At 67.8% G+C, this 115343-nt stretch carries 96 protein-coding genes, 4 tRNA genes and 2 pseudogenes (2 of these 102 cut by a window edge); 34 read left to right on the top strand and 68 right to left on the bottom strand.

Features of this window, described 5'->3' with window-relative positions; genetic code table 11:
* Together recB and recC are read right to left on the bottom strand one after the other, a co-directional pair.
* Positions 1-3437: the 5' portion of an exodeoxyribonuclease V subunit beta gene (gene recB, locus ACV22Z_RS05480; protein WP_448075309.1), read on the bottom strand. 277 nt of this gene lie to the left of the window's left edge; only the first 3437 of its 3714 coding nucleotides appear in the window; it begins with the start codon at positions 3435-3437; its stop codon lies beyond the left edge, outside the window.
* A complete protein-coding gene (gene recC, locus ACV22Z_RS05475; RefSeq protein WP_448075308.1) occupies positions 3434-6772 on the bottom strand; it encodes an exodeoxyribonuclease V subunit gamma in 3339 nt (1112 codons plus the stop codon). The genes recB and recC overlap by 4 nt, the downstream gene beginning before the upstream one ends.
* A gap of 180 nt (positions 6773-6952) precedes the next feature.
* Between recC and ACV22Z_RS05470 the strand changes: the two genes are divergently transcribed.
* Complete coding sequence (locus ACV22Z_RS05470; RefSeq protein WP_448075307.1) at positions 6953-9271, top strand: FUSC family protein; 2319 nt, start codon at positions 6953-6955, stop codon at positions 9269-9271.
* Between the two features lie 342 nt (positions 9272-9613).
* Positions 9614-10981: an amino acid permease gene (locus ACV22Z_RS05465; RefSeq protein ID WP_448075306.1), complete on the top strand. Its 1368-nt coding sequence runs from the start codon at positions 9614-9616 to the stop codon at positions 10979-10981.
* 160 nt (positions 10982-11141) lie between these two features.
* On the opposite strand, the gene ACV22Z_RS05460 is transcribed toward ACV22Z_RS05465, so the two are convergent.
* A complete protein-coding gene (locus tag ACV22Z_RS05460; RefSeq protein ID WP_448075305.1) occupies positions 11142-11306 on the bottom strand; it encodes a hypothetical protein in 165 nt (54 codons plus the stop codon).
* Positions 11307-11548: 242 nt separating this feature from the next.
* Here ACV22Z_RS05460 and ACV22Z_RS05455 point away from each other — a divergent pair, with 242 nt between their 5' ends.
* The 3 genes from ACV22Z_RS05455 to ACV22Z_RS05445 are packed head-to-tail and all read left to right on the top strand — an operon-like array spanning position 11549 to position 15063.
* Positions 11549-12592, top strand: coding sequence for a Fe(3+) ABC transporter substrate-binding protein (locus tag ACV22Z_RS05455; protein WP_448075304.1), 1044 nt, complete (start codon positions 11549-11551; stop codon positions 12590-12592).
* Entirely contained in the window at positions 12582-14285 is a 1704-nt protein-coding gene (locus tag ACV22Z_RS05450; RefSeq protein ID WP_448075303.1) for an ABC transporter permease, read from the top strand. The genes ACV22Z_RS05455 and ACV22Z_RS05450 overlap by 11 nt, the downstream gene beginning before the upstream one ends.
* Positions 14286-14289: 4 nt before the next feature.
* Complete coding sequence (locus ACV22Z_RS05445; RefSeq protein WP_448075302.1) at positions 14290-15063, top strand: ABC transporter ATP-binding protein; 774 nt, start codon at positions 14290-14292, stop codon at positions 15061-15063.
* Between the two features lie 104 nt (positions 15064-15167).
* On the opposite strand, the gene ACV22Z_RS05440 is transcribed toward ACV22Z_RS05445, so the two are convergent.
* A complete protein-coding gene (locus tag ACV22Z_RS05440; RefSeq protein ID WP_448075301.1) occupies positions 15168-15638 on the bottom strand; it encodes an Lrp/AsnC family transcriptional regulator in 471 nt (156 codons plus the stop codon).
* A gap of 147 nt (positions 15639-15785) precedes the next feature.
* Between ACV22Z_RS05440 and ACV22Z_RS05435 the strand changes: the two genes are divergently transcribed.
* Positions 15786-16460 (top strand): cysteine dioxygenase, encoded by a 675-nt coding sequence (locus ACV22Z_RS05435; RefSeq protein ID WP_448075300.1) that lies wholly within the window; start codon positions 15786-15788, stop codon positions 16458-16460.
* Between the two features lie 85 nt (positions 16461-16545).
* Here the strand turns inward: ACV22Z_RS05435 and ACV22Z_RS05430 are convergent, their stop codons facing one another.
* From ACV22Z_RS05430 to ACV22Z_RS05415, 4 genes are all read right to left on the bottom strand, one after another.
* Positions 16546-18756, bottom strand: a complete 2211-nt coding sequence (locus ACV22Z_RS05430; RefSeq protein ID WP_448075820.1) for a mechanosensitive ion channel family protein — start codon at positions 18754-18756, stop codon at positions 16546-16548.
* 490 nt (positions 18757-19246) lie between these two features.
* Positions 19247-19888 carry an NAD(P)-dependent oxidoreductase gene (locus ACV22Z_RS05425; protein ID WP_448075299.1) on the bottom strand — a complete coding sequence of 214 codons (642 nt, stop codon included), beginning with the start codon at positions 19886-19888 and terminating at the stop codon, positions 19247-19249.
* Positions 19889-20021: 133 nt separating this feature from the next.
* Positions 20022-20474: an Rrf2 family transcriptional regulator gene (locus ACV22Z_RS05420; protein WP_448075298.1), complete on the bottom strand. Its 453-nt coding sequence runs from the start codon at positions 20472-20474 to the stop codon at positions 20022-20024.
* A gap of 117 nt (positions 20475-20591) precedes the next feature.
* Entirely contained in the window at positions 20592-21014 is a 423-nt protein-coding gene (locus ACV22Z_RS05415) for a hypothetical protein (RefSeq protein ID WP_448075297.1), read from the bottom strand.
* A gap of 193 nt (positions 21015-21207) precedes the next feature.
* Between ACV22Z_RS05415 and ACV22Z_RS05410 the strand changes: the two genes are divergently transcribed.
* The 8 genes from ACV22Z_RS05410 to ACV22Z_RS05375 all read left to right on the top strand — a co-directional run bounded on the left by ACV22Z_RS05410 (position 21208) and on the right by ACV22Z_RS05375 (position 35054).
* Positions 21208-21543 carry a hypothetical protein gene (locus tag ACV22Z_RS05410; protein WP_448075296.1) on the top strand — a complete coding sequence of 112 codons (336 nt, stop codon included), beginning with the start codon at positions 21208-21210 and terminating at the stop codon, positions 21541-21543.
* Positions 21544-21794: 251 nt separating this feature from the next.
* Positions 21795-22988, top strand: coding sequence for an ammonium transporter (locus tag ACV22Z_RS05405; RefSeq protein ID WP_448075295.1), 1194 nt, complete (start codon positions 21795-21797; stop codon positions 22986-22988).
* Between the two features lie 170 nt (positions 22989-23158).
* Entirely contained in the window at positions 23159-25117 is a 1959-nt protein-coding gene (locus ACV22Z_RS05400) for a PhoX family protein (RefSeq protein ID WP_448075294.1), read from the top strand.
* Positions 25118-25642: 525 nt separating this feature from the next.
* The gene (locus ACV22Z_RS05395) at positions 25643-26467 is read left to right on the top strand and encodes an IclR family transcriptional regulator (RefSeq protein WP_448075293.1); all 825 of its coding nucleotides are present in this window, start codon (positions 25643-25645) and stop codon (positions 26465-26467) included.
* Positions 26468-26706: 239 nt separating this feature from the next.
* Positions 26707-28059: an MdtA/MuxA family multidrug efflux RND transporter periplasmic adaptor subunit gene (locus tag ACV22Z_RS05390; RefSeq protein WP_448075292.1), complete on the top strand. Its 1353-nt coding sequence runs from the start codon at positions 26707-26709 to the stop codon at positions 28057-28059.
* Positions 28060-28074: 15 nt separating this feature from the next.
* Entirely contained in the window at positions 28075-31188 is a 3114-nt protein-coding gene (locus ACV22Z_RS05385) for an MdtB/MuxB family multidrug efflux RND transporter permease subunit (RefSeq protein ID WP_448075291.1), read from the top strand.
* Positions 31189-31191: 3 nt separating this feature from the next.
* Positions 31192-34500, top strand: coding sequence for an efflux RND transporter permease subunit (locus ACV22Z_RS05380; RefSeq protein ID WP_448075290.1), 3309 nt, complete (start codon positions 31192-31194; stop codon positions 34498-34500).
* A 170-nt stretch (positions 34501-34670) separates the two neighbouring features.
* Positions 34671-35054, top strand: a complete 384-nt coding sequence (locus tag ACV22Z_RS05375) for a VOC family protein (RefSeq protein ID WP_448075289.1) — start codon at positions 34671-34673, stop codon at positions 35052-35054.
* 54 nt (positions 35055-35108) lie between these two features.
* Here the strand turns inward: ACV22Z_RS05375 and ACV22Z_RS05370 are convergent, their stop codons facing one another.
* Positions 35109-36620: an NYN domain-containing protein gene (locus tag ACV22Z_RS05370; protein ID WP_448075288.1), complete on the bottom strand. Its 1512-nt coding sequence runs from the start codon at positions 36618-36620 to the stop codon at positions 35109-35111.
* A 371-nt stretch (positions 36621-36991) separates the two neighbouring features.
* On the opposite strand from ACV22Z_RS05370, the gene ACV22Z_RS05365 reads away from it, so the two are divergent.
* Positions 36992-37621: an SDR family oxidoreductase gene (locus ACV22Z_RS05365; RefSeq protein WP_448075287.1), complete on the top strand. Its 630-nt coding sequence runs from the start codon at positions 36992-36994 to the stop codon at positions 37619-37621.
* Positions 37622-37709: 88 nt separating this feature from the next.
* Here ACV22Z_RS05365 and ACV22Z_RS05360 read toward each other — a convergent pair whose 3' ends face one another.
* Entirely contained in the window at positions 37710-38270 is a 561-nt protein-coding gene (locus tag ACV22Z_RS05360) for a peroxiredoxin (RefSeq protein ID WP_448075286.1), read from the bottom strand.
* Between the two features lie 292 nt (positions 38271-38562).
* Here ACV22Z_RS05360 and cdpA point away from each other — a divergent pair, with 292 nt between their 5' ends.
* Positions 38563-40305: a cyclic di-GMP phosphodiesterase CdpA gene (cdpA, locus tag ACV22Z_RS05355; protein ID WP_448075819.1), complete on the top strand. Its 1743-nt coding sequence runs from the start codon at positions 38563-38565 to the stop codon at positions 40303-40305.
* Between the two features lie 27 nt (positions 40306-40332).
* The gene (locus ACV22Z_RS05350; RefSeq protein WP_448075285.1) at positions 40333-41838 is read left to right on the top strand and encodes an HDOD domain-containing protein; all 1506 of its coding nucleotides are present in this window, start codon (positions 40333-40335) and stop codon (positions 41836-41838) included.
* Positions 41839-41978: 140 nt separating this feature from the next.
* Here the strand turns inward: ACV22Z_RS05350 and ACV22Z_RS05345 are convergent, their stop codons facing one another.
* The 7 genes from ACV22Z_RS05345 to ACV22Z_RS05315 form a co-directional block, all read right to left on the bottom strand.
* Positions 41979-42773: an ABC transporter substrate-binding protein gene (locus ACV22Z_RS05345; protein WP_448075284.1), complete on the bottom strand. Its 795-nt coding sequence runs from the start codon at positions 42771-42773 to the stop codon at positions 41979-41981.
* 433 nt (positions 42774-43206) lie between these two features.
* Positions 43207-44391: a succinylglutamate desuccinylase gene (astE, locus tag ACV22Z_RS05340; protein ID WP_448075283.1), complete on the bottom strand. Its 1185-nt coding sequence runs from the start codon at positions 44389-44391 to the stop codon at positions 43207-43209.
* On the bottom strand, positions 44375-45715 hold the full coding sequence (gene astB, locus ACV22Z_RS05335) for an N-succinylarginine dihydrolase (RefSeq protein ID WP_448075282.1): 1341 nt from the start codon (positions 45713-45715) through the stop codon (positions 44375-44377). Before astB ends, astE begins: the two co-directional genes overlap by 17 nt.
* 15 nt (positions 45716-45730) lie before the next feature.
* On the bottom strand, positions 45731-47194 hold the full coding sequence (astD, locus tag ACV22Z_RS05330; RefSeq protein ID WP_448075281.1) for a succinylglutamate-semialdehyde dehydrogenase: 1464 nt from the start codon (positions 47192-47194) through the stop codon (positions 45731-45733).
* A 7-nt stretch (positions 47195-47201) separates the two neighbouring features.
* Positions 47202-48233 (bottom strand): arginine N-succinyltransferase, encoded by a 1032-nt coding sequence (gene astA, locus ACV22Z_RS05325; protein ID WP_448075280.1) that lies wholly within the window; start codon positions 48231-48233, stop codon positions 47202-47204.
* On the bottom strand, positions 48230-49285 hold the full coding sequence (gene aruF / locus ACV22Z_RS05320) for an arginine/ornithine succinyltransferase subunit alpha (RefSeq protein WP_448075279.1): 1056 nt from the start codon (positions 49283-49285) through the stop codon (positions 48230-48232). The genes astA and aruF overlap by 4 nt, the downstream gene beginning before the upstream one ends.
* A 30-nt stretch (positions 49286-49315) precedes the next feature.
* A complete protein-coding gene (locus tag ACV22Z_RS05315) occupies positions 49316-50548 on the bottom strand; it encodes an aspartate aminotransferase family protein (RefSeq protein ID WP_448075278.1) in 1233 nt (410 codons plus the stop codon).
* Positions 50549-50779: 231 nt separating this feature from the next.
* On the opposite strand from ACV22Z_RS05315, the pseudogene ACV22Z_RS05310 reads away from it, so the two are divergent.
* A pseudogene (locus tag ACV22Z_RS05310) lies at positions 50780-50881 on the top strand (ion transporter); the annotation flags it as partial.
* 557 nt (positions 50882-51438) lie between these two features.
* Here the strand turns inward: ACV22Z_RS05310 and ACV22Z_RS05305 are convergent.
* From ACV22Z_RS05305 to hpnI, 10 genes and pseudogenes are all read right to left on the bottom strand, one after another.
* Positions 51439-51540 (bottom strand): annotated as a pseudogene (locus ACV22Z_RS05305) (ion transporter); the annotation flags it as partial.
* 71 nt (positions 51541-51611) lie between these two features.
* Complete coding sequence (locus ACV22Z_RS05300; protein ID WP_448075277.1) at positions 51612-52655, bottom strand: GlxA family transcriptional regulator; 1044 nt, start codon at positions 52653-52655, stop codon at positions 51612-51614.
* A 22-nt stretch (positions 52656-52677) separates the two neighbouring features.
* Complete coding sequence (locus tag ACV22Z_RS05295; RefSeq protein ID WP_448075276.1) at positions 52678-53472, bottom strand: ABC transporter ATP-binding protein; 795 nt, start codon at positions 53470-53472, stop codon at positions 52678-52680.
* Positions 53473-53493: 21 nt separating this feature from the next.
* Positions 53494-54207 carry an ABC transporter permease gene (locus ACV22Z_RS05290; protein ID WP_448075275.1) on the bottom strand — a complete coding sequence of 238 codons (714 nt, stop codon included), beginning with the start codon at positions 54205-54207 and terminating at the stop codon, positions 53494-53496.
* Positions 54204-54893, bottom strand: a complete 690-nt coding sequence (locus ACV22Z_RS05285; protein ID WP_448075274.1) for an ABC transporter permease — start codon at positions 54891-54893, stop codon at positions 54204-54206. Before ACV22Z_RS05285 ends, ACV22Z_RS05290 begins: the two co-directional genes overlap by 4 nt.
* A gap of 264 nt (positions 54894-55157) precedes the next feature.
* Positions 55158-55715 carry a hypothetical protein gene (locus tag ACV22Z_RS05280; RefSeq protein WP_448075273.1) on the bottom strand — a complete coding sequence of 186 codons (558 nt, stop codon included), beginning with the start codon at positions 55713-55715 and terminating at the stop codon, positions 55158-55160.
* 110 nt (positions 55716-55825) lie between these two features.
* Positions 55826-56857, bottom strand: a complete 1032-nt coding sequence (locus ACV22Z_RS05275; RefSeq protein ID WP_448075272.1) for an HpnL family protein — start codon at positions 56855-56857, stop codon at positions 55826-55828.
* Positions 56854-57738: a hopanoid biosynthesis-associated protein HpnK gene (gene hpnK / locus ACV22Z_RS05270; protein WP_448075271.1), complete on the bottom strand. Its 885-nt coding sequence runs from the start codon at positions 57736-57738 to the stop codon at positions 56854-56856. Before hpnK ends, ACV22Z_RS05275 begins: the two co-directional genes overlap by 4 nt.
* Before the next feature lie 3 nt (positions 57739-57741).
* The gene (gene hpnJ, locus ACV22Z_RS05265; protein ID WP_448075818.1) at positions 57742-59187 is read right to left on the bottom strand and encodes a hopanoid biosynthesis associated radical SAM protein HpnJ; all 1446 of its coding nucleotides are present in this window, start codon (positions 59185-59187) and stop codon (positions 57742-57744) included.
* Positions 59188-59277: 90 nt separating this feature from the next.
* Complete coding sequence (gene hpnI, locus ACV22Z_RS05260; protein WP_448075270.1) at positions 59278-60450, bottom strand: bacteriohopanetetrol glucosamine biosynthesis glycosyltransferase HpnI; 1173 nt, start codon at positions 60448-60450, stop codon at positions 59278-59280.
* Positions 60451-61076: 626 nt separating this feature from the next.
* On the opposite strand from hpnI, the gene ACV22Z_RS05255 reads away from it, so the two are divergent.
* Positions 61077-62075, top strand: coding sequence for an LLM class flavin-dependent oxidoreductase (locus ACV22Z_RS05255; protein WP_448075269.1), 999 nt, complete (start codon positions 61077-61079; stop codon positions 62073-62075).
* Positions 62076-62246: 171 nt separating this feature from the next.
* Here ACV22Z_RS05255 and ACV22Z_RS05250 read toward each other — a convergent pair whose 3' ends face one another.
* A complete protein-coding gene (locus ACV22Z_RS05250) occupies positions 62247-63338 on the bottom strand; it encodes an alpha/beta fold hydrolase (protein ID WP_448075268.1) in 1092 nt (363 codons plus the stop codon).
* Between the two features lie 166 nt (positions 63339-63504).
* Between ACV22Z_RS05250 and pdxY the strand changes: the two genes are divergently transcribed.
* The 3 genes from pdxY (at position 63505) to ACV22Z_RS05235 (ending at position 68313) form a co-directional block, all read left to right on the top strand.
* Entirely contained in the window at positions 63505-64365 is an 861-nt protein-coding gene (gene pdxY, locus ACV22Z_RS05245; RefSeq protein WP_448075267.1) for a pyridoxal kinase PdxY, read from the top strand.
* 366 nt (positions 64366-64731) lie between these two features.
* The gene (locus tag ACV22Z_RS05240; RefSeq protein WP_448075266.1) at positions 64732-66861 is read left to right on the top strand and encodes a phosphocholine-specific phospholipase C; all 2130 of its coding nucleotides are present in this window, start codon (positions 64732-64734) and stop codon (positions 66859-66861) included.
* Positions 66862-67164: 303 nt separating this feature from the next.
* Positions 67165-68313, top strand: coding sequence for a branched-chain amino acid ABC transporter substrate-binding protein (locus ACV22Z_RS05235; protein ID WP_448075265.1), 1149 nt, complete (start codon positions 67165-67167; stop codon positions 68311-68313).
* 380 nt (positions 68314-68693) lie between these two features.
* Here the strand turns inward: ACV22Z_RS05235 and ACV22Z_RS05230 are convergent, their stop codons facing one another.
* Positions 68694-69455, bottom strand: a complete 762-nt coding sequence (locus tag ACV22Z_RS05230) for a FadR/GntR family transcriptional regulator (protein ID WP_448075264.1) — start codon at positions 69453-69455, stop codon at positions 68694-68696.
* 393 nt (positions 69456-69848) lie between these two features.
* Between ACV22Z_RS05230 and gudD the strand changes: the two genes are divergently transcribed.
* Positions 69849-71201: a glucarate dehydratase gene (gudD, locus tag ACV22Z_RS05225; protein ID WP_448075263.1), complete on the top strand. Its 1353-nt coding sequence runs from the start codon at positions 69849-69851 to the stop codon at positions 71199-71201.
* A gap of 292 nt (positions 71202-71493) precedes the next feature.
* Here gudD and ACV22Z_RS05220 read toward each other — a convergent pair whose 3' ends face one another.
* The 3 genes from ACV22Z_RS05220 to ACV22Z_RS05210 form a co-directional block, all read right to left on the bottom strand.
* Positions 71494-71958 (bottom strand): DUF2214 family protein, encoded by a 465-nt coding sequence (locus tag ACV22Z_RS05220; protein WP_448075262.1) that lies wholly within the window; start codon positions 71956-71958, stop codon positions 71494-71496.
* Positions 71959-72010: 52 nt separating this feature from the next.
* Complete coding sequence (locus tag ACV22Z_RS05215; RefSeq protein WP_448075261.1) at positions 72011-72829, bottom strand: hypothetical protein; 819 nt, start codon at positions 72827-72829, stop codon at positions 72011-72013.
* A gap of 234 nt (positions 72830-73063) precedes the next feature.
* On the bottom strand, positions 73064-74128 hold the full coding sequence (locus ACV22Z_RS05210; RefSeq protein ID WP_448075260.1) for a glycosyltransferase family 4 protein: 1065 nt from the start codon (positions 74126-74128) through the stop codon (positions 73064-73066).
* A 581-nt stretch (positions 74129-74709) separates the two neighbouring features.
* Here ACV22Z_RS05210 and ACV22Z_RS05205 point away from each other — a divergent pair.
* Positions 74710-76548, top strand: a complete 1839-nt coding sequence (locus tag ACV22Z_RS05205; protein WP_448075259.1) for an ABC transporter ATP-binding protein — start codon at positions 74710-74712, stop codon at positions 76546-76548.
* 141 nt (positions 76549-76689) lie between these two features.
* Here ACV22Z_RS05205 and otsA read toward each other — a convergent pair whose 3' ends face one another.
* Positions 76690-78069: an alpha,alpha-trehalose-phosphate synthase (UDP-forming) gene (gene otsA, locus ACV22Z_RS05200; protein ID WP_448075258.1), complete on the bottom strand. Its 1380-nt coding sequence runs from the start codon at positions 78067-78069 to the stop codon at positions 76690-76692.
* Positions 78066-78818 carry a trehalose-phosphatase gene (gene otsB, locus ACV22Z_RS05195; protein WP_448075817.1) on the bottom strand — a complete coding sequence of 251 codons (753 nt, stop codon included), beginning with the start codon at positions 78816-78818 and terminating at the stop codon, positions 78066-78068. The genes otsA and otsB overlap by 4 nt, the downstream gene beginning before the upstream one ends.
* Positions 78819-79100: 282 nt before the next feature.
* Between otsB and ACV22Z_RS05190 the strand changes: the two genes are divergently transcribed.
* Genes ACV22Z_RS05190 through ACV22Z_RS05180 form a run of 3 tightly spaced genes read left to right on the top strand, consistent with a single transcriptional unit; the run spans position 79101 to position 81077 of the window.
* Positions 79101-79736, top strand: coding sequence for an SCO family protein (locus ACV22Z_RS05190; RefSeq protein ID WP_448075257.1), 636 nt, complete (start codon positions 79101-79103; stop codon positions 79734-79736).
* An 11-nt stretch (positions 79737-79747) separates the two neighbouring features.
* Positions 79748-80188: a copper chaperone PCu(A)C gene (locus ACV22Z_RS05185; protein ID WP_205792124.1), complete on the top strand. Its 441-nt coding sequence runs from the start codon at positions 79748-79750 to the stop codon at positions 80186-80188.
* A 10-nt stretch (positions 80189-80198) separates the two neighbouring features.
* Positions 80199-81077: a cytochrome c oxidase assembly protein gene (locus ACV22Z_RS05180; protein ID WP_448075256.1), complete on the top strand. Its 879-nt coding sequence runs from the start codon at positions 80199-80201 to the stop codon at positions 81075-81077.
* Between the two features lie 19 nt (positions 81078-81096).
* Here the strand turns inward: ACV22Z_RS05180 and ACV22Z_RS05175 are convergent, their stop codons facing one another.
* Complete coding sequence (locus ACV22Z_RS05175) at positions 81097-81591, bottom strand: GNAT family N-acetyltransferase (protein ID WP_448075255.1); 495 nt, start codon at positions 81589-81591, stop codon at positions 81097-81099.
* A gap of 134 nt (positions 81592-81725) precedes the next feature.
* On the bottom strand, positions 81726-82592 hold the full coding sequence (locus ACV22Z_RS05170) for a pirin family protein (protein WP_448075254.1): 867 nt from the start codon (positions 82590-82592) through the stop codon (positions 81726-81728).
* 109 nt (positions 82593-82701) lie between these two features.
* Here ACV22Z_RS05170 and ACV22Z_RS05165 point away from each other — a divergent pair, with 109 nt between their 5' ends.
* On the top strand, positions 82702-83619 hold the full coding sequence (locus ACV22Z_RS05165; RefSeq protein ID WP_448075253.1) for a LysR family transcriptional regulator: 918 nt from the start codon (positions 82702-82704) through the stop codon (positions 83617-83619).
* A 219-nt stretch (positions 83620-83838) separates the two neighbouring features.
* On the top strand, positions 83839-84342 hold the full coding sequence (locus ACV22Z_RS05160) for a GAF domain-containing protein (protein WP_448075252.1): 504 nt from the start codon (positions 83839-83841) through the stop codon (positions 84340-84342).
* Positions 84343-84457: 115 nt separating this feature from the next.
* Here ACV22Z_RS05160 and ACV22Z_RS05155 read toward each other — a convergent pair.
* The 6 genes from ACV22Z_RS05155 to uvrC all read right to left on the bottom strand — a co-directional run bounded on the left by ACV22Z_RS05155 (position 84458) and on the right by uvrC (position 87902).
* A tRNA-Cys gene (locus tag ACV22Z_RS05155) sits at positions 84458-84531 on the bottom strand.
* Positions 84532-84633: 102 nt separating this feature from the next.
* Positions 84634-84709, bottom strand: a tRNA-Gly gene (locus ACV22Z_RS05150).
* Between the two features lie 49 nt (positions 84710-84758).
* Positions 84759-84834: transfer RNA gene (locus ACV22Z_RS05145), tRNA-Gly, on the bottom strand.
* Positions 84835-84884: 50 nt separating this feature from the next.
* Positions 84885-84960: transfer RNA gene (locus ACV22Z_RS05140), tRNA-Gly, on the bottom strand.
* 140 nt (positions 84961-85100) lie between these two features.
* Complete coding sequence (gene pgsA / locus ACV22Z_RS05135; protein ID WP_448075251.1) at positions 85101-85688, bottom strand: CDP-diacylglycerol--glycerol-3-phosphate 3-phosphatidyltransferase; 588 nt, start codon at positions 85686-85688, stop codon at positions 85101-85103.
* Positions 85689-85829: 141 nt separating this feature from the next.
* On the bottom strand, positions 85830-87902 hold the full coding sequence (gene uvrC, locus ACV22Z_RS05130) for an excinuclease ABC subunit UvrC (protein WP_448075250.1): 2073 nt from the start codon (positions 87900-87902) through the stop codon (positions 85830-85832).
* Between the two features lie 77 nt (positions 87903-87979).
* Between uvrC and earP the strand changes: the two genes are divergently transcribed.
* The 3 genes from earP (at position 87980) to ACV22Z_RS05115 (ending at position 91512) form a co-directional block, all read left to right on the top strand.
* A complete protein-coding gene (earP, locus tag ACV22Z_RS05125; protein WP_448075249.1) occupies positions 87980-89173 on the top strand; it encodes an elongation factor P maturation arginine rhamnosyltransferase EarP in 1194 nt (397 codons plus the stop codon).
* 127 nt (positions 89174-89300) lie between these two features.
* A complete protein-coding gene (efp, locus tag ACV22Z_RS05120) occupies positions 89301-89858 on the top strand; it encodes an elongation factor P (protein ID WP_448075248.1) in 558 nt (185 codons plus the stop codon).
* A gap of 268 nt (positions 89859-90126) precedes the next feature.
* Positions 90127-91512, top strand: a complete 1386-nt coding sequence (locus ACV22Z_RS05115) for a sigma-54-dependent transcriptional regulator (protein WP_448075247.1) — start codon at positions 90127-90129, stop codon at positions 91510-91512.
* A gap of 182 nt (positions 91513-91694) precedes the next feature.
* Here the strand turns inward: ACV22Z_RS05115 and nagZ are convergent, their stop codons facing one another.
* From nagZ to ACV22Z_RS05005, 22 genes are all read right to left on the bottom strand, one after another.
* Positions 91695-92723: a beta-N-acetylhexosaminidase gene (nagZ, locus tag ACV22Z_RS05110; RefSeq protein ID WP_448075246.1), complete on the bottom strand. Its 1029-nt coding sequence runs from the start codon at positions 92721-92723 to the stop codon at positions 91695-91697.
* 15 nt (positions 92724-92738) lie between these two features.
* Positions 92739-93188, bottom strand: a complete 450-nt coding sequence (acpS, locus tag ACV22Z_RS05105; RefSeq protein ID WP_448075245.1) for a holo-ACP synthase — start codon at positions 93186-93188, stop codon at positions 92739-92741.
* A 112-nt stretch (positions 93189-93300) separates the two neighbouring features.
* Positions 93301-94074, bottom strand: coding sequence for a pyridoxine 5'-phosphate synthase (gene pdxJ, locus ACV22Z_RS05100; RefSeq protein ID WP_448075244.1), 774 nt, complete (start codon positions 94072-94074; stop codon positions 93301-93303).
* Positions 94071-94910, bottom strand: a complete 840-nt coding sequence (gene recO, locus ACV22Z_RS05095; protein ID WP_448075243.1) for a DNA repair protein RecO — start codon at positions 94908-94910, stop codon at positions 94071-94073. The genes pdxJ and recO overlap by 4 nt, the downstream gene beginning before the upstream one ends.
* Complete coding sequence (gene era, locus ACV22Z_RS05090) at positions 94897-95796, bottom strand: GTPase Era (RefSeq protein ID WP_448075242.1); 900 nt, start codon at positions 95794-95796, stop codon at positions 94897-94899. Before era ends, recO begins: the two co-directional genes overlap by 14 nt.
* A gap of 63 nt (positions 95797-95859) precedes the next feature.
* A complete protein-coding gene (gene rnc, locus ACV22Z_RS05085; protein ID WP_448075241.1) occupies positions 95860-97104 on the bottom strand; it encodes a ribonuclease III in 1245 nt (414 codons plus the stop codon).
* Between the two features lie 153 nt (positions 97105-97257).
* The gene (gene lepB / locus ACV22Z_RS05080; protein ID WP_448075240.1) at positions 97258-98151 is read right to left on the bottom strand and encodes a signal peptidase I; all 894 of its coding nucleotides are present in this window, start codon (positions 98149-98151) and stop codon (positions 97258-97260) included.
* 16 nt (positions 98152-98167) lie between these two features.
* On the bottom strand, positions 98168-99961 hold the full coding sequence (lepA, locus tag ACV22Z_RS05075; protein ID WP_448075239.1) for a translation elongation factor 4: 1794 nt from the start codon (positions 99959-99961) through the stop codon (positions 98168-98170).
* Positions 99962-100096: 135 nt separating this feature from the next.
* A complete protein-coding gene (locus ACV22Z_RS05070) occupies positions 100097-100333 on the bottom strand; it encodes a glutaredoxin family protein (RefSeq protein WP_448075238.1) in 237 nt (78 codons plus the stop codon).
* A gap of 11 nt (positions 100334-100344) precedes the next feature.
* Positions 100345-101820: a DegQ family serine endoprotease gene (locus tag ACV22Z_RS05065; RefSeq protein WP_448075237.1), complete on the bottom strand. Its 1476-nt coding sequence runs from the start codon at positions 101818-101820 to the stop codon at positions 100345-100347.
* Between the two features lie 16 nt (positions 101821-101836).
* A complete protein-coding gene (locus ACV22Z_RS05060; RefSeq protein WP_448075236.1) occupies positions 101837-102892 on the bottom strand; it encodes a MucB/RseB C-terminal domain-containing protein in 1056 nt (351 codons plus the stop codon).
* Positions 102893-102897: 5 nt separating this feature from the next.
* Entirely contained in the window at positions 102898-103512 is a 615-nt protein-coding gene (locus ACV22Z_RS05055) for a sigma-E factor negative regulatory protein (RefSeq protein WP_448075235.1), read from the bottom strand.
* 86 nt (positions 103513-103598) lie between these two features.
* A complete protein-coding gene (rpoE, locus tag ACV22Z_RS05050) occupies positions 103599-104198 on the bottom strand; it encodes an RNA polymerase sigma factor RpoE (RefSeq protein ID WP_006490873.1) in 600 nt (199 codons plus the stop codon).
* Positions 104199-104289: 91 nt separating this feature from the next.
* Positions 104290-104745 carry a hypothetical protein gene (locus tag ACV22Z_RS05045; RefSeq protein WP_448075234.1) on the bottom strand — a complete coding sequence of 152 codons (456 nt, stop codon included), beginning with the start codon at positions 104743-104745 and terminating at the stop codon, positions 104290-104292.
* Positions 104746-104756: 11 nt separating this feature from the next.
* On the bottom strand, positions 104757-105989 hold the full coding sequence (gene fabF, locus ACV22Z_RS05040; RefSeq protein ID WP_448075233.1) for a beta-ketoacyl-ACP synthase II: 1233 nt from the start codon (positions 105987-105989) through the stop codon (positions 104757-104759).
* Positions 105990-106139: 150 nt separating this feature from the next.
* The gene (gene acpP / locus ACV22Z_RS05035; RefSeq protein ID WP_004197638.1) at positions 106140-106379 is read right to left on the bottom strand and encodes an acyl carrier protein; all 240 of its coding nucleotides are present in this window, start codon (positions 106377-106379) and stop codon (positions 106140-106142) included.
* A 145-nt stretch (positions 106380-106524) separates the two neighbouring features.
* Entirely contained in the window at positions 106525-107274 is a 750-nt protein-coding gene (gene fabG, locus ACV22Z_RS05030) for a 3-oxoacyl-ACP reductase FabG (RefSeq protein WP_448075232.1), read from the bottom strand.
* 36 nt (positions 107275-107310) lie between these two features.
* Positions 107311-108243, bottom strand: coding sequence for an ACP S-malonyltransferase (gene fabD / locus ACV22Z_RS05025; protein WP_448075231.1), 933 nt, complete (start codon positions 108241-108243; stop codon positions 107311-107313).
* A gap of 82 nt (positions 108244-108325) precedes the next feature.
* Positions 108326-109315 (bottom strand): beta-ketoacyl-ACP synthase III, encoded by a 990-nt coding sequence (locus tag ACV22Z_RS05020; RefSeq protein ID WP_448075230.1) that lies wholly within the window; start codon positions 109313-109315, stop codon positions 108326-108328.
* On the bottom strand, positions 109316-110422 hold the full coding sequence (plsX, locus tag ACV22Z_RS05015; RefSeq protein WP_448075229.1) for a phosphate acyltransferase PlsX: 1107 nt from the start codon (positions 110420-110422) through the stop codon (positions 109316-109318). It abuts the gene before it with no gap.
* 129 nt (positions 110423-110551) lie between these two features.
* Entirely contained in the window at positions 110552-110731 is a 180-nt protein-coding gene (gene rpmF, locus ACV22Z_RS05010; RefSeq protein ID WP_010105341.1) for a 50S ribosomal protein L32, read from the bottom strand.
* Positions 110732-110828: 97 nt separating this feature from the next.
* Positions 110829-111464: a YceD family protein gene (locus ACV22Z_RS05005; protein ID WP_448075816.1), complete on the bottom strand. Its 636-nt coding sequence runs from the start codon at positions 111462-111464 to the stop codon at positions 110829-110831.
* A gap of 183 nt (positions 111465-111647) precedes the next feature.
* Between ACV22Z_RS05005 and ACV22Z_RS05000 the strand changes: the two genes are divergently transcribed.
* Entirely contained in the window at positions 111648-112277 is a 630-nt protein-coding gene (locus ACV22Z_RS05000; RefSeq protein ID WP_448075228.1) for a Maf-like protein, read from the top strand.
* Entirely contained in the window at positions 112274-112996 is a 723-nt protein-coding gene (locus ACV22Z_RS04995; RefSeq protein ID WP_448075227.1) for an SAM-dependent methyltransferase, read from the top strand. Before ACV22Z_RS05000 ends, ACV22Z_RS04995 begins: the two co-directional genes overlap by 4 nt.
* A gap of 167 nt (positions 112997-113163) precedes the next feature.
* Here the strand turns inward: ACV22Z_RS04995 and ACV22Z_RS04990 are convergent, their stop codons facing one another.
* The 4 genes in view from ACV22Z_RS04990 to ACV22Z_RS04975 are tightly spaced (at most 12 nt apart) and all read right to left on the bottom strand, a layout consistent with a single transcriptional unit that may run on beyond the window.
* On the bottom strand, positions 113164-114153 hold the full coding sequence (locus ACV22Z_RS04990; protein WP_448075226.1) for a S49 family peptidase: 990 nt from the start codon (positions 114151-114153) through the stop codon (positions 113164-113166).
* A 12-nt stretch (positions 114154-114165) separates the two neighbouring features.
* Positions 114166-114564: a Rieske (2Fe-2S) protein gene (locus ACV22Z_RS04985; RefSeq protein WP_448075225.1), complete on the bottom strand. Its 399-nt coding sequence runs from the start codon at positions 114562-114564 to the stop codon at positions 114166-114168.
* On the bottom strand, positions 114561-115220 hold the full coding sequence (locus tag ACV22Z_RS04980; RefSeq protein ID WP_448075224.1) for an HAD-IA family hydrolase: 660 nt from the start codon (positions 115218-115220) through the stop codon (positions 114561-114563). Before ACV22Z_RS04980 ends, ACV22Z_RS04985 begins: the two co-directional genes overlap by 4 nt.
* A gap of 5 nt (positions 115221-115225) precedes the next feature.
* Positions 115226-115343, bottom strand: partial view of an RluA family pseudouridine synthase gene (locus ACV22Z_RS04975; protein WP_448075223.1) — the 3' portion only. The gene runs 887 nt beyond the window's last position; only the last 118 of its 1005 coding nucleotides appear in the window; its start codon lies off the right edge, out of view; its stop codon occupies positions 115226-115228.

The raw sequence follows: 115343 nt of genomic DNA, 5'->3' as shown, positions 1-115343 counted from the left end.
GGCGTAGTGCCGAGATGGTTCGATTTCCAGTCGACGATCCAGAACCGGCCGTCATGCTCGACGATCATGTCGATGAAACCCTTGATGAAACCGGCGAGCACGCCCGCCTCCAGTGCGACGTCCGGATAGCCGTGCGCGACCAGCAGCCGGCGCAGCGCGGCGAGGTCCAGCGACGGTGCCGGAAACAGGAAGCCCATTTCGTCGAGCCGCTTCGCCGGATCGAGTTCGGCGAGCCGCAAGCCGGGCACGAGTTCCGTGCGCACGACGTCGTCGACGAGCCGCGCCATCATCGCCGGCAGCCGCTCGCCGAGTTCGGGTTCGGCCTCGACCGGCCGATCGTGCAGTGCGCCGAGCGCCGCCGCATGCCACGACGACGGTTCGGAGAAATCGCTCAGCTCGAACAGGCGGTGCAGGCACTCGCCAGCCGCCGCGCCGCGCGGAAACACGAGGATGTCGTCGTCGGGCGGCACGGCCGCCGGCCACTCGGCGCCCGGATCGCCGTCGGGCGCGAACGCGGCGAGCGCATCGTGATCGGGCCGCAGTTCGTCGTCCGGCACGGCCGCGACGCCGGCCTCCTCGCGCGCCATTGACGCGGTCAGCGAGCTGAAGCTCGCCATTCGCCACGCATCGCGCAGCACGCGCGACGCATGACGCGCCGCCAGTGCCTGCGTCGCGTCGTGCCCGGCGGCGAGCCGCTCGCGGTGCGTCGGCACCGGCAACGGCCCGACGCTCACCGGGCCGCCCGCGAGCGCGCGCCACGCGTGGTCGAGCGCGGCATCGTCGGGCGGCTCGTCGAGCCACGCGTCGAATGCATGGCCGGCGCCGGCCACGAGCCAGTTGAGCACGCTGCGCCGCGATTCGCGCGTCGAGCGGGACGACAGGTACGGTCCCGCGACGAGATAGCACCGGTAGACCGCGCGCGTGAGCGCGACGTAGACGAGCCGCGCGCGCTCCGCCGCCTGCTCGCGCATCACCTGCCGCGCCGCATGCTCGGCCGCCTCGTCGTCGCAACCGTAGTGCAGCACCGCGTCGCCCGCGTCGTCGTGATACTCGCGCGCATCCGGCAAGCCGGACGCGGGCGGCTCGCGCAGCCCGCCATCGTTCAGGAACGGGCAGAACACGATCGCGTATTCGAGGCCCTTCGACTTGTGCACGGTGACGATCTGGACGAGGTTGCGATCCGATTCGAGGCGCAGCTGCGCGTCCTCGCCGCCGCCATCGAGACGCTGCGCGGCGAGCCAGCGCAGCGTCGGCGCAATGCCCGGCTGTGCGGATGCGCGCGCCTGCGTCAGCTCGGCCAGATGATTGACGTCCGTCACGCGGCGCTCGCCGTCGGCGCCCGCCATCAACCGCTCGGCAATCCGCAGCTCGCGCGCGAACGTGCGCCACATCACCGCGAACCCGCGTTCGCGCCACAGCAGGCGATACCGCGAAAAACGTTCGACCCAGCTCATCGCATCGGCGCCGTCGGCAGCAGCATCGACAAGCGCGCCGCGCGCGTCGCCGTCGCCCTGCTCCATCCGCCACAGTGCGCCGGCGTCGAGGCCGAACCAGTCGGACGCGAGCGCCGCACGCAGGCGCCGCAGGTCGCCCGGCGCGTCGATCGCCGCGAGCACACGTTCGAGCTGTTCGGCGTCGCCGGTCGAAAACACCGATGCCTGCGCAAGCTCGACGCTGCCGATGCCCCACGTTGCCAGCACCCGCTTCACGAGGCTGCCCTGCCGGTGCGTCTGCACGAGCACCGCGATATCGCCGGGCGACAGCGGCGTGTCGCCGAGCCGGACACGCCCGTCGCGCGCGCCGCGCATCAATCGCGCGATCTCGGCCGCACACGCGTGCGCGGCCTGCGATTGCGCATCGCGCTTGCTCCACATGTCATCGCCGCCCGGCAGCGTCCAGATCCGGAAGTCGCCCGGCTGGCCGCTATCGGTCTCGTCGGCAAGCGGCGCACGCACGCGCGTGCCCGCGCGCACCGGGTAATAGTCGAGCCCGTCGAGCACGAACGCGCGCGGGTTCGACAGGAAGAACCGGTTGCAGGCGTCGACGATCGCCGGTGTCGAACGCTGGTTGACCGCAAGCGTATAGCACGCGCTCGCCCGCGCGCGCGCCGCCAGATACGTGTGCAGATCGGCCGCGCGAAAGCTGTAGATCGCCTGCTTCGGATCGCCGACGAGGAACAGCGGCCCGCCGGGTGCGAAGATCCGGTCGAAGATCGCGAACTGCAACGGATCGGTGTCCTGGAACTCGTCGATCAGCGCGGCCGGGTAGCGCGCGCGCAGCGTGTCGGCCAGCCACGGGTGCGCGTGCAATGCATCGTGCAGGTTCGCGAGCAGATCGTCGAACGACACGACGCGCCGCGTGCGCTTGCGTTCAGCCAGCTCGCGCGGCGCGTCCTCGAGCCACGCGGCGATGAGCGCAAGCCAGCGAGCGCGCTGCACGGCCTCGGCTGCGGCGACCGCCGCGTCGAGCGCGTCCGCGACGTCGAAGAACGGATGCTCGGGCGTCGCGCCGCCCTTCTTGGTCGCCTTGACGAGCGCCGTGCGCGTGAGTTTCAGCGCGGCTTTCGGCAGCGCGGCGGCCGCGTCGGACTGCGCGAAATGCGCGGTCCACGCGGCGAGCGCATCGGCCACCGCATCCGGCTTGTGCGAGCGCTGGTTGAGCGCGGGCTGCGCGGCACGCAGCAACGCGTCGATCGCGTCGCGCTCGGCGGCCCACAGGCGGGCCGCCTCCGCGAAGCATTCGGCCGCCGCCGCTTCCGCCGACTCGTCGGGCTCCGTGACGCCGTCCCAGCGCAGCGCCGCGAGCGGTTTCTTCAGCCGGCGCGCGAGCTGCGCGTCGAGCGCGGCCGGCCCCGCGCCCGACTCGACGAGCCACGCGGCGAAGCCCGGCCAGCGCGCCGCCATCGGCTCGACGCGCGTGCGCCAGAAATCCGCCGCGAGCTCGAAGCGCAACGACGCATCGTCCGCCTCCATCTCGAACGCGAACGGCATCGCGGCCGCGAACGGCGCCTCCTGCAGCGCGCGCTGGCAGAACGCGTGGATCGTGTGGATCGCGGCCTGGTCGAACGCGCGCAGCGCGCGCCGGATCCGCTTCGCGGCCGTCTCGGGGTCGAGCACGCCGTCGTCGCCGAGCGTGGTGTCGACGAGGCGCGTGATGAACGGATCGCCGCCGTCGTCGCCCGTGTCGAGCGCGTGCGCGAGCTGCGCGAGGCGGCCGCGGATCCGCTCGTGCAGCTCCGCGGTCGCCGCCTTCGTGAAGGTCACGACGAGAATCTGGTCCGCGCCGAGATCCTTTTCGAGCAGCAGGCGCACGTATAGCGCACAGATGTTCCAGGTCTTGCCGGTACCCGCCGACGCCTCGATCTGGTTGACGCCGTCGAGCGGACAAGCGAATACGTCGAGTTCGAGCGCGTCGAGCGCTTGCGATGCGCCGCTCATGACGCCTCCTTCAGGTGTTCGACGAGCGGCTCGAACACGAGCCGTGCGAGCGTGCCGAACGGTTCGTCGAGCGACGGGTTCGCGCCGCGCCACGCGATCGCGAGCGCGGGATCGTCGGATTCGCCGACGACCCGGTCGTTGATCCAGACGCTCGCCGCCTTCGCCTCGCTATCGGTCACCCACGCCCACGCGCTGCGCGGGAAGAAGCGCAGCGGCATGCGCCGGCCCGCGCGAAACAGCGCGGCAAGCGGCGCGAGGCACGCGAGCGGCGCCGCGACGGGCGTCAGCTCGAACGCGCCGCCGCTGCCGAACCACAGCGTGCGGCGCGGCCCGTCCGGCACGACCGCGCAATAGACGAGATGCGCGAGCCACGCGGACAGATAGTCCCGTGCGCTCGGCCGCGCATAGCGGTAAATCACCTGGCCCGCGGCCGTCAGCCGGTTCAGCGTGCCGTGCAGCGCAAGCGGCGCGCTCACCGCGTCGCGCGACAGCGCTGCGTCGCCGGCGCCGAACAGCGCCTGCTCCGTATCGGGCCAGACCGGCACGACTTCGATCGAAAACGGCCGGCGCTCGGCGCCGTCGGCAAGCACCTGCCGCACGTTCGCCGCCAGTTGCGTCAGCGAACCGAGCGCCTGGTCGCGCCACACCGCACCGGTCGCGCCGCCCGGCAGTTCCGGGCTCGCGTCCGCGATGCGCAGCGCATGATCGTGCGCGGCCGCTGCGCCCGACTCGATCAGCAGCGGCAGCACGCGCTCGGCGAGCGCGTCGCTGCCCGCGAAATCGAGCGCGAACGGCTCGGTGTCCAGCAGTTCCGCCTGCGCGTCCGCGAGCACGATGCCGAGGCGTTCGCGCAGCAGCGCCCGCGCCGGGTGGCGCCAGAAGCGCTCGAAGTCGGCGAACGCGACCGGCTCGACGGGTTCGGCCGGCAACGGCTGCGCGAAGAATGCGGCCTCGCGCGCGCCGCCTTGCGACGGATCGGCAGCCAGCAGCGACGCAAGCGACGCCCGTTCCGCGTCATACGAAAAGAGCGGCCCGCCCGGCCGGAAATACGCGGCCGCGAACGGCTGCAGCGGATGCTCGACGATGAACGAGCGGCGGGCGGCATCGACGTCGGCCGGCGCCGCGTCGGGCCCGGCCGCGACGAGCGCGAGATGGTCGAGCAGCTCGTCGACGAGCGCGGCCGGCGGCAGCGGCGCGTTGTCGCGAATGCTGCGCCCCGTATACGCGATCAGCAGCCGGTCGCGCGCGCCGAGCAGCAGGTCGAGGAACAGGTTGCGCTCGTCGTCGCGCCGTTGCCGGTCGCCGAGCTTCGGCAGCACGGCCATCAGGTCGAACTCGTCCGCGCGCGCGAGGCTCGGCAGCACGCCGTCGTCCATGCCGAGCAGGCACACGACCCGGTACGGCAGCCCGCGCAGGCTCGTCAGCGACGAAAACGTCACGCCGCCCCACGGCACCCCGCCGCGGGCCGGGTCGTCGAGCGCGGCGGCAAGCCCCGCGCGCACGACGGCGGCGGGCAGCGCCTGCTCGGGCGCCCCCTCCTTCATCGCGGCCAGCATTGCATCGAGCGCGTCGCGCACGCCCGCGAGCGCATCGGCATGCGCGGCGCCGGAATCGAAGAAGCGCGCGAGCGTGTCGGCAAACAGTTCGCTCCACGCGTGCGGCGCATGCGGCTCCGCGAGGCGCCGCGCGAAGCCGTCGAGATCGTCGGTGAAGCGCGCGAGACGGCCGAGCAGTTCGGCCTCGCTGCCGGTGGCCGCCTCGATCGGCAGCCATGCGCCGACCGGCGCCGCGCCGTCTGGCATCGCGTAGCCGAGAAAGAGACGCGCGAGCGCATCCGAGAACGTATGGCGCGGCGACGGCACTGCCGCGTCGTCGCTCGTTTCCGGCGCGAGCCCGCGGCGCGCGCCGGCGGCCGCCAGCCAGGTCTGCACCGTTTCGAGCGCGGCCGCGTCGATCCCGTAGCGCGCGGCCACCGCATCGACGCGCAGCCATTCGATCAGCGCCGGCGCGCCGACCTGGCGCTCGGGCAGCGCGAGCCAGTCGAGCAGCACGCGCGCGACAGGGTTCGCCTGCGATGGCGGCAGGCCCGTGATCCGGTAAGGCACGCGCGCGCCGCCGGCGCCGGCCGTGCCGAACACCGCGTCGATCAGCGGCCCCGCCGCCGCGAGGTCGGCCACCGCGACGAGCACGTCGGAAGGCCGCAGGCTGTCGTCGGCATCGAACCACGCGAGCAGGCGGTCGTGCAGCACCTCGAGCTGGCGCGCGAGGCTGTGACAGATATGCACCTCGATCCCATGCTCCGCGGGCGGCTCGCCGAGATCCGCTTCGGGCTGCAGGTCGAGGATCGCGTTCTGGATTCGCGCGAGCCAGGTCGGCGCGGGATTGGCGACGTAGTACGACGCATCGCCCGATGCCGCGCTTTCGGTCAGCTCGTGCAGCATGTGGAGCTGCGCCTGCGTCTGGCGGCCCCATTCGGCGAGCAGCGGATGGCCGACTTCCTGGTAGTCGAGCCGCCCCGCCGCGTCGAGCGCCTCGGCGTGCGCGGCGGTCACGATGTCGAACCAGAATTCGCGGCACGGGTTGAGCGCGTAGATGCGCACGTCGATCCAGCGCGACAGCTCGCGCAGCAGCGCGACGTGCAGCGGCGGCATCGTCGGCAGCGCGAACACGCTGACCGATTCCGGCCAGTTGGCCCGCGCGATCGTATCGAGATCGAGATGGCGCGCTTCGCCGAGGAAGCGGTGCGCGGGCGGCGTGCCGCTGTCGCTCAGCTCCGCGAGCAGCGCGCGCCACAGCGCGGCCTGCCAGCGTTCGTCGTCGCACGCCGCATCGCCGATCCCGCGCGGCGCGCCGTCGCCCGCGAGCACCGATTCGCCCGCCTGCCATGCGGCGAGCCATTCGGGGCGATAGGTCAGGTAATGGTCGAGGACCGTCGCGACACGCTGCGCAAGTTCGTAACGCATCGCGTCGTCGGACGCGGACAGGTACGCGGCGAGCCGCGGCGACGCGAGCCACGGCGCATTGCCGGTGGCCTCCGACAGCAGCCGGTAGCAACGCCACACGAGGCGGTCCGGTGCGAACGGCGAACGCGCGGGCACCGTCAGCACGCGGCCGATCTGCGCCCACAGCCATTGCGCGAGATACGTGAACTCGACGTTCGCGCACACGCCGTGGCGCTCGGCGATGTCGAGCTCGAGACGGCGGCGCAGCGCCGCGCTCGGCACGATGATCTGCTGCGGCGCCCACGGCGCATTGCGGGCGGGAAAGGCCGACAGATCGTCGAGCAGCGCATCGGCGAGCGTTTCGTGACGGTTCGAATAGAAGAGATGGAGCATGAAGCAGACGTCGGAGCGTCGCGCCGGCCGGGCCGGGCGATCGGAAGCACCAAGGATAGCAAAGGGGCGGCGCGGTGCGTATCTGCTGAATGGCCAGGGTCTTAGGCACCGCGAAATACGATAGACTCGTCGCCAAATCGAACGCCGCCCTGGCGTCTCCGTCAGCCTTTCACCCCATCGATGCGCTATTCCGTCGAAATCAGGAAGTTTTTCTACAGCCAGTATTTTTTCGGCGGCTTGCGCATCGCGGTCGGCGTGTCGCTACCCGCAGTGATTTGCCTGCTCGTGTTCCACAACCGCGAGCTCGGTTTCACGATCTCGACGGGCGCGCTCGGCGCGTGCGTCGTCGACATGCCGGGCCCGCTCAAGTACAAGCACAACGAAATGCTCGCGTGCAGCGTGATCGGCTTTCTCGCCGCGCTCGCCACGGGCCTCGCGACGCCGAACATCTTCGCGCTGTGGCTGACGATCGTGCCGCTCACGTTCGTGCTGTCGCTGATCGTCGTCTACGGCAACCGCTGGCCGCAGATCAGCTTCGCGACGCTGTTCATGATGGTGATGACGCTCGAGGAGAAGCTCACGCCGCTGCAGGCGTTCATCAATGCGGGCTGGATTCTCGCGGGCGGCCTCTGGTACACGTACTGGGCGACCGTCGTGTCGCAATGGCAGGCACGCCGGATCGAGCAGCAGGCGCTCGCCGAGAGCCTGTTCGCCTGCGCCGACTACCTGCTCGCGCGCGCGGCGTTCTACGACCTCGACGCCGATCTCGACGAGTGCTACCGCAATCTGGTCGCCAAGCAGATCACCGCGGTCGAGACGCAGGAGACCGCGCGCGACATCGTGCTGCGCAACCTGCCGAAGCTGCGCAGCGGCAAGCTCGACCCGGGCCGCGTGACGATGTACAACCTGTTCATCAACAGCGTCGACCTGCACGAACTGTTCGTCGGCGCCCACACCGACTACCCGCTCGTGCGCAACACGTTCGGCGGCTCGGATCTGATCATCTTCTACCGCGACCTGATCTGCAAAGCGGCATTCGACCTCGAGGAAATCGGCCTCGCGGTGCTCGAGAACCGCGCGCCGCATTCAAGGATCAGCGTAAAGGCCGAATTGCGCGCGATCGAGTACGAGATCGAGCTGATGCGCAAGAAGAACTTCCAGGCCACCAACGCGGAAGCGTACGCAGCGGTGCTCGCGACGTTCCGGCGGATCTGGAGCGCCACGCGCCTGATCGAGCGGATGCGGCGCAACCTGTCCGGCCGCGCCGATCCGCAGCAGACCGAGCTGAAGATCGACAAGGCGCTCTCGCGCTTCCTGCAGCGCCGACGGATGTCGCCGCTCCTGATCTTCTCGAACCTGAACATGCGCTCGCCGAGCTTCCGCCACGCGCTGCGCGTGACGATCGCGGTCGCGGTCGGCTTCTGGCTCGGGCGGCTGCTGCCGCTCACCAACGCTTACTGGATCGTGATGACGAGCATCATCATCCTGAAGCCCGGCTATTCGCTGACCAAGCAGCGCAACGCGCAGCGTATCGTCGGCACGCTGATCGGCTGCGCGGCGAGCCTCGCGCTGATCTACACGGTCAAGAGTCCGCACTTGCTGATCGTGATGATGTTCGGGTCGATGGTGATGAGCTACAGCCTGCTGCTGTTCAACTACGCAGCAAGCGTCGTGTTCACGTCGTCGTACGTGCTGCTGATGTTCCACCTGCTCGCGCCGGGCAACATGCGCATCATCGGCGAGCGCGCGATCGACACCGTCGTCGGCTGCATGATCGCGATCGCCGCGAGCCGGCTGTTCCCGTACTGGGAATACCGGCTGATGGGCAAGCTCGTCACCGACGTGCTGACGTCGACCCGCAAGTATTTCGAGGCCGCGTGGCGCGTCGGGCGCGGCGTGCGCGCGCCGGCCGTGCCCGAGGCTGCCATGCGGGGCCCCGACGGCGCGGCCGTTGTCCCGGTCGTCGCGGCGGCGGTCGAAACGCCGGTCGCCAGCCTCGACGGCGACTACCCGTACCGCCTCGCGCGCAAGAACGTGCACATCGCGTTCGCGAATCTCGGTCAGGCGTTCCAGCGGATGATGATCGAACCGAAGGCCCACCAGCGTTTCGTGCCCGAGCTGAACGACCTGCTCGTGCAGACGCACGTGCTCGGCGCGCAGATCACGGCTGCCGCACCGCTGATCCGCGCATGCTCGGCGGACGATGGCCCCGCCGATCCCCCCGCGCGCGACGACAATGCGCTGCAGCGCGGCCTCGCCGCCGTGCTCGAGAACCTCGAGAAGGCCGAGGCCGGCGAGCCGCCGCCCGCACATCAGCTCGAGGCGACCAAGCAGATCACGCGCGATCTCGACGCGATGGTCGTCGCCGCCGAGCAGTCCGGCGCGGTCAGCGCCGAGCGAACGCATGACCTGAAGGTGCTCGCGCACCAATGCAAGCAGATGCTCGCGTCTTCGCTGCTGATCCGCAAGGATGCGAGCATGATCCGCCTGCCGGCCTAGCGCCGGCTTGCAACATTCGCCGCATTCGCACGCAAGACGCGCCGGCGCGCGTCACCGGAAGGACGAGCGCGCCGCCGGCGCCCGCCCCTTTCGAAAAGCCTCTCGGATGCGATGAATCCGCCATGCGCCACTGGCATTGCTCGCCCCTGCCCAGTGCAGCGGCGGCCCCCCACGGCGGGCCCGCCGCCGCTTCTGCGCAACGCGCCAGTCAGGGATTCCCTGATTCCGAATGATGCACGCTGCTTGTATCATTCGTCCGACGTCAAGTTGTATAGACAACTTCGATCCAATCGGACCGGGCCCGCTCGCCCGGTTCGTCGCAATAAACATATCGGAGACTCGATGAAAAACTTGCAGCGCCATCTAAGCGCGCGGCACATCCGCTTTCTCGCGCTGGGCTCGGCGATCGGCACCGGCCTGTTCTACGGCTCGGCGTCCGCGATCCAGCTCGCGGGCCCGGCGGTGATCCTGGCTTACATCCTTGGCGGCGCCGCCGTCTACATGGTGATGCGCGCGCTCGGCGAAATGGCCGTGCGCGAGCCGGTGGCCGGTTCGTTCGGCCATTACGCGACCGAGAACCTCGGCCCGTTCGCGGGTTTCGTCACCGGCTGGACCTACACGCTCGAAATGGTGATCGTCGCGATCGCGGACATCACCGCGTTCGGCATCTACATGGGTTTCTGGTTTCCGGGCGTGCCGCAGTGGATCTGGGTGCTCGGGGTCGTGACCGTCATCTGCGGGCTGAACCTGTGTCACGTGAAGGTGTTCGGCGAGCTCGAGTTCTGGCTGTCGATCATCAAGGTCGGCGCGATCATCGCAATGATCGGCGGCGGCGTCGCGATCCTCGCGACGGGCATGCATCTCGGCCACACGGCCGACGCGCCGTCGCTCGCGAACCTGTGGAACCACGGCGGCTTCCTGCCGAACGGGTTCGGCGGGCTGATCGCGTCGCTGTCGGTCGTGATCTTCGCGTACGGCGGCATCGAGGTGATCGGGATGAGCGCCGGCGAGGCGAAGAACCCCGAGCGCGTGATCCCGCGCGCGATCAACGCAGTGCCGGCGCGGATCCTGCTGTTCTACGTGCTGACGATGGTCGTGCTGATGTCGATCAGCCCGTGGACGGGCGTCGGCAGCAACGGCAGCCCGTTCGTGCAGATCTTCTCGTCGCTCGGCGTGAAATCGGCCGCGACGGTCCTGAACGTCGTCGTGATCACGGCGGCCATCTCGGCGATCAACAGCGACATCTTCGGCGCCGGCCGCATGATGTTCGGGATGGCGCAGCAGGGCCAGGCGCCGCGCGTGCTGATGTCGACGTCGCGGCACGGCGTGCCCTGGGTGACGGTGCTCGTGATGGCCGCCGCGCTGTTCGTCGGCGTGCTGCTCAACTACCTGATGCCGAAGGACGTGTTCGAGATGGTCGCGGCAATCGCGACGTTCGCGACGGTGTGGGTGTGGCTGATGATCCTGCTGTCGCAGGTCGCGATGCGCCGCCGGCTGCCGGCCGCCGAAGTCGCGGCGCTGAAGTTCAAGGTGCCGCTTTGGCCGGTCGCGCCGGCGCTGACGATCGCGTTCATGGGTTTCGTGATCGTGATGCTCGGCTGGTTCGAGGACACCCGCATCGCGCTGTATGTCGGCGCCGCGTGGCTCGTGCTCCTCGCGGCGGTCTTCTTCATCCGGATCCGCCCGAAATTCGCGCCCGCGTCACGCTGACACACCCACGCGGGCGCCGGCTCCGGCGCCCGCCACGCTGTCCTCCCGGCCGGATGCGCGCCAGCTTCGGCGCCTCCTGCCGTCTCCCGCTCTACTGCTTCCCGCTCTGCCGGTCGCGCGCCGCCTTTCGCGGCGGCCGCGCCCGCCCGGCACATCAGCCTCAGTGCGCGGCCGACGCGCTCGACGCCTCGGCCGGATGCGCTTCGTCGTACGCACGCTTCTGCGAGATCGCGTTGTACAGGATCGTCGCGATCACGATCCCGACGACCACGACGATCAGGATGCCCACATTGCGTACAGGATTCTTCTTGCGCTGATCGTTCATGGTCGGGCCGGCTCCGTCAAATTCATCGAAGCGGGCATTCTACGCGCTTGCGCGCACCTTGCCGTACATCTTCCGGCGCCCCGCCGCCCACGGTTTTCGCCGCCCGACGCAAGCTTTCATTTGATAATCGTTCCCATTTCGATCTAGAATCCGGAATCTTTCGTTTTGTAATGTTCCGGGTCGCTCGAACGGCAGGCGCGTCCCGGAACGCCCGTTCGTCCGCCTGCCACACCGGAGCCTCCATGTCGCCTTCGCGCACCCGCCTGCTTCCGCTCGTCAGCGCCCTCGCCGTTTCCGCCGCCGCGTTCGCGCCGCTCGCTCACGCAGCCGACGAAGTCAGCCTGTACACCACCCGCGAACCGAAGCTGATCCAGCCGCTCATCGACGCGTTCACGAAACAGAGCGGCGTCAGGGTCAACACGGTGTTCGTGAAGGACGGCCTGCTCGAGCGCGTGAAGGCGGAAGGCGGCCAGTCGCCGGCCGACGTGCTGATGACGGTCGACATCGGCAACCTGCTCGACCTCGTCGACGGCGGGCTCACGCAGCCGGTCCGCTCGAAGGCGCTCGACGACGCGATTCCCGCGAACCTGCGCGGCGCGCAAGGCGACTGGTACGCGCTGTCGCTGCGCGACCGCGTGCTGTACGTCGAGAAGGACCTGAAGGTCGACGCGTTCCGCTACGAGGACCTCGCCGATCCTAAGTGGAAAGGCAAGGTGTGCATCCGCTCGGGCCAGCATCCGTACAACACCGCGCTCGTCGCCGCGATGATCGCGCACGACGGCGAGGCGGCAACCGAGAAATGGCTGCGCGGCGTGAAGGCAAACCTCGCGCGCAAGGCGACGGGCGGCGACCGCGACGTCGCGCGCGACATCCTCGGCGGCATCTGCGACGTCGGGCTCGCGAACGCGTACTACGTCGGCCACATGAAGCACGCGGAGCCGGGCACCGACGCGCGCAAGTGGGGCGACGCGATCAAGGTCGTGCGGCCGACCTTCGCAAACGAAAAGAGCGGCGGCACGCACGTGAACATCAGCGGCGCCGCGGTTGCAAGGCACGCGCCGCACAAGGCCAACGCGGTCAAGCTGCTCGAATACCTCGTATCGCCGGACGCGCAGACGCTGTACGCACAGGCGAACTACGAATATCCGGTGCGCGCGAACGTTAAGCTCGACCCGGTCGTCGCGAGCTTCGGCCCGCTGAAGGTCGATCCGCTGCCGCTCGCCGAGATCGCGAAGTACCGCAAGCAGGCGAGCCAGCTCGTCGACAAGGTCGGCTTTGACAACTGACGCTTCGTTCGCGTCCGCGCGTCGCTCGCGGCGGATGCCGCGCATCAAGGTCGGCATGCGGGGAGGCCTGTGGCTCGCCGCGGCGCTCGTGATCGCCGCGGCGGTCGCAGCGCCACTCGCGACGCTCGTCGGCGCCGCGCTCGACGCCGATCTCGCGCACTGGCGGCACCTCGCCGAATTCGTGCTGCCGCAGGCGCTCGCGAACACGCTGCTGCTGCTCGCGGGCGTCGGTGCGATCGTCACGGTCGTCGGCACCGGCTGCGCGTGGCTGGTCACGACCTACGATTTCCCGGGCCGCCGCGCGCTCACCTGGGCGCTGCTGCTGCCGCTCGCGGTGCCGACCTACATCGTCGCGTTCGCGTATCTCGACCTGCTGCACCCGATCGGCCCCGTGCAGGGCGCGATCCGCTGGCTGCTCGGCTTCGACAGCCCGCGCCAGTTCCGGCCGCCCGACCTGCGTTCGCTGCCGGGCGCGGTCTTCGTGCTCGGCTTCGTGCTGTATCCGTACGTCTACCTGAGCACGCGCGCGATGTTCGTCACGCAGTCCGCGAGCCTGCTCGAAGCCGCGCGCACGCTCGGCGCGGGGCGCATCGCGACGTTCTGGCGCGTGGTCGTGCCGCTCGCGCGGCCGGCGATCGCAGTCGGCGTCAGCCTCGCGCTGCTCGAGACGCTGAACGACATCGGCGCGTCCGAATTCCTCGGCGTGCAGACGCTGACCGTATCCGTCTACACCACGTGGATCACACGCTCCGACCTCGCCGGCGCCGCACAGATCGCGCTTGCGATGCTCGCGATCGTCGTCGGGATGATCGCGCTCGAACGCTACGGGCGCCGCCGCCAGCGCTACGCGCACGGCCGCCGCATGCGGCCGATCGCGCCGCGCCGCCTGACGGGCCCGGCCGCGTGGAGCGCCGCCGTGCTCGGCTGGCTGCCCGTGCTGCTCGGCTTCGGCGCGCCGGCCGCGTATCTCGCGGTCGAAACGGCCAAGCGGCTGCATCTCGTCGGCGGCGTATCCGCGCAACTGCTGACGGGGCTCGCCAACACGCTGACCGTCGCGTTCGCCGCCACCGCGGCGACGCTCGTGTGCGGACTGATCGTCGCGTGGGCGGCGCGCGCGCAGCGCGACAGCGCGGGCGCGGGCCCGGCACGGGTTTGCGCGCGGATCTGCGCGCGAATCGCAAGCCTCGGCTATGCGGTGCCGGGCACCGTGCTCGCGATCGGCCTGCTGCTGCCGTTCGCGGCCGCCGACCGCATGATCGGCACGCTGCTCGGCCGCGACGGGCTGATCCTGATGGGGTCGGTGGCCGCGCTCGTGATCGCGTACACCGTGCGCTTCCTCGCGATCTCGGCGGGCAGCATCGAAGCGGGCCTCGCGCGCATCCCGCCGTCGCTCGAACAGGCGGCCCGCTCGCTCGGCGAGACGGCCGGCGGCACGCTCTGGCGCGTGCACTTGCCACTGTTGCGGCCCGCGCTCACGACGAGCGCGCTGCTGGTCTTCGTCGACGCGATGAAGGAATTGCCGGCCACGCTGCTGCTGCGCCCGCTGAACTTCGACACGCTCGCGACCTGGCTGTACGCGGAGGCTGCGCGCGGCACCTACGAGGAAGGCGCGGTCGCCGCGCTTGCGATCGTGGTGGCCGGGCTCGTGCCCGTGATCCTGCTCGCCCGTACCCGTCACAAGATCGGACACTGACATCGTGAACCTGCTCGAACTCGACGCCCTCTCCGTCACCTATGACACGCCGCACGGCCGCCGCACGGTGGTCGACGGACTGAGCCTCGCGCTCGCCCGCGGCGACATCGGCTGCCTGCTCGGCGCGTCCGGCTGCGGCAAGACAACCGTGCTGCGCGCAATTGCCGGCTTCGAGCCCGTGCGCGCGGGCCGCATCGTGCTGGACGGTGCGCCCGTTGCGTCGCCGTCGCTCGACATGCCGCCCGAGCGGCGGCGCATCGGCATGATGTTCCAGGACTGCGCGCTGTTCCCGCACCTGAGCGCCGCGGACAACGTCGGGTTCGGTTTGCGGCGGCGGCCGTTGGCCGAGCGGCGCGCGCGCGTTGCCGAGATGCTCGAGCTCGTCGGCCTCGCGGATGCCGCCGATGCGTATCCGCACGAACTGTCCGGCGGCCAGCAGCAGCGCGTCGCGCTCGCCCGCGCGCTCGCGCCGTCGCCGGAACTGCTGCTGCTCGACGAACCGTTCTCGAATCTCGACGTCGATACGCGCGAGCGGCTCGCGTTCGAATTGCGCGACATCCTGAAGCGCACGGGCCATACGGCCATCCTCGTCACGCACAACCAGGCCGAGGCATTCGCGATCGCCGACCGGATCGGCGTGATGCAGCACGGGCGGCTCGCGCAATGGGACACGCCGTACACGTTGCATCACCATCCGGCGAGCCCGTTCGTCGCGGATTTCGTGCGCCGCGACGCGCTTGCCGACGAACGCGCCCGCGCGCTCGCGCGCGGCCGCTGAAGCTGCGGGCCCATCGCTGACTCAGTCCCGCACCACGCCAGCCAAGTCGCCGTGCGGATGCCGTTGCCTATCGAACACGCGGGAACTCGCGGAAACACGCGGCGCTACGCGGGTTCCGCGACGTCGCGCACCGGCAACGCCGTCGAATACTTGATCTGCTCCATCGCGAACGACGAGCTGACGTCGAACAGCGGCACCTCGCGGATCAGCCGCTTGTACACGCGATCGTAGTCGTCGATGCCGGCCACCACGACGCGCAGCAGGTAATCGGTCTCGCCGCTCATCCGGTAGACCTCGACGACTTCCGGCATGTCGCGCACCGCCCGCGTGAAGCGCTGTGCCCACTCCTCGGTGTGCTGGTTGGTGCGAACGGCGACGAACACGGTCGTGCCGACACCGAGCTTGCGCGGGTCGCATAGCGCCACCTGCGCGCGGATCGCGCCGGTTTCCTTCAGCCGCTGCACGCGCTTCCAGCATGGCGTCTGCGACAGGTTCACGCGTTGCGCGAGCTCCGCGATCGGCAGCGTGGCATCCGCCTGCAACAATTCGAGCAGTTTGCGATCGATGGCATCCATTTCCTCGGCCCCTTGTGGATAGAAATTTATTCTATGCATAGCACGTCCCGGGGAACAATATGGAAACCGTTTCTCCGCGTCGACCGGTATAAATACCAACATGCGTGGGCTTGCCACCACGCGCCCGACAACGACAACGAGAACGCCATGCAACCGTCAGCCGCCCTTTCCGCCACCGTGCAGCGCGCCGCGCGCATGACGCCCGGCGATGCCCCCGTCGCTGCACCCGCACAGCCCGCACAACGCCCGGCGCTCGCGCGCCTGTGCCGGCAGATCGACGCCGCTTTCGACGCGGTGTCCGTGCAATTCGCCGCGTCGGGCGACGACGCGACCGATCCGTCGCGACACCCCGATTTCGCGCGCCGCGTGCGCGCCGCGCTCGCCGAGGCCCACGCGGCCGAGCAGTGGCTCACCGACGCCGAGCGCGCGTGCGACCCGCAGAAATATTGCCGCCACCTGCTCGCCGCCGATCCGCTCGGGCGCTACGCGATCGTCGCGCTGGTCTGGCGTCCCGGCCAGTGCAGCCCCGTCCATGGCCACCAGACGTGGTGCGGCTACACGGTGCTGGATGGCACGCTCTCCGAAACGCTGTACGACTGGGATGCGGCCGCGGGACTGGCGACCGAGGCACGCCGCCACCCGCGCGAAGCGGGCGCGGTGTCGTTCGTGCGGGCCGGTGCGCAAGGGATCCACCAGCTCGGCCACGCGGGTGCGGTGGGTGAAAAGATAGCCGTCTCGCTGCACGTGTATGGCGTGACGGGCGAACAGGTCGCGACGCACATCAACGATATCGTGCGCGTCGCGACGCCCGGTCACGCGTAACGGCGCGTCGATGCGCCGTTTGACGCGCGTCGTGAAGCGAAGCCACAACGCTGATGCGCGGCCGCAGTCGCCCTGCCGCGACGCGTCACGCCAGACCGCCGTCCCGAGAGGACGCAGCTGAAACCGGAACCGGCGTCGCGTGCGTCGCTCCCGAAGCCCCCGAAGCCGACGGGTGCGCGGCGCCCGCCGACGCGGACGTCCCCGCAACCGGCACCGTCACCACCGCCTCGTTGGCTGCCGCCGTCTCGCCGGCGGCCGCGACGGGCTCCGCCCGCGGCCCCATCGGCGTCACCATCTGCATCTGCGGCACCGGAATCTCGATGCCGGCCGCCTCCATCCTCGCCTTCACGCGCGCGTTGAACGCGCGCATCACGGTCGACTGCTGCTGCGGCTGCGTGCGGATCTGGCCTTTGATGATCAGCCAGTTCGGCTCGAAGCGGTCCAGCCCCCACACCTCGACCCCGCCGAGCATCAGGCGGCGCACCGTGAAGTCGCTCCACAGGTCCGAACCCGCGTCGTGGATCAGGTGCGTGAGCGCATCGACGTCGGCGGACAGCGGCGCGCGCACCTCGAACACCGCGCAGCCGAAATCGCGCGACAGGTTCTTGACGATCTTGATCTGCGAGAACGGAATCGCGTGCAGCGCGCCCTGCCCGTCGCGCAGCCGCACGGTGCGGATCGACAGGTGCTCGACCGTGCCCGCATGCCCGCCGTCCACGTCGATCCAGTCGCCGACCGAGATCGTGTCCTCTACGATGATGAAAAGCCCCGTGATCAGGTCGGACACGAGCGACTGCGCGCCGAAGCCGACCGCGAGGCCGATCACGCCCGCGCCGGCGAGCAGCGGCGTTACGTTGATGCCGAGGTTCGCCGCGGTGACGACCGCGGCGATCGTGAGGATCGTCACGAATACGACGTTGCGCACGAGCGGCAGCATCGTGCGCGCACGCACGCTCGGATTGCGGCCGCGGCGTGCAGCGGCCGAATTGAGCGCCTCGAGAATCGCCGTGTCGACGATGATCCATGTGAGCCACGACACGAACCACGTGACGACGATCGCGGTCGCCGCCTGCGCGACGCCGCGCGCGGCGACGCTGTGCTCGACGATGCGCGCGATCGAGATGCCCCACAGGCGCGAAGTCAGCTCGATGTAGCCGAGCCAGATGAACAGCGTCGCGAGCGAGCCGGCGAAACGCACGAGCCGCGCGATGTACGCGGACTGGTTGCGCCGCACGCGGCGATGCGCGGGGTTCGGGCGCGTGACGCGCAGCACGACCGCCGACAGGAAGAACGCGAGCACGAGCAGCAGCGCGGTGACGATCGACGTCTGCAGCAGGTTCGACGACGTGTGGCTGCCCGCAAGCGTGCCGAACACCGCGGCGAACGCGAGCAGCAGCACCGGCACCGGCCAGATCCACGCGGCGAATTCCGCCATCTCGGTCGTCGCGCGGTGGTTCATGCGCTGCAAATGGCTGCGGTTGCGGATCAGGTGCGCAACGGGCCGCCGGTATGCGAGCGCGAAATACGCGCAGAGCGTCGCGGCCACCATGTTGGCGACGGTTGCGATCAGGCCCGCGAGGTTGGTGCCGAGCTGGTGCGCGATGTCGTAGTTGAGCGCGGCGTCGCCGAGCGCGCCGAACGCGCCGATCACGCGCAGCAGGCGCCACGACCGCTCGATCAGCACGCGTCCCGCCGCCCGGCGATGCCCGGCGCTGAAGAGCGCGAACATGATCAGGCACAGCGCCGCGAACACCGAGCCCGCGACGATCGCGTACGCGATCACGAGCGCAACGGTGCGGCCGAGCGATTCCGGCAGGTTGCGGGCGATCGCGAGCACCACCGCGAACGCGATGATCCACGGCCCGACGCGACGCAGCGCGAACATCAGCATCTCGCGCGCGCTCGGATTCGGATTCAGCTTGATGACGACGCCGACCCGTGCGGCGAGCCGCTGCTGCAGCCAGATCAGCGCGAGCGCACAGGCGCCCCAGCCGAGCAGCAGCAGCGCGCAGTCGAGCACGATGCGGCCGAACGACTCGGGCCCATGGCCGCTCACGATCGTGTACAGCTCGTTGCCGGCTGCATTGAAACGGCCCGCCCAGTAGCGCGCGGGCGAGTCGCCCTGCTTCATGCTCGTTTCGACGGACGCCATGCCGGATGCGATCGCGCCCCACAGGCCGGCGTTCGCCGCCGATGCCGCCGATGCGGCGGACGCCGCCTGCGCGGTCTGCGCGACGTCGCGCAATGCCTTGAGCTGCGACACGAGCGCGGTGCGCTGTCGATCGCTGTCGAGCATGCGGATCACCGCGTTGAATGATTGCGCGATCTCGGCCGCGCTCGCGGGCGACGGCGCCGATGCCGCTGCGGCGCCGGACGCGGCGACGGCCGATGCCGCCGACGCGGGCGCTTCGGCGGCCGGCGCAATCAGTTTCTGGAATGCGGCAAGACCGGGCGGCGCGGGAGCCGCACCGGCCGGCTGCGCGAACGCGACGCCAAGCGCCGCCACGCACAGCGCGATATGGAACCTGACCCGTTCGCACGCGACGGCGGCGACGGAGGTCAGCAAGACAAGACAACAGGCCGTCAAGGCCCAGTCCAGAAAATGCAAGGAATACGAAAGCAAATTGCGATCCTGTCTGGGGAAGCACGGACCGTCTAGTGTATCCGCTCGCCGTGCCCCGACCGCCGAACGGGGCGTAACGGGACGTAACCGACGCAAACCTGGGGCGAACTGGGGGCGAACCGAGGACAAACCGGCGGCTTCCTGCCGCCGGCTACCGCGCCGCTCAGTACGCGACGGTCGCGATCTCGCGCACGAAGCTGCCCTGCTCGAGCGCGTCGACGAACGCGATCGCGTAGTCCTCCGCCGAGATCTTGCTGTCGCCGTTCGCGTCGACGATCAGCTTGCCGACGCCGGTGCGGAACGTGCCCGTGCGCTCGCCCGGCGCGATCAGCGCGGCCGGTGCAAAGAACGTCCAGTCGAGGTCGCCGACGGTACGCAGGTAGTCGAACGCGTCACGGTGTGCCAGCGCGACCGCCTTGTATGCGCCCGGAAACCCTTCGGCATCGACGAGCTGCTTGCCCGGCGCAACTTCGAGCGAGCCCGCGCCGCCCACCACGACCAGCCGCTTCAGGCCTGCTTCGCGCGTGCCGGCGACCAGCGCCCGCGCGGCCGCGACGACCTTCGCCGTGTCGTCCTGCTTCGGGCCGTACGCGCTCGCGACGACGTCATGCCCCGGCAGCGCGGCCGCGATGCTGGCCGGATCGAACAGGTCGGCCGCCTTCGCGGCGACGCCGTCGGCGCTGGCGCCGGGCGTGCGCGACAGCGCCGTCACGCGATGGCCGCGTCGCGCGGCTTCCGCCGCGATGCGCGAGCCGATCATGCCGGTGGCGCCGAACAGCGCGATGTTCAAGGGACGTTGCGTCATGTCGAATCTCCAGAAAGAGAAATATGTAACTTATTTAATTACATATAAGAGCAAAAAAAATGGGGTGGTCAACCCCGTCGTGCCGGACGCCGCACACGCGCACCGTCCGGCTCACCGCATCACCTGCAGGCACTCATCCACCGGTGCCGGCCGCTTGCAGAAGCTGCTCGGAATTCAGCACGTCGGCCGTGACGTCGGCCAGCGTGCGCGTCGCGAGCGACGCTTCCATCGCACGCTGCGCGTCGCCGATGTAGCCGGTGAGCACGCCCTGGATGTGCCGCCCCACGAGACACGCGGGATTCGGCGCCTCGCGGTGCAGCGCGAACAGCTGTGCATCGTCGACCGCCCGGTACACGTCGAGCAGCGTGATGTCGCCCGGCTCGCGCGCCAGCAGCGCGCCGCCGCCCGCGCCGAGCTGCGACGTCGTCAGCCCCGCGGACGCCAGCATCGACAGCAGCCGGCGGATCAGCGCGGGATTCGTGTTCACGCTGCCCGCGATCATGTCGGACGACAGCGGCACGCCTTCCTGCATCGACAGCAAGGCGAGCACATGGACGGCAAACGCGAACCGGCTGCTGGTATTCATTCCTCACTCACTCGGCGACGCCGGCCCGTATCGTCAAGCCATGCGGCGACCCATGCGGCTTCCGGCGACAATGTGTAACTATCATAATTACATTTTACGGATCGCGCAACCGGCATGTCACTGCCCGCTGGCGGGCTTCGCTGCGGACGCGCCCGGCTGGCTCAACTGCTGGAGCTTGCGCCCCGCCTCTGCGAGCTTCGCACCGGCCTCCGACGCGGCCTGGCCCACCACTGCAGACGCCGCGGCATTCAGCTGCGCCTGCGCGGCAGCCGCGAGGCCGCTCGCGCTCAGCGGCGGCACGGCCGACGCTGCCGACGCAATCCCGGCCTTCGCCGCGCCGAGCTGCTGGCTCACCGCGCTCGCGACCTGGTCGATCGCCTGCGTCGCGTGCTTCGCGACGTCGGCGGCCGCGCTCGCGGCCGTATCGGGCGGCGGCGCCGACGGCGCGGGGGATTTCTCGCAGCCTGCGAGCAACACCGCCGCGCATGCGGCGGCGACCAGAACGGGCGTACTGCGCGCCCGCGACGACTTCATCTTCATCAGCATTCTCCGGCCGCGCCATCGCACGACCCTCAGGATTGAACCGACGTCGATGATACCGCCGATGCGCGCGGCATTTCGCCAGCCGCAGGTTAAAAATGGCTTTCAATTTCGGACTCGTCTGATTTAAACGCGCGGACGGCCGCACTAAAGTGACGCAGTCTCAACGCTCATCGCCCGCCCTTCGAAGTCCATGCACTTCCTTGTCGACTGGTTCATCTTTCTCGCCGCCATGCTGGCCGCCGCACTGTTCCTGTGCCTGCGCGCGCCGCTCACTGCCCGCGCGTCCGAAATCGGGCGCGAGCGCCGCTTCGACGCCGCGCGCCTGATGGCGCAGGCCGTCCTCGCGTTCTGGACGGCCGCGCTGATCGTCGTGCGCGGCATCCTGTGCGCCGAGGGCGCCGACGCGTCGCCAGCCGGCTTCGCGGCGCTCGCGTTCGCCGCGCTGGGCCTCATGTCGGTCGCCACGTATTGGGCTGTGCTCGCGCTGCGGCTGCGCCGCACCCGCGTGCTGTTCGCGCGCCACTGACGCGCCAGGCCGGTGCGCGACATGCACCGCGCCGCCTCCATGACGCACCAGATCGGGACGCATCGCACCACAGGCGTGCAGCATCGGCCACCCCCGGCAAACGCCATTCGAAGGCCGCGCCGCAATGCACCGGCACAGCTCCCCGGAAAGCCGCACGGGATCATGCCCCCGCACCACTTCCACGCATCCGTTCACCAAGTTGGCTCGATTTTTGCGTTCCTTGCCCGTTTTTTGAGCAAGGAAGCTTCGGAATGGATGGTCTGAAATCCGGCGTCGATACGCTGTTCCTGTTGATCGGCGCCGTCATGGTGCTCGCGATGCATGCCGGCTTCGCGTTTCTCGAACTCGGCACGGTGCGCAAGAAGAACCAGGTCAATGCGCTCGTGAAGATCCTGGTCGATTTCTCGGTGTCGACCATCGCGTACTTCTTCATCGGCTACACGATCGCGTACGGCGTCGAGTTCTTCGACGACATCGGCACGCTGTCGCAGCACAGCGGCTATGCGCTCGTGCGCTTCTTCTTCCTGCTGACCTTCGCCGCCGCCATTCCGGCGATCATCTCCGGCGGCATTGCCGAGCGCGCGAAATTCAATCCGCAGCTCGTCGCGACGCTGATCATCGTCGGCTTCATCTATCCGTTCTTCGAAGGGATCGCGTGGAACGAACGCTTCGGCGTGCAGGCCTGGCTCACGCACGCGTTCGGTGCGCCATTCCACGATTTCGCGGGCTCGGTCGTCGTGCATGCGTTCGGCGGCTGGGTCGCGCTGCCCGCCGTGCTGCTGCTCGGCGCGCGCCACGGCCGCTACGGCAACGACGGGCGGATCGCCGCGCATCCGCCGTCGAACATCCCGTTCCTCGCGCTCGGCGCGTGGGTGCTCGCGGTCGGCTGGTTCGGCTTCAACGTGATGAGTGCGCAGACGCTCGACAAGGTGAGCGGCCTCGTCGCGGTGAACTCGCTGATGGCGATGGTCGGCGGCACGCTCGCCGCCTGGCTCGCCGGCCGCAACGACCCGGGCTTCACGTACAACGGCCCGCTCGCGGGGCTCGTCGCGGTGTGCGCGGGGTCCGACGTGATGCACCCGATCGGTGCGCTCGCGACCGGCGCGGCAGCCGGCGCGCTGTTCGTCGCGATGTTCACCTGCGTGCAGAACAAATGGCGGATCGACGACGTGCTCGGCGTGTGGCCGCTGCACGGGATGTGCGGCGCGCTCGGCGGCATTGCAGCCGGCGTGTTCGGTCTGCCGGCGCTCGGTGGCCTCGGCGGCGTGTCGTTCGTGTCCCAGCTCGTGGGCACGCTCGGCGGCATTGCGATCGCGCTAGCGGGCGGCACGCTCGTCTACGGCGCGTTGAAGGCGACCGTCGGCCTGCGCCTCGACCGCGAGGCGGAATTCGACGGTGCCGACCTGTCGATCCACCGCATCTCGGCGACGCCCGAGCGCGACTGAGAGACTGAGCACTGCACGGACGCCCGACACATCATTACAACTTCAATTCAAAAAACTTTCATCGAGCGTCCTTACACTCCCGTCCAGTTTTCAATTCGCCTTCGCACAGCTTGCTTCTTGCAAACGACGCGAAGGCGAAGATTCTTCCAACACCTGAAACTGGACACCCCATGCCCGCGTTGCCCAATGCTTCCCGTCGCCAGGCCCTGAAGATCCTCGCCGGCGCACCGATGCTCCCCCTCTCCGGTCTCGCGCTGCCCGCCCTGCTGACGGGTTGCGGCGGCGACGACAGCCCGGCCTCGACGCCCGCGGCCGCCGCGTTCACCGCGGCAACGTTCTCGGCAATGAACGCGCCGACGCTCGCCGATGCGTCCGCGATGGCGACGACGACGGTTGGCTCGACGCTGTCGGTGTCCTTCTCCGACGGCACGACGCGCAACTTCAAGCTCGCGTACAGGCCGTTCTTCGTGACGGGCGACAAGGTGCCGGACGGCAAGGGCGGCACGATCCTCGCGGGCGGCTACTACGACATCAACAACCAGCCGATCATCGACCGTTCGGTGGCAGGCAAGGAACGCCAGTTCTATTCGGACTGCCCGGACGGCAGCTCGCTGCTCACGCTGAAGAACGCGAGCGTGCCCGGCGTGAAGGGCAACACGGTGTTCGCGGTCGTGCAGTTCGAATACACGACGCGCGATCAGGCGAGCGTGTCGCAATACGGCCAGCTGCCGTCGCCGATCGCGGTGCTGACGCTCGACCAGGATCCGGCGACCGGCGCGCTGAAGCTCGTCAAGTACCACAACGTCGATACGTCGAAGGCGCACGGCCTGTGGATCACCTGCGGCGCGAGCCTGTCGCCGTGGGGCACGCACCTGTCGAGCGAGGAATACGAGCCCGACGCGACGAAGGCCGCGACCGACGCGCAGTTCAAGGCATTCAGCCGGAACACGTTCGGCGACGAGACGAAGGCCAACCCGTACCACTACGGCCACCTGCCCGAGATCATCGTCAACGCCGACGGCACCGGCACCGCGAAGAAGCACTACTGCCTCGGCCGGATCTCGCACGAGCTGATCCAGGTGATGCCGGACCAGCGCACCGTGATGATGGGCGACGACGCAACCAACGGCGGCCTCTTCATGTTCGTCGCCGACAAGCCGGCCGACCTGTCGGCGGGCACGCTCTACGTCGCGAAGTGGACGCAGACGTCGTCGGCGGGCGCGGGCTCGGCGACGCTCGCGTGGATCAAGGTCGGCCACGCGACGAGCGCCGAGATCGAGGCGCTCGCGAACACGCTGAAGTGGTCGGACATCATGGACATCGCGACGAGCGATCCGAACGACGCAAGCTTCACGAAGATCCATTTCAGCGGCAAGTTCAACTGGATCCGCGTGAAGCCCGGCATGGAAAAGGCCGCCGCGTTCCTCGAGACGCACCGCTACGCGGCGCTGCTCGGCGGCAGCATGGCGTTCACCAAGCTCGAAGGGACGACGGTGAACGCGAAGGACAAGATCGTCTACACGGCGATGTCGCGAATCGAGACGTCGATGGTCAAGGGCAACGCCGCGTCGCGCGACGTCGCGCTCGACAGGAAGATCGCCGCAGGTGCGACCTATGCGCTGAACCTGAAGGGCGGCCAGCGCGACTCGACGGGCGCCGCGATCGACAGCGAGTGGGTGCCGGTCGACATGAGCGCGCCGGCCGCGCTCGTCGGCGAGGACCTCGCCGCCGCCGACGCGCTCGGCAACCTCGCGCACCCCGACAAGGTCGCGAACCCCGACAACCTCAAGTTCTCCGAAAAGCTGCGCACGCTGTTCATCGGCGAAGACTCGGGCATGCACGTGAACAACTTCCTGTGGGCGTACAACGTCGACACGAAAACGCTCACGCGCGTGCTGTCCTGCCCGGCCGGCGCCGAATCGACGGGCCTGCACGCGGTCGACGAGATCAACGGCTGGACCTACATCATGAGCAACTTCCAGCACGCGGGCGACTGGGAATCGCCGCTGCACGACAAGGTCAAGCCGACGCTCGACCCGCTCGTGCGCGCGAACTTCAAGGACCGGTTCGGCGCGAGCGTCGGTTACCTGACGGCCGAGCCGACGAGCATCAAGCTCGCGAAGGCCTGACGCTCACGGACGCCAGCTTCATCACGTTTCATTCGTCGGCTCCACGCCGTCTTTCGCGCGATGCCTTTGCGGGCATCGCGCTTTTTTTTGCGCGCGCGGACGTGCGCCGCGGGCGCCTGCGCGGGCGGGAGTCGGGGACGGGAGATAATACGGGGCTGACGCGTCGCCGCGGGCGGACAAAAAAAAGCGCCACGGAGACCGTGGCGCTAAAAAAGTTCTAGCCATTCCGAGGGCCGTGCTAGAACCTGAGAGACTGCGCGAAACACCGTTGCCGGTTAAACTCCGAAACGATGTTTCGAAAACGTGACACATTCTTTCCGTTTCCGACCTTCAAGTCAAGCGGTATTTGCACCAACCGTTGCAGCTTACGGCAACGAAAGCTTCAGCGTTTTCCTAATAAACCAAGGGTGAACCCGTAAAATCCCATCTCATGACCGATTCACCCATATAACATGCATCTTTTGACAATCATCCTACGATACCGACAAAATTGAAATACAGTTTCGGAAATTGAGAGAACCTCCCGTGTCGATACCTGCGCATCCTCCCGCTCCCCGCGAACGCGAATCGTCGCCCGACGAGATCACCGCGCTCGCGCGCGGCCTTGCTGTCCTGCGCCGCATCGCGGCCGCCGACGCGCCGGTCAGCAATCGCGAGCTGACCGAGCTGACCGGCATCCCGAAGCCGACCGTGTCGCGGATCACCGCGACGCTCGTCAGCGCCGGCTTCCTGTTCCAGCTGCCGGACAGCGAACGCTTCGTGCTCACCGCGTCGGTGCTCGAGCTGAGTCACGGCTTCCTGCGCAACTTCGACATCCGCGCGCGTTCGCGGCCGTTCATGATCGAGCTGGCCGAACGCACGTCGCTGTCCGTGCACCTCGCGGTGCGCGACCGGCTCGACATGGTCGCGATCGACGTGATCCGGCCGCGCTCGGCGGTGCTCGTCACCCGGCTCGAGATCGGCTCGCGGATGGACATCGCGCGCACCGCGGTGGGCCGCGCGTATCTCGCCGCGCTCGACGACAACGACCGCCGCGCGCTGATCGACGCGCTGCGGGCCGCCGCCGGCGACGACTGGCCGCATGTGTTCGCGCGGCTCAACCCGGCGCTCGACGAGGCGACGCGCCACGGCCACGCGATCGCGATCGGCGAATGGCGCGAAGGCCTGAACGCGGTCGCCGCCGGTTTCGTCGGGCCGTCGGGCCAGTGCTACTCGGTCAACTGCGGCGGCGCATCGCACCAATGCCCGCCCGACTGGCTCGAGGAACACGTCGTGCCGGCACTGCACGAGTGCATCGCGAAGATCACCCGCGAGATCGGCGGCGCACCGGCCCGCCGCAGCGGCAACTGACCCGTTTGCCATCATCCTGTCGCGTTCTGTAACGACCGTAACCCGTTGAAAGATAGGGGGCTGGACTGTAACGGGGACGGGACGTAGGATCATGCCCATCGTCGCGCCGCATCCGCGGTGCGCACCGCTCTTTTCCCGCGCGGGTCGGGGCCCGGCCGGCCCGCCAGATGCCGCATGCCCACGCGCGGCCCGCTTGCGCTCCGTACGCAGCGCGCCGCGTCGTCATCCAGACAGAACCGATGGACCATCAACAAAAGCCCACGCCCCCCGCGCACGAACCTGCGCCCGCCTCCCCCGCCGCGCGCCGCCCGCGCCGCAAGCTGATGGCCGGCGCGCTCGCGCTCGTCGTGGTCGGCGGCCTGCTGTGGTGGCACCCGTGGCGCAGCACGGCCAGCGGCCCGTCCGGATCGGCCGGCGCCAGCGCCACTGCCGGCAAGCGCGGCCGCGGCGGCCCCGCCGCGATGGCGAACGTCCCGCAGCCCGTGCAGGTCGCGACCGCGACGCACGGCGAGATGCCGATCGTGCTGTCCGCGCTCGGCACCGTGACGCCGCTCGCGAACGTGACCGTGAAGACGCAGCTTTCGGGCTACCTGCAGGCCGTCGCATTCCAGGAAGGCCAGATCGTGAAGAAGGGCGACCTGCTCGCGCAGATCGACCCGCGCCCGTACCAGAACGCGCTCGAGAACGCCGAGGGCACGCTCGCGCGCGACCAGGCGCTGCTCGCGACCGCCCGCCTCGACCTGAAGCGCTACCAGACGCTGCTGTCGCAGGACTCGATCGCGTCGCAGACGGTCGACACGCAGGCGTCGCTCGTCAAGCAGTACGAAGGCACCGTGAAGACCGACCAGGCTGCGATCGATTCGGCCAAGCTGAACCTCGTCTACGCGCACATCACCGCGCCCGTGTCGGGCCGCGTCGGCCTGCGCCTGGTCGACCCCGGCAACTACGTGACGCCCGGCGATACGAACGGCATCGTCGTGATCACGCAACTGCAGCCGATGAGCGTGATTTTCACGACGTCCGAGGACAACCTGCAGGCGATCCTCAAGCAAGTGAACGCGGGCAGCAAGCTGTCGGTGACGGCGTACGACCGCAGCAACACGAACCCGCTCGAAACCGGCTCGCTCGCGACGCTCGACAACCAGATCGACACCACCACCGGCACGGTCAAGCTGCGTGCGACCTTCGATAACAAGGAAGGCCGGCTGTTCCCGAATCAGTTCGTCAACACGCGGCTGCTCGTCGACGTGATCCGCGACGCGACGATCGTGCCGACGTCGGCCGTGCTCACCGGCTCGATCGGCCAGTTCGTGTATATCGTGAAGCCGGACAACACGGTGACGGTGCGCAAGGTCAAGATCGGCCCGGTCGACGGCGAACGCACGAGCATCGTGTCAGGCGTCGCGCTCGGCGAGCGGGTCGTCACCGACGGCTCCGACCGCCTGCGCGAAGGCTCGAAGATCACGATCCCGGCCGACAAGCCGAAAGGCGCGTCGGGCGCACACGGCGCGCGTGCCGCGTCGGGCGCAATGGGCGCCTCCGGCACGAAGGGCGGACATCACGGAGGCGCATCGCAGGCGCCCGCCCAATAACGCACGGGCTGCCCGATGAATCCGTCCCGCATCTTCATTCTCCGGCCGGTCGGCACCGCCCTGCTGATGGCGGCCATCTTGCTGGCCGGCCTCGTCGCGTTGCGCTTCCTGCCGCTCGCGGCGCTGCCCGAGGTCGACTACCCGACCATCCAGGTCCAGACCTTCTATCCGGGTGCGAGCCCCGAAGTGATGACGTCGTCGGTCACGGCGCCGCTCGAACGGCAGTTCGGGCAGATGCCGTCGCTGAACCAGATGTCGTCGCAGAGCTCGGCCGGCGCGTCGGTGATCACGCTGCAGTTTTCGCTCGACCTGCCGCTCGACATCGCCGAGCAGGAAGTGCAGGCCGCGATCAACGCGGCCGGCAACCTGCTGCCGTCCGACCTCCCCGCCCCGCCGATCTACGCGAAGGTCAACCCCGCCGACGCGCCGGTGCTGACGCTCGCCGTCACGTCCAAGACGCTGCCGCTCACGCAGGTGCAGGATCTCGCGGATACGCGGCTCGCGATGAAGATCTCGCAGGTCGCGGGCGTCGGCCTCGTCAGCCTGTCGGGCGGCAACCGCCCGGCCGTGCGGATCCAGGCGAACCCGACCGCGCTCGCGCAGTACGGGCTGAACCTCGACGATCTGCGCACGACGATCTCGAACCTGAACGTCAACACGCCGAAGGGCAACTTCGACGGCCCGACGCGCTCGTACACGATCAACGCGAACGACCAGCTGACGAGCGCCGACCAGTACCAGAGCGCCGTCGTCGCGTACAAGAACGGCCGGCCCGTGATGCTGACCGACGTCGCGAAGATCATCGACGGCTCGGAGAACACCAAGCTCGGCGCGTGGGTCGACTCGGAGCCCGCGATCATCCTGAACGTGCAGCGCCAGCCGGGTGCGAACGTGATCCAGACGGTCGACGCGATCAAGACCCTGTTGCCGAAGCTGCAGGAATCGCTGCCCACGGCGCTCGACGTGCACGTCGTCACCGACCGCACGACGATGATCCGTGCGGCCGTGCGCGACGTGCAGTTCGAGCTCGGCCTCGCGGTCGCGCTCGTCGTGCTGGTGATGTACCTGTTCCTCGCGAACATCTATGCAACGATCATCCCGAGCCTTTCGGTGCCGCTGTCGCTGATCGGCACGCTCGCGGTGATGTACCTGTCCGGCTTCTCGCTGAACAACCTGTCGCTGATGGCGCTGACGATCGCGACCGGCTTCGTCGTCGACGACGCGATCGTGATGATCGAGAACATCGCGCGCTACGTCGAGGAAGGCGACTCGGCGCTCGAGGCCGCGCTGAAGGGCTCGAAGCAGATCGGCTTCACGATCATCTCGCTGACGGTGTCGCTGATCGCGGTGCTGATCCCGCTGCTGTTCATGGGCGACGTCGTCGGGCGGCTGTTCCATGAGTTCGCGATCACGCTCGCGGTGACGATCGTGATCTCGGCGATCGTGTCGCTGACACTCGTGCCGATGATGTGCGCGAAGCTGTTGCGTCATTCGCCGCCGCCCGAGAGCCACCGCTTCGAGGCGCGCGTGCACCAGGCGATCGACTGGGTGATCGCGCGCTATGCGGTCGCGCTCGAATGGGTGCTGAACCGCCAGCGCTCGACGCTCGTCGTCGCGGTGCTGACGCTCGTGCTGACGGGCCTCCTCTACGTGCTCGTGCCGAAGGGCTTCTTCCCGCCGCAGGATACCGGCGTGATCCAGGCGATCACGCAGGCACCGCAGTCGATCTCGTACGGCGCGATGGCCGATCGCCAGCAGCAGCTCGCGGCCGAGATCCTGAAGGATCCGAACGTCGTCAGCCTGACGTCGTTCATCGGCGTCGACGGCACCAACATCACGCTCAACAGCGGCCGGATGCTGATCAACCTGAAGGACCGCGACCAGCGCACGGAAACCGCGGCCGAGATCATCCGCGACCTGCAGCAGCGCGTGTCGGCCATCCCGGGCATCTCGCTGTACATGCAGTCGGTGCAGGACCTGACGATCGACTCGACCGTCAGCCCGACGCAGTACCAGTTCATGCTGACGAGCCCGAACCCCGACGAATTCGCGACCTGGGTGCCGAAGCTCGTCGCGCGCCTGAAGCAGGAGCCGTCGCTGGCCGACGTCGCGACCGACCTGCAGAACAGCGGCCAGTCGGTGTACGTCGAGATCGACCGCGCGAGCGCCGCGCGCTTCGGCATCACGCCCGCGACCGTCGACAACGCGCTGTACGACGCGTTCGGCCAGCGCATCGTGTCGACGATCTTCACGCAATCGAACCAGTACCGCGTGATCCTCGAGTCCGAACCGAAGGACCAGCACTACGTGCAATCGCTGAACGACCTCTACCTGCCGTCCGCGAGCAGCGGCCAGGTGCCGCTCTCGTCGATCGCGACGTTCCACGAACGGCCGTCGCCGCTGCTCGTGTCGCACCTGTCGCAGTTCCCGTCGACGACGATCTCGTTCAACCTCGCGCCGGGCGCGTCGCTCGGCGAAGCGGTGAAGGCGATCGACGCGGCGGAGAAGGAAATCGCGCTGCCCCCGTCGTTCCAGACCCGCTACCAGGGTGCGGCGCTCGCGTTCCAGGCATCGCTGTCGAACCAGCTGTTCCTGATCCTCGCGGCAATCATCACGATGTACATCGTGCTCGGCGTGCTGTACGAGAGCTACATCCACCCGATCACGATCCTGTCGACGCTGCCGTCGGCGGGTGTCGGCGCGCTGCTCGCGCTGATGATCACCGGGCACGACCTCGACATCATCGGCATCATCGGCATCGTGCTGCTGATCGGCATCGTGAAGAAGAACGCGATCATGATGATCGACTTCGCGCTCGAGGCCGAGCGCGCCGAGGGCAAGCCGCCGCGCGAGGCGATCTACCAGGCGTGCCTGCTGCGCTTCCGGCCGATCCTGATGACGACGCTCGCCGCGCTGCTCGGCGCGGTGCCGCTGATTGTCGGCTCCGGCGCCGGTTCCGAGCTGCGCCAGCCGCTCGGTATCGCGATCGCGGGCGGCCTGATCGTGTCGCAGGTGCTGACGCTGTTCACGACGCCCGTGATCTATCTCGGCTTCGACGCGCTCGCGCGCCGCGTGCGCGGCTGGTTCGAGCGCCACGGCCCCGCCGCCGGCACGCGCACGGATGCGTAGGCCATGAACCTGTCGCGCCCCTTCATCACCCGCCCCGTCGCGACGACGCTGCTCGCGCTCGGCGTCGCGCTCGCGGGCCTGTTCGCGTTCGTGAAGCTGCCCGTGTCGCCGCTGCCGCAGGTCGATTTCCCGACGATCTCGGTGCAGGCGTCGCTGCCGGGCGCGAGCCCGGAGACGGTCGCGACCAGCGTGACCAGCCCGCTCGAGCGGCACCTCGGCTCGATCGCCGACGTCTCCGAAATGACATCGACGAGCACGGTCGGCAACGCGCGGATCACCCTGCAGTTCGGCCTGAACCGCGACATCGACGGCGCCGCGCGCGACGTGCAGGCGGCGATCAACGCCGCGCGCGCCGACCTGCCCGCGTCGCTGAAGAGCAACCCGACCTACCGCAAGGTCAACCCGGCCGATTCGCCGATCATGATCGTGTCGCTGACGTCGGAAACGTCGTCGCCGGCCAAGCTGTACGACGCCGCGTCGACCGTGCTGCAGCAATCGCTGTCGCAGATCGACGGGATCGGCCAGGTGACGGTGAGCGGCTCCGCGAACCCGGCGGTGCGCGTCGAGCTGCAGCCGCACGCGCTGTTCCACTACGGGATCGGGCTCGAGGACGTGCGCGCGGCGCTCGCGTCGGCGAACGCGAACAGCCCGAAGGGCGCGATCGAGTTCGGCCCGAAGCACTACCAGCTTTATACGAACGACCAGGCGTCGCAGGCGTCGCAATACCGCGACCTCGTCGTTGCATACCGCAACGGCGCGGCCGTGCGGCTGTCCGACCTGTCCGACGTCGTCGATTCCGTCGAGGACCTGCGCAACCTCGGTCTTGCGAACGGCAAGCGCGCGGTGCTCGTGATCCTGTACCGCTCCCCCGGCGCGAACATCATCGAGACGATCGACCGCGTGCGCGCGGCGCTGCCGCAGCTCACGGCCGCGCTGCCCGCCGACATCACGGTCACGCCGGTGCTCGACCGGTCGACGACGATCCGCGCGTCGCTGAAGGACACCGAGCACACGCTGCTGATCGCGGTCAGCCTCGTCGTGATGGTCGTGTTCCTGTTCCTGCGCAACTGGCGCGCGACGCTGATCCCGAGCGTCGCGGTGCCGATCTCGATCATCGGCACGTTCGGCGCGATGTACCTGCTCGGCTTCTCGATCGACAACCTGTCGCTGATGGCGCTGATCGTCGCGACCGGCTTCGTCGTCGATGACGCGATCGTCGTGCTCGAGAACATCTCCCGCCATATCGAGAACGGCACGCCGCGGCTGCAGGCCGCGTTCGACGGCGCGCGCGAAGTCGGTTTCACGGTGCTGTCGATGAGCCTGTCGCTCGTCGCGGTGTTCCTGCCGATCCTGCTGATGGGCGGCATCGTCGGGCGCCTGTTCCGCGAGTTCGCGCTGACGCTGTCGCTCGCGATCGCGGTGTCGCTCGCCGTGTCGCTGACCGTCACGCCGATGATGTGCGCGCGCCTGCTGGCCGAGGCGCACGACAAGCGCGACGAGGGCCGCTTCGCGCAGTTCCTCGACCGCTGCTTCACGCGCCTGCAGCGCGGCTACGAGCGCTCGCTGTCGTGGGCGCTGCGCCATCCGCGGCTGGTCATCCTGATCCTGTTCGCGACGATCGGCCTGAACGTATACCTGTACATCGTCGTGCCGAAGGGCTTCTTCCCGCAGCAGGACACGGGGCTGATGATCGGCGGGATCCAGGCCGACCAGAGCACGTCGTTCCAGTCGATGAAGCTCAAGTTCTCCGAGATGATGCGGATCGTGCAGGGCAATCCGAACGTGAAGAGCGTCGCCGGCTTCACCGGCGGCACGCAGACCAACTCGGGCTTCATGTTCGTCACGCTGAAGGATCGCACCGAGCGCAAGCTGTCGGCCGACCAGGTGATCCAGCAGCTGCGCAGGCCGCTCGCCGATGTCGCGGGCGCGCGCACGTTCCTGCAGGCCGCGCAGGACATCCGCGTCGGCGGCCGGCAGAGCAGTGCGCAGTACCAGTTCACGCTGCTCGGCGATTCGACGCCCGAGCTGTACAAGTGGGGGCCGATCCTGACCGAGGCGTTGCAGAAGCGCAAGGAGCTCGCCGACGTGAACTCCGACCAGCAGCAGGGCGGCCTCGAGGCGATGGTGACGATCGACCGCGCGACCGCCGCGCGGCTCGGCATCAAGCCCGCGCAGATCGACAACACGCTGTACGACGCGTTCGGGCAGCGCCAGGTCTCGACCATCTACAACCCGTTGAACCAGTACCACGTCGTGATGGAAGTCGCGCCGCAGTACTGGCAGAGCCCGCAGATGCTGAACGAGATCTGGATCAGCACGTCGGGCGGCAGTGCGAGCGGCGCGCAGACGACCAACGCGGCAGCCGGCACCTATGTCGCGACGTCGGCCGGCACGTCGAGCGCCGGCACGGCCGCGCAGAGCGCCGCCGCGATCGCGTCCGATTCCGCGCGCAACCAGGCGCTCAACTCGATCGCGGCGAGCGGCAAGTCGAGCGCGTCGTCGGGCGCGGCGGTGTCGACGTCGAAGTCGACGATGGTGCCGCTGTCCGCCATTGCGTCGTTCGGGCCCAGCACGACGCCGCTCGCGGTCAGCCACCAGGGCCTGTTCGTCGCGACGACGATCTCGTTCAACCTGCCGCCGGGCGTGTCGCTGTCGCAGGCGACACAGGTGATCTACCAGACGATGGCCGAGATCGGCATGCCGCCGACGATCCAGGGCAGCTTCCAGGGCACCGCGCAGGCATTCCAGCAGTCGCTGAACGACCAGCCGGTCCTGATCCTCGCCGCGCTGATGGCCGTGTATATCGTGCTCGGCGTGCTGTACGAAAGCTACATCCACCCGATCACGATCCTGTCGACGCTGCCGTCGGCCGGCGTCGGCGCGCTGCTCGGCCTGCTGCTGTTCCAGACCGAGTTCAGCATCATCGCGCTGATCGGCGTGATCCTGCTGATCGGTATCGTGAAGAAGAACGCGATCATGATGGTCGACTTCGCGATCGACGCGACACGCACCGGCGGGAAATCGTCGTTCGACGCGATCCACGAGGCGTGCCTGCTGCGTTTCAGGCCGATCATGATGACGACGATGGCCGCGCTCCTCGGCGCGGTGCCGCTCGCGTTCGGCAGCGGCGACGGCGCCGAGCTGCGCGCGCCGCTCGGGATCGCGATCGCCGGCGGCCTGATCGTGTCGCAGATGCTGACGCTCTATACGACGCCGGTCGTCTACCTGTACATGGATCGGCTGCGGGTGTGGGCCGAGAAGCGGCGCGGCAGCGGCAGTTCGGCCGGCGGGCCGGCGGTTGCCGGCGAGTGACGATGCGCCCGGTCGCACATGAGCCCACGCGGCTTGCGGCCGCATGGGTGCAGCGGCGGCGGCCGCCGCGCCCGGGTGTCGTCGATCCCGGCTTGAACGCGGGCGGACATCGCCTATCGTGTGTGCATGCGCATCGCCGCGCCTTTGGCCGGCGCACGAGGGGACACGCCATGAACGTCCAGCTGAACCACACGATCGTCTGGTGTCACGACAAGGCCGCGTCGACCCGGTTTCTGACGGATCTCCTCGCCTTGCCGCCGCCGGTCCCGTTCGGGCCGATGCTGGTCGTCGAGCTCGACAACGGCGTGTCGCTCGACTTCTACGAACGGGCGGGCGACATCACGAAGCAGCACTATGCGTTCCTGATCGACGAAGCCGCGTTCGACGCGGTCTTTGCGCGGATTCGCGAGCGCGGGATGCCGTACTGGGCCGATCCGTCGAAGCAACGCGCCGGCGAAATCTACCGGCACAACGGCGGCCGGGGCGTGTATTTCGACGACCCGGACGGCCATTTCCTCGAAGTGATGACGCGGCCCTACGTGCTGGGCGGCTAGCGGGGAGCGCGGACAGCCGCGTCGAGCGGCCGCTGCAGCACGTGTCAGCCAGCCTTACTCTGCAGCCGGCGTGGTCTTGCGCGGACGACGGGCGCGCGGCGCCGACTTGCGAGCGGGCTTTTTCGGCTTGGCGTCGTCGGCTGCGGTTTCCGCAGGCGATTCGACCGCAGCGGCCGCAGCGGCTGCTTCACGCGACGCCGCCGCACCGGCCCCGTTTGCGTCCGCGGGCGTCGCGCCGGCGGGTGCCGCATCGTGCGGGCTGGCGTCAGCCTGCGCCCGGTCCCCGTGCTTCTCGTCCGCGTGGTGTTCGTCGCCGTGCTTGTGGCCGGCTTCCTTGTGGCCGGCTTCCTTGTGGTCGCCGTGCTTGCGGGCGCCATGCTTCGCGTCCGCATGCCCCGCATCCTGCGCCACCGCCTTCCTTGCACCGCCCTTCTTGACCGCCGCCTTCTTCGCGGTGCTCTTGCGTGCGCGCTTGCGATCGTCCTTCCGATCGTCGTGCGCTTCCTCCGTGGCCGTGCCACCTGCATCGGCGCGATCCGACGGCACCGGAGCAATGGCGACTGTGTCGTCGATTTCGGCCGCCTCGGCCGTTTCGGCCTCGACCGGCACCGCAGGCTCGTGCGCAACCGGCGCCGCATGCCGCGCGTGGCGGCGCTCGTGCTCCGCGCGCGCGCGCTCGGCCACGCGGCCGTCGTCCCGCGCAGCCGGCACGTCGGCAAGCACGACAGGCTCCGCCACCGCGCTCTGGCGCGCCCGCGACACGAACGCGCCCGACTTGTCGTCGCGGCCGACCTCGAGCAGGCCGCGCGCCTGCGCCTCGTCGAGCAGGTTGCCGAACGCGCGGAAGCCGTAGTACGACTCGTTGAAGTCGGGCTTGCGGCGCTTGATGGCGCTCTTGAGCACCGACGCCCAGATCTTGCCGACGTCATCCCGCTCCGACGCGAGCGCATCGAAGGTCTCGACCGCGAGCGCGATCGCCTCGGCCCTGCGCACCTCCAGTTCGGGCTTGCGCGACGGCTCGTCCGGCCGCCTCGCGCCGCCGTTGCCCGCCCGCTGCTGCTGCTCGCGCTTCGCGAGCGCGCGCTGCTGCTCGCGCACGAGATCGTCGTAGAAGATGAATTCGTCGCAGTTCGCGACCAGCAGGTCCGACGTCGATTTCTTCACACCGACGCCGATCACCTTCTTCGCGTTCTCGCGCAGCTTCGACACGAGCGGCGAGAAATCCGAGTCGCCGCTGATGATCACGAACGTGTCGACGTGCGACTTGGTGTAGCAGAGGTCGAGCGCGTCGACGACGAGCCGGATGTCGGCCGAGTTCTTGCCCGACTGGCGCACGTGCGGAATCTCGATCAGCTCGAAGCTCGCCTCGTGCATCGCCGCCTTGAAACCCTTGTAGCGATCCCAGTCGCAATACGCCTTCTTGACGACGATGCTGCCCTTCAGCAGCAGCCGTTCGAGCACCGGCTTGATGTCGAACTTCTCGTACTTCGCGTCGCGCACGCCGAGCGCGACGTTCTCGAAGTCGCAGAACACCGCCATGCTGACGTTATCGAGGGGTAATGCCATGTGTACTCCAACCGGTTGGCCGACGCGTTGTATTGCGTAGCGGCAGGAAATGCGTGGCGCACATGATAGCCGGTCGGCGGGGTCTCACCCGTGATACTTGCGCGCCGGCGGCTTCGCCGTCGCCGATCAGCCCGGCCGGTACGCCCGCGACGCTATGCCCACGACAGTACGCCCTTGCCGCTACGCCCGCGCCGGTACGGCCTCGCCGGTACGCCCTCGCCGGTACGCCCTTGCCGGTACGCCCTTGCCGGTACGCCCTCGCCGGTACGCCCCCATTTTGGCGCCCGCCGCTGGGTCAAATCGACATACACTTGAGTATCGGTCGTCCGTCCCCATCTGGACAGGCGACGCACGGATCAAGGAGCGGTTTCATGACGACGAAGGTACTGCTGATTGGCGCCGCCGGCCGCACCGGCCAGGCCTGCGCCGATCTGCTGCTCAAGCAGCCGGAATTCGAGGTCACGGCGCTCGTGCGCCGGCACGGCTATACGCTGCCGGGCGCGAAGGTGATCGAGGCCGACCTGACGGACGACTTCTCGCACGCGTTTCAGGGCATCACGCACGTGATCTACACGGCCGGCTCGGCCGAGTCGGAGGGCGCGGCCGAGGAGGAACAGGTCGACCGCGACGCAGTCGCCCGCGCGGCCACCTACGCGCTCGCGTGCAACGTGCAGAAGCTGGTCGTGATCAGTTCGCTGTCCGCCTACTGGCCCGAGCGCAGCCCTGACGCGCTGCGCCATTATTCGCAGATGAAACGCGAAGGCGACGACCACGTGATCGCGTCAGGCGTCGACTACGTGATCCTGCGTCCGGGCCCGCTCGCGGACGGCCCCGGCGTCGGCAAGATCGCGCTGACCGAGGAGCGGCTCGACCACGCGCCGCCCGTGTCGCGGCAGGACGTCGCATGGGCCGCCATCGAGGCGATCAAGCTCGGGATCTCGAAGAAGACGATCGGCTTCGTCGGCGGCAGCGTGCCGATCGAGCAGGCGCTGCGCGCATGAGTTCCGCGGGCGCCGACGCGACAGCCGCGCGGATGCCCCGTCCTCTGCTGCCCCGCTCCGCGGCGTGCCCGCGGGGCGGCTTTCGCGCTCACTTTTTCGGGTGCGACTCCACCCAGGCCTTGACGGCCTCGAGCGTGTTCTCGACGTGCTTGTCCGGCGACAGGCTCGTGTACTCGTACAGGATCTTCCCTTCCGGCGAAATCACGTAGGACACGCGGTTCGCGCGGTTGAGCGCGGGCAGCTTCGCGTCGTACTCGCGAATGATCTTCGCGTCGGGATCGGCGGCGACCGGGAACTTGCTGCGGCACTCGCTGACCGAAAACTTCGTCAGCGTGTCGATATTGTCTGCGGATACGCCGATCACCGTCGCGCCGTATGCCTTGTAGCGGTCGACCGCTTCCGCGAACGCGTGCGCCTCGATCGTGCAGCCTTTCGTGAACGCGGCCGGGTAGAAATACAGCACGACCGGCCCCTGCTTCAGCGCGTCGGCGAGCGAATACGTGTAAGTCTTGCCGCCCAGCGACGCCTGCGTCGTGAAATCCGGCGCCGGATCGCCCGGCTTCAGTTCCGCCTGCGCGGTCAGCGCATAGCCCGCGACGAGCGTCGCCGCCGCGATACTCGCCATCGACACCATCAGTTTTCGCTTCATCTGCGTCCTCATTTCTTATAAAGTCAGCCTCGATGTGTGACGCGCCGGCGTTCGACACTCGAACATCGGCACGTGATCCGGTTGCATGCGATCCGCATGGGTGGCCCGCTCACGAGCGGACCACACGCTAAAGATTCCGCGTGGTTTGCCGTTATTCCTCACGGACAGCCGGTTCCAGCCCTTCACGTCAGCGAGAAACATGGAAGCCAACAGGAAACAGACGCCTCGCAAGGGCTCCTGGCGCAGCGCCTTGCACACGCTGCGCCGCTTCGCCTGGTCGGGCGGTGCGCTGATGCCTGCGCGCGCCGGCGCGCCGCGCCGCGACGACACCGTGCGCAACTGGCTGGAACAGACGGTCGGCCCGGTGGACTTCCTCGCGCACGTCGACCGCGAGCTGCGCTTTCTCTATGTATCCGATGCAAGCCTGCGCTTCATCGGCTACCACCGCGACTATCTGCACACGCTGACGCTGCGCGACCTGATCGCGGAACAGGATACCGCGGCGCTCGAAGACCTGCTCGCCCGCGCCGCGCGCTCCGGCCACGTCGAAAAGGCGACGATGTGCATCGTCAAGTCGCTGACCTATCCGCTCGATGTCGAGGTGCGTGCGGTCAAGAGCCGGCACCACGGCGTCGACGGCTTCGCGATCGCGGCGTTCGACGTGTCGTCGTGGCGCGCGCTCGAGGCGCGCCTGACTTACGAAATGCACCACGACCCGATGACGGGGCTCGACAACCTGTCGGCGCTCGTGCCCGCGCTGATGCGCGCGCAGCAGATCGCCGACGAGACGGGCACCTGTGCGGCGCTGCTGCTGCTCGACCTCGACGATTACCAGCGGATCAACCGCGCGCTCGGCTACGACGCCGGCGACGCGCTGCTGCGCGAGACCGCGCAGCGGCTGCAGGCGCTGATGGCGCCGGACGAGCAGCTCGCGCGGGTCGCGAGCGACAAGTTCGCGATCGTGCTCACCGCGCCGAGCCGCGCGCAGGCGTGCGACATCGCGGGCGCGCTCGGCCGCCGGCTGCAGGCGGCGGTGCGGCAGCCTTACGCGTATCACGGGCAGCCCGTGCACCTGTCCGCGAGCGTCGGCATCGCGCTCTATCCGGACGAGCGCGCGGCCCCGCACCGGGCACAACACCACAGCCCGCTGTTGCGCCGCGCGGACCACGCGCTCGCGCAGGCGAAGGCGTCGGGCGGCAGCGCGCTCGCGTTCCATACGCCGGTCGACGACCCGGCCGACGCCGAACGCCTGAAGCTCGAGGCCGACCTGTACGACGGCGTGCGCAACGGCGAGTTCTCGCTGCACTTCCAGCCGATCACGCGCAGCCAGTCGGGCGCGGTGGTCGGCGTCGAGGCGCTGATCCGCTGGCGCCACCCCGTGCACGGGCTCGTGCCGCCGGCGACGTTCATCCCGCTCGCCGAATCGATCGGCCTCATCAACTACCTCGGCAACTGGGTGCTGAAGGCCGCGTGCATGCAGCTCGTCGCGTGGGACCGCCAGGGGCTCGCGCTGCAGTACGTCGCGGTCAACGTGTCGCCGCAGCAGTTCCGCGATCCGCGCTTCACGCAGAGCGTGCGCGAAGCGATCACGCTCACCGGCATCGACCCGCGCCGCATCGTGCTCGAGATCACCGAGAGCCTCCTGATGCACGACCCCGCGCATGCGAAGGGGCTGCTTGAGGAACTCACCGATCTCGGCATCCGCTTCGCGATCGACGACTTCGGCACCGGCTATTCGAGCCTCGCGTACCTGCAGCGCTTCCCGCTCGCGAAGCTGAAGATCGACCGCAGCTTCGTCGAGAACCTGCTGACATCGCGCAACGACCGCGCGATCGTGTCGGCGGTCGTCGGCCTCGCGCAGACGCTGGATCTCGAACTCGTCGCCGAAGGCGTCGAGACCGAGGCGCAGCGCGAGCTGCTGACCGAGATGGGCTGCAACCACATCCAGGGCTGGCTGGTCTGCAAGGCGCTGCCGTCCGAGGAACTGGCGCAGCGCTTCGAGGCGCAGCAGCTGCGCCTGCACGCGGCCGCCTGACGCGCCGCCGGGAACAGAACGGATCCTATGTCAATCACCGAACACCTGCCCCGGACGGCGCTGCTCGACAAGCTGTGGGCCCGGATGAACGAACGGGGCGATTTCCCGCTGCTGTCGGATTCGCTGCGCGCGACGATGGCCGCGATGAAGAACGACGACCTGGACTTCACCGCGCTCGTACGCGTCGTGCTGTCGGACTTCGCGCTCACGCAGAAAGTGCTGCGGCTCGCGAACTCCGCGATGTACATGGCGTTCGGCGGCAACATCACGACCGTCACCCGTGCGCTGATGGTGCTCGGGATGGACGCGGTCGGCCATCTCGTCGTCGGCCTCAAGCTCGTCGATCACTTCCACCAGAGCACGCCGCGGCGGATCGACGCGAAGCTCGAGCTGAACCGCGCGCTGCTGTCGGGCTGCGTCGCGCGCAAGCTGACAGAGCATGCGGACCTGCGCGCCGGCGAGGAGGCAGTCGTCTGCACGCTGATGCGTCAGGTCGGCAAGCTGCTCGTCGTCTGCTACCTCGACAGCGAATGGGACCGGATCCGCCGGCGGGCGGCCGAGCTGCACGGCGACGAGGCCACGGCCTGCGTCGACGTGCTCGGCGTCGGGTTCGATGAGATCGGCCTCGAGGCCGCCGCACGCTGGCGGCTGCCCGCCGTGATCCGCGCCGGCATGGCCGACGACGTCCGCCTCGCCGAGCTGGCGGACGGCGGCGCGCCGCAGGACCACGCGGACGTCAGCGACGACGGCGACGACAGCAACAGCCCCGACAGCGATGTGCGCTGGCTGCGCGCGGTGAGCCGCTGCTCGACCGACGTCGCGGCCGCGCTCGTGATGCCGGCCAGCCCGCAGCGCGACGCGCGCATCGCATCGCTCGCGCAGCACTATGGCGCGGAGCTCGATACAGGGCCCGATGCGCTCATCCAGATCGCCGACCAGCTCGCGCGCGAGGAGACGAGCGACACCGTGATGCGCGAAATCATCGAGCTGCGCGCGAACGCGGACGCATTCGCACGCGCGCAGGCCGAGCCGGAAGTCCGCCTGGAGGCCGGTCTCGCCGACCTGCGCGCGCTGCCGTCCGAGCATGTGCTGACGCCGGTGCTCGCGCTCGCGTCCGAAAGCCTGCTCGCGGGCCTCGCGTTCACGCGCACCGTGATGTTCGTGCGGCACGATGACGGCACGTTCGCCGCGCGCCTCGGCTTCGGCCCCGGCGTCGACGCGGCGCTCGGCCAGCTGCGCTTCAACGAGCGCTTCGAGCCGGACGTGTTCCATCTCGCGATCACCAACTCGGTCGGCATCTTCATCGAGCAGGCGCAGGACCCGAAGATGGTGAAGCGCCTGCCCGCGTGGTATCTGGACGCGTTCGACGACGCGCAAGCGTTCGTGCTGCTGCCGGTGCGCGTCGGCACGTCGACGACCGCGCTGCTGTACGGCGACTGGGTCGGCACGCAGCGCGCGCGCAAGATCACGCAGCAGGAAATGGGCGTGCTCAACGAGCTGGCGCGGGAGCTGAGCCGGTTCTTCAAGGCCTGAGCGGCCCCGGCCGCGCCTGACGGCGCTGCGTACCCGCAGCGCGTTGCGCTCCCCTTCTACCCCTTTCCACCCCCGCCCCCGAAAGCAAACCGGCCGCAAAAGCGGCCGGCTGCATCGTGCGACGGGGTCGGATCGCGCGCTTACTTGAGCGTTACAGGCACGCTGAAGTACTTCTTCGCGAGGTTGTCGATCGTGCCGTCCGCCTTCAGTTCCTTGAGCGCCTGATCGAGCGCGGTCTTCAGCGCCGCGTCGTTCTTGCGCAGGCCGAAGCCGACGCCCGAGCCGAGGATCTCGGCGTCGCTGACGGTGCCGCCCGCGTACCCGAAGCCCTGGCCCTGCGGCTTCGACAGGAAGCCCTTCGCGCCCGCTTCCGAATCCTGGAAGGTGGCATCGAGACGGCCCGACTTCAGGTCCGCGTACGCGAGATCCTGCGTCTGGTAAGGCACGACGTCGACGCCGGCCGGCGCCCACTTCTTCTTCGCATACGCTTCCTGGATCGTGCCCTGCAGCACACCGACGCGCTTGCCCTTCAGCGATTGCGGGGTCGGCAGCAGGCCGCTGCCCTGCTTCGCGATCAGCTGGTTCGGGATCGTGTAGATCGGATCGGTGAACGCGATCGCGTGCTTGCGCTGGTCCGTGATCGTCATGTCCGAGTTGATCGCGTCGAACTTGCGTGCCTGCAGCGCCGGGATCAGGCCGTCGAAGTCGTTCTCGACCCACACGCACTTCGTCTTCAGCTTCGCGCACACCGCGTTGCCGATGTCGATGTCGAAGCCGGTCAGCTTGCCGTCGGGCGTCTTGAATTCGAACGGCGCGTACGAAGCCTCGACGCCGAAGCGGACCTCCTTAAGGTCCGCAGCAAACGCGCTGCCCGCCGCCACGGCCACTGCCGCTACCGCCGCGTGCGCGGCCACTTTACGCCAAACCAACTTCATTAGAGGGTCCTCCTGATACGAACGGGTATTTCTGGAACAACGTGCGCGCATCATTGCAGGGTCAAATTACCCGGACAATCGCGATGCGGCGCCGTGATGCGGCGCAACAGCCGCAAGGCCGCGATTGTACCAATCCGCGCGCGCCGTCACGGCAAAGCGGCCGGCCGGGCCGGTTGCTGCACTGCGTGCATGGCGCCGTGCGAACTGCATGTCGAACTTGCAAGACGATGTCGCAAATACGCAAGGGATCCGCGTCGCGCACGCGATCGGGACGACTTGCATGCAATGCCACCGGCCCGCGACTGGCAGGCAGGTGCATGGAAAAATGGGGGAAAACGGCAGTTGATACGGGATGCGCGGCAGAATGCCGCGAAGCGCCACACACGCATCGTGCACGACGGCGCGGGCATGTGCCGCGCCGCCATGCACGCCGTCAGACGAGCGTGGCGAGCGTCTCGCGCGTCGTGTCGACGACGAGCAGCCCCGCGCGCAGCCCCGGCTTCACCGACGGGTTCGGAAACACGATCCGCTCCTCGTCGTGCTGCACCGTGTAGCGGTACGCGCCGTCCTGTGCGAGCACCGTGCCGCGCGGGAACGGCGTGAAGTTCGCGACGTCGGCCGCGACGAACAGCTCGAGCGCATCGCTCTGCTTCGTGATCTGGTCGATCACGGTGAACACGCGCGGCAGCGATGCGCCGGCGTCCTGCGGCGGATGGCCGCCCCGCGGATGGCCGCCCCGCGGAGGGCCGCCCCATGCGCCCGACACAAGCCGGCGCACCGCGCGATCGGCGGCCGCGAAGCGTGTCAGGTCGTTCTGGCCGAACGGGCGCACCTTGCCGAGCTCGAGCGTGCACGCAAGCGCGCCGCAATGCTCGGCCGTGAAATGCGAATACGTCTGCCCTTTCACGGTGTGCAGCAGCACCGCCGCGATGCGCGCATCGCCGAGCCATTCGATCATCGCGCGCGACGGCGGCGTGCCCGTATGCGGCAGCAGCGCGAACTGCTCGAACACCGATGCGCGGATCGCCGTGTGCATGTCGACATGCCAGCGCGCGCCCGCTTCGGCCGGCGCAGCGGCGAAAAACGCCGCGGCCGCCGCTTCGAGCTGCGCGGCACGCGGCGCCTCGCGGCTGTCCGGCACCTGCGCGTGGCGGCCGCTGAACAGCCGGTTCAGGTCGTCGTCGAGATAGCGTTCGCCCACGCGCATCGCCGGCGAATTGCCGAGCACGACGAGCAATCGGCACGCGAGCGGCAAGGTTCCGGCCGCAACGTCGCGCACGAGCATCGACAGCAGCTCGATCGGCGCGGTCTCGTCGCCGTGCACGCCGGCCGACACGAGCACGCTCCGCTGCGACGCCGGTTGCGGCGCGACCGTGGTCCGGTCGTCCGCTGCATCGGCGGCATGCGGCTCGGCATGCGGATCAATACGCGGCTTGAGCGCGAGCAGCCCCTCGCCTTGCCATTGCCAGCGCACCGCGCCGCCGGCACAGACGCCGTCACGCTCGGCCGGCGCAACGCCCGCGAGCGTGAACGCGAGGAAGTCGTCGAGCCACGCGCCGGAGGACGCAGCGCCCGAGCCAGCCGCATCGCTCATGCGGCCCTCAGCGCTGGAAGTCATACAGCGACCCGACGCGCAGGATCTGCGTCAGTTCGTCGAGCGCGGTGCGCGATTCGTCGAGCAGCACCGGATCCGCGAGATCTTCCGGCGCGAGGCGGTCGCGGTAGTGCTTCTCGATCCACGCGTCGAGCGACGCGAACAGCGTGTCGTTGATCCACACGTTCGACGTGACGGCCGCGCGCTGCGCGTCGTTCAGCACGACGCGCAGCCGCAGGCATGCGGGGCCGCCGCCGTTCTTCATGCTTTCGCGCAGGTCGAACACGAGCACTTCGCTGATCGGGCCGTTGCCGGCCGCGAGCTGGTCCAGGTAGGCGGCAACGTTCGCGTTCTCGCGGCACTCCTGCGGCACGACGAGCACTTGCGAGCCGTCGGCGCGCGACAGCAGCTGGCTGTTGAACAGATACGACGTGACGGCGTCGTTCACGCTCACCGCCGCGTCGGGCACCTCGATCACCTTCAGGCGCGCGCCGCGCGCGTCGAGCGCCGCGGTCAGCGTGTCGTAGATCGCCTGCTTGTTGACGAACGCGCGCTCATGCGTGAACAGCGTGTCGCGGTTGCCGACCGAGATCACGTCGTTGTGGAACACGCCCGCGTCGATCACGTCCGGATCCTGCTGCGCGTAGACCGTCGCTTCCTCGCGCAGCCCGTGGCGATGCGCGACCGCGCGGCTCGCCTCGAAGGTCTGGCGCGCCGGGAAGCGCTTCGGCTCCGGCCCGCGGCGGTATTCCGAGCGGCCGTACACGAAGAACTCGACGCCCGGCTGCCCGTATTCGGCGCAAAAGCGCGTGTGGTTCGCCGCGCCCTCGTCGCCGAGCGCCGGCGTGCCCGTCAGCGCTTCATGCACCGCGAAGTGCGCGGGATCGGCGAACAGCGTCGACAGCGTGCGGCGCGTCGCTTCGTGCTCGATCGCGCGGTGCAGCTTGCTGCACAGGTTCGCCGGCGTGAAGTGCACGCGGCCGTCGCTCGTGTCGGCCGACGGGCTGACGGTCGCCGCATTCGCGGTCCACATCGCCGAGGCCGAGCTCGCCGCGGCGAGCAGTTCGGGCGCCTGCTTCGCGGCCTTCGCGATCACGTCCGCGTCCTTGCCGGAGAAGCCGAGCTCGCGCAGCAGGCGCAGCGACGGGCGCTCCTGCGGCGGCAGCACGCCCTGCGCGAAGCCGAGGTCGGCGAGCTGCTTCATCTTGCGCAGCCCTTGTTTCGCGGCGGCCTTCGGGTTCGCGGCCGACTTCTCGTTGTTCAGCGACGCCACGTTGCCGAACGACAGCCCGGCGTAGTTGTGGGTCGGGCCGACGAGTCCGTCGAAATTGGCTTCTTGTGCGTTCATCGTCGTTCCCTCGAATCAGAAGTGCAGGCCCGGCGACAGCGTCGCGGGCAGGGTCAGTTGCGTGCTTTCCACCGACGCCATCGGAAACGCGCAGTAGTCCGCCGCGTAGTACGCGCTCGGGCGATGGTTGCCGGAGCGGCCCGTGCCGCCGAACGGTGCGGCAGACGATGCGCCGTTGGTCGGGCGGTTCCAGTTGACGATCCCCGCGCGGATCGTCCGGCGGAAGTGTTCCCACACGCGCGCATCGTCGGCGAGCAGGCCCGCGGACAGGCCGAACGCCGTGTCGTTCGCGCGCTCGATCGCGGCGTCGAACGTCGTGTAGCGGATGATCTGCGCGAGCGGGCCGAAGTGCTCCTCGTCGGGCAGGTCGGCAACGCCGGTCACGTCGAGGATCGACGCGTTCACGAAGCCGAGGCGCGGGTCGCGCTGTTCCATCGCGATGATCGGCTTCGCGCCCTGTGCAAGGAGACGCGACTGCGCGTCGACGAGCTTCGCGGCCGCGCGCGCCGAGATCACCGCGCCCATGAACGGCTGCGGATCGGCGTCGTACACGTCCGCCGTGATCTTCGACGTGACGTCGGCAAAGCGCGCGAGGAAGCGGTCGCCGAACGCGCCTTCCGGCACGAAGATGCGGCGCGCGCACGTGCAGCGCTGGCCGGCCGACAGGAACGCCGACTGGATCGTGTGATGCACGGCCGCGTCGATGTCCTCGACCTCGCCGATCACGAGCGGGTTGTTGCCGCCCATCTCGAGCGCGAGCACGATCTCCGGACGGCCGCCGAACTGCTTGTGCAGCAGCGTGCCCGTATCCGAGCTGCCGGTGAAGAACAGGCCGTCGATCTGACGGTGGTTCGCGAGCGCGATGCCCGTGTCCTTCTCGCCCTGCACGAGGTTCAGCACGCCGGCCGGCAGGCCCGCGTCCTTCCATGCTTCGACGGTCGCGCGCGCAACGCCCGGCGCGAGCTCGGACGGCTTGAACACGACCGTGTTGCCCGCGATCAGCGCCGGCACGATATGGCCGTTCGGCAGATGGCCGGGGAAATTGTACGGACCGAACACCGCGACGACGCCGTGCGGACGGTGGCGCAGCACCGCGACGCCGTCGGCCATGTCCTGGCGCTTCTCGCCCGTGCGTTCCTGGTAGGCCTGGATCGAGATGCCGACCTTCGCGGCCATCGACGCGACTTCGGTGCGCGCTTCCCACAGCGGCTTGCCGGTCTCGCGGCCGATCGCCGCGGCGAGCGCTTCCTTGCGCTCGTTGAGCAGCGCGGCGAAGCGCTTCGCGATCTCGCAGCGCGCTTCGAAGTCGAGCGCCGACCACTCGGCGAACGCGCGGCGCGCGCTCGTGACCGCGCGGTCGACGTCGGCGGCCGATGCGCTGGCGCCCTGCCACGCGATTTCGTCGGTACCGGGGTTGCGCGACGCGAAGGCGGGGCCCGAGCCTGCGACCCAGGCGCCGTCGATGAAGAGTTCCGTCATGATTCGTTTATCCCTGTTTGACTTTGAGCGGCAGCACGCGGACCGGATCGCCGGCCTTCACGTCGAGCGCGGCGGCATCGTCGGCCGACAGCACGAACGTGCCGTTCACGACGACGCCCGGCGCGACGCCGACGCGGAAATCGCCGAGCGACGTGTTCGACACGAGCGACTTCGTCGTGTCTTCACGCACGTCGGGCGAGCCGATCGACACCGGCACGACGACGCTCTCGCGCACCGTGCGCAAGTCGTTGACGTGGCATTCGAGCACGGGGCCCGCGTCGAAGATGTCGACGTGGTTCTGGTAGCGCAGCCCTTCCGCCTCGAGCATCTTGCGCGCGGGCAGCGTGTCGCGGTGCGTGAGGGCGACCGCGTCCTGCGCGTCCTGCGGCAGCAGGTCGACGTACACGGGGTAGCGCGGCATCAGCTCCGCGAGGAACGACTTGCGGCCGTGCGAGCTGAGATAGTCCGCGGCGTTGAAGTCGATCTGGTAGAAGTGCGAACCGACTGCGCGCCAGAACGGCGACGTGCCGTCGTCGTCGAAGTGGCCGCGCAGCTCCGCGCAGATGCGTTCCGGGAACAGCTCGCGGAACTGCGCGATGAACATGAAGCGCGAGCGCGACAGCAGGCCGCCGACGCCGCCCGTGCGGTAGCGCGGGCTCAGGAACAGCGAGCACACCTCCGCATAGCCGGTCAGGTCGTGCGAGATGTTCAGCGCCGACATCCGCGTCCACACGCCGAGCTCCTGGCTCGCATGCACGACGGTGCTCACGCGGTAGTTGTAGAACGGCTGCTCGAGGCCGACCTGCGACTCGATTCCGCACACGCCCGCGATGTCGCCCGTCGCCGAGTCTTCCATCACGAAGAAGTAGCCGGCTTCCGACGGCTGCGCCTGCCCTTCGAGCGTGCGGCGCGTGCGTTCGATGCGTGCGGCGAGCGCATCGCGGTCGGGCTTGAACGTGGTCAGGCCCGGACCGGTTTCTTTCGCGAGCGACACGAGCGCATCCACATCGCCCGTTTGTACGACCCGAACGACGATCATGCTGCGTCTCCCTTCGAATGTTCGTCATCGCGCTGGTGCAGCGGCACGCAGCGCACGACATCGCCGTCCTTCACGTTCAGCGCCGCGCGCACGTCGCCGGCGAGCGGTGCGTCATGACCGGCATCGCCCGGCAGGTCGGCTAGCACGCAGCGGAACGATTCGCCGCTGCCGCTCGACACGAGGTACGCGACGTCGCCGTGCTGGTGCGCGGCTTCGCGCACCGTGCGCTCGGCCGCGTGCGTCACGCACGCGGTGCGATCGACCTGCTGGGTCAGCACCGGGCCCGCGTCGAAGATGTCGACGAAGCGGTCCGGCTCGAAGCCTTCCTCGAGGTGGATGTCGTACGCGAGCAGCGCGGTTGCGTTCGGCTCGCCGAGCACGCGCTGCGCGGCTTCCGGCAACAGCGGCACGTACAGCGGATAGCCGGGCATCACTTCGGCGATGAAGGTGCGGCTGCGGCCGCCCGACGCGATGTCGACGTCGGCGAAATCGCGGCCGAAGAACTTGCGGCCCACCGCTTCCCAGAACGGCGACGCGCCGTTCTCGTCGCTCACGCCGAGCAGCAGCGTGAACACTTCGGGCGTGAAGCGGCGGCGGTTCGCGGCGATGTACATCATCCGTGCGCGCGAGATCAGGTGCGCGGCCGCGTCGCCGCGCAGCGACGGATCGACGTAGAAGCCCGCGAGCCGGCTCTTGCCGGTCAGCTCGTGCGACATCGTCAGCGCGTGGATCTTGCGGTTCACGTGCAGCTCGCGCGACGCATGGATCAGCGCGTCGTTGCGAAACGCGTAGAACGGCTCGGAGTAGCCGGCCGCCGCCACGATGCTGGCGGTGCCGAGCAGCTTGCCGGTTGCGCTGTCTTCCAGCACGAAGAGATAGAACTCCTCGCCGGGAAAGTCGACGTCCGCGCGAAACGAATCCTCCGAGAGCGCGACACGCGCCTCGAGCGCCGCGCGATCGTGCGGCAGCGAGTGCAGGACCGGTTGCGCGGTGCGCGCCATGTGCGCGAGCGCATCGAGATCCGTGAGTTTGCCGGGGCGAACAAATAGCATCGTCGTTCCTGTCAGCGATGGATGCGCGAATCAGCGCGCGGTGCTTTCCTGCGCGGCGACCACCTGCTCGACCGCCTTCTCGAAGCGCGCGAGGCCTTCGTCGAGCACGTCGAACGGGATCACGAGCGACGGCACGAAGCGCAGCACGTTCGGGCCAGCGATCAGCATGATCACGCCGTGCTCGGCGGCTGCGTTGACGAAGTCTTTCGCGCGGCCGTCGAAGGCGGCGACGAGTTCCGCGCCGACGAGGAGGCCCTTGCCGCGCACTTCCTTGAAGATGCCGAAGCGTGCGTTGATGCGTTCGAGCGCGCCCTTCAGGCGCACGCTGCGTTCGCGCACGCCTTCGAGCAGTGCCGGGTCGCCGATCAGTTCGACGACCTTGTCGGCGACCGCCGATGCGAGCGGGTTGCCGCCGTACGTCGTGCCGTGCACGCCGACCTTGAAGTGGGCGGCCAGTTCCTTCGTCGTCAGCATCGCGCCGATCGGGAAGCCGTTGCCGAGCGCCTTTGCGGTCGTCAGGATGTCCGGCGTGACGCCCGTGTCCATGTAAGCGTAGAACTGGCCCGTGCGGCCGACGCCCGTCTGCACTTCGTCGAAGATCAGCAGTGCGTTGTTGGCGTCGCACGCTTCGCGCAGCGCCTTCAGGAAGGCCGGATCGGCGGGGATCACGCCGCCTTCGCCCTGCACGGGCTCGACGATCACGGCGCAGGTTTGCGGACCGATTGCGGCCTTGGCGGCTTCGATGTCGTTGAACGGCAGGTGCTTGATGCCGGCCGGCACGGGGCCGAAGCCTTCCGAGTACTTCGGCTGGCCGCCGACGCTGACCGTGAAGAACGTGCGGCCGTGGAACGACTGCACGAACGAGATGATTTCGTACTTTTCAGCGCCGTGGCGTTCGAATGCGACGCGGCGCGCGAGCTTCAGGGCGGCTTCGTTCGCTTCCGCGCCCGAGTTCGCGAAGAAGGCGCGATCGGCGAAGGTCAGCGATTCGAGGCGCTTTGCGAGGCGCAGCACCGGCTCGTTCGTGTAGCCGTTGCCGATGTGCCAGAGCTTGCGGCTTTGCTCGTCCAGCACCTTCATCAGTTCCGGGTGGCCGTGGCCGAGCGACGTCACGGCGATGCCGCATGCGAAATCCACGTACTCGCGGCCTGCCGTGTCCCACACGCGCGAGCCTTCGCCACGATCCGGCACGAACGGCGCGGGGGAAAACACCGGCACCATCACTTCGTCGAAAGTCTGGCGGTTCACGGTCAGGTTCGTCATGGCGGTTCCTTTCGGTTTCGTAAGAGGTCTTGAAGCAACAGGTTCAAGTTTAGGTAACGGTCGTGCAAGCGTCTTGCGGAATTGCGACGGGTTCTATCGGAAGCACCTTGCCCAGCTTTAGTCGCCTCCGGCGGGGGTGGGTCGAAATCGCTCGTCGGTTTGGTCTGTTTTTTCCGTCTGTGCGGCTGGCTTCTCGGCGGTCAGTCCGCGTTTTGTCGTGGAGCACCTGTCATGCTTTCGGTCTATTTGTGTCGCCCCTCCCCGGGGCGGGGGTCACTTTTCTTTGTCTTGCCAAAGAAAAGTAACCAAAAGAAAGGCGCCCGGATAACGCAAGACTTCCCGTGCCATGGGCAACAGAGTGGATCGCACAAAAGTGTCCGCGCCAGGCCGCATAACAGAGTGGTTCGAGCAATGGTTCTGACGCGTCGCACCACGAGGCAGAGTGGTATACCGCCCGCCAGCTCCGTCCTCGCTGCGCTCGGCCGACAGGACCACTCCTGCTTGTTAGGGACTGCGGTCAATTGACATTGGCAACGCCAGTACCAATGGATATCGCTATCGCCGTTGCGAAGGAAACGCCTACGACGATTGCTGGGAAGGAAGATTGTGGATCTGACGAATTGGAAGTTCGTCGTCATGTCGACATAGTAGAAAAGTTCACATTGACCTTGCGGAGCAATGTGACGGAAGGTCTGTCCGGGACCATCGGCGCAAATTAGCGGAATGTGAAGTACATTGCAGCCGAGCGTAGCGAGGATGGAGCTGATGAGCGGTATACCGCTCCGTTGGGTGGTGCGGCGCGTCAGAACCATTGCTCGAACCACTCTGTTATGCGGCCTGGCGCGGACACTTTTGTGCGATCCACTCTGTTGCCCATGGCACGGGAAGTCTTGCGTTATCCGGGCGCCTCTCTTTTGGTTACTTTTCTTTGGCAAGACAAAGAAAAGTGACCCCCGCCCCGGGGAGGGGCGACACAAATAGACCGAAAGCATGACAGGTGCTTCACGACAAACACCGACCGACCACCAAACCAAACGCCAGAAAAACGAAAAAGCAAGGCCCCTCAGTCCTTCCCGCCGCGCTCGACGAGCGCCCCCGCGCGTGGCTCACTGCCGCCGCCGGTCTGCTTCTCGAGCCAGGCCCGCCGGTCTTCCCGCGGCGTCACGCCGAACCGTTCGCGGTACGCGTTAGAAAAGTGCGCGGCAGAAGAAAACCCACAGGCGAGACTGACCTGAACGACTGACTTGCTGGTGCGCTGCAACTGCGTCCGCGCCTTGAGCAACCGGAGATTGAGGTAATACTTGGACGGCATCGCCCCGAGATACTGGCGAAACAGCCTTTCGAGCTGCCGCCGCGACACGCCGACAAGCCCGGCGATCTCATCCGTCGTCAGCGGATCCTCGACATTGGCTTCCATCAGCAGCAAGGCGTCATTCAACCGAGGATGCCGCTCGCCCGGCGCAGTGACAAAAGGAATCCGCTGGCGCTCCTCGCCGCTCCTCAACGTCCCCGCGCCGAGCGCATCGGCAATCCTCTCAGCCAGGTCTGGCCCATGCTCCCGGCCAATCATGGCCAACATGAAATCGACAGTCGCCTGCCCGCCGGCGCATGTCGCGCGATCCCGGTCGATCTCGAAGATCTGCTGCGTGACGATCGACCGCTCGAACTGCTCCGCGAACTGCTGATACGTCTCCCAGTTCACGCTGACCCGATAGCCGGACAACTGCCCGGCCATCGCGAGCCACCACACGCCATGGTGTATGCCCGTGACGAGCGGCGTGCGCTGCCCGACCCGCGCGAGACTCGCGAGAAACAACCGGTAGTCGGCAAACTGCTGGAACCGCTCGCTGACGACGATGACCCAGTCGCACGCGATCGCGTCATTGAACGCCGCGTCGGCATGCCATTGCGCGCCGCCGGCGAGCGGCACGGGCCGCCCGTCCCACGAACACACCTGCCAGCGATACAGCAGCCGCCCGTCGATCTCGTTCGCGAGACTCAACGCATCGACGATCGGACCCACGCCCGACATCGACACGGGCGGCAATGCAACGATCGCCACCTGCGTCGTGCGGGTGGCGCCTGCGGGACGGGACACCGGTACCACGTATGCGACCTGCTTCGTTGCGTTACTTGAGACTGCCGGACAGGAACTGCTTCAGACGCTCGCTCTGCGGACGCACGAGCACCTCCGACGGATCGCCCTGCTCCTCGGTCCGCCCCTGGTGCAGGAACATCACATGGTTCGACACGTTGCGCGCGAAACCCATCTCGTGCGTGACGACGATCATCGTGCGGCCTTCCTCGGCAAGCTTCTGCATCACCTTCAGCACTTCACCGACGAGTTCCGGATCGAGCGCGGACGTCGGCTCGTCGAACAGCATCACGTCCGGATGCATCGCGAGCGCACGCGCGATCGCCACGCGCTGCTGCTGGCCGCCCGACAGGTGCGACGGATACTGCTTCTCGACACGCGGCGGCAAGCCGACCTTCTCCAGGTACTCGCGCGCACGCTCCTCGGCTTCCTTCTTCGAAATGCCGAGCACGTGCACCGGTGCTTCCATCACGTTCTCGAGCACGTTCATGTGTGCCCACAGGTTGAAGTGCTGGAACACCATCGCGAGCTTCGTGCGGATCCGCTGCAGCTGCTTGTGGTCCGCCACCTCGAGCGCGCCGCTCTTGTCGGTCTTCGTGCGTACGGCCTCGCCGTCGACGACGATCTGCCCCGCATTCGGCCGCTCGAGAAAATTGATGCAGCGCAGGAACGTGCTCTTGCCCGAGCCGCTCGCACCGATGATGCTGATGACGTCGCCGGCCTTCGCGTTCAGCGAAACGCCCTTGAGCACCTCGTTGTCACCGTAGCGCTTGTGAATGTCGACCGCCGCAAGTTTGCAGGCAGCGCCCGTTTGAGTGATCTCGGCCAACTGGCTCTCCTCGAAGTGAAATCAATGACGGCCGGCCGCGAGGTACGCGAGCCAGTGGCGCTCTGCCCGGCGAAATGCCGCGACGAGTGCGAAAGATACAGCAAGATAGATCAGCGCGGCGATCCCGAACGACTGGAATGCCATGTACGTCGCCGAATTCGCGTCGCGCGCGACCTTCAGGATGTCCGGCACGGTCGCCGTGAATGCGACGGTCGTCGCATGCAGCATCAGGATCACCTCGTTGCTGTACAGCGGCAGCGCGCGGCGCAGCGCCGACGGCAGGATCACGCGGCGGTACATCGTGAACGGCGTCATCCCGTACGCCCGCGCCGCCTCGACCTCGCCGTGCGGAATCGCGCGGATCGCGCCCGCGAAGATCTCGGTCGTGTATGCGCAGGTGTTCAGCGCAAACGCGAGAATCGCGCAGTTGAAGCCGCTCCTGAAGAACGCGTCGAGCAGCGAGTGCGAACGCACGAACTCGAGGCTGTACATGCCGGTATAGAGCAGCAGTAGCTGCACGTAGAGCGGCGTGCCGCGGAACACGTACGTGTAGAAACGCACCGGCATCGACACCCATTTCTTCTTCGACACCCGCGCGACCGCCAGCGGCACCGCGCACACGAAGCCGAGCGAAATCGACGCGACGAGCAGCCACAGCGTGACCGCAAGGCCCGACAGGCGCTGGCCGTCCCAGTAAAGGAACGCCTTCCCGAATTCCTGGAGAATCTCGATCATAGTTCTGCGTGGCGCACGCCCGTGGAATAACGTTTCTCGAGCTGCATCAGCACGAGGTTGGAAACGGTCGTGATCGCAAGATAGATCAGCGCCGCGACGAGGATGAAGAAGAACATGTTGAACGTGCTCTTGCCCGCGTCCTGCGCCGCCTTCACGACGTCGGCGAGGCCGATGATCGACACGAGCGCGGTCGCCTTCACGAGCACCTGCCAGTTGTTGCCGATGCCCGGCAGCGCGAAGCGCATCATCTGCGGAAACATGATCCGCACGAACACCCGCAGCCCGCTCATCCCGTACGCGGCACCCGCCTCGAGCTGCCCGCGCGGCACCGACAGGAACGCGCCGCGGAACGTCTCCGTGAAATACGCGCCGTAGATGAAGCCGAGCGTCAGCACGCCGGCGACGAACGGGTCGATGTCGATCTGGTCCCAGCCGGCCATGTCGGTCAGCTGGTTCAGCCAGATCTGCATGCTGTAGAACAGCAGCAGCATCAGGACAAGATCGGGCACCGAGCGGATCAGCGTCGTATAACCGGTCGCGAGCGAACGCAAAAACCGGTTGTGCGACAGCTTCGCCACCGCGCCGATCAGCCCCAGCGCCACTGCAGTGGCGAGCGACAGCACCGACAGCTCGATCGTCTGCACGGTGCCGGCCCAAAGAACGGGACCAAAGCCGTAAAGAAACACGCGCGTCTCCAGAGTTGGAATGAAAGCCGGCGCGCTTGCGTGTCCCGCGCCGGGCTGACGCGGATAGTCGCAAGCGGAAATGATTGCCTCAAATCACCCGGCGCCACATTGCTGCATCGCAACATTCCGGGACGGCGTTCGCAATGGCCCGCTACGCGGCTGTTTCAAAAGGAAAAAAGCCGCTTCCTGACAGTTCGACAACACGCCGGGAAGCGGACTTTTTGCAATTTTCCGGTCGCTTTTTCGATATAGCGCCGGGGGCGGTCAGCGCCCTTTCAGGATGTCGGAGCGCGACGTCGTATAGACGCGTCCGTCGGGGCCGAAATGCACGTTGAAGAATGCATCGGTATTGACGCCGTCCTCGAGCCAGCGCCAGCTCCAGACGGTTTCGGGCTTCAGCGGATACTGCGCGATCTCGCCGGGCTTGCCGAGCAGGCGCCGCACCTCGTCCTCGCCCATGCCGGGCTCCACCTTCGCGAAGTTGGCCGCGGTGAGCACTTGCGTCGCACCCGTGTAGCGCCCGTTCGCGTCGATGTCGACGAACCAGGTCTGGTTACCCATTGGGCCGCGCGGATACTCGAGGCGCTTCGAGCCGTCGGTGAACACGCGCTCGGTTTCCGGCTTGCCCATCGTGCCGCGGATGTCCGCCTCGGTCGATTCGCCGGGCTTCAGCCCCTTCAGCAGCAGCTGCGCCGGCTTGATCGCGTTGAAGAAATCCTTCAGACGTTGCACGTTGAACTCGCTTTGCTGGTCGTCGCAACCGGACAACCCAAGCGTTGCAGCCAGCACGGCGACGGGAAGCAGCCGGAAACGGAAAATCATCGGAGGCAATGGCGGATCGGGACAAACACGCGGCAAGCATACCCGCGCGCCGCCAAAAGCGCGAGACGGGTGCAAGAGGGGGCGCAAGACGGGCGCGCGGCCCGTCTCGTTCAGTGCGTCGTTTCGGCTTCGCGCTCAGGCGTCGGCTGCGGCGCGTGCGGCGCGGCGGGCGCCTTCATCTTGCGGCGCGTGTACGCCAGCTCCGCGAGCTGCCACGAACCGAGCGCGAGGCAGCCGAACACGACTTCGCGCGCACGCTTCACGAGCGCGAGCGACAGCGCCGTGTCGCGGTCGACGCCGAACATCTGCGCGAGCAGCACGACGGTCGCCTCCTGCACGCCGAGGCCGCCCGGCACCATGAACGCCGCATGGCGCGCGGCCTGCGTCATCGCCTCGATCGCGAGCGCGCCGCCGACCGACACCGGATGGCCGAGCAGTTCGAGCGCCCAGTAGATCTCCAGCGCGCCGACTGCATAGCCGAGCAATTGCCAGAAGAATGCGCTGAACAGCAGGCCCGTGCGCGACATCAGCGCGTCGATGTCCGCGTCGAGCCGGCGACCGTCCACGCCCTGCAGCAGCCGGTGCGAATCGCCGAGCAGGCGGCTCGCGAAGCGCTCGATCGCATGAAAAATGCCGCCGCGCCGCATCAGCACGACGCCGAGCACCGGTAGCGGCAGCGACAGCAGCAGCGCGAGGCCGATCGTGCCGCCGTTCATGTCGTGCGTCGTCGAAAGCAGCAGCACGAGGCCGAGCGCGGCGAACGCATACTGGACGACGATCGTGACGAGCACCTCGACGATCACCGACGCCGTCACGCGGCTCGCGTCCGGATTCTGCCAGCGCGCGAGCCGGATGCCGACGAGCTCGCCGCCGATCCCGACCACCGGCAGCAGCCGGTTGACGGCCTCGCGCACGGTCGCGATCCACCACAGGAACGGCAGCGAATTGCGCTTGTCGAGCAGCAGGTGCCATGCGTAGGCGTCGAGCAGCAGCGGCAGCGCATGGAACGGCACGAGCCACAGCAGCGCGAACCCCGCGCGGCCGATCATCTGCGTGACGTCGCCCACGCCGTCGTGCAGCACCAGCGCGAGCAGCAGCGCGATGCCGATCGGCCAGCCGAGCCATTTGATCCACTTGCTCACGACAGCTGCGCTCCCGGTTGGCGCGCCGCGCGCGCAGCGCGCGGCGTGGAAGTCTGGCCGAACACGTCGGCGAAGCCGCCGGTGGCGACGCCCGCCGCCTTCAGCGCGGCCGCGACGCGCGGCGACAGCAGCGCGTCCAGTTCGTCGACGGGACGGTAGCCGGCCATCGTCGGCGTGATCGGGCCGTCGCCCGCCTCGGCCGGATGGCAGTAGATCTCGCCGACACCCGGCGGCAGCTTCGCCACCGCATCGAGCAGCACGGCTTCGTCCATGCGGCCCGTGTGCTCGATGCCGACCACGTAGTCGTTGTGCGCGAGCCCCGCGCGGTCGAGCCGCGCCCGCACGAGCCCGATCCACGGCTTCAGCCACGCGGGCGCGGTCGTCTCGTACGGCAGCCGGACCGCGCGCAGCCCGTAGTCGCGGCCGATCTCGATGATCATCGACAGCACGGTCGGATGCAGGTGGAAGTGCTTGTGCGCGTTCACGTGGTCGAGCGGCAGGCCGCTCGCCGCGAACGCGTCGAACTGCGCGCGGATCTCGCGGCGCAGTTGCGCACGCACGTGCGGCAGGAAGAAGAAGCGGCAGCCGTCCTTCGCCATTGCATCGCCGAAGCGCCCGTCGGCGCCGACGAGCGCGGGAATCTCATGCGCGGGCAGCGTGGCCGGGCCGTCCGCGAGGACGAGGTGCAGGCCGACCGCGAGCGACGGCAGCCGCCGCGCGCGCTCGATTGCATCCTGCGCGGCGGGCGCACCGACCATCAGGCTCGCGGCGTTCAGCACGCCGTCGCGGTGCGCGCGCTCGACCGCCGCGTTGACGCGCGGATGCAGCCCGAAGTCGTCCGCGGTGAAGATGAGCGCCCGCGCCGCCCGCTGCGTCGTCACGAATCAGGCCTCGTGCGCGCGCAGGAAGCGGAAGAATTCGACGCCCTCGCGCAGACGGCGCTTCATCATGTCCCAGCTCGTCAGCATCTCGCGCACGATCTCCCAGATCTTCGACGGACGGAAGTAGAACTGGCGATAGAACTGCTCGAGGTGGTGATAGATCTCGTCGCGCGACAGGTGCGAATAGCCGATCGCCGCAAGTTGCACGCCTTCCTTGCTCACCAGGTTGATGGTCTTGTTCTCTTCCATCCAGCCGTTTTCCACGGCCTGCTTGTAGAGCGTCGTGCCCGGATAGGGCGCGGCGAGCGAGACCTGGATCGTGTGCGGATTGATTTCCTTCGCGTACTCGATCGTCTTCTTGATGGTCTCCTGCGTCTCGCCCGGCAGGCCGAGGATGAAGGTGCCGTGGATCTTGATGCCGAGCTTCTTGCAGTCCGCGCTGAAGCGGCGCGCGAAATCGGTGCGCACGCCCTTCTTGATGTTCACGAGGATCTGGTCGTCACCGGATTCGAAGCCGACCAGCAGCAGGCGCAGGCCGTTTTCCTTCATGACCTTCAGTGTCTTGTACGGCACGTTGGCCTTCGCGTTGCACGACCACGTCATGCCGAGCTTGCCCAGACCGATGGCGATGGCTTCGGCGCGCGGCAGGTCGTCGGTGAAGGTGTCGTCGTCGAACATCAGTTCCTTCACTTCCGGCATGTTGTCGCGGATCCACTTCGCTTCCGCGAGCACGTTCTCGACCGAGCGCGTGCGGTAGCGATGGCCGCTGACCGTCTGCGGCCACAGGCAGAACGTGCAGCGCGACTTGCAGCCGCGGCCCGTGTAGATCGACACGTACGGGTAGTTCAGGTAGCCGATGAAGTAGTTGTCGATCTTCAGGTCGCGCTTGTAGACGGGCGCGACGAACGGCAGTTCGTCCATGTTCTCGAGGATCGGACGCGCTTCGTTGTGCTCGATCGAACCGTCCTTCGCGCGCCAGCTCAAGCCCTTGATCTCGGGGAACGGCTTGCCTTCGGCGATTTCCTTGCAGGTGTAGTCGAATTCCTCGCGGCACACGAAGTCGATTGCCTCGCTCGCCGTGAGCGAGTTGTGCGGATCGACCATCACCTTCGCGCCCACCATGCCGACCAGCATCGACGGCTTCATCTTCTTGAGATCCTGCGCGAACATCGCGTCGGTCGGGAACGACGGCGTGCTCGTGTGGATGATCACGAGATCGTAGTCGTTCGCGATCTTCAGCGTCTCCTCGACCGACAGGCCATCGGCCGGCGCATCGACGACGCGGCTGCCCGGCACGAGCGCGGCCGGCTGCGCGAGCCACGTCGGATACCAGAAGGAACGGATTTCGCGCTTCGCCTGGTAGCGGGAGCCCGCTCCGCCGTCGAAGCCGTCGTACGAAGGGGCCTGCAAGAACAGGGTTTTCATGAATGCTCCGGTAGCCTGCATAATTCGAGTTCGTTTCAAGAATCTAGTAAAAAAACTGCGGGCCGCCACGCGGGCGCCCGCTCTCGGAATAGGTGTCGGAACGCGTCGCGCCGCTCAGCGGCCGTCGCCGCCCTCCACGGCCGTCGCGCGCTCGCCGCCGACGACCGTCATCCTGGCGCCGCGCCACACGACCTGCGTGCCGAATGCCGCGACGAGCCACTCGAGCGCGAGCAGCGTGTCGCGCACCGCGACGAGCGGCAGATCGCGCCAGAACGCGCGCCAGCCATCCTCGCCGCGCGCATGCAGCACGAGCCGCCCAAACGTGCCCGCGGCGGCCGCCGCGCCCGCCAGCGTGCCGGCGAACGTGCCGTCGAGCCGCAGCGCGAGCCCCGCACCGATCGCGAGCCACGGCGCGGTGAACGTGATGAACAGGAACGCGAAACCGGCCGGGTTCAGCGACCGGATCGTGCGCAGCCAGCGCGTCTCGCGGTGCCAGAGCGGCCCGAACGACGCTTCGATCACGTCGGTCGCAACCTCGACCTCGGACAGCACCGTGCGCCTGCCGAGCCGGCGCGGCAGCTCGGCAAGCCAGAAATCGTCGGCCAGTTCGTCCTTCAGCGCCTTGAAGCCGCCGATCCGGTCGAGCGTGTCGCGCGTGAGCGCCAGCGTCGCGCCGAAGCCGAAGCGGCTCGAGCGGCCGAGGTGCGTGATCCGCACCGACGGCGCGAACCACGCGTCGACGAACTGCGCGCCGATGCGCGTCCAGAACCCGCCGACGCTGCGCGCATGATACAGGCACGTGACGACACCGACCGACGCATCGGCGAGCGGCGCCGTCACGCGCTCGAGATAGTCGGGCTTCACCGCGATGTCGCTGTCGGCGATCACGATCCGCCCGTACTTCGCGCGCTCGGCCAGGTTGATCAGGTTGCTGACCTTCAGGTTCTTGCCATAGACGCGCGCGTCGATCACCAGCGCGATATTGCATTCGGGGTAGTCCGCGCGCAGCCGCTCGACCACCGCGACCGCCGGATCGGCTGCCGACGCCACGCCGAACAGCACCTCATAACGCGGGTGACGCTGCTCGCAGAAGGTCGCAAGGTTCTCGTACAGGTGCGGTTCCGCGCCGCACAGCGGCTTCAGCACGCTGACGGGATCGAAGCCGTCGCGCGCGGCCGTGCGGGGCGTGCTCGGGCGCGGCGCAAACGCGGCGACGAGTGCATAGCCGGCCGCGGCCAGCGTGAACGCGATCAGCAGCCAGTCGATGAGCGTTGCGGCAGGCGTCATGCGAGGCACCCTCCGGCGGCCAGGCCGCGGCGGGCATCGATGGTGCGTGTACTGGGTGTTCCGATTGGGACGAACGCGGGCACGACCCGACTCCTTGTTCCGGCAGCGTCTGAAGAATGGGGGGATTCATACGCGAAAGCGGCCATGCCCCCTCTCGCGAGGCACTCCCCGCGCGACGCCCGGGCGGGACGCAGGAAGATCGAACGGTAACCGTCAGTCAGCAAAACATGGACCAAGCGCCGGATTTTAGCAGTCACCGGCATCGAGCGCTTGGCGACCCAGGCAACGGACTGGTGCAAAATCGGCAAATTCCCGTAAAGAAGAACCATTCCCGTGCGGCCTCGTTCACGCAAGCGTAAGCGCTTTGCAGGCGTATTGCAGCCTTCGTGACAGGGCCTTGCGTGGATTTTTGTGTCTGCGTGCGGTTTCGCACCCAATCGCCGTAAAAAACCGTAATTTACCGATCATTACAGCGATTCCGGCAACAATCGAAAGATGCCGTTTGCGCACCCCTGACGGCGTCAGGGGTATCGGCGCGCCGCCAGCACGTTCCGGAACCCTTTGGCAAAATCGTCCGACCTGTTGCGTCTGCGCATCACCGCGCAGCCCTGTTCGAAGGCCATCCGATGACTCCGTTTTCCGTACTCGATCTTGCCCCCATTCCGGCCGGCGCCGACGCCGCGCAGGCCTTCCGCAATACCCTCGATCTCGCGCAGCACGCCGAGCGCTGGGGCTACCGCCGCTACTGGCTTGCGGAGCACCACAACATGCCCGGCATCGCGAGCGCCGCGACCGCCGTCGTGATCGGCCACGTCGCGGGCGGCACGAAGACGATCCGGGTCGGCTCCGGCGGCATCATGCTGCCGAACCATGCGCCGCTCGTGATCGCCGAGCAGTTCGGCACGCTCGCGTCGCTGTACCCGGGCCGAATCGATCTCGGCCTCGGCCGCGCGCCGGGCACCGACCAGACCACGTCGCGCGCGCTGCGCCGCGACCTTGTCGGCAGCGCCGATGCGTTTCCCGACGACGTCGCCGAGCTGCTCCGCTACTTCGCGGAGCCGGCGCCCGGCCAGCGCGTGCGCGCGGTGCCCGGTGCCGGGCTCGACGTGCCGGTCTGGCTGCTCGGCTCGAGCCTGTTCAGCGCGCAGCTCGCCGCAATGCTCGGCCTGCCGTTCGCGTTCGCGTCGCATTTCGCGCCGGACTACCTGATGCGCGCACTGGAGCTGTATCGCGCGCAATACCGGCCGTCGGCCGCGTGGCCGAATCCGTATGCGATGGTTGGCGTCAACGTGTTCGCGGCGGACACCGACGACGAAGCGCGCCACCTGTTCACGTCGCTGCAGCAGCAGTTCATCAACCTGCGGCGCGGCACGCCAGGCAAGCTGCCGCCGCCCGTCGACGTGCTCGAGGCGAACGAGCTCGAACTCGCGAACGTCGCGCATGCGCTGTCGTTCGCGGCGGTCGGCTCGCGCGATACCGTGCGCGACCGGCTGCGCGACCGGATCGCGCAGACCGGTGCGGACGAGCTGATCATCACCGCGCAGATCTACGACCACGCGGCGCGACTGCGTTCGTTCGAGCTCGCCGCGCAGATCCGCGACGAACTCGCGAGCGAAGCGCGCTGAGTTGCTGGGCCGCAGGCGTGCCGGGATGCTGTCCGGCGCGTCGACGCGCACATCATCGGCAGCCGGCCGGCGCACGCACGCCGCCTGTAGCCGCCTGTAGCCGCCGGTAGCCGCCGGTAGCCGCGGTAGCCGCAGTAGCAGCGGTAGCCGCCGGCGGCCGCCCGCGGCCCGTCACTGCGGATGCACCTGGTCGAGCCCGTCGAGCAGCGCCTTGTGGAACGTGTCCGGATCCTGGATCTGCGGCGCATGGCCGAGCGCCGGGAATTCGACGAGCTGCGCGCCGGGAATCGCCGCCTGCGTGCGCTTCGCGAGCTCGGGATAGTGGCCGAGCTTCGCGTGGACGTCCGGCGGCGATACGTCCTTGCCGATCGCGGTCGTGTCCTTGTCGCCGATCATCAGCAGCGTCGGCACGCGAATCCCGCCTAGCTCGTAGACGACCGGCTGCGTGAGGATCATGTCGTAGATCAGCGCGGAATTCCACGCGACCGCGTCGCGCCCCGGCCCGCGGTACATCCCGGCGAGCATCTGCACCCAGCGCTCGTATGCCGGCGACCACTTGCCCGCGTAATACGTTGCCTGCTCGTAGCGGCGGATGCCGTCGGCCGTCGTCTTCAGCTCGCGCGCATACCAGTAGTCGACCGACAGCGGCGGCACGCCGAGCGCCTTCCAGTCCTCGAGGCCGATCGGGTCGACCAGCACGAGCTGGTCGGTCGCCTTCGGATACATCAGCGCATAGCGGATCGCGAGCATGCCGCCCGTCGAATGGCCGACGAGCGTCGCGGTCTTCACGCCGAGCGATTCGAGCAGCGCATGCGTGTTGTGCGCGAGCTGCTGGAAGCTGTACTGGTAACGCTCGGGTTTCGACGACTTGCAGAAGCCGATCTGGTCCGGCGCAATCACGCGGTAGCCGGCATGGCTCAGCACGTCGATCGATTGCTCCCAGGTCGCCGCGCAGAAATTCTTCCCGTGCAGCAGCACGACGGTGCGGCCGTTCGGATGCGCGGGCTGCACGTCCATGTACATCATCTCGAGGGTCTCGCGCTGCGACATGAACGCATAACGATGCACGGGCGCCGGATACGCGAAACCCTCCAGCCGCGGGCCGTACGCGGGCCCGTCGCTGCTGCCGGGCGCAGGCGCGGGCGCGGGCGCGGGTGTCGCGGTGGAGGCAGCGGCCGCGGCGGACGTCGCGCAGGCTGCGGCGAAGCACGCGCCGAGCACGACGGCACGCGACGCAGACAACATCTTGCAAATCGAAACCATGGCGGACACGATGAGTGAAAACGCACGCGGACAGCGCCGCGCCCCGCGATTCTACGCGGTCGCGCTGACGACGGCGCGCAACACTCCGCTACCGTGCGACTTTCTCGCATGCGGGGAACTCGGGTATCGTGTGACGTGACCCTGAACCGCGTGCAGGCGAATTCCCATGAAAAACGTCCTCAGCATTCAGTCTCACGTGATCTACGGCCACGCAGGCAACAGCGCGGCCGTGTTTCCGATGCAGCGCCTCGGCGTCAACGTCTGGCCGCTCAACACCGTCCAGCTGTCGAACCACATGCAGTACGGCAATTGGGCCGGCAGTGCGATCGACGCCGCGAAGATGGAGCAGCTCGTCGACGGCATCGCCGCGATCGGCGCGCTCAAGCGCTGCGACGCGGTGCTCTCCGGCTTCCTCGGTTCGCCCGCGCAGGCGCGCGCGACGGTCGAGATCGTGCGCGCGGTCAAGGCGATGAATCCGAACGCGTGGTACTTCTGCGATCCGGCGATGGGCCAGACGGGCGGCATCCGGCCGGAACCGGGCGTCGAGGAGTTCATCGTCCACGAGATGCCCACGCTCGCGGACGGCATGTCGCCGAATCACACCGAACTCCAGAAGCTCGCCGGACGGCGCATCGAGACCGTCGCCGAAGCAGTCGAGGCGTGCCGCGCGCTGATCCGCCGCGGTCCGCAGGTCGTTCTCGTCAAGCACCTGCACGACCGCAACAGCCCCGCCGATCGCTTCAACATGCTGGCCGTCACCGATACCGAGGCATGGATCGGCCAGCGTCCGCTGTACGCGTTTCCGCGCCACCCCGTCGGCGTCGGCGACCTGACGAGCGCGATCTTCGTCGCGCGGCGGCTGCGCGGCGACTCGGTGCGCGCGGCATTCGAGCACACGCTCGCGGCCGTGCACGCGGTCGTCAAGGCTACCTACGACGCGCGCCGCTACGAGCTTGAGCTGATCGCCGCGCAGGACGAGATCGCGAGCCCGAGCGAGTGGTTCGGCGCGTGGGTCACCGACGTCTGACGGCGTTGGCCGCGTGACGAGGCCCGTCGCCCGTCGCCCGTCGCCCGTCGCCCGTCGCCCTTCGCCCTTCGCCCTTCGCCCTTCGCCCTTCGCCCTTCGCCCTTCGCCCTTCGCCCCGCGCACTTCGCACTTCGCCCTTCGCGCGCCGCGCGCCGCGCCGGCCGTTGGGGCCGCTCCGTACGCGTGCCCGCCGCGCCGCCCGGCTCGCCTGCGCAAACGTTTCCGTACTTCACATGAATGACACCGTTTCGCCGCTATGCTCGCGGCGGCACGGCCCCGGGGCGCCCGGCAATCGCGTCCCGGGGCCGACCCAACTGCATCACTTCCCGCCATCCGGCGCCCTACCTTTTCCGCACGATACCGACCATGACCCGATCGAACCGTCGTGACTTCCTGCGTCTTGCCGCCGGCACCGCCGGCGCTGCCGCGCTGAACCTGTTCCCGCCCGTGATCCGCGATGCGCTCGCGATTCCCGCGAACCGCCGCACCGGCACGATCCGCGACATCGAACACATCGTGATCCTGATGCAGGAGAACCGCTCGTTCGACCATTACTTCGGCACGCTGCGCGGCGTGCGCGGCTTCGGCGATCCGCGTGCACTGCGCCTTCTGAACGGCAAGACGGTGTTCCACCAGCCGGTCGGACCGGCCGAGCTGCTACCGTTCCATCCGGGCGCGGACAAGCTCGGCATGCAGTTCCTGCAGGATCTGCCGCACGGCTGGCAGGACATGCACGCCGCGTGGAACAAGGGCCGCTACGACCAGTGGGTGCCGAACAAGGGCACGACGACGATGGCGTACCTGCAGCGCGACGACATCCCGTTCCACTACCAGCTCGCCGACGCGTTCACGATCTGCGACGCGTACCACTGCGCGATCCCGAGCTCGACCGACCCGAACCGGTACTACATGTGGACGGGCTACGTCGGCAACGACGGCACGGGCGGCGGCCCCGTGCTCGGCAACGAGGAACAGGGCTACGGCTGGACGACCTATCCTGAAGTGCTGGAGAACGCCGGCGTGTCGTGGAAGATCTACCAGGACATCGGCACCGGCCTGAACGCCGCCGGCTCGTGGGGCTGGACGCAGAACCCGTACATCGGCAACTACGGCGACAACGCATTGCTCTACTTCAACCAGTACCGCAACGCGCTGCCCGGCACGCCGCTGTACGACAAGGCACGCACCGGCACCAACATCAGCGCGGGCGGCACGCTGTTCGACGTGCTGCAGCAGGACGTGACGAACGGCACGCTGCCGCAGGTGTCGTGGATCTGCGCGCCGGAAGCATATTCGGAGCACCCGAACTGGCCGGCGAACTACGGCGCGTGGTACATCGAGCAGGTGCTGAAGGTGCTCGTGTCGAACCCCGACGTGTGGAGCAAGACCGCGCTTTTCATCACCTACGACGAGAACGACGGCTTCTTCGACCACGTGCCGCCGCCGTTCGCGCCGCAGTCGCGCGACAACGGGCTGTCGACGGTCGCGACCACGAACGAAGCGTTCCCCGGCGATGCGTCGCACATGGCCGGCCCGTACGGCCTCGGGCCGCGCGTACCGATGCTCGTCGTGTCGCCGTGGACGAAGGGCGGCTGGGTCTGCTCGCAGACGTTCGATCACACGTCGCTGCTGCAATTCATCGAGGCGCGCTTCGGCGCGCAGTACGCGGTCGCCGCGTCGAACGTGTCGCCGTGGCGCCGCACGGTGTGCGGCAACCTGACGTCCGCGTTCGACTTCTCGACGCCCGACGCGAGCTGGCCGCAGCTGCCCGACACGAGCGGCTACGCGCCGCCCGACCGCAACCGCCACTCCGACTACATCCCGGTCCCGCCGGTCGTGCAGCATCTGCCGAAGCAGGAGCCCGGCCTGCGTCCGGCGCGCGCGCTGCCGTACGAACTGTTCGTGCACGGCCGGATCGACAACGCGAGCGGCCAGTTCCGGCTGACCTTCGCGAACACCGGCGGCGCGGGCGCGGCGTTCCAGGTCCAGGCGCGCAACCGCGCCGACGGCCCGTGGACTTACACGGTCGACGCCGGCAAGCGGCTGTCCGACACGTGGAGCCCCGCGCCGTCGCTCGGCCTGTACGACCTCGACGTGTACGGCCCGAACGGCTTCTACTGCCACTTCCGCAGCCCCGCCGCGTCGGCGGTCGGCCCCGCGAGCGTCAACCCCGAGGTGATCTACGGCTACGACGTCGCGAACGGCAACATCACGCTGCGCCTGATGAACCGCGGCCACCGGCCGGTGCGGCTCAAGGTGACGAACGCATACGGCCACGGCCATGCGCGCGAGTTCGACCTCGACCCGGGTACGCACGTCGACGACTACTGGGACCTGCGCGGCAGCCACGGCTGGTACGACCTGACCGTCAGCGACGGCAAGCCGCTCGGCTTCCAGCGCCGCTTCGCCGGCCACGTCGAGACAGGCCGCCCGAGCACGAGCGACCCGCTGATCCGGACCGAGCCGGCATCCGAATCGGAGCCTGCGTCCGAGTAACGTCATCGCCACGCGCCGGCCGTTCGACACGGCCGGCCCCCGACGCTGCGGGCGCGGTGCCAGCCGCCGCGCCCGCCCCTCTCGCGCTCCGCGCGGGAAATCCCTCATCGCCGCTCTCCCTTGTCACGCCGACGCTGTGCGGAAATCCGCATGTTTCATGCGCGGAATCGACAAGACTCGCTCAATTTGGCCCCCTATAAATCGTCGTCAGACGCTCGGGCCCGCCGTCGGCCGGGCTTGCAGAAGCGTTGCCCGCGCACGCGCCTGCGTGCGTTTTCGTGTCTCGCCGCCCAAGGAACGAACATGAGATTCCGCCATACGCTGCTGTCCCTCTCGGTCGCGTCCGCCGTTGCCGTCTTTGCGCAGCAGGCCGCGCTGGCGGCCAGCGACACCGACGTCAAGGTCGGCTTCGCCGCGCCGCTCACCGGCGTCAACGCCGGCTACGGCAAGGATCTGCAGAACGGCGTCCAGCTCGCGCTTGACGACGCGGCCGCGCAGAAGGTGCAGATCGCCGGCAAGCCGGTGCGCTTCGATCTCGTCGTGCAGGACGACCAGGCCGACCCGCGGATCGGGGTGCAGGCCGCGCAAAGCCTTGTCGACCAGAACGTGTCGGTGGTCGTCGGCCACTTCAACTCGGGCACGACGATTCCCGCGTCGGTCGTCTACGACAAGGCCGGCATCCCCGTCATCGATCCGGCCGCGACCAACTCGACGCTGACGTCGCGCGGGCTCGCGAACATGTTCATGGTGATCGCCACCGACGGCCAGAACGCCGGCAATGCAGGCAAGTACGCGGTCGACGTGACGAAGGCGAAGCGCATCGCGATCATCGACGACCGCACCGCGTTCGGCCAGGGCGAGGCGGACGAATTCGAGAAGGCGGTGAAGGCCGCCGGCGGCTCGATCATCGGGCGCGAGTTCACGAGCAACCAGGCGGTCGATTTCCGCGCGCAGATCACGAGCCTGAAAGGCAAGAATCCCGACCTGATCTTCTTCGGCGGGCTCGACTCGCTCGCCGCGAACTTCGTCAAGCAGATGCGCCAGCTCGGGCTGAACGCGCAGTTCGTCGGCGGCGGCGGCGTGAAGGACAACGAGTTCATCAAGATCGCCGGCCCCGCTGCCGAAGGCGCGATGGCGTGGGAATACGGCCGGCCGCTCGACGAGCTGCCGCAGGGGAAGGATTTCGAGCAGCGCTTCAAGAAGCGCTTCGGTGTCGACGTGCTGTCGTACGCGCAGTTCGGCTACGACGCGACCTGGGCGGCGATCAAGGCAATGCAGGCAGCCGGCTCGACCGATCCGAAGGTCTATCGCCCGGCGCTCAAGAAGGTCGATTTCGAAGGCGTCACCGGCCGCATCTCGTTCGCGAACGACGGCTCGCTGAAGAGCGGCATGTCGACGCTGTACCAGGTGAAGGCCGGGACGTGGAAGACGATCGTGTCGAAGGGCGGTTGATCGGCTGACAACACGCCGGCGGCGCGCGGCCGACGTCAGGCCGCCGTGCCGCCGGGCAAGCATGCTCCGTCACCCGCGGGCCATGCGGATCCGGAACGCGGGCTCGTCAACCGATGACGGCTCCTCCAGCCTCCCGGACAAGGTTTCGGCGTTCGGCAAGCGGCAAGCGGCAAGCGGCAAGCGGCAAGCGGCAAGCGGCAAGCGGCAAGCGGCAAGCGGCAAGCGGCAAGCGGCAAGCGGCAAGCGGCAAGCGGCAAGCGGCAAGCGGCAAGCGGCAAGCGGCAAAATTGTACGACGACTGACATTGAAAACAACCCGCCGCCAACTGCCCGAAGGCGGCCCGCCCTGCCGGATCCGGGCCGCCAGTCCGCCCTTACCCCTTACTCGGCGTGCACGTCGCGCTCGGCCTCGGCGGCTTCGTGCGCGCGGCGCAGCCGCTCGCGGCTGTTGGTCAGGTGCGTGCGCATCGCGGCGCGCGCGGCCTCCGGGTCGTGGCGCGCGATCGCCTCGTAGATGTCCTCGTGCTCGTGGTTCAGCCGCCCGACATAGCGCTCGAGGTCATCGCCCGCGAAGCGCGCGGAGTTCACCCGCGTGCGCGGGATGATCGACGCGCCGAGCTGCGTCATGATGTCGACGAAATACCGGTTGCCGGTTGATTGCGCGATCTGCAGGTGGAACTGGTAGTCGAGCTGCGCGGTATCGCGGCCGCCGCCCGAACCCGACGCGATCGCGTCCAGCGCGCGCCGCAGCGCGGCGAGATCCGCGTCGTTCGCGCGCTGCGCGGCGAGGCTCGCGCACTCGCTTTCGAGGCTGATGCGCAATTCGAGCACCGCGAGCACGTCGCGCAGCGTCGTGATCGTCGCGGGATCGATGCCGAGCGCCTGGCGGCGCGACGGCTCGAGCACGAAGCTGCCGATGCCGTGACGCGTCTCGATGAGGCCGCTCGCCTGCATCCGCGAGATCGCTTCACGCACGACCGTGCGGCTCACGCCCTGCGTCGCCATCACTTCGGTTTCGGTCGGCAGCTTGTCGCCGGGACGCAGCGTACCGCTCTCGATCTGCGCGGTCAGCGCATCGACGACATCTTGTGCGAGACTGCGCGCGCGACGGCGCGGCGCTGCGGGGAGCGTAGGCACGGACATGTTGGCCGGTTCCTTATTGAATAATCGTGTCGGTAAGCCGAGGGTTTACGCGGGGTTTGAGCGAAAGGCGATGATTCATTATACTGCGTCACAAGTCATCCGACGACTGATGATCGCTGTATTCGTCTCCTGTGTCGACCAGAGTTGGCGCTTTAGCGCTTACTCTGGTCCCATGCTTCGCGGTCGATCAGAGTTGGCGTTTCAGCGCTTACTCTGATCCCATGCAAAGCTGACATCGAGCCTTTCATCCCGCTATCGTGGATTCATTGCGTCGTGCGGCGGCCGTAGACGATCCGCGCACGTCGGTTGTCGAATGATCGCACCTCCTGCCGCGCACGGCAAAGCTTTTGCCACACGCGACGCCCGTCACCCTTTTGCCATCGCCGCCCGCCCATGAACGCCGCTACTACCCCGCCCCTTCACGACACGCCGCGCATCGTCGACCTGCAAGCGATCCCGGTTGCCGGCCACGACAGCATGCTGCTCAACCTGAGCGGCGCGCACGGCCCGTTCTTCACCCGCAACCTCGTGATCCTGAAGGACAGCGCGGGCCGGACCGGGGTCGGCGAAGTGCCGGGCGGCGAGAGCATCCGCCGCACGCTCGACGATGCGCGCGCGCTGGTCGTCGGCCAGCCGGTCGGCAATTACCATGCGGTGCTCAACGACGTGCGCCGCCGCTTCGCGGACCGCGACGCGGGCGGCCGCGGCCTGCAGACCTTCGACCTGCGCACGACGATCCACGCGGTCACCGCGCTCGAGGCGGCGCTGCTCGACCTGCTCGGCCAGCACCTCGGCGTGCCCGTCGCAGCGCTGCTCGGCGAAGGCCAGCAACGCGAGCGCGTCGAGATGCTCGGCTACCTGTTCTACATCGGCGACCGCGCGAAGACCGCGCTGCCGTACCGCGACAGCAGCGGCGCGACCGACGAATGGACGCGCGTGCGCAACGAGCCTGCGCTGACGCCGGAAACGGTCGTGCGCCTCGCCGAGGCCGCGCATGCGCGCTACGGTTTCAACGACTTCAAGCTGAAAGGCGGCGTGTTCGAAGGCGCGCGCGAGGTCGAGGCCGTGACGGCGCTCGCCGAGCGCTTCCCCGACGCGCGCGTGACGCTCGACCCGAATGGCGCCTGGTCGCTCGACGAAGCCGTGCGGCTGTGCCGCGATCTCCATCACGTGCTGGCCTATGCAGAAGATCCGTGCGGCGCGGAGAACGGCTACTCGGGCCGCGAGGTGATGGCGGAATTCCGCCGTGCGACCGGGCTGCCGACCGCGACCAACATGATCGCGACCGACTGGCGGCAGATGGGCCACGCGGTGCAGCTGCACGCGGTCGACATTCCGCTCGCCGATCCGCACTTCTGGACGATGCAGGGTTCGGTGCGCGTCGCGCAGATGTGCCGCGACTGGGACCTGACCTGGGGCTCGCACTCGAACAACCACTTCGACGTGTCGCTCGCGATGTTCACGCACGTCGCGGCGGCGGCGCCGGGCAAGGTTACGGCGATCGACACGCACTGGATCTGGCAGGACGGCGAATGCCTCACGCGCGAGCCGCTGAAGATCGAGAACGGGCTCATGGACGTGCCGAAGCGGCCGGGGCTCGGCATCGAGCTCGACATGGACGCGGTTGCTGCTGCCCACGAGCTGTACAAGCAGCACGGCCTTGGTGCACGCGACGACGCGGCGGCGATGCAGTACCTGATCCCGGGGTGGACGTTCAACAACAAGCGCCCGTGCCTCGTGCGCTGAGCGGAAATCGGGAACCGGGCCGGGCGCTGCGACGCAGCCGACGGCCCTGATCAGGGCACTGGCCGGGGGAATGGCGGCGCCCGACGGCGCGCCGGGATGACGCGATGAGCAGACCGGATGCGGCGAGCCCGTCCGGCGAACCTGCCGGCCCTACCCGGCCAGGCCTAGTCAGCATGACTCCCTTGAGGTGGGGCCTGGCCCGCCGCACCTATCTGACCGCACCTACCTGGCCAGGCCTAGCCGGTCAGACCTACCTGGCCGCCCCTACCCGGCCAGACTTAGCCGGCCACACCTACCCGGCCAGCCTAATCCCGCGCGCCATCCCTGACGCCGCGAACACGATCACGATGACGAGCATCGCTTGCCAATGGCCGATGCGGATGTAGGTGCGGGCACGGCCCAGATCCGGCATCCGCTGCTGACGCGCGGCGACGCGCCAGCTGATCAAGCCGAGCATCGGCACGATTTCGAGCAACAGGATCAACACAAGCGCGGTCATCTTGAGATGGAAGAGCGGCGCGTGCAGGTAATACGCACTGCCCTTCTCGAAACCGCCGAACGCGCGCACGAGCCCGGTCGCGATCAGCACGAGCGCAGACAGCCCCCACGCGGCATCGGCCTTGAACACGCCGGGCAGGTCGGCGGCCTGCGCCGTTGCGACGACCCGGCGCAATGCGCGGTTACGTGAGGCGACTGCGGCAAACGCGACGCCGAACGCGCTCAGATGAATGGCAGCCAGCAGCCAGTGGACGATCATTGCGCCTCCTTTATTGCGCTCTTTATCGCCCGCGCCAGACGCGCCGGCGCGCTCAGACGATCTGCTTGAGCGCCGCGTCGAGCGCGAGCGCGGCGACGCGGTCGCCGTCGGTCGCGAGCGGCGCGCGCATCACGATCTGCCGGTTATGGCCGACGGCCGCCGGCGAATCCCACAACAGCTCCACCTTGGGCCGCGTGATCCAGCCGGCGCGGCGCGGCGGCGTGCCCTGCGGCTGGCCGTCCGGCAGTTGACCGCCGGGCGGATCGGCCGCTGCGGCCGCGGCACCGCCGGGCCAGCGCACCGACAGCTCGCGCGCGTCGTACTGGCCGACCTTGCGGCTTTCCATCCAGACGATCGTGGTGCGCGTGAGCGTATCGACGGAAATCGCGTAGCGGCCGATCGCGAAGCGCCGCGCGGCGACGTTGGTGCGCCACAGCGGCCGCGGCCGGCAGATCCAGACGATGGCCGCGTACAGCGCCGGTGCGGCAACGAGCCAGCCGTTGGTCGCCGTCACCGCGTGCAGCGCGCGGCGCCAGCCGGCCGCCAGCGCGTAGGCGCCGATCGACCAGACCGCGAACAGGAAACCGATCAGCGCAAAGAAGCGCAGCGCCTGGCGCAGCCATTGCGGCAGCGGATGGAACGGGCGCTCGGCGCGCGCGGCCGCGCCCGGCAACGCGAGCAGCAGGAACATCAGCACGAGGTAGACGAATGCCCACGGCGACGACGCCATGGCCGACAGCGACTCGCGATAACCCATCTCCGACATCGAGAACAGCCACCGGGCGAGCAGCACGAGACCGATCGCGCGCAACGCGAAGATCACGCCGGCGCCGGGGGCCGGGGCTGCGCGCGTGGATTTCGTTCTCGCCAAGACTGCTCTCCTCTCGATGATCTGCGGGGCCGGATTTCACGGCACGGCCATTATAGGGACATTACCGTCTGGACAGACGAACGGCCGGCGTGATGCGCGCGGTTCGGCCCGTTCATGGCCGCCGGGCGCGGCGAGAATACAACAGATTGGCGCTGCGGATGTGACAACGCCCCGCCGGATGACCCGGACGGGGCGTCGCTGCGGACCGGCCGGCGCGCTGCGCCGGCCCGGCGTTCAGCCTGCGTTGACTTCGCGCAGCACCGTGCGGCGCTTCTGGCGCAGCAGTTCTTCGTAGCCCTTCACGTAGTTCTGCGCCATCACCTTCGACGAGAAGCGCGCTTCGAACGCGGCGCGGACCTTCTCGCGCGGCAGCGTATCCAGGCGCTTGAGCGCCGCGACGGCCGACAGTTCGTCCTCGACGACGAAGCCCGACACGCCGTTCTCGATGACTTCCGGCACCGAGCCGCGCTTGAACGCGATCACCGGCGTGCCGCAGGCCATCGCCTCGATCATCACGAGACCGAACGGCTCCGGCCAGTCGATCGGGAACAGCAGCGCATGCGCGTTGCCGAGGAATTCGGTCTTTTCAGATTCGCTGATTTCGCCGATGTACTCGACGTGCGGCAGCGCGAACAGCGGCTTGATCTTCTCTTCGTAGTACGCGCGGTCAGCCTTGTCGAGCTTCGCGGCGATCTTGATCGGCAGGCCGGCCTGCTCGGCGATGCGGATCGCCGTGTCGACGCGCTTCTCCGGCGAAATGCGGCCGAGGAACGCGAGATAGCTCGGCTTCACGTCCGGGATCGGCGTCAGCAGGTTTTCCGGCAGGCCGTGGTAGACGGTCGACAGCCAGTTCGCCTGCGGCAGCGGGATGCGCTGGTTGTCGGAGATCGACACGACCGGCACGTCGCTGAACGCGTTGAAGATCGGCTGCAGTTCCGGCAGGTCGAGACGGCCGTGCATCGTCGTCAGATGCGGGACCGGCTGGCGCGAGAACAGCGAGAACGGGTAGTAGTCGATGTGGCAGTGCAGGACGTCGAACTCGTCCGCGCGGCGGCGCACCTGCTCGAGGAGCAGCATGTGCGGGGCCATCACGTCGCGGATCGTCGGGTCGAGGCGCAGCGCCTGCGGCCAGCAGGCTTCGAGCTTCGCGGAGGTTTGCGAATCGCCGCTCGCGAACAGCGTGACGTCGTGCCCCATCTCGACGAGTGCTTCGGTCAGGTAGGACACCACCCGTTCGGTACCACCGTACAGCTTCGGGGGAACCGCTTCGTGCAACGGAGCGATTTGGGCGATTCGCATGCGTAACTCCTAAAAAATCGGCAATAAACCAGGCGTTGGGTCGGCAGCCTGCCGGCAATCCCGGCGGGCTGCATGTCATCCAGAAAAATCGGACGAAACGGCCTGCTGGCGGCGTCGAGCCCGCGCTGCACAAGGAGCGTCGGCGACGCGACAGGCTAAGAACGTTTGAAACGAAGACCCGTTGACAGAGGTTCGGAAAAAGTACAAGACGCGAACCCGGAGCCGATTATCTAGGGTTAATCCCGATCCGGCGCACAACATTTCAAACTCTTTGCTTTGTTACAAAGCGGCAACACTTTGCAACCCGCGGACTTGGGTGTCCGTTCTAGAGTGGAAGGCCTTTTTCGGCATTCCTTGCCGCATCCCGCGCGATCCGGCACCGAAATACGGTGCAATACAGTGCGTCACGCGCGATACGGGATGCCGGATTTTATCTCAAAATTGATCGCGCGCCCTCTGCCGACGGCAAGATTCGCGCGGCGCGATGCCGGGCCTTGTTTACAATGCCGGATTACATCCGGGCGAAGGCCGGCATGCGAGCCGGCCGCGACGCTCAACCATCGAATCACCGCACGCATATTTTGGAAGCTCTCACCCCTGCCCAGCGCAATGCCTACAACGCGAAGCTGTCGAGCTACGCGCACCGGCCGCTCGCGTTCCTGTTCCGTTACATCCGCCTGCATCCGGTCGCGCATCTCGTCGTGCTCGTCAGCGTGCTGGCCGCCGTCGGCTGCGCGCTCGGCTCGCAATACGCGATCAAGCACCTGATCGACGTGCTCGCGACCGGCCGCCACCATCCGGGCCCGCTGTGGAGCGCGTTCGCGCTGCTCGTCGGCCTGATCGCCGCCGACAACCTGCTGTGGCGCGTCGGCGGCTGGTTTGCCGCGCATACGTTCGTCGCGGTCACGGGCGACCTGCGGCGCGACCTGTTCCAGTACCTGATCGGCCACTCGCCGACGTATTACGCGGAAAAACAGCCCGGCACGCTCGCGAGCCGCATCACCGCGACGTCGAACGCCGTCTACACGTCGGAGAACACGATGGCGTGGAACGTGCTGCCGCCGTGCATCGCGGTGATGGGCGCGATCCTGATGATCATCGTCGTGAACCCGCTGATGGCGGCCGGCCTGCTCGGCTGCTCGGCGGTGCTTTCCGTCGTGCTGTTCAAGCTCGCCGGACGCGGCTCCGCGCGCCATCACACGTTCGCGGCAAAAGCCGCGGCGGTCGACGGCGAGCTCGTCGACGTGATCGGCAACATGGGCCTCGTGCGCGCGTTCGGCATGACGCTGCGCGAGCAGAAGCGCTTCGGCGCGACAGTCAAGGCGGAGATGGACGCGCGCCAGCAGAGCCTGCTCTACCTCGAAAAGCTGCGCCTGCTGCACGCGGTGATCACCGCGATGCTGTCCGCCGGCCTGCTCGGCTGGGCGCTGTGGCTGTGGGATCGCGGCCAGGCGACGTCCGGCGACATCGTGCTCGTCAGCTCGCTAGGGTTCACGATCCTGCACGGCACGCGCGATCTCGCGGTCGCGCTCGTCGACGTCACGCAGCACATCGCGCGCCTGTCCGAAGCCGTGAAAACCCTGCTCGAGCCGCACGGGATGCCGGACCGCTCCGACGCGGTGCCGCTCGCCGCGCAGGGCGGACGCGTCGACTTCGAACGCGTGACGTTCGCGTATCCGCATCGCCGCCCGATCCTCGATCACTTCGACCTCCATATCGAACCGGGCCAGCGCGTCGGCCTGATCGGCAAGTCCGGCGCCGGCAAGTCGACCGTGCTTGCGCTGCTGCAGCGCTTCTACGACACGCAGGACGGCGTCGTGCAGGTCGACGGCCAGGACGTGAAATCGATCACGCAGGACAGCCTGCGCCACGCAATCGCGCTCGTGCCGCAGGACATCTCGCTGCTGCACCGGACGATCTACGACAACATCGCGTACGGCCGCCCCGAAGCGACGCGCGACGAAGTGCTCGCCGCCGCGCGCGACGCGCGCTGCGCGGAGTTCATCGAGGCGATGCCCGAAGGCTACGACACGATCGTCGGCGACCGCGGCGTCAAGCTGTCGGGCGGCCAGCGCCAGCGCATCGCGATCGCACGCGCGATCCTGAAGAACGCGCCGATCCTGCTGCTCGACGAAGCGACGTCCGCGCTCGACAGCGCGTCCGAGGAAGCGATCCAGAGCGCGCTCGACCGGCTGATGGTCGGCCGCACGGTGATCGCGATCGCGCACCGCCTGTCGACGCTGCGCAACTTCGACCGGATCATCGTGATGAGCAGCGGCAAGGTGATCGACGACGGCAGCCCCGACGTGCTGCGCAATCGCCCGGGCCTGTACCGCGACCTGCTCGCGAAGCAGCATGGCCGCCATCACGCGGCAACGCCCGACGGCGGCGGCGCGCCGACCGGCGAACGCGCGGCCTGACTCGTGGCCTGACGCGCGCGTTCGCGTCAAAAACAAAGCCGCAGTGCCGCAGTGAATTGCGGCACTGCGGCTTTTTTCATTCCCGAAGGACCTGCCAAAGGACCGATCGCCAGACCGACAACCGGCGCACCGGCCGGCGGCTCACGCGCGCTGCAGGTCGCGCAGGAAGTTGTCGCGCCACACCGACACGTTGTTCTCGCGCAGTTGCGCGATCATGTCCGCATAGCGCGCGCGCCGTTCGGCGAGCGGCATCGACAGCGCCCGCGACAGCGCTTCGGCCATGCCGGCGATGTCGATCGGATTGACGATCAGCGCACCCGTCAGTTCGCGCGCGGCGCCGGCGAAACGCGACAGCACCAGCACGCCGGGATCGTCCGGATTCTGCGCGGACACATATTCCTTCGCGACGAGGTTCATCCCGTCGCGCAGCGGCGTCACGTAGCCGACGCGCGCGAGCCGGTACAGCGCGGCAAGCAACTGCCGATCGTACTGGCGATGGATATAGAGGATCGGCGCCCAGTCGAGCTCCGCAAAACGCCCGTTGATGCGGCCCGACTCCCCTTCGAGCTGCAGCCGGATATCCTGGTACGCACGCAGCTCCGCGCGGGTCGACGGCGCGATCTGCAGGAACGACACGCGGTTGCGATGCGACGGCTCGTGCTCGAGCAGCTTCTCGAACGCGCGGAAGCGCTCGACGAGCCCTTTCGAGTAATCGAGCCGGTCGACGCTCATGATCAGCTGGCGGCCGCGCAGCGACGCGGCGAGCGTGCGCACGGCCTTGCCGTGCTCGCCCGCCTGCGCGAGCGACGCGATCTCGTCCGGATGCACGCCGATCGGATACGCGCCTGCCTGCAGCGTCTGGCCGAACGCACGGATCGTCACCGTGCGAGCGTCGCGCTCGACCGTGCCGTCCGCTTCCGATTCGATGTAGTCGCAGAACGCGCGCAGGTCGGGCTCGGTCTGGAAGCCGAGCAGGTCGAACGCGCACAGCGACTCGACGAGCTCGCGGTGCGGCGGCACGTTGACGAGCACCTGTGCGGCCGGAAACGGAATGTGCAGGAAAAAGCCGATGCGGTTCTTCACGCCGGCCGCGCGCAGCGCGCGGGCGAACGGGATCAGGTGGTAGTCGTGCACCCAGATCACGTCGTCGTCCTGCAGCAGCGGCACGAGCTGCTGCGCGAGCCACACGTTCACGCGCGCGTAGCCTTCGAACTCGTGGCGATCGTACTGGATCAGGTCCGCGCGATAGTGGAACGCGGGCCAAAGCGTCGCATTCGAGAAGCCGCGGTAGTACTGTTCATAGTCGCGCCGCGACAGGCCGATCGTCGCGAACGTGACGGGCCCGTGCTCTTCGACGCGGATCTGCGGCGCGCCGGACGCGACGACTTCGCCGCTCCAGCCGAACCACATGCCGCCGGTTTCCTTCAGCGCGTCGTACACGCCGATCGCGAGCCCCCCCGCCGCCGGCTCGCCTTCGGAAATCGGCGCGACGCGGTTCGAAACGATGATCAGACGGCTCATGCGGGCTGCTTTCCCGCGTCGAGCCATTGCGCGATCTGCTCGTGCAGCGCGTCGACCGAGTCGAGCCGCGTGCGCGCGGACGTCTCGCCCGCACCGACCTTGATCGACAGGCCGCCGCGCGCGTTGACGACCGCGAAGCCCTTCTCGTCGGTCAGGTCGTCGCCGGCAAACACCGGCATGCGGCCGGCGAACGGCGGCTCGTCGAGGAACGCGGCGAGCGCGCGCCCCTTGTCGACGCCCTTCGGCTTGATCTCGAACACCATCTTGCCGGGCTGCAGCACATATGCGTCCGCATACTCGGCCACGAGCCGCTCGGTCGCCTCGCGTGCAACCGGTTCACGCTCGGGCGCATTGCGGTAATGCAGCGCGACCGCCGCCCCCTTGATTTCGAGCAGCATCCCCGGATAGCGGTCGACGACGGCCGCGAGCTCGCGCTCGATGCGCAGCAGGCGCGCGTCGTTGAAGCCGATGCGCTGCGTATCGCCGTTCGCGTCGCGCCGTTCCGCGCCGTGCAGGCCCGCGACCGGCAGGTCGGGCATCTTCAGGAACTGGTCGATGTTGTCGATGCCGCGCCCGGACAAGATCGCGACCGCGCCGTGCGAGCGGCGCCGCAGTTCGTCGAGGAGCGTGAGCAGGGACGGCGGAACGTGAATGCTGTCGGGCGTCGGCGCCAGCTCGACGAGCGTGCCGTCGAAGTCGAAGAAGAACGCGGTATCGGTCAGTGACAGGGAGGCCGGGACGGATTGCATCGATTCGAAGGTCTGAACGGCGGCCACCAAGGCCACCGCTTCACGAAAGGAATTAATTGTGCGCATCTTACCGCGCCTTCGCCCGGAGATGGTCGAAACCGGCGTGCGATGCAACCCGCGCCGTCAATTGCCGCCTCTGCGACATATTGCCCCGTTCGCGCGGATCGCTCGCGTTTCGACAGCACGCCGCCGTGCGAATTGCGCTACAGTCGCAACCGCCGGCCGCGCGACGCATGGCGCCGCGCCGGCCGTGCGACCGTTCTGTCCGATCGAGCCCCCTGGATGTCGCCTGCCCGTCCTGCGCCGCACCGGCGCCTCTCTCGCCTCGTCCGCTCCGGCGCGGCCCTCGCCGCCGCGGTGGCGCTCGCCGCCTGCACGCGCAGCGAGCCGCCGTGGCACCTGACCGACGTGACCAGCCACCTGCCCGACCTGTCGTTCACGCTGACGGGCGGCGACGGCCGGCCGGTCGACGCGTCCGCGTTCCGCGGCCACGTCGCGCTCGTCTATTTCGGCTACACGCACTGCCCCGACGTCTGCCCGGAAACGATGGCGAGGCTGATGGAAGTGCTCGCGAAGCTCGGCCCGCAGGCACGTGGCGTGCGCATCCTGTTCGTGTCGGTCGATCCCGCGCGCGACACACCGCAGGCGATGCAGTCGTACGTTGCCGCATTCGACGCCGAGCACGCGCGCGGGCTGACCGGCACCGACGGCCAGATCGAATCGCTCGCGAAACGCTATCGCGTCGCGTACCAGATGGAAAAACGCGACCCGTCCGGCGGTTACGAGGTCACGCACAGCTCGGCCGTCTACATCTTCGACGCCAACGGCCGCGCGCGCCTGCTCGCGACCGACCGCGACACCCCCGACGCCATCGCCGCCGACGTGCGCCGGATCCTCGACAACGCCTCATCCACCTGAGCCATCCAGAAATGACGACCAAACTCAAGACGCTCGCCTTCCTCGCCGCGCTGTCCGTCGGCGCCCACGCCTTTGCCGCCGGCGCGATCACCGCGCAGAACGCATGGGTGCGCTGGCTGCCGAACAAGCTGCCCGCAGGCGGCTACGTCACGCTCGTCAACGCGAGCGACAAGCCGGTCGATCTGGTCGACGTCGACAGCCCCGACTACGGGATGACGATGCTGCACCAGACGGTGTCGAACGGCTCGACGCAGAAGATGGAAATGGTCGACAAGCTGACGATCCCCGCGCGCGGCAAGGTCGACATCGCGCCGGGCGGCTATCACTTCATGCTCGAGGAACCGAAGCACGCGATCAAGCCGGGCGACACCGTGCGCCTGCGCCTGAAATTCTCCGACGGCGAGACGCTCGACACGCCGTTCGCCGTGAAGTCGCCGGCCCAGGCGAAGTAACGCCCGCGCGATGAACCTCCTGTACTGGCTCGACCCGTGGGAGCCGTCGCCGACCGTTGTGATCGCGGTGCTGGCGGCCGCCGTGCTGTTCGCGCGCGGCGTGAAGAAGGCGAAGGTGTCGCCGCTGCGGCAATTCTCGTTCTGGCTCGGGCTGACGGCGCTGTACGTCGCGCTGCACACGCGGCTCGACTACTTCTTCGAGCATGAATTCTTCCTGCACCGCGCGCAGCACCTCGTGCTGCACCACCTCGGGCCGTTCTTCATCGCGCTCGCGTATCCGGGCGCCGCGATCCGCGCCGGCATCCCGTTCCGCTGGCGGCAGCGCTTCGTGCGGCCTGCGCTCGCATGGCCGCCCGTGCGCGCGACGCTCGACGTGGTGTTTCATCCGGTCGTCGCCGTCGTGCTGTTCGTCGGGCTGATCTATTTCTGGCTGCTGTCGCCGATCCACTTCGTCGCGATGCTCGACTGGCGCCTCTATCGCGTGATGAACTGGAGCATGGTGATCGACGGCCTGCTGTTTTGGTGGCTCGTCGTCGATCCGCGCCCGGCGCCGCCCGCGCGGCTGTCGCCGGGCCGCCGGATCCTGATCGTCGTCGCGGCGATCCCGCCGCAGATCGCGCTCGGCGCGCTGATCTTCTTCACGCCGCACGAGCTGTATCCGATCTATTCGATCTGCGGACGCGCGTTCACGTGGCTGAGCCCGCTGCGCGACCAGCAGATCGGCGGCCTGCTGCTGTGGATTCCCGGCTCGATGATGAGCGTGATCGGTGCGCTGATCGCGCTGCGGCACTGGCTGCGGCTGTCGGCGCGCGGGCGTCTGCTGGACGAACGCGCGGCGCAGCAGCCGGCCGCTGCGGCCGTCCCACGCACAGCGCACACCGCACACTGACGCGGCGCGCGCCGCGGCGTCACGTGCGCGCGCTGCGCATCCATACGTGCGGAATGCCGTCCTCGTCGTGCACGTCGGAACTCGGCGTGAAGCCGAACGCGCCGTAAAAGCGCTGCAGATGGGCCTGCGCATGCAGGCTCACCGGCGTCTCGGGCCATTGCGCGCGGATATGCTCTAGCGCGCGCGACAGCAATGCATTGCCGAGGCCCGCGCCGCGGAACGCGGCGGTCGTCAGCACGCGGCCGATCCGGACGTCGGGATCCTGTGCATCGGGCAACAGCACGCGCAGGTAGCCGGCGAGCCGGCCTTCGTCGTCGTAGGCGGCCAGATGCCACGCCGCCTGGTCCGCGTCGTCGATGTCGCGGTACACGCAGTTCTGTTCGACGACGAATACCGCGCTGCGCGCTTCGAGGATCGTGTAGACCTCGCGCGCCGACAACGCGTCGAAGGATTTCCAGCGCCACTCGAGCGCGTCGGTGGCGGGCGGATTTGCGGCGGTGATTGGAGCGTTCATCTGCGGTCCTGATCCTGATTCGGGGGCGCGCCGGCCGGCACGCGGCAATCGACGATTATGCCCCGAAGCGCACGCGACGCGCGACCGCCTTGGCCCATGCGGCAACGGGCCCCGCATCGCGCGGGGCCCGTCCGTCAGGCCGGCATCCGGCCGAAACGGCCGCTGTTGAAGTCGTCGATCGCGGTGCGGATCTCCGCTTGCGAGTTCATCACGAACGGTCCGTAGCCAACGATCGGTTCGTCGATCGGCTCGCCGCTCAGGATCAGCAGCATCGCGTCACCGTTCGCCTCGATCTCGACGTCGCGCCCGTCACGGCTCAACTGCACGAACTGCGCTTCGCGCGCGACCGTTTCGCCGTTCACGAGCACCGCGCCGCGCAGCACCACGACCGCGAGCGTACGCCCTTCCGCCACCGGGAACCGCGCGCGTCCGCCCGCCCCGAGCCGCACGTCCCACACGTCGATCGGCGTGTGCGTACGCGCCGGGCCGTGCCGGCCGTCGAGCTCGCCCGCGATGATCCGCGCGCGGCCGGCGCCATCCGGCAGCTCGACCACCGGAATGTCGGCGTTCAGCAGCGTCTGATAGCCGGGCGCGTTCATCTTGTCGGCCGCGGGCAGGTTCACCCACAGCTGCACCATCTCGAGCATCCCGCCGCTCTGCGTGAACGCGTCCGAATGAAACTCCTCGTGCAGGATCCCGCTCGCAGCCGTCATCCACTGGACATCGCCGGGACCGATCACGCCGCCCGCGCCCGTCGAGTCGCGGTGAGCGACCTCGCCGTCGTAGACGATCGTCACCGTCTCGAACCCGCGGTGCGGATGCTGGCCGACGCCGCGCGGCACCGAAGCCGGCTCGAACTTCATCGGGCCCGCGTAATCGAGCAGCAGGAACGGGCTCAGATGCGCGCCATGCGACTGGTAGCTGAACATCGACCGTGCCGGAAACCCGTCGCCGACCCAATGCATGCGCGGCGCGCTGTAGACACCCTGGATCTTCTTCATCTTCCTCTCCAAATTGCGGCGAAACCCATGTTTCGCGTCCTGGGATTAAATATAGAAGCGCAACGATGGATCCGGTAGACTGCAAAAATCGCACTCAGCGTTCTATTTCATGAACGATAACCCGCGGGATCTGAACGATCTCTACTACTTCGTGCAGGTGGTCGACCATGGCGGCTTCGCACCGGCAGGCCGTGCGCTGAACATGCCGAAATCGAAGCTGAGCCGGCGGATCGCGCTGCTCGAGGCGCGCGTCGGCATGCGGCTGATCCAGCGCTCGACGCGCCGCTTCACGGTGACCGAAGTCGGCCAGACCTACTACGCACACTGCCGCGCGATGCTCGTCGAGGCCGACGCCGCCGACGAGGCGATCGCGCTGATGCACGACGAGCCGCGCGGCATCGTGCGCGTCAGTTGCCCGGTCGCGCTGCTCGATTCACTCGTCGGCACGATGATCGCGGCGTTCATGACCGCGTGCCCGCACGTCGAGATTCATCTGGACGCGACCAACCGGCGCGTCGACGTGGTCGGCGAAGGAATCGACGTCGCGCTGCGCGTGCGCCCGCCGCCGCTCGAAGACAGCGATCTCGCGCTACGCGTGCTGGCCGAGCGCGGGCAGTGCCTCGTCGCGAGCCCCGCGCTGCTGCGCGAGCATGGCGTGCCGGCCGTCCCCGCCGATCTCGCCCGCCTGCCGAGCCTCGATCTCGGCGTGCCGCTGGCCGCACACGTGTGGCGGCTGCATGGCCCCGACGGCGCACGCGCGGAGATCCATCACCAGCCGCGCCTCGTGACGGGCGGCATGTTCGCGTTGCGCGCGGCGGCGAGCGCGGGCGTCGGCGTCGTGCAACTGCCGACGATGATGGTGCGCGACGAAATCGCGCGCGGCACGCTGGCCGCCGTACTGCCGGATTGGGCACCGCGTCGCGAGATCGTGCATGCGGTGTTCGCCTCGCGCCGCGGGCTGCTGCCGGCCGTGCGCGCGCTGCTCGACTTTCTCGCGCAGCGCTTTGCGGAACTCGAGCCCGACTGAGCGCACGACGCGCGCCGTTGAACCGGCCTGCGTGACGATGGGCATTGCGGCGGCGGCGTGCACGACGTGTGTCGACGTGGGGTGATATGCGGTGATGGGCATGCTGCTGCGCATCGTTCGAGTCGCGCGGCCGCGTCCGGATCCTGCACGTCGACGCCGCGTGCCGTAGACTGCGAGACGCGCACCGCGCACTTTCGACAACCCTTCCGCATTTCAGCCATGTTCACGCTGTCCAACGACCCGCACGCCTCGAAGGCAGATCAATACGCGACGCTCGTCGAGCAGGCCCGCTCGCTCGTCGAATCGGAGCGCGACCTGATCGCGAACGCCGCGAATTTTTCCGCACTCGTCTATCACTCGCTCGACCGGCTCAACTGGGCGGGCTTCTATTTCTTCGACGGCACCGAGCTCGTGGTCGGCCCGTTCCAGGGCAAGCCCGCGTGCGTGCGCATCGCGCTCGGCAAGGGTGTATGCGGCACCGCCGCGCAAACGCGCGACACGCAGGTGGTTCGCGACGTGCACGCATTCCCCGGCCATATCGCGTGCGATTCGGCGTCGGAATCGGAGATTGTCGTGCCGCTCGTCGCGAACGACGGCACGCTGATCGGCGTGTGGGATGTCGACAGCCCCGTCGCCGCACGCTTCGACGACGACGATCGGCAAGGGATGGAAGCGTTGTGCCGCGTGTTCGTCGAACACGCATGGGAGAAGGCGCGCCGCTGAGCAATTCGTGACGAAGCGCGATCGCGTGCGGACGAATGTCGTCGCGATCGCGGCATGACGAGCGGCACCATGCGCATCGGAAAAAAGAAAAGCCCCGCCGAAGCGGGGCTTGTTCTGGAGGCGCGAGCCGGAGTCGAACCGGCCTAAACGGCTTTGCAGGCCGCTGCATAACCGCTTTGCTATCGCGCCGAAAGCGGACTGTCCGGATGCCGTAACGGCAAGCGGCAGATTCTTTTATCCGATGACCGTCGGTCTATCAAATAAAAAGGGAAGCTTTGCTTCCCCAGTAACTGGAGCGGGAGACGAGTCTCGAACTCGCGACCTCAACCTTGGCAAGGTTGCGCTCTACCAACTGAGCTACTCCCGCATTGTCCTGCATATGCAGCGCTTTGCCGTACAACGCGCCACCAAAAATCTGGAGCGGGAGACGAGTCTCGAACTCGCGACCTCAACCTTGGCAAGGTTGCGCTCTACCAACTGAGCTACTCCCGCATTGTCCTGCATGTGCAGCGCTTTGCCGTACAACACGCCACCAGAAAATCTGGAGCGGGAGACGAGTCTCGAACTCGCGACCTCAACCTTGGCAAGGTTGCGCTCTACCAACTGAGCTACTCCCGCATACTTCCTGACTTCTGCTCCGTCGCACTTGCTTTGCAGTGCAGCGGAGAAGCGAGATTATGTCGAAGGCACATCCGGGTGTCAAGCGTTTTTCGCGCCCTTTTTCCAAAAAGCCTTCGTCGCCTCGTCCGCCGCTCGCGTCACACGCCGCTGCGCTCGCGAATCTGCGGCCACGCGAGCTTCATGTAGTACAGCATCGACCAGATCGTCAGCACCGCGGCGAGATACATCAGCCACTCGCCCCACACACGCGTGTCGATCGTCGCGATGCCGAGCGGCAGCGGCCCGTAGTACAGCAGCATCGGGATCGCGACCATCTGGCATGCGGTCTTGAACTTGCCGAGCTGATTCACCGCGACGCTCTTCGACGCGCCGATCTGTGCCATCCATTCACGCAGCGCGGAGATCGCGATCTCGCGGCCGACGATCACGAGCGCGATCGCCGCGTCGACCCGCGCGATCTGCACGAGGATCAGCAGCGCGGCCGTCACCATCAGCTTGTCCGCGACCGGATCGAGGAATGCGCCGAACGACGACGTTTGATTCCATTTGCGCGCCAGGTAGCCGTCGAACCAATCCGTCAGCGCGGCGAGGATGAAGATCAGCGCAGCCGCGAGATTGCGGTGCGCGAGCGCCATCATCGTGTCCGGCAGATAGAACACGCCCACGACGAGCGGGATCAGCACGATCCGCACCCACGTCAGGAAAATCGGGAAATTGAACGGCATGGCATCCGGGACAGTAGAGGATTCGCAATTGTGCCGCGTCGACCGCCCTGCCACAAGCGAGGCGGGCGAGGCGGCCGGCCGGCCGCGCGGCACAGCGCGGCGTGGCGCGGCGTGGCGCGGCGCGGCGCAGCGTGGCGCGGGTCAGTGAAGCTGCTTGTAGATCTGTTCGGCGAGCGCGTGCGAGATGCCCTCGACGCTCGCGAGTTCCTCGACGCTCGCCGCGACGACGCCGCGCAGCCCGCCGAACCGGGCCAGGAGTCGCTGCCGGCGTTTCGCGCCGACGCCTTCGAGCTCTTCGAGCCGCGACGTCTGGCGGGCCTTCGCGCGCTTCGCGCGCATGCCGGTGATCGCGAAGCGGTGCGCTTCATCGCGGATCTGCGCGACGAGCATCAGCGCGGCGCTCTCCTTGCCGAGTTCGAGCGGCGTGCGACCGTCGGCGAACACGAGCGTCTCGAGGCCGACCTTGCGTCCCTCGCCCTTCGCGACGCCGACCAGCATCGACGTGTCGAGCCCCAGCTCGGTGAACACCTGCCGCGCGATCTCGACCTGGCCCTTGCCGCCGTCGATCAGCACGATGTTCGGCAGCAGGCCCGCGGCCTCGGCCCGGCGAGTCGATTCGCCGTCGATGCCGGCCGCGTCGTCGGCCGCCGCGGCCTGCGCCGCCTGCTCGACCATCTTCTCGTAGCGGCGCGTCAGCACCTGGCGCATCGCCGCGTAGTCGTCGCCGGGCGTGATGCCCGTGATGTTGTAGCGCCGGTATTCGCCCGACTGCATCTTGTGATGGTGATAGACGACGCACGACGCCTGGGTCGCCTCGCCCATCGTGTGGCTGATGTCGAAGCACTCGATCCGCAGCTGCGCGAGATCGTCGCTCTCGAACGCGAGCGTATCGGCCAGCGCGCGCGTGCGCGCCTGCTGCGAGCCCTGCTCCGACAGCAGCCGTGCGAGCGCGAGGCTCGCGTTCTGCTCCGCCATCGACAGCCACGCGCGCCGCTGTCCCTGCGGCTGCCGCACCAGCGATACCTTGTGGCCGGCCTGCTCCGACAGCAGCTCGAGCAGGTCGCGGCTCGCGGGCGCATGGCTCACGACGAGCACCGGCGGTACGCGGTTGCCGAGGTAGTGCTGGGCGATGAACGCGTCGAGCACCTCGGCCTCGACCGAGGCCTGCGCGTTGCGCGCCCCGCCCGCTTCGTCGGCCTGCTGGTCGGCCTGCTGGTCGGCCTGCTGGTCGGCCTGCTGGTCAGTCGGCTGGTCAGTCGGCTGGTCGGGCAGCGCTTCCCCGGTCGGCTCGCCGTCGTCGCCGAGCCCGCCTTCCGCGAGCGTCAGCGCACTCTCGACGTGCGTCGGAAAATACGCCTTGTCGCCCAGATGCCTGCCGCCGCGCACCATCGCGAGATTCACGCACACCCGCCCGCCCAGCGCGACCACCGCCAGGACATCGACATCGCTGTCGCTGCCGACCTCGATCGCCTGCTGGTGCAGCACGGTCGCAAGCGAGCTCATCTGGTTGCGCACGGCCGCCGCCTGCTCGAACTTCAGCTCGGCCGCGAAGCCGTGCATCTTCTGCTCGAGTTCCTTCATCACTTCGGACTGCCGGCCGAGCAGGAAGCGCGCGGCGTTCGACACGTCGCGCGCGTAGTCCTCCTCGGTGATCGCCCCGACGCACGGCGCGGTGCAGCGCCCGATCTGGTGCAGCAGGCACGGCCGCGTGCGGTTGTTGAACACCGAATCCTCGCAGGTCCGCAGCTGGAACACGCGCTGCAGGATCTGGATGCTCTCGCGCACGGCCCACGCGCTCGGGAACGGCCCGAAATACTGGTTCTGCTTGTCGACCGCACCTCGGTAGTACGCCATCCGCGGAAAACGATGCGCGGTGAGCTTCAGGTACGGATACGACTTGTCGTCGCGAAACAGGATGTTGTAGCGCGGCGCGAGCGCCTTGATCAGGTTGTTCTCGAGCAGCAGCGCTTCCGCTTCCGAACGCGTGACGGTCGTCTCGACGCGCGCGATGCGCGTGACCATCATCGCGATGCGCGGCGACAGCTGCGTCTTCGTGAAATAGCTCGACACGCGCTTCTTCAGGTCGCGCGCCTTGCCGACGTAGAGCACGGCGCCCGCCGCGTCGTAGTAGCGGTAGACGCCGGGCAGGTGCGGCAGTTGCGCGAGGATCTTCTTCGGTTCGAACGGGGCTTCGGAGGCGTCTGGGGATGTCATGCGTGAGCCGGGCGCTGCATGGCGCGAAACGGGTCTATTAGAATCGCCAGTTTAGAGCATTCCACCCGCCTGCTTCGATGCCACGCACCGCCCCCCGCCCCCACGCTCCCTCCCCGGCCGCGCCGGACGAGCCGCTCGCCTGCGACATCTTCTGCACCGTCGTCGACAACTTCGGCGACATCGGCGTGTGCTGGCGCGTCGCGCGCCAGCTCGCCCACGAGCACGGCTGGCAGGTGCGCCTGTTCGTCGACGACCTGCGCACGTTCACGCGCCTGTTGCCCGGCGTCGAGCCCGACGCGCTGCGGCAGACCGTCGACGGGGTCGTAATCGAACACTGGCACGCCGAGGTCGGCGACGCACTCGAGATCGCCGACGTCGTGATCGAGGCGTTCGCTTGCGAGCTGCCGGGCGCCTATCTCGCGGCGATGGCGCGCCGCGCGCGCCGCCCCGTGTGGATCAATCTCGAGTACCTGAGCGCCGAGGACTGGGTCGCCGACTTTCACCTGCGGCCGTCGCCGCATCCGCGCTACCCGCTCGTCAAGACGTTCTTCTTCCCCGGCCTGTCGGCCGGCACCGGCGGCGTGCCGAAGGAGCACGACCTCGACGCACGCCGCACGGCCTTCGAAGCCGATGCGCCGGCGCGCGCGGCATGGTGGCGACGCGCGACCGGCGGCCCGCCGCCCGTGCCCGGCACGACGGTCGTGAGTCTGTTCGCGTACGAGAATCCCGCCGTCGACGCGCTGCTGGCGCAGTGGCGCGACGGCTCGTCGCCGGTTGTCGCGCTCGTGCCGGAGGGGCGCGTGTCGCCGCACATCGCACGCTTTTTCGGGGTCGAGTCGTTCGGTGCCGGCGCGCAGGCGCGGGCCGGCAGCCTGGCCGCACACGGGCTCGCATTCGTGCCGCAGGCCGACTACGATCCGTTGCTGTGGGTGAGCGACCTGAATTTCGTGCGCGGCGAGGATTCGTTCGTCCGTGCGCAATGGGCGCGCCGGCCGTTCGTCTGGCACATCTACCCGCAGGCCGACGACGCGCACCTGCCCAAGCTCGACGCCGCGCTCGCGCACGTCGGCGGCGGTCTCGCCGACGTGCCGCGCGACGCGCTCGCCCGCTTCTGGCACGCATGGAACGGCGCCGGCACGCCCGACTGGGCCGATTTCTGGCAGCATCTCGCGGCACTGCAGGCCAACGCGGCGCGCTGGGCCGACACGTTGGCGGCCGTCGGCGATCTCTCCGGAAGGCTGGCGGAATACGCAAAATCTCAGTTAAAATAAGCGGTTATCCGACGGCTGACCACGCAAGCGCTCGCTTTTGGCGCCCACCGGAACGCACCGCTTGCGCCGTCAGCCGTTGTGCAACGCTCAGGCACCTATTTATTTGATTTGATCAGGACAGTTTTTTATGAAAACCGCACAGGAACTCCGCGTAGGCAACGTCGTGCAGATCGGCAGCGATGCCTGGGTCATCTCGAAGACGGAATACAACAAGTCGGGCCGTAACGCCGCCGTCGTCAAGATGAAGATGAAGAACCTGCTGACCAACGCAGGCCAGGAATCGGTCTACAAGGCGGACGACAAGTTCGACGTCGTCGTGCTCGACCGCAAGGAAGTGACGTACTCGTACTTCGCCGACCCGATGTACGTGTTCATGGACGCCGACTACAACCAGTTCGAAGTCGAAGCGGAAATGATGGGCGACGCGCTCCACTACCTCGAAGACGGCATGGCATGCGAAGTCGTGTTCTACAACGAGAAGGCGATCTCGGTCGAACTGCCGACGATCCTCGTGCGCGAAATCACCTACACCGAGCCGGCCGTCAAGGGCGACACGTCGTCGGGCAAGGTGCTGAAGAACGCGAAGCTTGCAACCGGTTTCGAACTGCAGGTTCCGCTGTTCTGCAATACCGGCGACAAGATCGAAATCGACACGCGCACGCACGAATACCGCAGCCGCGCATAATCGCCCAGCAATTTGCAGTCGAACAAAGCGCCCTTCGGGGCGCTTTTTGTTTATCCGCAGTCAACAGTGACGGCCCGCGGAGGCCAGACGCAGCACAAAATCCACTCCTAAAAGTATTCAATTTGTATCATCGGTAACTAATTTATAGCGCCAGAGAAATAATGCGCGTGACGCGTTCGGCGGGGCATAAAATCAGTTTTTAATCTGACATGCGGCTGCGGATCCGATGGCCGACAGCCCGCCTCTCTTGACACGACACGCGTCCACCATGCCACACGCCCTGATTGTCGAAGACGATCCCAACAGTCTGTCCGGCCTCACCGCGCTGCTCGCCGCGGACGGCTTCTCGGTCGACACGGCGACGTCGCTCGCCGAAGCGCGCGCCGCACTCGGCCGTTCGATTCCCGACGTCGTTCTCGTCGACCTGAACCTGCCGGACGGCAGCGGGTTCGACCTGCTCCAGCACCTGCCGCAGCAGCAACCGAACGGTTCGTTACCCGTGATCGTGCTGACAGGCAACGCGACGGTCGAGAGCGCGATCGAGGGCCTGCGTCACGGCATCTGGGACTACCTGCTGAAGCCGATCAACATTCCGCGCCTGCGCAGCCTGCTCGCCCGCATTCCGCGCCCGTACGAACTGATCGACGAAGTGCAGTCGCTGCGCGCGTCGCTGCGGCATCTCGGCCGCTTCGGCGCACTGGTCGGCCGCAGCGAAGCGATGCAGCACGTGTACGACATGATCGAGCACAACGCGCGCACCGAGACGGCCGTGCTGTTCTCGGGCGAAGCCGGCAGCGGCAAGAAGCTGGCAGCGCGCACGCTGCATGAGCTGAGCCGCCGCCGCAAGGGGCCGTTCGTCGCGTTCGACTGCCGCTCGCTCGCACACGCCGGACGCTACGGTGCGGCGCTCGACAGCGTGCTGTTCGGCCACGAGCGCGGCGCGTTCGACGGCGCCGAGCGGCGCGAATCGGGCCTGTTCGAACAGGCCAGCGGCGGCACGCTGTTCCTCGATGAAATCACCGCACTGCCGCTCGCGCTGCAGGAAGCGCTGCTGCAGGCGCTCGATTCGCAGAATTTCATGCGCATCGGCGGCACGAGCCCGGTCGCGAGCGACTTCCGGCTGATTGCGACCACGCGCCGCCCGGCACGCGAGGCAGTCGCGAACGGCACGCTGCGCGAGGATCTGTCGCTGCGTCTCGACGCGGCGTCGATCTCGATGCCGCCGCTGCGCGAACGCGACGGAGATGCGCTGTCGATCGCCGACGCGCTGATCGACGAGCTGAACCGCGACGCGCGCGCCACCGGCCGCAGCACGACCGACAAGCGCGCGGCGCCGGGCTTCGTGCGCGAGTGCCTGTCCTACGAATGGCCGGGCAATGTGCGCGAGCTGCAGGAACGCGTGCGCTTCGCATACGACGCGTCCGGCGACTTCATCGACACGCTGCGCGCCGGCGAGGCGAGCTTCTCGGCCGGCGCCGCGCTGAACGGCAGCAGTGTGCAGATCAAGGTCGGCACGCCGCTGTCGGACGTCGAGGACCTGCTGATCCGCGCGACGCTCGACGCGGTCGGCGGCACGCGCCATCGCGCGGCGACGCTGCTCGGCATCAGCCCGAAGACGCTGTACAACAAGCTGCAGCGGATGAAGGTGGATTGAGCGCTGCCGGCCGGACCGTGCGCGTGAGCAACCGCGAACGCAATCGCACCGGCCCGATATGAAACACACGCAGTGGCCGGCCAATTCGGCTGTTAGTTGCAGTCACAACGACATTTGCGAACGCCACCAGCAAAAAGCCGCGCAAGTTGCGCGGCTTTTTGTTTCACGCGCCCCTGCGCCGCTTATGCGAACGCACTGCGCAACAGCGCCTGCGCATGCAGATACTCGGGCTGCGCGATCAGCTTGTCCCATTTGACCGGCTTGCCGCGCGCGCGCATCCGCTTGATGCGGCGCACCGATTCCGGCGACGGCCTTGCTTTCAGCCCGTTCAGCACGCCCTCGGCCGCATCCGGCTGGTTGCAGACGAGCACCATGTCGCAGCCTGCCGCAAGCGCAGATTCAGCGGCCTGCGTGAGCGTGCCGCCTTCGCGCGCCGCTTCCATCGACAGGTCGTCGCTGAAGATCGCGCCCGTGAAACCGAGCCGGCCACGCAGGATGTCCTGCAGCCAGACCGGTGAAAAGCCGGCCGGCCTCGCATCGACCTGCGTGTAGATCACGTGCGCCGGGATCACCGCCGACAGCGACAGGCCGAGCCAGTCGTAAGGCGCGACGTCCTGCTTGAGGATCGTGTCGAGCGGCCGGTCGTCGGTCGGCAGTGCGACATGCGAATCGGCTTCCGCGAAGCCGTGTCCGGGGAAATGCTTGCCGCAGTTCGCCATCCCCGCGAGCGACAGCCCGTGATTGACGCTCTTCGCGAGCATCGTCACGACGCGCGGGTCGCGATGGAATGCGCGGTCGCCGATCACCTTCGAGTGGCCGTAGTCGAGGTCGAGCACGGGTGTGAAGCTCATGTCGATCCCGCACGCACGCAGTTCTGCGGCAAGGACGTAGCCGACCGCCGTCGCGACCTTCGTCGCGTGCAGCACGTCCTGGTCCCACAGCTCGCCGAGGCGGCGCATCGCGGGCAGCACGGTGAAGCCGTCGGTGCGGAAGCGCTGAACGCGGCCGCCTTCGTGGTCGACGGCGATCAGCACGTCGTCGCGGACCGCGCGGATCGAGTCGGTCAGCGCGGTCAGCTGCGCACGGTTCTGGAAATGCCGCGCGAACAGGATCACGCCGCCGGTATTCGGATGGGCGAGACGGCGCGCGTCGTCGCGCGTCAGGGCCGTGCCGACGACGTCGAGCATGACCGGGCCGGGAGTCGTTTTCATTGAATCGGGAATCCGTCAGGGAGAGGTTCGGGCAACCGGTGCGTCCGCGGCCGGCTGGTCGGCTGCCCGCACGCCGGTTTCGGCGATCACGAACGACACCGCGTAGTCGCGCTCGTCGCTGACCGTCACGCGGGCGGTAATGCCGCGCGCGGCGAGCCAGTCGGCCAGCTCGCCGGACGCGACGACATACGGTTCGCCGCTCGGTTGATTGAGGGTTTGCAGCGCACGCCACGTCATCGGCCAGTGCATGCCGAGACCGATCGCCTTCGAGAACGCTTCCTTCGCGGAAAAACGCGTCGCGAGGAACGCGATGCCGCGCGCCTCGGAACGCGCGCGACGCGCGCGGAACACGCGCAGCTCGTCGGGCCCCAGCACCTTCTCGGCGAACCGTCCGCCGGTGCGCTCGAGCACCGCGGCGATGCGGCTTACCTGGACGATGTCGGTACCGATGCCGTAGATCGCCATGGTCAGCACCCGCCGGGCTGACCCAAGGGTGTTGACGCCCCCCTCGCGCCCCGAGGGAAGTCCCCATGGTGGAGGGGGCAGCGAACGAAAAGAGCGTGAGCGCGGCTCATCTTCAGCGCGTGCCGTGCAGCGCGGCGACGCGGGCCGCGACCATGATCGCCTTCATCTCGCGCACCGCATTGTCCCAGCCCGCGAAGATCGAATGCGCGACGATCGCGTGGCCGATGTTCAGCTCGACGATGCCGTCGATCGCGGCGATCTGCTGCACGTTCGTGTAATGCAGGCCGTGCCCCGCGTTGACTTTCAGGCCGAGCTGCGCGCCCGCCTGCACGCCCGCGACGATGCGCTCGTACTCGCGCTGCTGCTCGGCGGCGTCATGCGCGTCGGCATAGCGGCCGGTGTGCAGCTCGATCACCGGCGCGCCGGCTTCGTGCGCGGCGCGGATCTGCGTGTCGTCCGGATCGATGAACAGCGACACGCGCACGCCGGCGTCGGCGAGCTGCTTGCACGCGGCGCGCACGGCCTCGAAACGGCCCGCGACGTCGAGGCCGCCTTCGGTCGTCAGCTCCTCGCGCTTTTCGGGCACGAGGCATGCGTCGTGCGGCTGCACTTCGCACGCGATGTCGAGCATCTCGGCCGTCACCGCGCATTCGAGGTTCATGCGCGTCTTCAGCAGCGGGCGCAGCTTGCGCACGTCCGCGTCGACGATGTGCCGGCGATCCTCGCGCAGGTGCAGCGTGATCGCGTCCGCGCCAGCCTCTTCGGCCGCGAGCGCCGCGCGGATCGGGTCCGGATAGGTCGTGCCGCGCGCGTTGCGCAGCGTCGCGACGTGATCGATGTTGACGCCGAGATCGATGGCGGTGGGCGAAGTCAGGAAGAAGCTCATAGGTTTTGCAGGTCGATCAGGATCTGGCGCGTCGCGAGCGGCGTGCCACCGAGATAGGTGTTGAGCAGGAAGCGCATCAGCGTCTTGCTTTGCGCGACGGTCTGGACTCGATGGTAATCGTCCTGCTCCATGTCGAGCAACGTCTGTCCGGTCACGACCGGCCAGTACGACGGCACGTCGTCGTCCGCGTTGCGCACGCCGCGCTCGGGATCGAACACGTACAGGCGGTCGGCCTCGACCGCACGGCGCGCGACCGTGCGGTTCAGCGCCATCGCATAGCCGGTTTCGCGCAGCAGCACGCGCTCGAACGAGCGCAGCACCTGCACCGCGGGCTCGCCATGCGCGAGCCGCGTGAGCGTCAACACGTAGTGATTGAACAGCGGCGGCTGAGGATCCTCGCGCGCGCAGAATTTCACGAGCAGCTCGTTCGCGTAGAAGCCGCACAGCAGCGCGTCGCCGCCGAGCGGCAGCATCCCGCCGACCCACTCGGCGCCCGTCAGCGTGCGCACTTCGGACTTGCCGGACCACGACAGCAGCAGCGGCTGAAAGGTCTGCAGCACGCCGCGCAGCGCGGAGTGCGGGCGCTTCGCGCCTTTCGCGACCAGCGCGAGCCGGCCGTGATCGCGCGTCAGCACGTCGACGATCAGGCTGGTTTCTCGATAGGGATAGCTGTGCAGCACGAACGCCGGCTGCTCGGCGACGCGGAAATCGGACGTGCGGGAGGTCGCGCGCCGCGCCTTGCGCGGCGGCGGTTCGGGTGGCGCCGGCAGCGGCGCGTCGTTCGCACCCGCCGTCACCGCATCTTCGGTCGACGTCAGCGCGTCATTCGTACCCATAGGCGCGCAGCCCCGCCTCGTTGTCGGCCCAGCCGCTCTTCACCTTCACGAAGGTCTCGAGATACACAGGGCCGTCGAACAGTTTCTCCATGTCCATCCGCGCCTCGGTGCTGATCTGCTTGAGCTTCTCGCCCTTCTTGCCGATCACCATCGCCTTGTGCGAATCGCGCTCGACGAGGATCGTCGCGAAGATCCGCTTCAGGCGCCCCTCCTCCTCAAACTTGTCGATGATGACCGTGCTCGTGTACGGCAGTTCGTCGCCGGTCCAGCGGAACACCTTCTCGCGCAGGATCTCGGCGGCGAGGAAGCGCGAGCTGCGGTCGGTAAGCTCGTCCTCGCCGTAGATCGGCTCGCCTTCCGGCAGGTACGGCTTGATCGTCTCCAGCAGGCGCTTGATGTCTTCCGGCTGCTTGGCCGCCAGCGGCACGAGTTCGACGAATTCGCGCAGCGCGCTCATCTTCTGCATGAACGGGAACAGCGTGGCCTTGTCGGTCACGCGGTCGATCTTGTTCGCGATCAGCAGCGTCGGCGTGCCGGGCGGGATCAGGTCGAGCACCTTCTGGTCGTCGGGCCCGAAGCGGCCGGCCTCGATCACGAACAGGATCAGGTCGACCGACGTCAGCGTCGACGTGACCGCGCGGTTCAGCGAGCGGTTCAGCGCGGTGCTGTGGCGGGTCTGGAAGCCCGGCGTGTCGACGAACACGAATTGCGCGTCGTCGAACGTGTTGATGCCGGTGATGCGATGGCGGGTCGTCTGCGCCTTGCGCGACGTGATGCTGATCTTCTGGCCGACGAGCGCGTTCATCAGCGTCGACTTGCCGACGTTCGGGCGGCCCACGATCGCGATCATGCCGCAACGGAAACCGGTAGGAGCGGGAGTGTTCATATCGATTGGGAGACAGGTTCGGAACCGGCCGCGCGGCGCGCGGCACGATCGATGGGCAATGCTTCAGTGGTCGGCATCGGCGACGGGCGACTGCGCGGCGGCGAGACTCGGCCCGGCCGGCGACGCATCCGGTCCGGCGGCCGCGTCGCGCACGCGCAGCGTCGCGCGCGGCGCAGCGTCGGCGGCCGGTTTGCCGGCGTGATCGGCCGCGTTGTCGGCGGCGCCCGATGCGGCGTCGGGACGGTCGACCGGCTTGTCGGCGGCACGCGGCGCAGTATCGGCATGCTCGACGGGCTTGTCGGCAGGGCGCGGCGCCGCTTCGGCACGTTCCCCCGCCTTGTCCGCCGCCGGCTTCGCGGCCCGCTCGGCCTTTTCCGCACCATGTTCGACGTGCGCGGCGCGAATCGTGGCAACCGGGGCCTGAGCAGCCCGCTCGCCGTGCTCCGCCGTGCCGACGGGGGCCGATGGCGTCGCCGCTGCCTTTGCTTCGGCCCGCGCCGCGGCGCGTTCCTTGCGCTCAGGCGAACGCAGATCGAGCGCCTCCTGCACGCCCTTCACGCCGGGCACGATTTCCGGCTCGACGTGCTTGGCCGCGCGCGCATTTTTCGAACGCTTCGGCTTCGCAGCCGGCATCGGCGCGGCCGCCATCACCTCGTCGAGCGCCTTCTTCGCCGCGGCCTGCTCGGCCGCACGGCGGCTCGCGCCGGAACCGGACACCTTGACGTCCAGCTTCGGCACCGTGCATTCGACCTCGAACTGCTGATTGTGCGCCGCACCATGGGTCGCGACAACCGTGTAGGTCGGCAATGCGATCTTGTGCCCCTGCAGATACTCCTGCAGCAGCGTCTTCGCGTCCTTGCCGAGCGTGCGCGGATCGATGTGGTCGAGAATCGGGATATAGAGCCGCTTGATGACCCCTTGGGCGGCTTCGAAGCCGCCATCGAGGAATACTGCCCCGATGATGGCTTCGAACGCGTCCGCGAGGATCGACGGCCGGCGGAAGCCGCCGCTGCGCAGTTCGCCCTCGCCAAGCCGCAATCCTTCCGAAATATTCAGGGCCTGAGCAATTTCGTACAGCGACTGCTGTTTGACGAGGTTTGCCCGCACCCGCGACAGGTCGCCTTCGTCCAGCTTGCTGAAACGCTGGAACAAAAGGGCGGCCACCGCGCAATTGAGAACGGAATCGCCGAGAAACTCGAGCCGTTCGTTATGCGTGGCACTGTGACTGCGATGGGTCAAAGCCTGGCGCAGCAATTCCGCATTGCGAAATTCATAGCGCAGCCGGCTTTCCAACTGAGATAGGGGCATGTGCAGGAGTATAACGCGGGCGCCGGTCGCGCCGAAACGACGCAGCCGGCCCCGAAGAGGCGTGACGTAGCGGTGTTACCGCCGGTTCTTGAAGTTGTTCGCCAATACGCGGCGCGGCCCTTTCGCCGCGTATTGCGTGTGTGTCGAGCAGGATCAGTTGAACGAGCCGATGCGCTTCAGGTCGCTGAAGTTCATCCAGATGAAGAACGCGCGGCCGACGATGTTCTTGTCCGGCACGAAACCCCAGTAACGGCTGTCCGCACTGTTGTCGCGGTTGTCGCCCATCATGAAGTAGTGGCCCGGCGGCACCTTGCAGATCACGCCGCGGCTGTTGTACGTGCAGTTGTCGCGATACGGGTAGTCGTACGCGCCCATCACGAACGGCGGCACCGCGGGATTGTTGAGGATCGCGTTCTTGCGGCCGTCGAGCGATTCCTCGAACTGCTTCGCATAGTTCTGGCGCTCGTCGTCGAAGAAGTCCGGCAGCGGCGTCTCGGACACCGGCTTGCCGTTGATCGTCAGCTGCTTGTCCTGGTACGCGATCGTGTCGCCCGGCAGGCCGATCACGCGCTTGATGTAGTCGACCGACTCGTCCTTCGGATAGCGGAACACGACGACGTCGCCGCGCTCGAGCGCACGGCCCTGCGTGATCTTCGTGTTCGAGATCGGCATGCGCAGCCCGTAGTCGAACTTGTTGACGAGGATGAAGTCGCCGACGAGCAGCGTCGGCACCATCGAGCCCGACGGGATCTTGAACGGCTCGACGATGAACGAACGCACGACGAACACCGCGAGGATCACCGGAAAGAAGCTCGCGGTGTACTCGAGCCACCACGGCTGGCGCAGCTTCTCGTCGCGCAGCTTCGAACGGGTCTGCGTTGCATTCTCGTCCGCGAAACGCGCATCGATGCGCGACTGCTGACGGTCGAATTCCTCGACCGCCGCGTCCGCCGCCCGCCGGCGCTGCGGCAGGAACACCATCTTGTCGGCAACCCACGCCACGCCCGTCAAAGCGACGAGCACAAAAAGAATCAGCGCAAAATTCATAAAAGGATCAGTCCTGTTATTTGTCTTCGACGCGCAAGATCGCGAGGAACGCTTCCTGCGGGATCTCGACCGAACCCACCTGCTTCATTCGCTTCTTGCCTTCCTTCTGCTTCTCGAGCAGCTTCTTCTTTCGCGTGATGTCGCCGCCGTAGCACTTCGCGAGCACGTTCTTGCGCAGTGCCTTGATGTTCTCGCGCGCGATGATGTGCGCGCCGATCGCGGCCTGGATCGCCACGTCGTACATCTGGCGCGGAATGATCTCGCGCATCTTCGCGGCGACTTCGCGGCCGCGGTATTGCGACTGCGAGCGGTGCACGATGATCGACAGCGCGTCGACCTTGTCGCCGTTGATCAGCATGTCGACCTTCACGACGTCCGCCGAGCGGTACTCCTTGAACTCGTAGTCCATCGACGCGTAGCCGCGCGACACCGATTTCAGGCGATCGAAGAAGTCGAGCACGATCTCCGCCATCGGGATTTCGTACGTGAGCTGCACCTGGCGGCCGTGGTACTGCATGTTGATCTGCACGCCGCGCTTCTGCTCGCACAGCGTGATCACCGAGCCGACGTAGTCCTGCGGCATGTACAGGTTCACGGTGACGATCGGCTCGCGGATCTCGCCGATCCGTGCAGGCTCCGGCATCTTCGCCGGGTTCTCGACCATGATCGTCGTGCCGTCGCTCTGCACGACCTCGTAGACCACGGTGGGCGCGGTCGTGATGAGGTCCATGTCGAACTCGCGCTCGAGGCGCTCCTGCACGATCTCCATGTGCAGCAGGCCGAGGAAGCCGCAGCGGAAACCGAAGCCGAGCGCCTGCGACACTTCCGGCTCGTACTGCAGCGATGCGTCGTTGAGCTTGAGCTTTTCGAGCGACTCGCGCAGCGCGTCGTACTGGTTCGCCTCGACCGGGTACAGGCCTGCAAACACCTGCGGCTTCACTTCCTTGAAACCCGGCAGCGGCTCGGCGGCCGGCTTGGTCGAGTGCGTGACGGTGTCGCCGACCTTCGCGGCCGTCAACTCCTTGATGCCGGCGATGATGAAGCCCACCTGCCCCGCCGACAGCGATTCGAGATTGCGCGACTTCGGCGTGAACACGCCGACGTGCTCGACCGGATATTGCGCGCCGGTCGCCATCAGCTTGATCTTGTCCTTCGGACGCAGCGTGCCGTTGACGATGCGCACGAGCATCACGACGCCGACGTAGTTGTCGAACCACGAATCGATGATCAGCGCCTGCAGCGGAGCGGCCGGATCGCCCTTCGGCGGCGGCACCTTCGCGATCAGCGCTTCGAGCACGTCCTCGACGCCGAGGCCCGTCTTCGCGCTGCAGCGGGTCGCGTCCATCGCGTCGATGCCGATCACGTCCTCGATCTCCTCGATCGCGTTCTCGGGGTTCGCGGCCGGCAGGTCGATCTTGTTCAGCACCGGCACGACCTCGACGCCCAGCTCGATCGCCGTGTAGCAGTTCGCGACCGTCTGCGCCTCGACGCCCTGGCTCGCGTCGACCACGAGCAGCGCGCCCTCGCACGCGGACAGCGAGCGGCTGACCTCGTACGAGAAGTCGACGTGCCCCGGGGTGTCGATCAGGTTCAGGTTGTACACCTTGCCGTCGCGCGCGCGATACGACAGCGCGGCAGTCTGCGCCTTGATCGTGATGCCGCGCTCGCGCTCGATATCCATCGAGTCGAGCACCTGCGCTTCCATTTCACGGTCGGCGAGCCCGCCGCATACCTGGATGATGCGATCCGCGAGCGTCGACTTGCCATGGTCGATGTGCGCGATGATCGAGAAGTTGCGAATATGATCCATTCAGTGCCGATCAAGCGAAAAAGGCGCGCTCGACGACCGCGGAGCACGCCTTGTAAGTCGGTGAAAAAACGGCCTATTTTAGCCGAAAAGCCCCCCCGCCGGGCGGCATTTTGGCGGCCGGCCGCCGCGGGGCCGTCAGCGCCGGGCGGCGAGTGCGTTCCGCACCCGTGCCTCGTCGAACCGGTGACGGCATACTTCCGCCCCGTCCAGCAGCAGCACGGGCACGTCCTCGTCGTAGCGGGCGACCAGCGCGGCATCCGCGTCGATGTCGACATAATCGATTGCCACCCCGAATTCGGCCGCCACCGGCGCCAGCGCGTCGCGCATGTCGTCGCACAGGTGGCACCAGCCGCGGCCGTAGAGCGTGAACATCGGCACTCGCGTTACTTCTGGCGCGGGCGCACCGGGATGAACTGCGTGTTGTCCCCGCGCCGCACCAGCACCGCGACCGCCTTTTGCGGGTCGAGCTGCGCGGTAACGTCGGCAAACTGCTTCGCGCTCGTGATGTCGGTGTCGCCGATGCGCAGCACGACGTCGCCGCGCTGCAGGCCCGCACGCGCCGCCGGGCCGTCGACATTGTCGACCTGCACGCCGTTCTTCAGCTTCAGCGATTTCAGCTGGTCGACCGGAATGTCACTGACCGTCAGGCCGAGCGCGTTGGTCTGGCGCGGTTTCTGCGGCGGATTCTTGGCGCCGGATTCGGCCTTCGCCGTCGTGTCGCCCTGCGTTTCGGCGATCATGATCGGCAGGTCGCGCGACTGGCCCTTGCGCCATACGGTGACCGTCGCTTTCGAACCCGGCCTCGTGTCGCCGACCATGCGCGGCAGGTCCGACGCCGTATCCACCGGACGGCCGTTGAACTTCAGGATGATGTCGCCCGGCTGGATGCCCGCCTTGTCGGCCGGCCCGCCCGGCTCGACGCTGCTGACGAGCGCTCCTTCCGCCTTCGGCAGGCCGATCGAGTCGGCGACGTCCTTCGTCACCTCGCCGATCGCGACCGCGATCCGGCCGCGCGTCACCTTGCCCGACGCCTTCAGCTGGTCGGCCACACGCATCGCCTCGTCGATCGGAATCGCGAACGAGATGCCCATGAAACCGCCGGTACGGCTGTAGATCTGCGAGTTGATGCCGATCACCTCGCCCTGCATGTTGATCAGCGGGCCGCCCGAGTTGCCGGGGTTGACGGCCACGTCGGTCTGGATGAACGGCAGGTAGTCGCCCGTATTGCGCCCCTTCGCGCTGACGATGCCGGCCGTGACGGTATTGTCGAGGCCGAACGGCGAGCCGATCGCGACGACCCATTCGCCGACGCGCACCTTGTTCGAATCGCCGATCGCGACGACCGGCAGGTTCGACGCCTGGATCTTCACGACCGCGACGTCGGTGCGATCGTCGACGCCGATCAGCTTCGCCTTGAACTCGCGCTTGTCGGTCAGCGTCACGTAGATCGTGTCGGCATCGTCGACGACGTGCGCATTGGTCATCACGTAGCCGTCGGCGGACAGGATGAAGCCCGAGCCGACGCCGCGATTCTGCTCGGTGTCGGGCGGATTGTCCGGCTGCTGCGGCGCGCTTTTCGGGTTGCCGGGCGCCTGCGGCAGCGGAATGCCGAAGAAGCGCCGGAAGAATTCCGACATGTCGCCATTATCGAAGCCCGGCGGAAACGCACCGCGCGGGCCGGAAGACGGCACATTGGCGGTCGTCCGGATGTTCACGACGGCCGGCCCCACCTTTTCGACGAGATCCGCGAAATCGGGCAGGCTCGCCCCCGGAGCCGCAGCCGCGGTGTGCGGGACGAGCGGCAGGCAAGCCGCCACCGCCGCAACGGCCAGCCATTTACGCAGCGTGAGTTTCATCATGTCGGAAACGGTAGCGTTACTTGGAAGCTTTGTATTCTATGGCAGACGCGAACTGCTGCAACGTGGCCGGGGGCACTTCGCCGAGCACGGTGATCCAGTAGTCGCCGCGGCGCTTGACGAGCACATGTGTCGCGCCCGTGCTGCCCGCGCCTTCCTTGCGCGTGTTCTTCTCGGCCGGTTCGATGAAAACGGAGATCGTCGCGAGCCCGTCGGTGAAGACGGCCTGGTCGACCGGAATCGGCGGGTCGCCCGCGTCGCGCGCCGCCATCGGCCGCCGCACCTCGCGGATCTTCCGGAAACCGGCGACGCTCGGCGCGAGCTGCCAGCCCTGCGCCTCCATGTCGACCGGCGCGACGGGCGGACGCACGACCGTCCAGCCGTTCAGGTTCTTCATGCCCGCTGCGATCGCGCTCTTGTCGCCGGCGCCCGCACCACCCATCTGCAGCTGCGAGAACGCGATCTGCTCGAGCACATGGTCGCTCGCGTCGAGCGTCTGCGAACGCAGCAGCAGGCCCGTGCGGGCATCGGCCCACAGCTTGTAGGTAAAGCGGTACGTGTCCTTCGGCACCAGCTCGACGACTTGCGCGTCGAGCCCCGCCACGCGGTCCTTGCCGAGCAGCTTCGCGTCGTAGACCGACATCACGTGCTCGCCGCTCGCGCCGAGCAGCGCGGGGAAGGAATCGCGGGCCTGCCGGCGCTCGACCACGCACAGCTTGCGCTCGGGAACGAACGTGTAAAGCTCGTCGTTGTGCCGCAGCAGCTTGCGGGGCTTGCCGTCGAGGCTTTCGATCCGCTCGAATTCGCCGTCGCGGGACGCGTAATGGACGATCCGCGACGACTGCACGAATCCGCCGCGCTGGTAGACGAACGTGCCTTCGTAACTCTGCTGCTGCGCCGCCTGCTGGATGCGATCGAGCCAGTCCGCGGCACCCTTGCGGGTCGCGACGGGATCGTCCGGCTGCTGGGCGTTGGCTTGAAGGGATTGAACGGACAACAGCGCGGCTGCGCAAAGCAGGAGGGCCGGCAGCCGCATCCATCCGGAGATGGCGTGATTCAACCGCAAAGTCCGCATCGGGTTTATTGGCCTGGCGTCGTGGCAACAGCAGCGCGGATCAGCGGCATCGAGCCCGTGACGACGGGCTGCTGCGCGAATTGCTGATGCGCTTCAAGGTATTGGTCGAGACTCGCGTCGCGAATGATGTTGGCGTCCTGCAGCCCCGGCTGCGACGGCGCCTGCGCGACCGTCACGCGCTGCAGGTTGCCCTGCTGCTGCGTAGAGACCGACGCGACCTGGACGCCCGGCGCGCTGACCGTCTGCATCTGCGGGACGACGATCCACGTCAGCGTGGCGGCCGCAGCAGCAACGGCAAACGCCGGCACGACGCGCCGGCGCAGCGACAGCAGCTTGCGGGTAACCGGCGCGGCAGCCGGCGCGAGCAGATGCGGCTCGGCCTCGAGGCAGGCCGACATGCGCGCGGTGAACGACGCGCTCAGCGCCGGCGACATCGCCAGCTCGTCCGAGCGCAGCGCATCGCCGATCAGGTGGTAATGGGCCCACGCAACGCGATCCGCATGGTCGAACTCAGCCAGAAACTGCCCGTGATCCGGGCCGTCGAACGTTTCGCCGTCGACCAGAGCGGAAAGGCGCTCGCCACGCGAGCACGCGAACGACTGCGTATTGACCGACCCCATGATGCTCCCCATCTTGCACACCCCGTCGTGACTTCACGACTCTATCCGTAACTAGACCCCGACCCGCTCCGCTCCACCCGAAACGCTTACCAGCGCTTGCCTTCGGGTGTATCGAGCAGCGGACGCAATTTGGCAGCGATTGCCTCACGGGCCCGGAAAATCCGCGAGCGGACCGTCCCGATCGGGCAGCCCATCATCTCCGCGATTTCCTCGTAGCTGAGCCCTTCGATCTCGCGCAGCGTGATCGCCTGGCGCAGTTCCTCGGGCAAGAGGGCCATTGCAGCGTTGACCGTCTCGGCAATCTGCTTGCTCATCAACATCGACTCAGGCGTGTTGATATCCCTTAGTTGGTCTGCGTCGGAGAAAGTTTCCGCCTCCTCGGCATCCGCCTCGGTCGAGGTCGGCGCCCGGCGGCCTTGCGTCGCAAGGTAGTTCTTCGCCGTATTCACGGCAATGCGGTACAACCACGTGTAGAAAGCCGACTCGCCGCGGAACTGCGGCAGTGCGCGGTAGGCCTTGATGAACGCGTCCTGTGCCACATCCTCGACCTCGGCGGGATCCCGCACGAGGCGCGAGATCAACCGAATGATCTTGCGGTGGTATTTGGAGACCAGGAGTTCGAACGCCGCCTTGTCGCCTTTCTGTACGCGCTCGACCAGAGCCTGATCGATTTCTTTTTCACTCACCTGACAAATCCGTTAACTAGGGATGCAACGCGGAGCGATATTGTAGCGTTCCCGCGCCGGGCGCTGGTTACGGTCGGTAACTGCCCCACCGTCATGCCGCGCCCGAGGTTCGTGCCAGCACGGACAGCGCGCTGAACGACGCCGCATCGACTGCGTCGGCCGGAATCAGCAACGCTCGCGCGGGGCGCGCATCCGGCCCGACCGACAGCACGAGCAGCAGGCTGCTCCAGTGCGCGTAGCCCGTCACGCGGCCGCGCGCGAGCAGCTGCCCGCTGCGGCCAAAGGCCGCAATTTCCCCGAGTGCGTCGATCCGCAACTCGGCCGGCAGCCGCCGCGCACAGGCGCGCACCGCACCGAACGCCAGCAGCACCGCCACCGCGATCGCGCCACCGGCACCCGCCGCGAAGCCCGAACGCGGCGCAAGAAACAGATGCACCGCGCACGCTGCCGACGCGACGAAAACGGCAAGCATCACGTACGACACGGCCGAGGCCCGCAGCATGATCCGCTGCGGGCACTCGGCCGAATTAACGAATGGACTCGTCAAGCGATCCTGCGTCAGGCGCGCTTGAACACCAGCGTGCCATTGGTTCCGCCGAAGCCGAAGTTGTTCTTCACGGCCACGTCGATCTTCATGTCACGCGCGGTGTTCGCGCAATAATCGAGATCGCACTCCGGATCCTGGTTGAAGATGTTGATGGTCGGCGGCGACACCTGGTTGTGCAGCGCCAGCACCGTAAACACCGACTCCAGGCCGCCCGCGCCGCCCAGCAGGTGGCCGGTCATCGACTTCGTCGAGTTCACGACCATCTTGTACGCGTGCTCGCCGAACGCAGCCTTGACGGCATCGGACTCGTTCTTGTCGCCGAGCGGCGTCGACGTGCCGTGCGCGTTCAGGTACTGGACCTGGTCCGGGTTCATGCCGGCGTCGCGCAGTGCCGCGACCATGCAGCGGCGTGGGCCGTCCATGTTCGGCGCGGTCATGTGGTACGCATCGCCCGACATGCCGAAGCCCGCGACTTCCGCGTAGATCTTCGCGCCGCGCGCCTTCGCCGACTCGTACTCCTCGAGCACCATCACGCCGGCGCCTTCGCCCAGCACGAAGCCGTCGCGGTCCTTGTCCCACGGACGGGACGCGGTGGCCGGATCGTCATTGCGCGTCGACAGCGCGCGCGCCGCCGCAAAACCGCCGATGCCGAGCGGCGACACGGTCGATTCGGCGCCGCCCGCGACCATCACGTCAGCGTCGCCCGCCTGGATCAGGCGCGCGGCGAGACCGATGCTGTGCAGGCCGGTCGTGCAGGCCGTCACCGCCGCGAGGTTCGGGCCCTTCAGGCCGAACATGATGCTCAGGTGGCCCGAGATCATGTTGATGATCGAACCCGGCACGAAGAACGGCGAAATCCGGCGCGCGCCGCGATCGACGTAGGTCTGGTGGGTATCTTCGATCATCGGCAGGCCGCCGATGCCGGAGCCGACCAGCACGCCGATGCGTTCCGCATTGGCTTCGGTCACTTCCAGCCCGCTGTCTTTCAGCGCCTGCACGCCGGCGGCGATGCCGTAATGGATGAACGTATCCATGTTGCGGGCTTCCTTCGCCGGGATGTATTCCTCGGCGCTGAAACCCTTCACCTCGCCGGCGAAATGCACGGCCAGGTTCGACGGATCGAATTTGGTGACGGTGGCGATGCCGGACTTGCCGGCGACGAGATTGGCCCAGCCGTCGGCAACATTATTGCCAACAGGCGAAATCAGCCCCAGGCCTGTAACGACAACACGACGGCGGCTCACGGTAACCTCTTTTCCATTGGATGACAAAAGCAAAAGCCACAGCGGCCACAGGAACCAGCCCTGCAAGCCCTGTGGCTGTTAGTCCGTCCGGCGAGGATGCCGGCAGGATGGCGCGTCAAATGCGACGAAGGCAAAAAGCGCAGACGGCGCTTACGCCTTGACGTTCGCGCGAGCGTAGTCGATCGCTTGCTGAACGGTCGTGATCTTCTCGGCTTCTTCGTCCGGGATTTCCATGCCGAACTCGTCTTCGAGGGCCATCACCAGCTCGACGGTGTCGAGCGAGTCGGCGCCCAGATCGTTCACGAACGAAGCTTCGTTCTTGATCTCGGCTTCCGCGACGCCCAGTTGTTCAGCAACGATCTTCTTGACACGTTGTTCGATATTGTCCATTACCCCTCCGAGGGAAAGTTCAGATTTACAAGTGCGCGCATTTTATCAGGTTTGCTGCCGGCAAAAACGCACGTTGGCTTGATGGTCGATCAAGCGCCGATCCGCCTGAAAAACGGGTTACGGCGCGGATGGTAAACGAAAAACGTTACGACATGTACATGCCGCCGTTCACGTGCAGCGTCGTGCCGGTGATATAACCGGCCTGCGGCGATGCCAGGAACGCGACGGCGTGGGCGATGTCCTCCGGGCTGCCGAGGCGGCCGAGCGGAATCTGGGTCTTGAGCGCGGTCTGCTGCTCTTCCGGCAGCGTCTTCGTCATGTCGGTGTCGATGAAGCCCGGCGCGACGCAGTTGACCGTGATGCCGCGGCTGCCGATCTCGCGCGCGAGCGCGCGGGTCATGCCGGCGACGCCGGCCTTCGCGGCCGCGTAGTTCGCCTGGCCCGGGTTGCCGGCCGAGCCGACCACCGACGTGATGTTGATGATGCGGCCGCCGCGCGCCTTCATCATCGGGCGCAGCACCGCACGCGACAGGCGGAACACCGACTTCAGGTTGGTGTCGATCACCGCGTCCCAGTCCTCGTCCTTCATCCGCATCGCGAGCTGGTCCTGCGTGATGCCGGCGTTGTTGACGAGCACGCTCAGCGCGCCGAACTCCTTGACGGTCGCGTCGATCAGCGCCTCGGCGGCTGCCGCGTCGTTGACGTTCAGCACCGCGCCGCGGCCCGTGACGCCTGCTTCCGCGAACGCCGCGGTGATGGCGGCCGCGCCCGATTCGCTCGTCGCCGTGCCGATCACCGTCGCGCCCTGGCGCGCCAGCTCGAGCGCGATCGCCCGGCCGATGCCGCGCGACGCGCCGGTCACGATCGCAACCTGTTTATCGAGAGTCTTGTCCATGAATCGAATGTCCGTTTCTTCGGGAATGGCGCCGCGTCAGGCGGTCGCCAGCTTGAGCGCTTCGTCGAGCGACGCCGGATCGAACACCGACGCACCCGTCAGGCTGGCGTCGATGCGCTTCGTGAGGCCCGCGAGCACCTTGCCCGGACCGCATTCGATCACGTGCGTGACGCCCGTGCCCGCGATGTGCTGCACGCACTCGACCCAGCGCACCGGGCCGGCGGCCTGGCGCACCAGCGCGTCCTTGATCGCGGCCGGATCGCTCGTCACCGCGACGTCGATGTTGTTGACGACAGGAATCTGCGGCGCCTTCACGTCGACGTTCGCGAGATAGTCGCGCAGCTGGTCCGACGCCGGCTTCAGCAGCGACGAGTGGAACGGCGCCGACACCGGCAGCGGCAGCGCGCGCTTCGCGCCCTTCGCCTTCGCGATCTCGCAGGCCTTCTCGACCGCTGCCTTGTTGCCGGCGATCACGACCTGCGCCGGTGCGTTGAAGTTGACCGCTTCGACGACGCCCGCTTCCGCGGCTTCGGCGCACACTGCGCGCACCGTGTCGTCGTCGAGGCCGAGAATCGCAGCCATGCCACCCTGGCCGACCGGCACCGCGGTCTGCATCGCCTGCGCGCGGAAGCGCACGAGCGGCACCGCGTCCTTGAACGCGATCGCGCCGGCGGCGACGAGCGCCGTGTATTCGCCGAGGCTGTGGCCGGCGACGATCGACGGCGCCGGGCCGCCCGCCTGCTGCCACGCGCGATAGCACGCGTACGCGGCCGTCAGCATCACGGGCTGGGTGTTGGTGGTGAGATTCAGTTCTTCAGCCGGACCTTCGGCGATCAGCTTGCCGAGATCCTGGTTGAGCGCATCGGACGCTTCCTGGAGCGTTTCGCGCACGACAGCCAGATCGGCAAATGCGTTGAGCATGCCGACCGACTGCGAGCCCTGCCCCGGAAAAACGAATGCAAATTTCATATCGTCCCCAATTGAATCGATTCGGACGGCGCGCGCGAACGGCGCGCCGGTTGGGAGCGCGCGCGGCAGTCGCGCGCAGGGATCAGAAGCGGAAGACCGACGCGCCCCACGTGAAGCCGCCGCCGACGCCTTCGATCAGCACGTGCTGGCCGCGCTTGATGCGGCCGTCGCGCACCGCGGCATCGAACGCAAGCGGGATCGACGCGGCCGACGTATTGCCGTGCTCGCCGACCGTCACGACCATGCGCTCCTGCGGCAGGCCAAGCTTGCGGCAGGTGCTCGTCATGATGCGGATGTTGGCCTGGTGCGGGATCAGCCAGTCGACCTGCTCGGGCGCGAGGTTCGCTTTCGCGAGCGCCTCGATCGCGACCTTCTCGAGCAGGTTGACCGCGAGCTTGAACACGGCCTGGCCATCCATCTGAAGGAATGCGCTGCCTTCGATCACGCCGCGATTGACGTTGCCCGGCGTGCAGAGGATGTTCGAGTAGCTGCCGTCCGCGTGCAGCGCGCTACCGAGCACGCCCGGCTCTTCGGATGCGGACAGGATCACCGCGCCCGCGCCGTCGCCGAACAGCACGCAGGTCGTGCGGTCCGTGAAGTCGAGGATGCGCGAGAACGTCTCCGCGCCGACGACGAGCGCCGTGCGGTGCTGGCCGCTGCGGATGAAGGTATCGGCCGTCGCCAGCGCATACGCGAACCCGGAGCACACGGCCTGCACGTCGAACGCGGCGCCGCCGTTCTTGATGCCGAGCTTGCTCTGCAGCAGGCACGCGGTGCTCGGGAACACGAAATCGGGGGTCGAAGTCGCGACGATGATCAGATCGATCGACTGCGGATCGATGTCAGCCGCCTCGATCGCACGGCGCGACGCCTCGAGCGCGAGGTCGCTCGTCGTGACATCCGGCGCGGCGAAGTGACGCGCATGGATGCCCGTGCGCGCAATGATCCACTCGTCGCTCGTCTCGATACCGTCCTTCGCGAGACGATCGGCCAGCTGCTGGTTCGTGACGCGGTCGGGCGGCAGGAAGCTGCCCGTGCCGAGCACGCGGGAATAGAGAGTCGATTGGGCCATTTATGCTTTAGAGGATAGCGCAGCAGAAGGCTCGGCGTGATGGCCTGCAGCGGGGCTCGCCTGGCCCGCGCCGCTCGCGTCGTGTCCGCCGTCGCCGAGCGACACCGAATTGTCCGCCATGGCGCGCGCGAGGCGCTCCAGCACGCCGTTTTTGACGGCATCATACCCGCGTTTGATCGCCCACTCAAACGCGTAGGCATCAGCGGAACCGTGGCTCTTGATCACGAGGCTCTTCAGGCCCAGCAGCGCCGCGCCGTTGTACTGGCGGTGGTCGACGCGCTTCTTGAAGCGCATCAGAACCGGCAGCGCGAGGAACGCCATCAGCTTCGACATCAGCGAGCGACCGAACTCCTCGCGGATGATGTCGGACAGCATCTGCGCGAGCCCTTCGGACGTCTTCAGCGCGACGTTGCCGACGAAACCGTCGCAGACGATCACGTCGACGGTGCCCTTGTAGATGTCGTTGCCTTCGACGTTGCCGCGGAAATTGAGCGTGCTGGCGCGCAGCAGTTCGCCCGCGCGCTTGATCGTCTCGTTGCCCTTGATGACTTCTTCGCCGATGTTCAGGAGGCCGATCGTCGGCCGCTCCTTGCCTTCGAGCGCGGCCACGAGCGCGTGCCCCATCTCGGCGAACTGCAGCAGGTGCTGCGGTTCGCAATCGACGTTTGCGCCGAGGTCCAGCATCATCGTGTAGCCGGTCGGGTTCGGCAGCGCGAACGCGATCGCGGGCCGCTCGATGCCGGGCAGCGTCTTCAGCACGTAACGGGAAACGGCCATCAGCGCGCCGGTGTTGCCGGCGGAGATGCAGGCCTGGGCCTCGCCTTCTTTGACGTGATTGAGGGCGACGCGCATCGAAGAGTCTTTCTTCTTGCGCAATGCCACTTCAACAGGGTCGTCCATCGCCACGACTTCGGTGGCGGGCACGATGGTCAGCGCAGGGTCGTCGAGCGCCTTGCACTTCTTGAGCTGCGCACGGATCGCACTCTCGATGCCGACGAGCATCAGGTGCGCATCGGGGTGCGCGCGAACGAACTTGACTGCCGCGGGAACGGTCACGGACGGGCCGTGGTCGCCTCCCATGCAATCGATTGTGAGCTTTACTGTCATGGAATGCGACGAATTTCAGGCACAAAAAAGCGGCAGTTGAATGCCGCCTTTTTGTTGCGCCAGGAAAGTGTCAAGCGAACCAGTTGTCACGCGAACGGCCATCGTAGCGCGCAACGCGTGACTTGACGCTTAGTCGTTCTTCGTCTTGACGACTTTCTTGCCGCGATAGTAGCCGTTCGGGCTGATGTGGTGACGCATATGCACTTCACCCGTGCTCGGCTCGACCGCCAGCGGCGTCGTCGTCAGGAAATCGTGCGAACGATGCATGCCGCGCTTCGACGGCGACTTCTTGTTTTGCTGAACTGCCATGACAAACTCCTAAAAATTTTCCGGATTCTAACACAGCCCGATCCGGCGCTTAACTACCCTGGCCCACGGCCTTTACGCCTTCCCGCGCTTCAACTGCTCAGTGTTTCTTGTTGCCGTCCTCGTCCTTCTTCAGCGCCTGGAGCGCCGCGAACGGATTCGGCCGTTTGCCCTCGTCCCGGGCTTCCTCGGACTCGTCGTCCGATTCTTCCGCGGGACCGCTCGCACCCGACACGAGGCTTTCGTGAACCGCCGGGCAAACCTCGTGCTTGGGCACGAGCGGCAGCGAAAGCAGCAACTCCTCCTCGATCAAGTCGACGAGATCGAAATGGCGGGAGCCCACGATCACATCGGCTTCATCGTCGTCGAGCGGAAATTCTTCAGCTTCTTCTTCGGTCGCCACGACCCGGTACGTCATGTCGACGTCGAACGCCTGCTCGTACGGGGTCATGCAGCGCTGGCACGTGAGCCACGCGTGGCCGTGCAGCGCGAGGCGCAGATACGGCTGTTGCCCGTCGCTGCCGTCGTCCTGCAGTTCCTTCTGCGAGAACCCTTCCGCCTGCCACGTGAAGACCGTGTCGCGATCTGGCGCGTCGGCCGGCACTTCGTTTAACATGCGCGGCAGTTGCGAAAGGTGCACCGCACCCGACGCCTGCCGCCCGCTGCGGGCGAATTCGAACAGGTCGACCGCGCGCGGATCGAGCGAAACCGCAGGTTTGCCAGAAGAAGGATTCATGTGCGCTCCTGCGTGTCGAGCCGGCTCGGCGCCGTGGACTTCCGAAGACCCGGCGGGCACCCAACAGGAGCCTGCCGATGAAAAGCGGGAAAGCATACCTGTTTTACCTTTTACAGTCAATCACTTAAGCTGGCACCCGCGCACCGCCGTGTGGCGCCCTACGACTCACCGATCCAACCGACCATGCCGGACACCCTTTGCCGCCCGCCGCGGCTGATTCTCGCCTCCAGTTCCCGTTACCGCCGCGCGCTGCTAGAGCGCCTCGGCATCCCGTTCGACGTCGTGTCGCCCGACATCGACGAAACCCCGCTGCCCGGCGAGACGCCCGCTGCGACCGCGCTGCGCCTGTCCGGCGCGAAGGCGCGCGCGGTCGCCGCGGCGATCGATGCGCCCGACGGCGTGCTCGTGATCGGCTCCGACCAGGTCGCGACCTTCGACGGCCTGCAGATCGGCAAGCCCGGCACGCACGAGCGCGCGCTCGCGCAGCTGGTCGCGATGCAGGGGCGCGACGTCGAATTCCACAGCGCACTGTGCCTGTACGACAGCCGCACCGACGAAACGCAGACCGAAGACATCGTGACGCGCGTGCGCTTCCGCACGCTGCCCGAGGCCGAACTCGACGCGTACCTGCGCGCGGAAACGCCGTACGACGTCGCGGGCAGCGCGAAGTCCGAAGGGCTCGGCATCGCGCTGCTCGACGCGATCGACTCGGAGGACCCGACCGCGCTCGTCGGCCTGCCGCTGATCGCGCTGACGCGGATGCTGCGCGCCGCCGGCTACCCGCTGTTTGCCACACGAGGAGACCGCGCATGACGGCCGGCACGCTCTATCTGGTACCGAACACGCTCGGCGACGGCGACGAAACGATGCTGGCCGCCGTGTTGCCCGCGGCCGTGCAGGCCCGCGCGGGCACGCTCGGCTACTACATCGGCGAGAACGCGAAGACCACGCGCGCGTTCCTGAAGAAGATCGGCACGACGCGGCCGATCCAGGAAATCGAGATCCGCGAACTGAACGTGAACACGCCGGCCGGCGAGATCGACCGGCTGCTCGCGCCGATCCTGGCCGGCGCGGACGCCGGGCTCGTGTCCGAGGCCGGCTGCCCGGCCGTCGCCGATCCCGGCGCGCTACTGGTGCGCCGCGCGCACGAGCGCGGCGTGAAGGTCGTGCCGCTCGTCGGGCCGAGCTCGATCCTGCTCGCGCTGATGGCGTCGGGCCTGAACGGCCAGAGTTTCGCGTTCAATGGCTACCTGCCAGTCGACGCGGCTGCGCGCACGAAACGGCTGCGCGAGCTCGAGCAACTGTCGCGCAAGGCCCGCCAGACGCAGATCTTCATCGAGACGCCGTACCGCAATCACGCGATGCTCGACACGCTCGTCGCAACCTGCGCACCGTCGACGCTGATCTGCGTCGCGGCCGACCTGACGCTTGCGACCGAAACGATCGCGAGCCGCACGGCGGCGGAATGGAAAAAAGCGCCTGTGCCGAATCTGCACAAGCGCCCCACGATCTTCCTGTTGCTGGCGAACTGACGGTGCGCGCCCGCTGCCGCTGCCGCTGCCGCGGGCAGCGCAGCGATGCGGCAGCGCGGCGGTGCGGTGACGCAGGCGGCGGGCCACCCGGCACGCGGCCGGCGCAAACCCTTCGCGACACCGCCGGCAGCGAGCCCTCACCAACCCGCCGTCGACGAAAACCGCGCCTAGCGCAGGCTCAACTGCGCCCCCGTCGCCAGCGCCTTCATCGCGGCATTGCCGACGGCCGCGCCGAACTTGCGTGCGACGCGGTTCGTCAGGCTCTCCTTCACCGTGTAGTCGACGAGATCCGGCGCCTTCAGCACGTCGCGCGCGACCATGTCCGTCGTGCCGTAGCCGTCGGCAAGCCCGAGCTCGACACTTTTCTCGCCGGTCCAGAACAGGCCCGAGAACATGTCGGGCGTCTCGTGCAGGCGTGCGCCGCGGCCGTCCCTCACAGCCTTGATGAACTGGGCATGCACCTGGTCGAGCAGCGCCTGCGCATGTGCGTCCATCTTCGCGGTTTCGGGCGAGAACGGATCGTAGAAGCCCTTGTTTTCGCCCGACGTGTGCAGGCGCCGCTCGACGCCGAGCTTGTTCATCAGCCCGGTAAAGCCGAAACCGTCCATCAGCACGCCGATCGAGCCGACGATGCTGGCCTTGTCGACATAGATCTTGTCGGCCGCCGACGCGATGTAATAGCCGCCCGACGCGCACATGTCGCCCACGACCACATAGAGCGGCTTGCCCGGATACTTCGTGCGCAGGCGCTTGATCTCGTCGTAGACCATGCCGGCCTGCACGGGACTGCCGCCCGGGCTGTTGATCTGCAGCACGACGCCGACCGCGCCGTCGTCGTCGAACGCACTGTCGAGCGCGGTATTGATGTCTTCCGCGTTCGCGTTGGTGCCCGCCGCGATCTCGCCGTCGATCGTCACGAGCGCCGTGTGCCGGCCGCCCGTCGAGAACTTCGAATCGCTCGAGAAATCGATCAGCGCGAACGCGAGCAGCAGGAACACGCCGAGGAACGCGAAGCGGAAGAAGATCTTCCAGCGCCGCGCCGCGCGCTGCTCCTTCACTGCCGCGAGCGCAATCCGCTCGAGCGCCGCGCGCTCCCAGTTCGGTTCGCGGCCGTCGGAGCGGGAAGAGGAATCGGGAGGAGTCGGTTGGTCGGCCATGCGTCGTTGTCGTCAGTCAGGGGTGGCGGGGCGCAGATCCGCGTCGGGCAACCAGAATACCGCGCGACCGTCCGGCGTGTCGCGCTCGTCGACCTCCACCGGGCGCAGGCGCGCGCCGCGGCACGGGCCGCCGACGCATTTGCCGGTGTCCGGCGCGTAGATCGCCCCGTGCGTCGCGCACATCAGATACAGGCCGGACGACTCGAAGAACTGCCCCTCGACCCAGTCCAGCTCCATCGGCACGTGCGCGCAGCGGTTCAGGTAGCCGTACGCGCGCCCATCATAGCGGACGAAGAACACGACGACCGGCTCGCCGCGCAGCGTCGCGTCGACGCGCACGCCCGCGCCGCGGTCGGCCAGCGCGTCGGCCGCGCACACCCGTACCGCCTCCGATGCGGATGCGGCGCTCATGCGAACTCGCGCAGCCAGCCGGCCAGCGCGTCGACGTCCGGCGCAACGAAGCGCGGCGCCAGAGCGGCGAGCGCGTCGGCCGAATGCGCGCCGTACGCGACGCCGATCCCGGCCGCACCCGCACTCGCGGCCATCTGCAGGTCGTGCGTCGTGTCGCCGATCATCACCGTGCGCGCCAGATCCTGCCCCAGTTCCCGCGACAGTTCCTGCAGCATCGCCGGATGCGGCTTCGAGAATGTCTCGTCCGCGCAGCGCGTCGCGTCGAACAGGCTCGTCAGCTTCGCCTGGTCAAGTGCACGGTTCAGCCCGACCCGCCCCTTGCCGGTCGCGACCGCGAGCAGGTAGCCCGTGTCGCGCAGCTCGGCGAGCAGTTCGCGCACGCCGGCGAACAGCTCGATGCGCTGGTCCTTGATCAGGTAGTGATACCGGTAGCGCTCCGCGAGGCGCGGATACTCGGCCGGATCGAGGGTCGGAGCGGTAATCTGCAGCGCGTCGCGCAGCCCGAGGCCGATCACGTAGCGGGCGGCCTCGTCGGACGGCGTGGGCAGACCGAGATCGCGGCATGCGGCCTGGATGCTGTAGGCGATGTGCGCCGTCGAATCCATCAGCGTGCCGTCCCAGTCGAAGACGATCAGATCAAATTGCTGTCGGGCCATGCGTTTCAAGCGGTATCGCGCAATGCGCTCAGTTGGTCGAGGAAGCGCCGGCATTCATCCGGCAGCGGCGCGTCGAACTGCAGCGCCTCGCCGGTCAGCGGATGCGCGAGCCGCAGCCGGTGC

It is taken from the genome of Burkholderia sp. PU8-34 (assembly GCF_053427725.1).
The sequence above is the reverse complement of the archived record's forward strand: the minus strand, read 5'-3'. Positions and strand labels throughout refer to the sequence as shown.

Excerpts from the sequence above, each read along its gene's own strand:
- astD (WP_448075281.1), bottom strand. The coding sequence starts at position 47,194 with ATGACGGAACTCTTCATCGACGGCGCCTGGGTCGCAGGCTCGGGCCCC.
- aruF (WP_448075279.1), bottom strand. The coding sequence starts at position 49,285 with ATGCTATTTGTTCGCCCCGGCAAACTCACGGATCTCGATGCGCTCGCG.
- ACV22Z_RS04985 (WP_448075225.1), bottom strand. The coding sequence starts at position 114,564 with ATGAGCGCCGCATCCGCATCGGAGGCGGTACGGGTGTGCGCGGCCGAC.
- ACV22Z_RS05415 (WP_448075297.1), bottom strand. The coding sequence starts at position 21,014 with ATGAAGATGAAGTCGTCGCGGGCGCGCAGTACGCCCGTTCTGGTCGCC.
- hpnI (WP_448075270.1), bottom strand. The coding sequence starts at position 60,450 with ATGACGCCTGCCGCAACGCTCATCGACTGGCTGCTGATCGCGTTCACG.
- ACV22Z_RS05315 (WP_448075278.1), bottom strand. The coding sequence starts at position 50,548 with ATGACGAACCTGACCGTGAACCGCCAGACTTTCGACGAAGTGATGGTG.
- acpS (WP_448075245.1), bottom strand. The coding sequence starts at position 93,188 with ATGGCGATCTACGGCATCGGTACCGACATCGTCCAGGTAAGCCGCATC.
- ACV22Z_RS05070 (WP_448075238.1), bottom strand. The coding sequence starts at position 100,333 with ATGTTCACGCTCTACGGCCGCGGCTGGTGCCACCTGTGCGACGACATG.
- ACV22Z_RS05350 (WP_448075285.1), top strand. The coding sequence starts at position 40,333 with ATGTCAATCACCGAACACCTGCCCCGGACGGCGCTGCTCGACAAGCTG.
- ACV22Z_RS05005 (WP_448075816.1), bottom strand. The coding sequence starts at position 111,464 with ATGAATCCTTCTTCTGGCAAACCTGCGGTTTCGCTCGATCCGCGCGCG.
- ACV22Z_RS05375 (WP_448075289.1), top strand. The coding sequence starts at position 34,671 with ATGAACGTCCAGCTGAACCACACGATCGTCTGGTGTCACGACAAGGCC.
- ACV22Z_RS05175 (WP_448075255.1), bottom strand. The coding sequence starts at position 81,591 with ATGAACGCTCCAATCACCGCCGCAAATCCGCCCGCCACCGACGCGCTC.
- astB (WP_448075282.1), bottom strand. The coding sequence starts at position 45,715 with ATGAACGCACAAGAAGCCAATTTCGACGGACTCGTCGGCCCGACCCAC.
- ACV22Z_RS05425 (WP_448075299.1), bottom strand. The coding sequence starts at position 19,888 with ATGACGCAACGTCCCTTGAACATCGCGCTGTTCGGCGCCACCGGCATG.
- ACV22Z_RS05000 (WP_448075228.1), top strand. The coding sequence starts at position 111,648 with ATGCCGGACACCCTTTGCCGCCCGCCGCGGCTGATTCTCGCCTCCAGT.
- rnc (WP_448075241.1), bottom strand. The coding sequence starts at position 97,104 with ATGCCCCTATCTCAGTTGGAAAGCCGGCTGCGCTATGAATTTCGCAAT.
- cdpA (WP_448075819.1), top strand. The coding sequence starts at position 38,563 with ATGCCTGCGCGCGCCGGCGCGCCGCGCCGCGACGACACCGTGCGCAAC.
- ACV22Z_RS05390 (WP_448075292.1), top strand. The coding sequence starts at position 26,707 with ATGGACCATCAACAAAAGCCCACGCCCCCCGCGCACGAACCTGCGCCC.
- ACV22Z_RS05210 (WP_448075260.1), bottom strand. The coding sequence starts at position 74,128 with ATGCGAATCGCCCAAATCGCTCCGTTGCACGAAGCGGTTCCCCCGAAG.
- ACV22Z_RS05250 (WP_448075268.1), bottom strand. The coding sequence starts at position 63,338 with ATGGTTTCGATTTGCAAGATGTTGTCTGCGTCGCGTGCCGTCGTGCTC.
- recO (WP_448075243.1), bottom strand. The coding sequence starts at position 94,910 with ATGGGTACGAATGACGCGCTGACGTCGACCGAAGATGCGGTGACGGCG.
- efp (WP_448075248.1), top strand. The coding sequence starts at position 89,301 with ATGAAAACCGCACAGGAACTCCGCGTAGGCAACGTCGTGCAGATCGGC.
- ACV22Z_RS05055 (WP_448075235.1), bottom strand. The coding sequence starts at position 103,512 with ATGGGGTCGGTCAATACGCAGTCGTTCGCGTGCTCGCGTGGCGAGCGC.
- ACV22Z_RS05470 (WP_448075307.1), top strand. The coding sequence starts at position 6,953 with ATGCGCTATTCCGTCGAAATCAGGAAGTTTTTCTACAGCCAGTATTTT.
- ACV22Z_RS05440 (WP_448075301.1), bottom strand. The coding sequence starts at position 15,638 with ATGGATGCCATCGATCGCAAACTGCTCGAATTGTTGCAGGCGGATGCC.
- ACV22Z_RS05380 (WP_448075290.1), top strand. The coding sequence starts at position 31,192 with ATGAACCTGTCGCGCCCCTTCATCACCCGCCCCGTCGCGACGACGCTG.
- ACV22Z_RS05240 (WP_448075266.1), top strand. The coding sequence starts at position 64,732 with ATGACCCGATCGAACCGTCGTGACTTCCTGCGTCTTGCCGCCGGCACC.
- ACV22Z_RS04995 (WP_448075227.1), top strand. The coding sequence starts at position 112,274 with ATGACGGCCGGCACGCTCTATCTGGTACCGAACACGCTCGGCGACGGC.
- ACV22Z_RS05060 (WP_448075236.1), bottom strand. The coding sequence starts at position 102,892 with ATGCGGACTTTGCGGTTGAATCACGCCATCTCCGGATGGATGCGGCTG.
- ACV22Z_RS05160 (WP_448075252.1), top strand. The coding sequence starts at position 83,839 with ATGTTCACGCTGTCCAACGACCCGCACGCCTCGAAGGCAGATCAATAC.
- pdxJ (WP_448075244.1), bottom strand. The coding sequence starts at position 94,074 with ATGAGCTTCTTCCTGACTTCGCCCACCGCCATCGATCTCGGCGTCAAC.
- ACV22Z_RS05460 (WP_448075305.1), bottom strand. The coding sequence starts at position 11,306 with ATGAACGATCAGCGCAAGAAGAATCCTGTACGCAATGTGGGCATCCTG.
- ACV22Z_RS05430 (WP_448075820.1), bottom strand. The coding sequence starts at position 18,756 with ATGCTCGACAGCGATCGACAGCGCACCGCGCTCGTGTCGCAGCTCAAG.
- ACV22Z_RS05065 (WP_448075237.1), bottom strand. The coding sequence starts at position 101,820 with ATGATGAAACTCACGCTGCGTAAATGGCTGGCCGTTGCGGCGGTGGCG.
- ACV22Z_RS05435 (WP_448075300.1), top strand. The coding sequence starts at position 15,786 with ATGCAACCGTCAGCCGCCCTTTCCGCCACCGTGCAGCGCGCCGCGCGC.
- acpP (WP_004197638.1), bottom strand. The coding sequence starts at position 106,379 with ATGGACAATATCGAACAACGTGTCAAGAAGATCGTTGCTGAACAACTG.
- astA (WP_448075280.1), bottom strand. The coding sequence starts at position 48,233 with ATGATCGTCGTTCGGGTCGTACAAACGGGCGATGTGGATGCGCTCGTG.
- ACV22Z_RS05235 (WP_448075265.1), top strand. The coding sequence starts at position 67,165 with ATGAGATTCCGCCATACGCTGCTGTCCCTCTCGGTCGCGTCCGCCGTT.
- nagZ (WP_448075246.1), bottom strand. The coding sequence starts at position 92,723 with ATGAAAACGACTCCCGGCCCGGTCATGCTCGACGTCGTCGGCACGGCC.
- lepA (WP_448075239.1), bottom strand. The coding sequence starts at position 99,961 with ATGGATCATATTCGCAACTTCTCGATCATCGCGCACATCGACCATGGC.
- ACV22Z_RS04990 (WP_448075226.1), bottom strand. The coding sequence starts at position 114,153 with ATGGCCGACCAACCGACTCCTCCCGATTCCTCTTCCCGCTCCGACGGC.
- ACV22Z_RS05365 (WP_448075287.1), top strand. The coding sequence starts at position 36,992 with ATGACGACGAAGGTACTGCTGATTGGCGCCGCCGGCCGCACCGGCCAG.
- era (WP_448075242.1), bottom strand. The coding sequence starts at position 95,796 with ATGAACACTCCCGCTCCTACCGGTTTCCGTTGCGGCATGATCGCGATC.
- pgsA (WP_448075251.1), bottom strand. The coding sequence starts at position 85,688 with ATGCCGTTCAATTTCCCGATTTTCCTGACGTGGGTGCGGATCGTGCTG.
- otsA (WP_448075258.1), bottom strand. The coding sequence starts at position 78,069 with ATGAGCCGTCTGATCATCGTTTCGAACCGCGTCGCGCCGATTTCCGAA.
- rpmF (WP_010105341.1), bottom strand. The coding sequence starts at position 110,731 with ATGGCAGTTCAGCAAAACAAGAAGTCGCCGTCGAAGCGCGGCATGCAT.
- otsB (WP_448075817.1), bottom strand. The coding sequence starts at position 78,818 with ATGCAATCCGTCCCGGCCTCCCTGTCACTGACCGATACCGCGTTCTTC.
- ACV22Z_RS05405 (WP_448075295.1), top strand. The coding sequence starts at position 21,795 with ATGGATGGTCTGAAATCCGGCGTCGATACGCTGTTCCTGTTGATCGGC.
- ACV22Z_RS05400 (WP_448075294.1), top strand. The coding sequence starts at position 23,159 with ATGCCCGCGTTGCCCAATGCTTCCCGTCGCCAGGCCCTGAAGATCCTC.
- lepB (WP_448075240.1), bottom strand. The coding sequence starts at position 98,151 with ATGAATTTTGCGCTGATTCTTTTTGTGCTCGTCGCTTTGACGGGCGTG.
- gudD (WP_448075263.1), top strand. The coding sequence starts at position 69,849 with ATGAACGCCGCTACTACCCCGCCCCTTCACGACACGCCGCGCATCGTC.
- recC (WP_448075308.1), bottom strand. The coding sequence starts at position 6,772 with ATGCTCCATCTCTTCTATTCGAACCGTCACGAAACGCTCGCCGATGCG.
- ACV22Z_RS05280 (WP_448075273.1), bottom strand. The coding sequence starts at position 55,715 with ATGATTTTCCGTTTCCGGCTGCTTCCCGTCGCCGTGCTGGCTGCAACG.
- ACV22Z_RS05370 (WP_448075288.1), bottom strand. The coding sequence starts at position 36,620 with ATGGCATTACCCCTCGATAACGTCAGCATGGCGGTGTTCTGCGACTTC.
- ACV22Z_RS05465 (WP_448075306.1), top strand. The coding sequence starts at position 9,614 with ATGAAAAACTTGCAGCGCCATCTAAGCGCGCGGCACATCCGCTTTCTC.
- ACV22Z_RS05410 (WP_448075296.1), top strand. The coding sequence starts at position 21,208 with ATGCACTTCCTTGTCGACTGGTTCATCTTTCTCGCCGCCATGCTGGCC.
- plsX (WP_448075229.1), bottom strand. The coding sequence starts at position 110,422 with ATGACAGTAAAGCTCACAATCGATTGCATGGGAGGCGACCACGGCCCG.
- pdxY (WP_448075267.1), top strand. The coding sequence starts at position 63,505 with ATGAAAAACGTCCTCAGCATTCAGTCTCACGTGATCTACGGCCACGCA.
- ACV22Z_RS05220 (WP_448075262.1), bottom strand. The coding sequence starts at position 71,958 with ATGATCGTCCACTGGCTGCTGGCTGCCATTCATCTGAGCGCGTTCGGC.
- ACV22Z_RS04980 (WP_448075224.1), bottom strand. The coding sequence starts at position 115,220 with ATGGCCCGACAGCAATTTGATCTGATCGTCTTCGACTGGGACGGCACG.
- ACV22Z_RS05255 (WP_448075269.1), top strand. The coding sequence starts at position 61,077 with ATGACTCCGTTTTCCGTACTCGATCTTGCCCCCATTCCGGCCGGCGCC.
- ACV22Z_RS05420 (WP_448075298.1), bottom strand. The coding sequence starts at position 20,474 with ATGAATACCAGCAGCCGGTTCGCGTTTGCCGTCCATGTGCTCGCCTTG.
- ACV22Z_RS05190 (WP_448075257.1), top strand. The coding sequence starts at position 79,101 with ATGTCGCCTGCCCGTCCTGCGCCGCACCGGCGCCTCTCTCGCCTCGTC.
- ACV22Z_RS05230 (WP_448075264.1), bottom strand. The coding sequence starts at position 69,455 with ATGTCCGTGCCTACGCTCCCCGCAGCGCCGCGCCGTCGCGCGCGCAGT.
- ACV22Z_RS05020 (WP_448075230.1), bottom strand. The coding sequence starts at position 109,315 with ATGGCCCAATCGACTCTCTATTCCCGCGTGCTCGGCACGGGCAGCTTC.
- uvrC (WP_448075250.1), bottom strand. The coding sequence starts at position 87,902 with ATGACATCCCCAGACGCCTCCGAAGCCCCGTTCGAACCGAAGAAGATC.
- ACV22Z_RS05345 (WP_448075284.1), bottom strand. The coding sequence starts at position 42,773 with ATGAAGTTGGTTTGGCGTAAAGTGGCCGCGCACGCGGCGGTAGCGGCA.
- ACV22Z_RS05115 (WP_448075247.1), top strand. The coding sequence starts at position 90,127 with ATGCCACACGCCCTGATTGTCGAAGACGATCCCAACAGTCTGTCCGGC.
- ACV22Z_RS05185 (WP_205792124.1), top strand. The coding sequence starts at position 79,748 with ATGACGACCAAACTCAAGACGCTCGCCTTCCTCGCCGCGCTGTCCGTC.
- fabD (WP_448075231.1), bottom strand. The coding sequence starts at position 108,243 with ATGAAATTTGCATTCGTTTTTCCGGGGCAGGGCTCGCAGTCGGTCGGC.
- earP (WP_448075249.1), top strand. The coding sequence starts at position 87,980 with ATGCCACGCACCGCCCCCCGCCCCCACGCTCCCTCCCCGGCCGCGCCG.
- ACV22Z_RS05385 (WP_448075291.1), top strand. The coding sequence starts at position 28,075 with ATGAATCCGTCCCGCATCTTCATTCTCCGGCCGGTCGGCACCGCCCTG.
- fabG (WP_448075232.1), bottom strand. The coding sequence starts at position 107,274 with ATGGACAAGACTCTCGATAAACAGGTTGCGATCGTGACCGGCGCGTCG.
- ACV22Z_RS05290 (WP_448075275.1), bottom strand. The coding sequence starts at position 54,207 with ATGATCGAGATTCTCCAGGAATTCGGGAAGGCGTTCCTTTACTGGGAC.
- ACV22Z_RS05165 (WP_448075253.1), top strand. The coding sequence starts at position 82,702 with ATGAACGATAACCCGCGGGATCTGAACGATCTCTACTACTTCGTGCAG.
- astE (WP_448075283.1), bottom strand. The coding sequence starts at position 44,391 with ATGACTTCCAGCGCTGAGGGCCGCATGAGCGATGCGGCTGGCTCGGGC.
- ACV22Z_RS05170 (WP_448075254.1), bottom strand. The coding sequence starts at position 82,592 with ATGAAGAAGATCCAGGGTGTCTACAGCGCGCCGCGCATGCATTGGGTC.
- ACV22Z_RS05180 (WP_448075256.1), top strand. The coding sequence starts at position 80,199 with ATGAACCTCCTGTACTGGCTCGACCCGTGGGAGCCGTCGCCGACCGTT.
- ACV22Z_RS05455 (WP_448075304.1), top strand. The coding sequence starts at position 11,549 with ATGTCGCCTTCGCGCACCCGCCTGCTTCCGCTCGTCAGCGCCCTCGCC.
- ACV22Z_RS05360 (WP_448075286.1), bottom strand. The coding sequence starts at position 38,270 with ATGAAGCGAAAACTGATGGTGTCGATGGCGAGTATCGCGGCGGCGACG.